Origin of the sequence: Methylobacterium sp. GC_Met_3, assembly GCF_026540775.1 — a bacterium.
In the GTDB taxonomy this organism is placed as follows: Bacteria; Pseudomonadota; Alphaproteobacteria; order Rhizobiales; family Beijerinckiaceae; genus Methylobacterium.
In genome coordinates, this window is record NZ_JALNUL010000005.1 from 98,963 (window position 1) to 210,131 (window position 111,169).

Genomic DNA, 111,169 nt, shown 5'->3' on the forward strand with positions numbered 1-111,169 from the left:
CCCCGAAAGCGCGTCCGGTGCAGGTCGCCTGTGCGATGCACCGGCGCCGGCCTTGCGTTCGCCGGCCCCCTTCGCCAAGCTGATCGGCCCTAATCCGCGCGGGACGCCGGCCGCCGCGCCGTCCCTACCAGTCGAGTTTTGCGATGAGAGTCACTGTCGAGCGCGCGGCCCTGCTCAGGTCGCTCGGCCACGTGCACCGGGTCGTCGAGCGCCGCAACACGATCCCGATCCTGTCGAACGTGCTGCTGCGCTCGGAAGGGTCCGGTCTCCAGCTGCGTGCGACCGACCTCGACATCGAGGTCACCGAGAGCGTGCCGGCGGATGTCGCCGATCCGGGCGCCACCACTGTCCCGGCGCACGTGATCTACGACATCGTGCGCAAGCTGCCCGACGGCGCGCAGGTCTCGCTGGAGACCGGCGGTGAATCCGGCCAGATGACGATCCGCTCCGGCCGCTCGCGCTTCGCGCTGGGCGCCTTGCCGGAGGGCGACTTCCCGGATCTGGCCGCCGGCGAGATGCCCCACGGCTTCGAGATCGCCAGCGCGGACCTCAAGCGCCTGATCGACAAGACGCAGTTCGCGATCTCCACCGAGGAGACACGCTACTACCTGAACGGCATCTACCTGCACACGCTGGAGACCGAGAACGGCCCGGTGATGCGGGCGGTGGCAACCGACGGGCACCGGCTCGCGCGGGTCGAGATCCCCGCCCCCCAGGGCAGCGTCGGCATGCCGGGCGTGATCGTGCCCCGCAAGGCGGTGGCCGAGATCCAGAAGCTGCTCGACGACGGCGGCGATTCCGTCGCGGTCGATCTGTCGCCGGCCAAGATCCGCCTGCGCTTCGCGGGCGGCCTGACGCTGATCTCCAAGCTGATCGACGGCACCTTCCCGGATTACCAGCGGGTGATCCCGGCCAACAACGACAAGCGACTCATCGTCCAGCGCGACACCTTCGCCAAGGCGGTGGACCGCGTCTCCACGATCTCATCGGAGCGCGGGCGCGCCGTGAAGCTCGGCCTCGCCGAGGGCCGCCTCGCCCTCTCGGTGAACAACCCGGATTCCGGCAGCGCCACCGAAGAGCTCGACGTCGATTACGAGGCCGCCAGCCTCGATATCGGCTTCAACGCCCGCTACCTGCTCGACATCACGGCGCAGCTTGAAGGCGACACCGCCCTGTTCAAGCTCGCCGACCCGGGCTCGCCGACCCTGATCCAGGACCGCGAGGGCGCCCCGGCGCTTTACGTGCTGATGCCGATGCGGGTGTAAGCACGCTGCCATGCCAAGAACCGTCGTCCTTGACCCCGTGCAGGAGGCTTCGCTCGATCGCCTGATCGCGGCTGGCCGTTATGGCTCGTCCGAAGAGGCGATCGCCGCCGGTGTGGCGTTGCTGCTCCGGCATGAGGACCGCCTCGCGACCCTCCATCAGTCTTGGCACGAGGGCGTCGAGAGTGGCGACTATCAACCCCTCGATGCCACGTTGGACGCTTTGGAAGCGCGCTACGGCGCTCTGGAAAAGGCCAATCCTTGACGCCTGTCGTGGTGTCGCGGCGAGCCCGGGCGGACCCGCGCGAGATTGGTGATTTCATCGCCGCCGACAATCCATCCCGTGCCCGCAGCTTCGTCTCGGAGCTGCGCACCCGGTGTCAGGCCCTTGGCCGGCAGCCCATGATGGGAAGACCCGCGCCGGAGGTTGCGCCAGACGTCCGGATCCTCGTATTCCGGTCTTTCCTCATCCTCCATCGCGTCTTCGACGACCGAATTTCGATCGATCGCGTCGTGCATTCAGCCCGTGATCGCTCCACCTTGCCATCCAATGAGTGACTCCGACACGGCCGGCAGCGCGCGCGTCACGCGCCTGATCGCCCGCGATTTCCGCAACCACGCCGATCTCGAACTGAACCCTGCTGCCCGCTTCGTCGCGCTGGTCGGGGAGAACGGGGCGGGCAAGACCAACCTGCTCGAAGCGCTCTCGCTGTTCGTGCCGGGCCGGGGCCTGCGCCGGGCCGAGTTCGCCACCATGGCGCGTGCCGGGGGCCCAGGGGGCTTTGCCGTGTCCCTCACTCTGGACCGGGACGGGGCCGAGCACAGGCTCGGCACCGGCTTGGAGCCGCCGGGCCCGGACGGGCGCTCGAGCCGGCTCTGCCGGATCGACGGCGCCCCCGCATCTTCGCCCGTCGCGTTCTGCGAGTTCCTTCGGGTGGTCTGGCTGACGCCGGATCTCGACGGGCTGTTCCGCGGCGCGGCCGGCGACCGACGCCGGTTCCTCGACCGTCTCGTGCTGGCGGTCGATGCCGGCCACGGGGCGCGGGTCTCCGCGATGGAGCGCGCCCTGCGCTCGCGCAACCGCCTGCTGGAGGACCGGCCCGACGACGACCGTTGGCTCGACGCGGTGGAGCGGGAGGTGGCCGAACTCGGCGTCGCCGTGGCTCTCGCCCGCCGGGAGACCGCGGAGCGCCTGGACCGGCTGATCGCCGAGACCCGGGACGACGCGCAGCCCTTCCCCTGGGCGTCGATCCGCCTGGAGGGCGACCTCGACGACCTCGTGGCGGTCTGGCCGGCCATCGAGGCGGAGGACCGCTTCCGCCTCGCCCTGCGCAACGGCCGCAACCGGGACCGCGCGGCTGGACGGACGTTGATGGGGCCGCAGACCAGCGACCTCGTGGTCCGCCACGGCCCCAAGGACGTGCCGGCGGGCACCGCCTCGACCGGTGAGCAGAAGGCCCTGCTGATCGGTCTTGTGCTGGCCCATGCGCGCTTGGTGCGTGCCATGAGCGGTATCGCCCCCGTGATCCTCCTCGACGAGGTGGCGGCGCATCTCGATCCGCGCCGCCGCGCTGGCTTGTTCGAGGCGCTGGAGGCCCTGCCCGGTCAGGTCTGGATGACCGGCGCCGACCCAAGCGCCTTCGCGCAGGCCGGCGACCGGACCGAGGTGCTGCGGATCGGAGCCTGAGCCTCAGGCCGCGCGGATCGTGCTTAGGAAGCGGGACACTTCCGCCCCGAGCTGTTCGGACTGCCGCGACAATTCGCTTGCCGCGCCGAGCACCTGCGTGGCGGCCGCGCCGGTCGCCTCGGACGCCTGCGCCACGCCCACGATGTTGCTGGTCACCTGATCCGTCCCGGTCGCCGCCTGGGAGACATTGCGGACGATCTCCTGGGTCGCCGCGCCCTGCTGCTCGACGGCCGCGGCGATGGTGGTGGCGACGTCGTTGATCTCCCGGATGCGTGCCGTGATGGTGTCGATGGCCGAGACCGCCTGCCCGGTGACCCCCTGGATCTGGCTGATCTGCTGGCTGATCTCCTCGGTGGCCTTGGCGGTCTGGCCGGCCAGTTCCTTCACCTCTGCCGCCACCACAGCGAAGCCGCGACCCGCCTCGCCAGCCCGCGCCGCCTCGATCGTGGCATTCAGCGCCAGCAGGTTCGTCTGCCCGGCGATGTTGGAGATCAACCCGACGACCTCGCCGATGCGCGTGGCCGCCTGCACCAGCGCCTGGACGAGGTGCTGGGTCTGGTCGGCCTCACCGACCGCATTCTGGGCGAGATCGGCCGAGCCAAGCACCTGCCGGCCGATCTCCTGCACCGAAGAGCCCAACTCCTCGGCGGCGGCCGCCACAGTCTGGACGTTGGTGGAGGCCTCCTCGGCCGCCGCCGCAACGGTCGTGGACTGGTTGGCGGTCTCGGTGGCGCTGGCCGTCATGTTCTGGGCGGTAGCCTGCAGCTCGGTGGCCGAGGACGAAACCATCCCGACGATGCCGCCCACCGCTCGCTCGAACCCGTCGGCCAGCTCCAGCATCATGCGCCGGCGCTCCGTGGCCGCCGCCTCGTCGGCGCGGCGCTTGACCTCGGCCTCCTCGGCGGCCTTGCGGGCGACCATGGTCTTGATGCCCTCCACGGCCTTCCCGACCGCCCCGATCTCGTCCCGGCGGGCGGCCTCGCGGATCTCGGCGTCGATCTCACCCTGTGCCATGCGCTGCAGGACCTTGACCAGGCGATCGAGCGGCCGTGTGATGCCCACCATCGCGATGAACACCGCTGCCAATAGGCCGGCCAGCATCCCGAGGGCGCTGACGGTCATCAGGGTCTGACGGGTGGCGTTGGTCTGGTCGGTCAGGTCGTCCGAGCCCTTCAGCATGTAGGCGGTGATCGCATCGGCGAGTTCGTTGCCCTCGGCCAGCATACCTGTGAAGGTCGGATCGATCGCCGTATGGATCAGCGCGATGGCCTGCTCGTTCTGGTTGCTGGTGCCGAGCCGGCGAACCTCGCTCACATCCTTGACGTAGCGCTCGATTCGGACCGTCATCGCGTCGATGCGCGGCGAGAAGGTCTGGGCATGCGCCCGCAGGTTGGGGAGCAGCGCCGTCACCTTCGGCAGGACGGCCTCGAAGCCCTGATTGGCGTCCTGCATCTGGCCCGGGTCGGTCTCCGCGATGACCCGATACACCCAATAGTTGAGTTCGACCATCAAACGGTTGAGCCGGCGCGCCTCGGCGACGGCCGCCGCCTCGTTGTTGATGAAGCGGCTGTATTCATCGTCAATTTTGGTCATGCGCGACTGGGCATACCAGACGCAGCTGCCGACAATCATACTAATCAGTGCGATGACTGATGCTATCTTCGGCAGAATTTTGACGTTGGACAGGCGTAACACGGCTTTGGGCCTCCCGATCGACATCGATGGCAGACGAGTGCAGGGCTGCGGCGTCGATTTCTGGATTTCTAGTAAAATGGTTTTAACAAATGGTTCTTGTCAAGGGATGATCTGCAAGCTTCGATTTGGTTCATTGTTGCGTCGCGCAACATAACTTATTGCAGCGATCGAATATGAAGACCTATGAATTAAATATTTGATTTGGAATGATCTAGTGTCCGGTATTGCGTCTTCAGCTCATATATTTGGGTTCGTGTGCTTGAATGTATACCATCGGAAAATATCTTCGCCGTTGCGCCCGGCGTTTCGCGACCATGGCAAGCGCTGCGGGCGACCGAACGACACCTCTGGGGCGTGCCGACCTTTTCTGCGGACGCCGGGGCGCCACATAGAGGTTCGGCACGCAGCAAGCGCGTGCGCTCGGAACTTTCTAACGCATGTCCAAGCCCGTCCACGCCATGATCCGCGTCCTCGAAGAGGATCGCGCACGCGACTACTATGCCCGCGCCTTCGGGCTCGAAGTGTCCGACCGCTTCGACTTCCCGGATTTCACCCTGATCTACCTGCGCGCCCCTGCCTCGCCGTTCGAGCTGGAGCTCACGGTCAACAAGGGGCGGGACAGGCCCTACGACCTCGGCGACGGCTACGGCCACATCGCCTTCGTGGTCGACGACGTCGAGGCTGAGCACGCGCGGCACAAGCGCGAGGGCTTCACGGCCACCGATCTGAAGACGCTCAAGCACGGCGAGGACGTGCTGGCGCGGTTCTTCTTCGCGACCGATCCGGACGGGTACAAGATCGAGGTCATCCAGCGCGGCGGGCGCTTCGCCTGACCGCATCAGACCGACCGAACCCGTCGCGGAATACACAGCCGAGATCCATGCCGAACAACACCCGACACGAGACCCGTATCGTCTGCATCCGCCACGGACAGTCGACCTTCAACGCCGCCCACAAGCATGGGGGCGGCGACCCCGGCCTCCTGGACGCACGGCTGACCGAGATGGGTCAGGCCCAGGCCCGGGCCGCCCGGGATCGGCTGCGGGCGATCCCGTTCGAGCTCGTGGTGGTTTCGCCGCTCACCCGGGCGATCGAGACCGCGGCGATCCTGTTCGGCGACCATCCGAGCCGGCCGCGCGTGCTGGTCGAGGTGCTGCACCGGGAATGCCAGGAGAGCAGCTGCGATGTCGGGCGGGCGGCCTCCGAGATCGCGGCCGAGTTCCCGCATCTCGATGTCGGGCATCTCCCGGAGGTGTGGTGGCACGCCGAGCCGGGCTGTGAGGTCGGCGGCTATCCGGTCGAGCCGCGCCCCCTGTTCGACGCCCGGGTGGCGGCGTTCCGGGAGTGGCTGCGGGAGCGGCCCGAGCGGACCATCGCGGTCGTCGGGCACGGCACGTTCTTCTACCACCTCACCGGCACGTTCCTGGAGAACTGTGCCACCATCGAGCTGGACCTGGACGCCGCGCCGGCCGCGGCCTGATCAAGCCGGGGCGCGCGCGCGCGCCGCATCCAGCCGCTCCCGGGCGCCCGCGAGGGCGATCTCGGGCGCCTGCCGGCCGATCGCCAGGGCCATGTCGAGGATCGCGCAGGCCTCGGTCCAAGTGCCGATGACGAAGGGCGCCGCGCCCTCGGCGACCTCGGCGGCGCAGCGCGCATCCTCCCCGGCCCGTTGCGCGGCCGTGGCGGTGCGGGCGACGGCTGCCGTCAGCGCGCCCTCGCGCCAGCGCCGCGCCCGGGACGCCGCCTGCGAGAGTGCCCCACCCCGCCACGCGGCCGAGCGCGCCGCCGCGAACGCCGTCGGCCAATCCGGTGCCCCGGCGCAGGCCTCGGCATCCTCCGCCATCGCGGCCAGGGTGCAAAGCGGCGCGAGGATGCGCCGGACGCTTTCGAGCGCCAGCCGCCGGGTCCGCGCGGCTTCGATCTCCGGTGTGTCGGCACTGCCGGACAGGCGCAGTACGAAGGCCAGGAGCTGCGTCCGCACGACGTCCGGCATGGCGTCGTTGAGCCCGAGCGCGTAGGCGGCGATCGGCCGCGAGAAGCAGGGCGGGCAATCCGTGCTGGAGCGGATCGCCCGGTAGGGCAGACCCGCGGCCACCATCGCCGCTTCGTTGATGCAGGTTCCGCCGTCAGGGCCGGGGAAGGGATGCGATCCGGCAAGCAGGCGCCAGTTCAGGATCGTCTCGAAGTCGGGATGCATCGGCGCGCTCTCCGTCTCGGGCACGCAGCGTGGCACGCCGCGGGCCGGATGGCGAGGCCCCTCAGCCGCCCAAGGCCGGCGCGAGGCCGGAGAGCATCGCCGTGCCGAGCACCAGCACGAAGGCGGCGGCCAGCAGTTCGAGGCCGCCGAGCGCCAGGAGGCCGACCCGGCCCCGCCCGCCCGCAAGGCGCAAGGCCGCGCGCTTGGCGAAGACCGCGAGGCCGGCCAGCGCCGTGGTGGTGAGCGCCGTCCCCAGCGCCATGGCGAGCACCGCCAGCACGCCCGCCCCGGGGACGCCCTGCGACACCGCGAAGACCAGGACCAGCACAGCCCCCGCGCAGGGGCGCGAACCGGCAGCCAAGACAACCCCGGCCCGCTCGCGCCACGTATCCATCGTCTCAAGCGCCTCCGGTCCGGGCAGGTGGCTGCAGCCGGGCCCGCATGGGGCGTCGAGATGGACCAGGCGCCCGGCCTTGCGCCATGTCAGCACCAGCCCGATCAGGGCGACGAGGGCGAAGCTCGCGGTTTCGATCACGGTGCCGGCGCGGGTGATGCCGGCCGCCGTGGCGTTCAGGATCAGGCTTCCGATCCCCACGATCGCCCCGGCGACGAGCGCCTGGAGCAAAGCCGCGCAGAAGCTGAGCGTGCAGCCGCGCCGGAACGCCCGCTCGCCCGCCAGGATGTAGCCGGCGATCACCGCCTTGCCGTGCCCCGGGCCGGCGGCGTGGAACACGCCGTACGCGAAGGCGAGTCCGACCAGCGGGCTCCAGCTGCCGCCGCCACGCAGCGCCATGACGGCCGCGTTGAGGCTGCGCGAAAAGCTGGCCTGCAGCGCCAGGATGATCCCCCCGAGGCCGGTCGCCGCCGGGGCCGCTTCGCGAAACCCGATGCCGAAGGGCGAGCGCGGCGGCGGGGCGGTGAAGCCGGGCGCCACGAGCCACGCGATCCCGGCCGCCAGGAGCGCTGCGAGCCCGATGGCCAGCGCCATGAGGCCGAGCCTCAGGCCCAGCCGTCCAGCCCCGGCGGGGGCGGCGATCCCGATGCCTACGGACACGCGACGAGCACCCGGCTGGAGAACTGAACCCCGTAGGAGGATGCGGCGGTCAGCGCCTCGAAGAAGGCCTCGGTCATGCCCGGGGATCCAGCCTCGGCGGTCTTCGGCTGCTCGGTCTTCGGGCGGGTGACGGTGGCGGCGCAGCCCTGCGGCGCGCCGGCCAGCGTCGCGGCCTCGGGCCCTTCGGCGAACGAGAAGGCGACGAAGTAGGTCGGGTCATAGACCTCCAGGGCGGCAACCCCCCGCCCCTGCTGGACCGGACTCTTCAGCGGCAGCAGGAAGGTCATGACCAGGGCCTTGTCCTCCATGCGGGCCGCCGGCTCCTTCGGATCGGCGAAGGCCTGCTCCCTGCCGCCGACCTTCAGCTTCGTGAAGTAGCCGAACTCGGCGAGGTTGGCGGTGTTCTCGGCGGCGAGCCCGGCGAGTTCGTCGGGGCTGAGTTTGCCGTCCTTGTTGGTGTCGAGGCCCTGCGTGACGAAGGCGGTGTATTCGGGGTCGAAGCTCCACGTGTCGCGCACGCCCACGAGCTTGCCGTTCTCGTAGACGAGCTGCGCCTTCGCGGTCACCCAGACGTGTGGGTGCGCGGAAGCTCCGGTGGCCGCGCAGGCGAGGATGGCGGCCAGTGCGGCGGCGCGAAGGGTCTGGCAATGCGCGGCGATCGGCATGGACGGTTGGCGCTCGCGACAGGAAGGGACCGGTGGTCCTTCCTCGCGCTCCGGTTGGGCAAAAGCGAGGCGAGTGCCGCCTACTCGCCCGCGTCGAGGCCCATCAGCTGGAAGCTCACCCGCAGGTCGTTCGACATCGGGATGTCGAGGCGATCGCCGTTGGGCAGGCGCTTGAGGAACCAGCGCTCGTAGGTCCAGCGCAAGGCCCGGGACTCGGCCAGCCGCGTGAAGGTCTGCTGCACGATTCCGGCAAGCTCCGGATCGTCCTTGCGGAACATGATGCCATAGGGCTCGTAGGAGAGCTTGTCGGGCAGGACCGCGTAGTTCGCCCCGTCCTGCGCGTCGGTGGCGATCAGCCCGTAGAGCAGCACGTCGTCGGTGGCGAAGGCGTCGGCCTTGCCGGCCTTCACCATCGCGTAGGACGCGGCGTGGTCAGGGGCGGTCACCACCTGCGCGGCGATCTTCAGCCGGGCGAGCTGGTCGCGCACGGCCTTCTCGTTGGTGGTGCCGGCGGTGACCACCACGGTCCTGCCGGCGAGGTCGCGATAGGAGGCGATCCCGGAGCCTTGCTTCACCAGCAATTGCGTCGCGCTGATGTAGTCCACCGGCGAGAAGGCGACCTGCTTGCGCCGCTCGGCGTTGGCGGTGGTCGAGCCGCATTCGAGGTCGATCTTGCCGGAGGTCACCGCCTCGATGCGGGTCTCGGCGCTGACCGGTGCGTAGCGGATCTTCACGGGCCGGCCGATCGCAGTCTGGACGTCGTCCGCGATCTCGCCGCAAAGATCGAGGGCGTAGCCGATCGCCCTCGGGCTGCCGTCCGGGTTCTTGCCGGCCACGAAGGAGAACGGCACCGAGCTTTCCCGGTAGCCGAGCACGATCTCGCCGCGCTCGGCGACGCTCTTGAGCGTGCCGGTGAGCACCTCCACGGCATAAGCCGGGGTCGCGCCCGTCAGCGCCAGAACAATCGCTGCCACGAGCCGCATCGTCATCGTCCGCTCCTTCGAAGCGTATCTTTGGCTGCCAGCAGCGTCACATATCGCGATCTTGCGCCAACCCCTCCACACAGGGGGTAGGAGAGAGCCCTGCGTCCCGCGATGTGCGAGAACCGGAGCCTCTGGATCAGGCCCCGCTGCGAAATCTCTGCAACTACTCCGCCGGCGACGGCACGGTCCCCACATGGTCGAGCCGCTGATCCGTGGCGGTGAGCTGCCCCTCCCACTTGGCCACCGCCACCGTGGCGACGCTGTTGCCGAGCACGTTGGTGGCCGAGCGGCCCATGTCGAGGAACTGGTCGATGCCGATGATCAGCAGCAGCCCGGCCTCCGGGATGTTAAAGTGCGACAGCGTCGCCGAGATCACCACCAGCGAGGCGCGCGGCACACCGGCCATGCCCTTCGAGGTCACCATCAGCAGGAGCAGCATCGTGAGCTGCTGCCCATAGGTCAGCGGGATGTTGTAGGCCTGGGCGATGAACATCACCGCGAAGGTGCAGTACATCATCGAGCCGTCGAGGTTGAACGAGTAGCCCATCGGCAGCACGAACGAAGTGATACGGTTCGGTACGCCGAATGTCTCGAGGTTGGTCAGCATCTTCGGGTAGGCCGCCTCGCTCGACGCGGTCGAGAAGGCGAGCACGAAGGGCTCCTTGATCAGGTTGAACAGGCGCACGATGCCGCCGCCGCCGAGCAGCAGGAAGCCGACGCCCATCAGCAGGGCCCAGAGCACGCCGAGACCGATGTAGAACTCGACGAGGAACTTTCCGTAGGTCACCAGCACGCCGATGCCCTGCGTGGTGATCGTGGCCGCGATGGCGGCGAACACCGCCACGGGGGCGAACATCATCACGTAGCCCGTCACCTTCAACATGACGTCGGCTACGCCCTCGATGCCCTTCGCCAGGAGTTGCCCCTTCTCGCCGAGCGCCGCGAGGCCCACGCCGAAGAAGATCGAGAAGACGACGATCTGCAGGATCTCGTTGTTGGCCATCGCCTCAACGGCGCTCTTCGGCACGAGGTGCGTGACGAACTCCTTGAGCGACAGCGAAGCCGCTTTGAGACCCGTGCCGGCGCCGGCATCGGGCAGCGGCAGGTTCAGGTTTACGCCCGGCTGCATGAGGTTGACCAGGATCAGCCCCAGCATCAGCGAGCAGAACGACGCGCCGACGAACCAGAGCAGCGCCTTACCGCCGACCCGACCCACTGAGGCGGTGTCCCCGAGATGCGCAATGCCGACCACCAGGGTGGAGAATACCAGCGGCGCGATGATCATCTTGATCAGCCGCAGGAACACGTCGGAAATCAGCGCGATGTAGCCGGCGATCTCCTTCGCCGTCTGTGGATCCGGCCAGGTGATGCTGCAGGCATAGCCCACCGCGATCCCGAGGAGCATGCCGATGAAGATCATCGTCGTGAGTCGTGAACCCTTCATCGGACGGCTCCTCGCCTTGGCTCGGGATGAACGCATCTTAAAGTTCGTTAACGTGACGCAGGAATTGCGCCATGCGCAAGCCCAATCGGGGGGCGTGACTCGGGTCTTCGACTGTTTTCGCGCGACGCTTCCACGGGGATGAAACCAGTGGCCCACGTGCTACGGCTGCGGTACGGGACTTGCCCTGCCAAGCTGCCTGCTGTTTCAACAGGCGGCCCGGAACCTGCGCGCGAGAGTACATGGACGTCTTCGTACAGCAGCTCATCAATGGGCTGACGCTCGGCTCGATCTATGGCCTGATCGCCATCGGCTACACGATGGTGTTCGGCATCATCGGCATGGTGAACTTCGCCCATGGCGACGTCTTCATGGTCTCGTGCTTCATCGCGCTGATCACCTTCCTGCTGTTGACCACTTGGCTCGGCATCAGCTCGATCGCGCTGGCCTTCCTAGTCGTGCTGGTGGTCGCCATGGTGCTGACTGCCCTCTGGGGCTGGGCGATCGAGCGCATCGCCTACCGCCCCTTGCGCGGCTCGTTCCGGCTGGCGCCGCTGATCTCGGCGATCGGCGTGTCGATCTTCCTGTCGAACTTCGTGCAGGTGGTGCAGGGCGCGCGCAACAAGCCGACGCCACCGATGTTCTCGGGCGGCATCACCCTGTTCGAGCGCGATGGTTACGCGGTGTTCCTGGCCTGGAAGCAGGTGCTGATCATGGCGGTGACCGCCGTGCTGCTCACCGGCTTCTGGTATCTCGTGCAGCGCACGCCGTTCGGCCGGGCGCAGCGCGCCTGCGAGCAGGACCGCAAGATGGCGGCGCTGCTGGGCATCGATGTCGACCGCACGATCTCGCTGACCTTCGTGCTCGGCGCCGCGCTGGCAGCGGTCGCGGGCGTCCTCTACCTCATGTATTACGGCGTCGTGTCGTTCTCCGACGGGTTCGTGCCCGGCGTGAAGGCGTTCACCGCGGCGGTGCTGGGCGGCATCGGCTCGCTCCCCGGGGCTGTGCTCGGCGGCCTGATCATCGGGTTGATCGAGACCTTCTGGTCGGCCTATTTCTCCATCGAGTACAAGGACGTGGCGGCTTTCTCGATCCTCGCGATCGTGCTGATCTTCATGCCCTCGGGCATCCTGGGCCGGCCCGAGGTCGAGAAGGTCTGATGGCTGTCTCGCAGACTGCCCTTCCCGGCTCCGTCATGGCCGGCATCCTGCGCGACTGCGCCCTCTACACCCTCGTGGCCTTCGGCCTGTGCGTGCCGATCATCGCCTACCGCACCGATCCCGGGCCGGGGACCGACCTCGTGCTCGTTCCGCGCTGGGGGCTGGTGGCGGCGCTCTGCGCGGCGGTCTTCGTCCTTCGCCTCGTCCAACGGCTCGTGCTGCTGCGCCGGGACGCCCGGCGGGCGCTGACCCCCGCCCCGACTCAGGCGACCGAGGCGGTGCACGGTGAGCCCGATGCGGGTCAGAAGAACTCGAAGCTCGGTCTCTGGCTGTTCATCGCCGTCGCGCTGACCCTGCCGATTCTCTCCACGCTCGCGACCGGCGGCCTGTCTTCGGCGCGCTACTGGATCGATCTCGGCATCCTGATCCTGACCTACGTCATGCTCGGCTGGGGCCTGAACATCGTCGTCGGCCTCGCGGGGCTGCTCGACCTCGGCTACGTCGCCTTCTACGCGGTCGGTGCCTATTCCTACGCGCTGCTCTCGACCACCTTCGGCCTGTCGTTCTGGATCTGCCTTCCGCTGGCCGGCCTGTTCGCTGGCCTGTGGGGTATGATCCTGGGCTTCCCCGTCCTGCGTCTGCGCGGCGATTACCTCGCGATCGTGACCCTGGCGTTCGGCGAGATCATCCGCCTCGTGCTGATCAACTGGACCGACGTGACCGGGGGGGGCGCCGGCATTTCGTCGATCCCCCGGGCGACCTTCTTCGGGATTCCGTTCACGGCGGGCGATGATGGGTTCGCCGCGACCTTCGGCATCCCGTACGATTCGATGCACCGGCTCGTGTTCCTGTACTACCTGATCCTGGGGCTCGCCCTGATCACCAACTTCGTCACCCTGCGCCTGCGCCGGCTGCCGATCGGGCGGGCCTGGGAGGCCCTGCGCGAGGACGAGATCGCCTGCCGGTCGCTCGGGATCGACACGACGGCGACCAAGCTCACGGCCTTCGCGCTGGGCGCGGCCTTCGGGGGCATCGCCGGGTCGTTCTTCGCCGTGCGCCAGGGCTTCATCAGCCCGGAGAGCTTCAACTTCCTGGAGAGCGCCATCATCCTGGCGATCGTCGTGCTCGGCGGCATGGGCAGCCAGGTCGGCGTCGCCATCGCGGCGGTGGCGATGGTCGGTGGGCCCGAGATGCTGCGCAACCTCGGCTTCCTGAAGGCCGTGTTCGGAGAGGGCTTCGATCCGAACGAGTACCGCCTGCTGCTGTTCGGGCTCGCCATGGTGGCCATGATGGTCTGGCGACCGCGCGGGCTGATCTCGGAGCGCCTGCCCTCGGTGTCGCTGGGCAAGCGGCGTGCCGTCTCGGGCGCGCATGTAAGCGAGGGGCACGGCTGATGGCGGCCCATCCGGATAGCCGGGCGGCTGCCGCCCCGCCGGTGCTCGCGGTCGAGCACCTGACCATGCGATTCGGCGGCCTGGTCGCCGTCTCCGACCTGTCCTTCGAGGCCCGGCGCGGCGACATCACCGCGCTGATCGGCCCGAACGGGGCCGGCAAGACCACGGTGTTCAACTGCATCACCGGCTTCTACAAGCCGACCGAGGGCATGCTGACCCTGTCTCATGCGGACGGCACCACGCACCTGCTGGAGCGGCTGCCGAACCATCAGGTCAACCGCACCGCCCGGGTGGCCCGGACCTTCCAGAACATCCGCCTGTTCCAGGGCATGACCGTGCTGGAGAACCTGCTGGTCGCCCAGCACGCGCCGCTGATGCGCGCCTCGGGCTATACGATCCTGGGCCTGCTCGGCCTTAAGACCTACCGGGACGCGCAAGCCGCCGCGATCGAGCGCGCCAAGGCGTGGCTCACCCGCATCGACCTGATGGACCGGGCCGACGACCCGGCCGGCGCCCTGCCGTATGGCGCCCAGAGGCGTCTGGAGATCGCCCGGGCGATGTGCACCGATCCGGTGCTGCTCTGCCTGGACGAGCCGGCGGCGGGCCTCAACCCGCGCGAATCGGCCGAGCTGAACACGCTGCTGCGCCACATCCGGGACGAGCACGACACGTCGGTCCTGCTGATCGAGCACGACATGTCGGTGGTGATGGAGATCTCCGACCACGTGGTGGTGCTCGATTACGGCCAGAAGATCGCCGACGGCACCCCCGCCGAGGTGCGCTCCGACCCAAAGGTGATCGCCGCCTATCTCGGCGTTGAGGACGAGGAGGTGGAGGCCGTGGAGGCCGAGGTCGGGATCAGCGTGCCGCATGGGCACGACGTTCAGACGGGGCAATCGGCATGAGCGTCGCCGGCATCAACGTCCTGGTCGAGGAGACCCGGGCGATCCAGGCAGGACAGAAGCCGCCGCTCCTCGCGGTGCGCGATGTCTCGACCTATTACGGCAGCGTCGCCGCCCTGCGCGGGGTCGACCTCGATGTCGCCGAGGGCGAGATCGTCACGCTGATCGGCGCCAACGGCGCCGGCAAGTCGACCCTGATGATGACGATCTTCGGCAGCCCCCAGGCGCGCTCGGGCACCATCACGTATGACGGGCGCGACATCACCCGGATGCCGACCCACGCCATCGCCCGGCTCGGCATCGCCCAGTCGCCGGAGGGCCGCCGGGTCTTCCCGCGCATGAGCGTCTACGAGAATCTCCAGATGGGCGCGGCGCTCCATGACGGGCGCTTCTTCACCGAGGATCTGGAGAAGGTCTGTGTCCTGTTCCCGCGGGTGAAGGAGAGGCTGACTCAGCGCGCCGGCACCATGTCGGGCGGCGAGCAGCAGATGCTGGCCATCGCCCGCGCCCTGATGAGCCGCCCGCGCCTGCTGCTGCTCGACGAGCCGTCGCTTGGCCTTGCGCCGCTGGTGGTGAAGGGCATCTTCGACGCGATCCGGGAGCTGAACCGGACCGAGGGCATGACGATCTTCCTCGTGGAGCAGAACGCCTATCACGCCCTCAAGCTCGCCCATCGCGGCTACGTGCTGGTCAACGGCAGGGTGACGATGAGCGGCACGGGCCGTGCGCTCCTGGACGATCCCAACGTTCAGGCCGCCTATCTGGAGGGGGGCCATGCCGGCCCGGTCGGGGCATGAGCATGCTGCAGGAGATCCTGTACGAGGAGCCGTCAGCCTGGCTGTTCCTGCTCGTCACCGTGGTGATGGGCGGCTGGGCCGGCTGGATGGCGGCCCGCGGCATCGCCCGGGGCTGGCGGCCGTTCTGGCAATGCGCCCTTGCGCTTCTGCTCGTGGCGGCTGCCGTGCGCTTCATCCACTACGCCCTGTTTTCGGGCACGCTGCTGTCGCTGCACTACTATGCGGTCGACGCTGTCGTGGTCATGATCATCGGCGCGGCGGGCTTCCGCTACACGCGGACGCGCCAGATGACGAGCCAGTACCGCTGGCTCTACGAGAAGACCTCACCGCTGACATGGCGCGAACGCGCGCCTGCAGCGGGCGGGGTCCGATGAGTGCGGCCGGATCCGCACGTGCGGTCCTGACGATAAGGGGAAGTACGCGATGAGATCGATTCTGCTGGCCGGGCTCGCCCTCGGCGCCATGATGGCCGGAACGCAGGCCGCCGAGGTCAAGCTCGGCATCGCTGCGCCGATCACCGGCAACAGCGCTGCCATCGGTGCGCAGCTCAAGAACGGCGCGAGCCAAGCGGTGGAGGACCTGAACAAGGCCGGCACCCTGAAGGGCACGACGCTGACCGTGACTGTGGGCGACGACGCCTCTGACCCGAAGCAGGGCGTCTCGGTTGCCAACAAGTTCGCCAGCGACGGCGTGAAGGTGGTGGTCGGCGACTACAATTCCGGCGTGTCGATCCCGGCCTCCGACGTCTATCTCGACGCCGGCATCATTCAGGTCACCCCCGCCTCCACGAACGTGAAGTTCACCGAGCGCGGCATGTGGAACACGTTCCGCACCTGCGGCCGCGACGACCAGCAGGGCGCGGTGGCCGGCACCTATCTGGCCGACCACTTCAAGGGCAAGAAGATCGCCTTCGTTCACGACAAGACCCCCTACGGCAAGGGTCTGGCCGACGAGACCCTTAAGGCGCTCAAGGCCAAGGGCGGCAAGGACGTGATGTACGAGGGCATCAACCCGGGCGAGAAGGATTATTCCGCCCTCGTCTCGAAGCTGAAGTCGGCCAATGTCGATGTCGTCTATTACGGTGGCTATTACACCGAGGCCGGCCTGATGCTGCGCCAGATGCGCGATCAGGGCCTCAAGGCGCCGATGATGGGCGGCGACGGCATGGTCGACCGCGAACTCGTGGCGATCGCCGGCCCCGCGGCCGAGGGCACGCTGACGACCTTCCCGCCGGATGCCCGCAAGAACCCGAACGCCAAGGCCGCGCTCGCTGCCTTCAAGGCCAAGAACATCGATCCCGAGGGCTATACCCTCTACTCCTATGCGGCCGTTCAGGTGCTGGCCAAGGCGATGGCCGAGACCGGATCCAGCGACGGCAAGAAGCTCGCCGAGTGGCTGCACCAGGGCAAGGCCGTCGAGACCGTGGTCGGCCCGATCGCGTACGACAAGAAGGGCGACATCACACGGCCCGACTACGTCATGTACGAGTGGAAGAAGGGCGCTGACGGCAAGATCGACTACACGGGTAACGAGTTGACCAAGTAAGACCGGACGGTTCTTTGATCCCGTAAGTCAGCCCGACGCCGCTCCGCATCCTATCTGTGGGGCGGCGTCGTCGTTTGAGATGCGGTGCATTCGTCAGTCTTGATGGCGGATACGCCGTCGAGCCCCCGTGCGTACGCCTAAGAAGTGTGCATGATGCCGCTGGCACGAGCGGCAGGCCGGCTCGACGTCTTGGAGGCGTTCATGAGGGGGGTAGGTATCGCGTCTGCGCGTATGCATACGAGCGTGGCCGCGCCCTATCCGCATTCAGCCGCGTTCGCGCGCGGCGACTCGATCCTCCTCCCGGCACCATCATTGCAAAGGCGTCGCCCGAGCGGGCGGGCCTGTAGGCTCAGCCGCCTGCCGACACCGTTCGGCCCGATCCAGGAGTTCCGTACCGATGCAGTCTGATATCGCTCGCCGCGGCGTTGCCGCGGCGCTGGGTCTGACCCTCGCCCTCGCCCCCATGAGTCTCCGGGCGCAGGAGCTGACCGGCACCCTCAAGAAGGTCAAGGATTCCAACGCCATCGTCATCGGCTACCGCGACGCGTCCGTGCCGTTCTCGTATCTCGGCGGCGACCAGAAGCCGGTCGGCTACGCGCTCGAGATCTGCAACAAGATCGCCGACGCCGTGAAGACCAAGCTCAACCTCCCGAACCTCGAGGTGAAGCTCAACCCGGTCACCTCCGCCACCCGCATCCCGCTGATGGCGAACGGCACGATCGACTTGGAGTGCGGCTCGACCACCAACAATGCCGAGCGCGAGAAGCAGGTGTGGTTCACCAACTCGCACTTCCTGACCGCCACGCGCTACGTCTCGAAGAAGTCGGCCAACCTGCACACGATCGAGGACCTGAAGGGCAAGACCGTCGTGTCGACCTCGGGCACCACGAACATCAAGCAGATCAACGAGGCCAACACGGAGCGTAAGCTCGGCCTGACGATCCTGCCGGCCAAGGACCATGCCGAGGCGTTCCTAATGGTCGAGACCGGCCGCGCCGCCGCCTTCGTGATGGACGACGTGCTGCTCGCCTCGCTCGCCGCGTCCTCCAAGGACCCGTCAGCCTACGAGATCTCCACCGAGGCCCTGTCGAAGCCTGAGCCCTACGGCATCATGCTGCGCAAGGACGACACGGAGTTCAAGAAGGTCGCGGACGACGCCACCGCCAAGCTCTACACGAGCCCCGAGGGCAAGGCGCTCTACGACACGTGGTTCACGAAGCCGATCCCGCCGCGCAACATCAACCTCAACCTGCCGATGAGCGCGGAGATGAAGAAGCAGTTCACGACGCCGATCTCGAGCCCCGATCCGGCGGCCTACTGAGATCCAGCGATACGATGATGCGCACCGCGGGCAAAGGCCTGCGATGCGCCTCTGTAAGTTCACAGTAGAAGCGGCGCGATGAACTATAACTGGAACTGGCGAATCTTCTTCGATGCCTCGCCGGAGGGCAATGGTACCTACCTCGACATGCTCTTGTCGGGGCTCCTGTGGACGATCGCCACCGCGCTCTGCTCGTGGATTATCGCGTTCTTCCTCGGGTCGCTGGTCGGCGTGCTGCGCACCCTGCCGTCGAAGCCCGCCAACGCGATCGGCACGGCCTATGTCGAGCTGTTCCGCAACATCCCGCTGCTGGTGCAGATGTTCCTCTGGTACTTCGTAATGCCGGAGGTTGTGCCGACACGGATCGGTGACGCGATCAAGCAATTGCCGGACGCGCCATTCTACACCGCGGTGGTGTGCCTCGGCTTCTTCACCGCCTCGCGGGTGGCCGAGCAGGTCCGGGCCGGCATCCAGGCGCTGCCGCGGGGCCAGCGGATGGCCGGCACCGCCATGGGCTTCACCACCTATCAGACCTACCGCTACGTGCTGCTGCCCAACGCCTACCGGATCATCCTGCCGCCGATGACCTCGGAGTTCCTCAACAACCTGAAGAACACGTCGGTGGCGCTGACCATCGGTCTCTTGGAGCTGACCGCGCGAGCCCGCTCGATGCAGGAATTCTCCTTCCAGGTGTTCGAGGCGTTCACGGCGGCCACGATCCTCTACGTGATCATCAACCTCGTGGTCGTCACGGCGGCGACCTTCCTGGAGAAGGCGGTCACCATCCCCGGCCAGCGCTGAGGATAGCCCGCACCCGACCACCCGCCCGACGGCCACCGCGAACAGGCGCCGATGCTCTCGAATTTCGACTTCTCCGTCATCGTCTCCTCCCTGCCCTACCTGTTCGGGCAGGGCATGGTCTTCACCGTGACGCTCACCGCCATGGCGGCCGTCGGTGGCGTGATCATCGGCACCTTGCTGGCCATGGCCCGGCTCTCGGGCGTGCCGGGACTCACCCAGGTCGCGAAGGGCTATGTCGAGCTGTGCCGCTCGCTGCCGCTGGTGCTGGTGATCTTCTGGTTTTACTTCCTGGTGCCGTATATCGGCGCCTATCTGACCGGGGGCTCGACCCCGATCCAGGTTGGCGCCTTCCCGTCGGCGCTGATCACCTTCATGGCCTTCGAGGCAGCCTATTTCTCGGAGATCATGCGGGCGGGCATCCAATCGATCCCCAAGGGTCAGACCGCTGCTGCGCAGGCCTTGGGGATGAATTACTGGCAGACCATGGGCAACGTCGTCCTACCCCAGGCTTTCCGCAACATGCTACCGCTGCTGCTGACCCAGACCATCGTGCTGTTCCAGGACACCTCGCTGGTCTACGTGCTGTCGCTCACGGATTTCATGGGCGCCGCCTCGAAGGTGGCCCAGCGCGACGGCCGCCTCGTCGAGATGTATATTTTTGCGGCGGTCGTTTACTTTGCGATCTGCTTCTCGGCCTCGTTCCTGGTGCGCCGCCTGCAGCGCCGCGTGGCCATCATCCGCTGACCGACACTGGAGACTGCCTATGACCTCGTCCCCGATGCCGGCTCCACACGCCACAGAACCCGCCGCCGAGGCCGCCTACGCGCCGACGGATGCGGGCCTCCAGCCCGGCCACCTGATCTCCGGCGCCCCCGCGGCGGCGCCCGGCGAGACGATGATTTCCATCGACAACATCAGCAAATGGTACGGCGACTTCCAGGTGCTGACCAATTGCACCACTAAGGTCGCCAAGGGCGAGGTCGTGGTGGTCTGCGGGCCCTCGGGCTCGGGCAAGTCGACCCTGATCAAATGCGTCAACGCCCTGGAGCCCTTTCAGAAGGGCCAGGTCACGGTGGCGGGTACCAAGGTGGTCGACAAGGCGACCAACCTGCCCAAGCTCCGCTCGCGGGTCGGCATGGTGTTCCAGCATTTCGAGCTGTTTCCGCACCTGTCGATCACCGACAACCTGACCATTGCTCAGCGCAAGGTGCTCGGCCGCAGCGCCGAGGACGCCAAGAAGCGCGGGCTGGATCTGCTCGCCCGGGTCGGCCTCGGCGCGCACGCCACCAAGTTCCCGGGGCAGCTCTCGGGCGGCCAGCAGCAGCGGGTGGCCATCGCTCGGGCGCTCGCCATGAACCCGGTGGTGATGCTGTTCGATGAGCCGACCTCGGCGCTCGACCCCGAGATGGTCGGCGAGGTGCTCGACGTGATGGTGGAACTTGCCAAGGAAGGCATGACCATGATGGTCGTGACCCACGAGATGGGCTTCGCCCGCAAGGTCGCCGACCGGGTGATCTTCATGGATCGCGGCGAGATCGTCGAAGACGCGAGGAAGGAAGACTTTTTCGGCAGCCCCCGGTCGGAGCGGGCACAGACCTTCCTGTCGAAGATCCTGCAGCACTGATTGAGACACGTGACGCGTAGGATCCCGAACGCTCCAACATCCTGATCTTTCAGAGCAAAGCTTAGGGCTCTAGCGAGGGAGGCTGTCCGCATCTCAGGATGCGGTCGAGGGTGGGAGAAGCGAAGCGCGGTTGCTAACCCAACGCCTCCTGAGCCACCCGGTATTCCCGCCCGTGCCGGCAATAGCCCTCGACGATTCGGATCATCGTGGCGCGCTTCTCGGCGTCGAGGGGCGCGAGGATCCGCGCCGGGCGGCCCCCCCAGAGATAGCCGGCCTCCAGGATCTGGCCGGGATCCGTGGTGGCGCCGGCGGCCAGCATCACATCGTCGGCGATCAGAGTGCCGGGCGCGATCGCCGCGCCAATTCCGATGAGCGAGCGGGCGCCGATCCGGCAGTCGGCGATCCGCACGTTGTGGGCGATCGTCGTGTCGCGCCCAATCACCACGCCCTCTCCGCGGGTCCGTATGAGGGTGTTGTCCTGAATGTTGGTGTCGGCGCCGATCACGATCGGCCCGGCCTCGGCGTTGAGGTCGCAGCAGAACAGCACGCTCGATCCCGCGCCCAAGCTCACCCGCCCGCGCACGGTCGCGGTGCGGGCCACGAACACGCTGGCCTCGACCTCGGGTGGATCTCCGGCGGGCGGCGTGGATCCTTCGCCCATCCGTTCGCGCAGGCGCTCGGCACGCTCGGCGACGTCTTCGAGTGTCACCGGCTGCTTCGGCCGCGCCGGGCTGCCCGCGTAGGCGAAGCCGCCGGTCAGCTGCGCTCTCGGGAAGACGGTGGAGCCCGCCTCGATCACCACGCCGTCGCCGATCTCCGCCCCGTCGAGGATCACAACGTCGTCCTCGATCACGACATCGGAGCCGACCGTGCAGGCATGCACGACGCTGTTGCGCCCGACGGTGACCCGGTCGCCGACCTGCGTGCCCCGCGCCTGGGTGGCGATGTGGACGGTGGAGCGCGGTCCGAGCCAGAATCGCTCGCCCAGGATGACGCTCTGCCCGTCCGCGCGGATGACGGCGTCGTCACCGATCCAGGACTGGGCGCCGATGCGGGCCGCGCCGATCACGGTGCTGCCGCGGCCGCACCAGACGGGCCGGCTCGCGAAGTCCGGCAGGACGCCTTCGTAGGGCAGGATGAGCTCGGGGGTCACGTGGATATCCTTCTCCACCGCCGGCCCGGGGCAAAGCACCCCGGCGCCGGCAGGGCGCGGTAGACCGTGTCATATAGAGGCATCGACCGGTGTGACAGGCAGAGGGCTGGCCGGAGCCGTCCCAGACCCCTATGGACCGAAGCATGAGCGCGCCCGTCCCGAGCATCGCCATCCAGGCCGAGCCCTTCGATACCGCGGCCGAGATCGCCCGCATCACCGCCGATCTCGGGGGTCGAGCCGGCGCCGTCGTCACCTTCTCTGGCTTGTGCCGGGACGAGGACGGCCGCCTGGCGGCGCTTGAACTCGAACATTACCCCGGCATGGCCGAGGCGGAGTTGGCTCGCGTCGCCGCGGAGGCGTCGTCGCGCTGGCCGCTCCAGGCCGTGCGGATGATCCACCGCTACGGGCGTGTGCGCCCGGGCGATGGAATCGTTCTGGTGATCACGGTCTCGAGCCACCGGATCGCCGCCTTCGAGGCGGCGAGCTTCCTGATGGATTATCTCAAGACCCGCGCGCCGTTCTGGAAGCGCGAGCACCTCGCAGACGGCACCACCGGCGCCTGGGTCGAGGCGACCGCGCAGGACGACGCCGCGGCCGGGCGCTGGGGCTGAGCCGGCCTACACGATCAGCGCGTTGAGCAGCACGGCCAGGATGCCCCCGGCGATGGCGATGCCCATCAGGACCACGCTGCTGAGCTGATCGGCGGAATCGACCGTGTGGCCAGGGCCGAGGGAACGGATCTGCGTCTCGCCATAATGATCGCTCATCGCGTGTTTCCTGCTTGTGCCCCCGCCGGAATCGGTTGGGCGGCCGCAACCAACGCGCGAACGACCTTTCGGTCCCCGGTCTCGGGATGCCCGCGTCGGTCATCAGCACGGAAACGCGCGTTCGCGAATCGCACATACCGCGCCGCGCGCACTTGACCCCGGGTGGTACCGCGGCGTTCGTGGAGCCGCACTGCGGGAGCGATGATGTTGGACAGGAAGCTTCAGGACGTCGAGGGCCCGGCCAGGCCGTGGCGCGGTGCGGCGCCGCTCGCCGCCTCGGGTATTGCGGTCGTCTGCTTCGCGGCGGCGCTTGCGCTGGCCTGGATGTCGGTGGGGACGCTGCTGCTGATTTTCGCCGGCGTGCTGTTAGGCGTCTTCCTCGACGGTCTGACGCGCGGGCTCGGCCATGTCGTGCCCCTGCCCCGGGGTTTGCGGCTGACCATCGCCAGTCTCGCCGTCGCGATCGCGGTTCTGGCCTTCGGATCCTACGGCGGCGCCACGATCGTGCAGCAGGGACGCGACCTGGGCACCACGATCAAGGATCAAGCCGGAACGGTGACCAGCTGGCTCTCCGCGCGCGGCATCGATGTGCCGTCTTTCGCGCCACAGGGCGGCGGCAAGGACGGCTCGACCGAATCCGGCCAGCGAGAGGGCGGGCTCGGCGGTCTCGCCAACGGCCTCCTGAAGGGAAGCGGCTCGATCGTCTCGGATGCCGGCAGCGTGCTGGGACCGGCGGCCGCGGTGATCCTCGGGCTGTTCGACGCGCTGGGCAATGTCCTGGTGATCGCCTTCCTGGGGCTCGCCTTCGCGGCCGACCCGAAAGCCTACCGGGACGGCGTCGTGCGCTTCGTGCCGCCACAGAAGCGCTGGCGGGCCAGCCAGGTCCTCGACGGGGCGGGCGAGACCCTGCGGCACTGGCTGTTCGGCCAGCTGATCATCATGGCGGTGATCTTCCTGTGCACTTGGGCGGGGCTGGCGTTCCTCGGGATCGGCGGTGCGCTGATCCTCGGCCTCCAGGCCGGCCTGCTCGCCTTCGTGCCCACAGTCGGACCGCTGGTCGCGGGGCTCGTGATCGTGCTCGCCGCCCTGGCTTCCGGCACCAAGGCGGTGATCGGTGCGATCGGCGTCTACCTCGCCGTGCAGTGCCTGGAGAGCTACGGCCTGACGCCGTTCATCCAGAAGCGCGCCCTCGACATCCCCCCAGCCACGATCTTCGCCGGGCAGCTGATCCTCGGCGTGATCTTCGGCCTCTGGGGCATCGCCCTGGCCCTGCCGCTGATGGCGGTGATCAAGGTGCTGCTGGAGCAGCTCTACGTCGAGGACACCCTCCACGAGCAGCCGAGCACGTAAACTTCTGGTTTCGAAAGGTCCGTGACCTTTCGCGGGTGCAGGGTAGAGCCTTGCTGGGTTCGGGCGAAGCCCGATCGTCTGGGCTCCACCCCGACACCCCGCCGAAGGGCTCAGCCCTTCGGGAACCCTTGGTATGCCGTGCTAGCGCAGGGCGTCCTCGAGCATCCGGGCCACGGCCAGGGCGCGCCCGTCGTCGCCGAAGCGGCCGATGACCTGGACGCCGATCGGAAGCCGGTCGCCCGGTACCGGTACGTTCACGCAGGGCACGCCCATCAGCGTCCAGAGCTGGTTGAAGCGCGGATCGCCGGTCGCGGCGAGCGTCGCGGGGGCCGGTCCCGGCGCCGAGAAGGTCAGGATCGCGTCGTAATTCGCGAACAGGTCCTTCAGCACCCTTCGGGCCCGGTGGGCATGGCGGCGGGCATCGTCATACGCGGCTGGCGCGATCGCGGCGCCGGCATCGAGATGCGCCCGGACGAGCGGCGGGAGGGCTTCGGCCTGTGTGTCGTACTCCCAGGCCAGCGCCAGCCGACCTTCGTAGTTCTGGATGATCCGATGGCGCTCCCAGGCCTCGCCTAGCTCCGGCGGCAGAGCAAGGTCGATGACGTGCGCGCCGGCGCGCTCGGCCGCCTGTCGGGCCCGCGCCAGGGCGGCCTCGGCCTCCGGCTCCGGCGGTTCGGCGAAATCCTGTCGGACGAGGCCGATGCGGGGCGCGGATCCCGTCTCCGCCCCCTCGATCTGTGGTCGGCCGGTCACCAGCGCCAGGGCGTGCGCGACATCCGCGACGCCGGCAGCGAACAGGCCGACCGTATCGAGCGCCCAGGAATAGGTCTTGACCCCCACGGTCGGGATCAGCCGGAACGAGGGCTTCACCGCCGCGCAGCCGCAATAGCTCGCGGGCCGGATCACCGAACCCGCCGTCTGGGTGCCCAGCGCCAGCGGCAGCAGCCCGGCGCCGACCGCCGCAGCCGACCCAGCCGAGGATCCCCCGGGCGTGTGGCCGGGATCGTGCGGGTTGACGGTTTCCGTCGGATCGCTGCTGGCGAAGGCCGTGGTGGTGGTCTTGGCAAGCGCCACCGCGCCGAGGCCTTTCAGCCGTGCCACCACGGCGGAATCCCCCCGCGGGTGCCAGCCCTGGTAGATCGGCGAGCCCATCTGGGTCGGCAGGCCGGCGCTGTCGATGATGTCCTTCACGCCCACCGCGATCCCGGCGAGCGGCCCTGTCTCCGGGACCGTGGGTGCCGCGTCGAGGGTGACGAAGGCGCGCAATTCCGGATCCCGGGCAGCGATCGCCGCCCGGCAGAGATCGATCGCGCCCGCGGGCGTCAGGGTGCCGGCAGCGATGCGGGCGCGGAGATCGAGGAGCGAGAGCATTTTGTATTCAGTGCTCTGGACGGGGCCTCTGTCAACTCAGTCAAGGGTCCCGGCATTCGGGAAACGGCGTTGACGAACGCTTTACGGGACCATGCGCATCGTCCGTGTCATGTGGCGTGGCGTATCCCTGATTTCGGCCCTGGCGCTGTTCGGCGCAGGGCTCACCGCGTGCTCGATCAATCATTTCGAGCGGCGCGAGCCGTGGCGCGACCAGGCGGAGCAGGTCTGCCTGGCCAAGAAGCTGGTGGAGCCCACCGAGTTCATCACGCCGGTGGCGGCGATGGACGGTCCGGGTCCCTGCGGCATGCAGCAGCCGTTCCGGGTGACGCGGCTCGGCGGCGGCTCCGTGCTGATGAAGCAGCGCATGACCCTTGGATGCCCGGCGCTCGCCGAGGCCGAAGCTTGGCTCGCCGACACGATCCAGCCCGCCGCCAACCTGTATTTCGGCGTGCCGGTGGCCGAGATCAACGCGGGCTCCTACTCCTGCCGAGGCCGCAACAATCAGCCCGGGGCGAAGCTTTCCGAGCACGGGTTCGGCAACGCCATCGACGTCATGTCGGTCAAGCTCGCCGACGGCCACGTGATCACCGTCAAGGGCGGGTGGCGCGGTACGGAGGCCGAGCAGGCCTTCCTGCGCGAAATTTTTCTGGGCGCCTGCCAGCGCTTCTCGACGGTGCTGGCGCCTGGCTCGAACGTGTTCCACTACGACCACATCCACGTGGACCTCGCCCGGCACGACCCGCGGGGCCTGAGGCGGATCTGCCAGCCCCTGATCAAGTTCACGCCGCAGCTCGGCACGGGCGCCGAACGGCCCCTGTCGCGCCCGGTGCCGCCGCCGCACCAGCCCGCCGCCCCGCAGGCCCCGGTGGATATCGAGGAGGACGATCCCTACGGCGTCGCGCCGATGTCGAAAGCGGCAAGCCCGACGCAGGTCGCCCGCGCTCCGGCACGCCTGCCGGCGGCGACGGCCTACACGTCGGCGCCGCCGGTCCGATCCGCGCCCCGTGTCGCAACCGCCGCTCCGGAGGAGCCCACAGGGGCCTACGACGAGCCGCTCCAGCTCGGGGCGCCGTCGCCCGGCACCGGGCCGATCTACTGAGGCGGCTTCTTGCTGCACGGGGGATCGTCGGCATAGCCGTCGACTCACTGTAGCGGCGACGCCGCACCGCCCGTCAAAAGGGCTTTTCTGGCGCAGCCAGAGCTTGACTGGCGGGCCTGCCGAGTCATCGTCCTGGGATGCAGGACCGTACATCCGCCGAGGCTCGCGCCATGCGTTCGATCCGTCACGGCCTCGCCCTCGGGCTGGCCCTCATCGCGCTGGCGCAGCCGGCGCTCGCCCGCTCGGCGCGCGAAGATATCGAGCCCGCCGAGGAGCGGGTCTTCCCATTCGATGCGCAGATCCCAGCCTGTCAGGATCCCTCGGTGCTGGAGCGGGTCTCGACCAACTTCGCCGAGAAGGAGGCGAAGTTCTGGAACTCGTCGATGACGATCCTGTCGTTCGACACGATCGAGCGCACCGCGTGGCGGCCCTGGGGGCTGGACACCTATCCGCGCCGGTTCTGCACCGCGACCGTGACGACGTCCGACGGTATGCGCCGCAAGGTCGATTACTCCGTGCGCGAGAGCCTCGGCATCATCGGCGCAACCTGGGGCGTCGAGTTCTGCGTCCACGGGCTGGACCGCGAACTTGCCTACGCCTACGCCACCGCCTGCCGGATGGCGCGTCCCTGACCATGCGGGGGCTCGCAGCCTGCCTCGCCGGCCTGCTGATCGCCGGGCCGGCCCTCGCTCAGGATTACGGCGGCTTCGCCCGACGTGGCAGCCCCGGCGAATTCGACTTCTACGTGCTGGCCCTGTCGTGGTCCCCGACCTACTGCGCGGGCACCGGCGAGCGCCGGGACGACGTCCAGTGCGCGCCGGGCCGCGGGCTCGGCTTCGTAGTCCACGGGTTGTGGCCGCAATACAGCCGAGGCTACCCCGAGAACTGTTCCGCCGTGTTGCGCGCACCGACCCGACAGGCGATCGAGGTGGCCGGGCAGGTCTATCCGAGCGAGGGCCTTGCCCGCTACGAGTGGCGCAAGCACGGGACCTGCTCGGGCCTCGATCCGGCGGCCTATTTCGCCGCCGCCCGGGACGCGCGGCTGGCCGTGACGATCCCGGATGGCCTCAAGGGCGGTGGCCCGTCGCAGACGCTGGCGCCGATGGAGATCGCCCGCCAGTTCGTCGCCGCCAATCGCGGGCTGCGCCCCGACATGATGGCGGTCGCCTGCACCCGGGGGCAGTTGCAGGAGGTGCGGATCTGCTTCGGCAAGGATCTTAAGGGGTTCACCTCCTGCCCCGAGGTCGCCCGCAGCAATTGCCGTGCGCCTGAAATCTCCCTCGACGCCGCACGCTGACTTTTTTCGACCGCAGGCGCTGGACCCGGGCCGCCGGATCCGCTTCACCGCGACCTCATGAATTATCGGCACGCCTTCCACGCCGGCAACCATGCCGACGTGCTCAAGCATCTCGTCCTGGCGCGGGTGCTCGATCATCTGCGCCTCAAGGACAAGCCGTTCCGGGCGCTCGACGCCTTCGCGGGGCTCGGCGTCTACGACCTCACGGCCGACGAGGCATCCCGCACCGGCGAGTGGCGGGACGGCTGGGGCCGCATGGAAGAGCCCTTTCCGCCCGCCGTCGAGGCACTGCTCGCGCCCTATCGGGCCGCGGTGGCGGCGGTGCAGGCGCGCCACGGCGCAACCGCCTATCCCGGCTCGCCCGCCGTGATCCGCGAGGCCCTGAGGCCCGGCGACAAGGGTGTGTTCGTCGAACTGCATCCGGCCGATGCCGCGACCCTGCGGGCGCGCTACGAGCGCGATCCGCGCACGAAGGTGATGAGCCTTGACGGCTGGACCGCGGTCAACGCCCAGATCCCGCCCCCCGAGCGGCGCGGTCTCGTGCTGATCGACCCGCCCTACGAGGTGCCCGGCGAAATCGAACGGCTCGGTTCCCACGTCGCCCGGGCAGTGGCGAAGTGGCCGACCGGCGTGTTCCTGGCGTGGTACCCGATCAAGGATGCGGCCGCCCTCGATCGCATGGTCGGCGAGCTCGATGCCGCCCTGCCCCGCCCGGCGCTCCGCCTCGACCTGCTGATCGACCGGCCGGACGATCCGACCCGACTCACCGGCAGCGGCTTGATCGTCGTCAATCCGCCTTGGCGCCTCGCCGAAGAGGCTCTGCTGTTCCTGCCAGCGCTCGCCGAACGTCTGGCTCGACAGGACTTCGGAGGGTTTCGCTGTGATTCGATCGGCGCGCGGAGCTGAAGCCGCAGAATTCGCGCGACTTTTATGAGGTGCTGATCCGGGCCCGCAGGCTAAGGGACCTGCCGATCCCGTTTTTGTTGCGTCAAAGACACATTTGAGCGGTATCGGTCCGCCGCGATGTTGAAATGCTCAAAAAATATGCAACTGCCGTATGTTTGATTTTGTGTCATTTGCTGGTCGATGTCAGCTTGACCGTAGACGAACCACAACGAGCGGCGACATCATGCTGACCCGACCCACCCTGTCCGGCCTTGCCGCTGTCCTGCTGTCCTCGACCAGTCTCCTGGCGGCCGATCTAGCTGCGCCGGCTCCCGTGCCCGTGGCGCCCCCGGCCGAGCCATGCAAGGCGACGCTCCTCGGCCCGACCTACGGCGGCGTGATCAAGGCGAACCCGAACCCGACCTGTTTCGCCGCGGGCCCGCTGGGCGACCTCTATGTCGGCGGCGCCGTGACGGGTTACGGCTACACGCAGACCAATCCGTTCAAGTCGTTCGCGACGCCGGCGGCGCCCGATGATCGCGATCGCTCCGCGCGGTTCGACTTCTCGAACATCCAGGGCGTCATCCAGAAGCCTGAGGGCGCGTTCCAGTTCTACATCCAGGCCGGCGGCTACTCGATCCCGCAGCTCGGCTTCCCGACCCTCGGCACCTTCACGCAGACCGACCTGCTGTTCGGCCCGGTCCCGGTCGCCTTCGGCAAGATCCAGATCAACGACGAGTGGTCGATCCAGGGCGGCCGGCTGTTCACCTTGATTGGCAGCGAGTTACTGTTCACCTACCAGAACCTGAACATCAACCGCGGCCTCCTGTTCGTGCAGGAGAACTTCATCAACCAGGGCGTTCAGGTGAACTACAGCAGCGGCCCGCTCTCGGTGTCGCTGGCCGGGACGGATGGGTTCTTCTCCAACGAGATCACGTGGTTCACCGGAAACGTCGCCTACAAGCTCGACGACTACAACACGATCGGCGTGAACGGCGGCCTCAACCTCGGCCGGACGAACTCCTTCGCCCGGAGCGCGCGCTACCAGTTCGCGACGCCCGGCTTCCAGCAGAACAGCGGCATCTTCGACATCAACTACACCTACGCGAATGGTCCGTGGATCATCTCGCCGTACTTCCAGTTCACCAACGTCGAGCGCGATCCGCGCGTGGGCATCAACGCCTCCGCGTCGACCTACGGCGGCGCCCTGCTGGCGGCCTACTCGTTCACCGACAACTTTTCTCTGGCGGGCCGCGTCGAATACACGGAGCAGACCGGCGTGCGGGGCGGATCGACCCCGAACCTCCTGGGCTTCGGCGCGGGCAGCAACGCCTTCTCGGTGACCGTGACGCCGACCTTCACGTTCGACCGGTACTTCTTCCGGGTCGAGTACGCGCATGTCGAACTCGGCAACATCACCCGCGGCAACCTCGCGGAGGGGAGCCTGGGCACCGGCTTCGGCCGGACCGGCAACCGCACCTCCCAGGACCGCTACATGGTCGAGACCGGCATCACCTTCTGATCCGCGACGTAGACCGGCCGCTTCGGCGGCCGCAAGAAGCCCCCGTTCACGAGACGGGGGCTTTTTTAATTTAATATGTTCTGTTTTCCGCCTGTGGCTACCAATACGCGGCGTATTTCATCCATATTATCGTAGATTATGAGATGTATTTCATCCGGTATTGCATTTTCGTGCTTAGTAAGAAAAACGATGTGTGGATGATCACTTGAACGCCCATGCCGATGTCATGTACTTATCCTCGCTGTCGGGCTGCGGCCGGATCAGGAAACTTGGAGATGTTCGTGATGGAGGCTTTGTCCGCCACCCTTTGGAGCTTGGCTGTGCCGGGCATGACGCCGAAGGCGCTGCGCGCGGCCGTCCGCGAAAAGCATCCCGAGGCTTCGAAGAAGGATATCGTGCGCGCGGCCTTCTATGCGCTGATCGAGGCGCGGTCTCAGGACAACCAGACCGTAGACGCGCTCCACCAGTTCGCTCTGGCCGAGCGGATACCGTCCGACGAGCCGCCCATGACGATCGGCAAGCGGCGGAAGAACAAGCAGCGCCGGGCCGTCGAATCAGCCGTCGCCGAGGCCGCCGCGGCTTGAGCAGCCCGCACATCGAAGCGCCCGGTCTTGTGACCGTGTGCGAGAGCCGTGCTTGATCGCGTACGGCTCTCAGTTCCCGATGTGACGCGCTCTCCGCCGTACCGATGGCCGCGTCGTTGCAGAGCGGTCTAGGTCCGCCGGAGCAGCCGCCGGCCTGGCCGATGGCCCTCCTCACCCGTGTCGCGGAAGCCGAGTTTCTCCAGAAGCCCCCAGGACGCGACGTTGGCGGGGCGGCATTCCGCCACGATGGTGCGACTCGGAAAGCGTCTCACGAGGAGGTCGATGATCGCCGAGACCGCCTCGAACGCGAAGCCGCGTCCGCGCGCGGCGCCGCCGATCCAGTAGCCGATCTCGATCACCCCGGCGCCGCGCAGATGCGTGCCGACGACGCCGACAAGGTCACCCCCGACGGACCCCGTTGCGGAGTCTGTTCCGCGCATCCAGGCTCCCAGGAAGCGGTCCTGTCCCCGCCGCCCGCTCAGGATCAGATCCTGGGCGTCCTGCAGGGTGAAGGGCGTCGGCAGAAAATCCACCGCCGCGGTGATCGCCGGATCGTCCGTGAGCCGGCGCACGGCGTCGGCATCCTCAGGCTGCAGCGCCACGATCGACAGGCGTGAAGTGTCGATCCCGGGCAGGTCGCTGAGGGTGGCGCGGGCGGCGCGGATGGTAAACATCCCACCGAGATGGGGTGCCGGACGGTGCAGAAAAGGCACGGTCAGGCCCCCCGCGATCATCCTGAAATGGGCCACGAATACAGCGCCGCCCTTGGTAAGAGGCACGCAGTCGTGCGGAACGGGAACGGTTGCTTAACCTGAATCCGTCTTCATTGGGGCATCAAGTTGCGTCAGGCAAACGGGTGCGTCGATGCGGGTGCGCGGTAAGGGTCGGATGTTGCGGACGCTGTCGCGGGTCGCCCTCATCGGTATCATCGGTGGGGCGGCAGCCGCCTGTTCCTCGGACGCATCGCGCCTGAGCAACCCGTTCTCAAATCCGTTTGATTCGGAGCCCGCTGCCACCGGCAGCCTGCCGGACGGTGGCCTCAAGTCGGTGCCTCCGGTCCGCACCGGCCGAATCCAGTCGGAGGCGCTGAGTGCCCCCGGGGCACCGCGCAGCGCCAGCGTTGCGGCGCCGATCCAGCCCCATGCCTCGGCGCCCGCGACCCGCGTCGCGTCGACCGGTCAGGTCGGCTGGAACGCCCAGGGCGGCACCCAGATCACCGTGTCGCAGAACGACAGCCTGAACCAGATGTCGACTCGCTACGGCGTTCCCGCCTCGGCGATCCTGTCGGCCAACGGCCTGACCAGCGCGAACCAGATCACCCCCGGCCGGCAGATCGTGATTCCGGTCTACAACGCCTCCGGCATGAACCCGGCCGCCGCTCCGATGACCGCCCGCCCGGCCCGGGCGGCTGAGGAGAAGCGCGAGGATTCCAAGCAGGTCGACGGCAAGCTGGCCGCCAAGCGCGAGGAAGCCGCCCGAGAAGCGAAGCGCGAAGAGGCCAAGCGCGACGAGGCTAAGCGCGAGGAGGCCAAGGAGGCCGCCAAGGAAGCGGCCAAGCGGGCCGCCGACAAGGAGACAGAGCGCAAGGAAGCGCTGGCGCGCGATGCCGCCGCCCGCAAGGTCGCCGACACCAAGTCCCGCAAGGAGACCGTGAAGGAAGCCGCAAAGGTGGACGCGAAGGCGGACGACAAGCCGCGTCACGTCCGCCCGGGGCAGGTTGCTAAGGCCGACGAGAAGAAGCCGGACCCGAAGGCCGACGCGAAGGCCAAGGCCGAAGCGAAGGCGATGGAGGCCAAGGCTGAAGCCAAGGCCGCCGCGAAGGCCGAGGCGACCCAGAAGCTCGCCGAGGCCAAGGCCGCCAAGGAGGCCGCGCAGAAGGCCGCAGCCGCCGAGAAGGTTGAGAAGGTTGAGAAGGTTGCCGCCAAGGAGGCGCCGAAGGCTGCCGCGCCCGCCGCTCCGGCGAAGCCCGAGCCCGCCGCCACCGGTTCGGTCGCCGACGCCTCCGAGAGCTTCCGCTGGCCCGCAAAGGGCCGGGTGATCTCGGGCTACGGCACCTCCGGCAACGAGGGCATCAACATCGCCGTGCCCGAGGGGACGCCGGTCAAGGCCGCCGAGGAGGGCACCGTCGCCTATGCCGGTTCGGACGTGAAGGGCTACGGCAAGCTGGTGCTGGTGCGTCACGCCAACGGCTACGTCTCGGCCTACGCCCATAACGGCGAGCTCGACGTGAAGCCGGGCGAGAAGGTCAAGCGCGGTCAGGTGATCGCCAAGTCCGGCGCATCGGGTAACGTGACCTCGCCCCAGCTGCACTTCGAGATCCGCAAGGGCGGCGCGCCGGTCGACCCGATGTCCCAGCTCGCCAGCAACTGAGCGGCCCATTCCGATCACAGCGAGCGGCGGTCCTGAGGGGCCGCCGTTTTCGTTTCCGAAGGCTCAGGCCTTCGGAACCTGCAGCGTCCCGTCGGGGCTGTGGTGATCCACCGCCTGCGGCAACGCCTCGGCCAAGGCTGGGAACAGCTGATCGATCGGGATACCGAGCTTCTGTGCCATCTGGCGAACCTGCTCGTTGTCCAGAACCTTGTGCAGGTCGTCTGCGGTGATCGGCTCGTTCGGGCCGCGGCCGAGCCAGGAATTCACCTGGCTCTCGTAGCCGGAGCGACGCAGCTGATCGAGCAGCGCGTTGAGGCCGCCTGGCAGCACCTGCTGGATGAGGCCGGGCAAGGCCTTCATCGCCATCTGGCCCAGCGATCCGCCAAACGCGCCGCCAAGTGAATCGAGCAAGCTCATGCGGGTCCCCGTCGATCGATCCGTCCGATATCAGTCTAGGGCAGTTTGCCGACGGGGGGAGGTCGGCGCCGCGTGAACCGCAATTTAGTCGACAGTGCCGGCGGCTTGGGCCGGAATGCCGACCCGGTTCCCGCTCCCTGGTCGCCCGGTCATGAGATGCCTCGCCCCGTCCCTGCTGCTCGCGCTCTGGGCAAGCGCGGCTTTGGCGTTGCCGGCCGAGACCGCCCGGCCGACAACGCACGACCGCGCCCTCACGGACGCGGTGTTCGTCCGCCCGCTTTACGGCACCTACCGGCATTGCGGTGGCGCCTGCCTCAAGAGCGGCGAGCTGTCCTGGTTCTGCTTCCAGAAGCAGAGCTGCTACCTGAGCTGTGCGACTGCCCCGCCCCTGATGCGATGCGCCGTCCCGTAGCTCAGCGGATCTGCGTGCTGAAATTCGGCTGCGGCTTCAGCGTACCGTTCTCACTCTGCGCCGCCACCGCGGCCGGCAGGAACTCCGCGAGGGCGGTGGCCACCCGCCCCTCGGGGATGCTGAGGTCGTAGGCCAGACGCTTGGTGACCGCGTCGGGCAGGCAGGTTGCGACGGCGGAGGCCGAAACGCCCTGCCGTTCCTCGGGCAATGCCCCCGCCTTCAGCCAGGAATCCACTGCCCCGCCGTGGCCGGTCTCGCGCAGGCGGTCGAGGAAGGCCACGAGGCCGCCGGGATAAAATTTTGCCAGCGCCAAGGTCAGCTTGCCGCTGCCGGTATCCTCCAGGGCGCGGTCCATTGCGGCCACGACATCGCCGATCAGGTTCTTCGCACCATCCAGCAGGCCCATCATCTTCCCCCGTCACGCTTGCGTTGCGTGTCGGAAGGTCGGGCGCAAAACGCTGCCGGCAAGCGCATGCAGCGGATCCACGGCGGATCACGTAAGTTACGCTGCACGAAGCAGCGAGATTCGTCATGAAAACCGTGTGCGCCGGCGTGCTCGAGGTCGCCTATCGAGAAGCCGGACCGCCGGACGGACCGGCTGCCGTACTGCTCCACGGCTTCCCCTACGATGTCCACGCCTACGACGTCGTGGCCGAGCAACTCGCCGCTGCCGGCGTGCGCTGCCTGATCCCATACCTGCGCGGCTATGGTCCGACACGCTTCCTGGATGCCGCCACGCTGCGCTCGGGCGAGCAGGCTGCGCTCGGAGCGGATCTCCTCGCCTTCCTCGACGCCCTCCGCATCGACCGTGCCGTGCTCGCCGGCTACGATTGGGGCGGCCGGGCGGCCTGCGTGGTCTCGGCCCTGTGGCCGGAGCGGTCCAAGGGTCTGGTGAGCTGCGGCGTCGGCTACAACATCCAGAACATCCCCGCCTCCGGGAGGCCCGTCGCGCCGGAGGCCGAGCATCGGCTCTGGTATCAATACTACCTCCACGGCGAGCGGGGCCGCGCCGGGTTGACGGCCAACCGCGACGCCCTCTGCCGCCTGCTCTGGCAGCTCTGGTCGCCGAGCTGGGCCTTTGACGCTGAGACCTTCGCGCAGACGGCCCGGTCTTTCGACAATCCCGATTTCGTGGACGTGGTGGTCCATTCCTACCGCCACCGCTTCGGCCTCGTGCCGGGTGATCCGGCCTTCGTCGAGATCGAGGCGCGGCTGGCGGCACAGCCGGAGATCGCGGTGCCGTCGATCGTGCTGCTCGGCGCCGATGACGGTGTCGGTCCGCCGCCCGCGACCGACACCGATGCCCACCACTTCACCGGCCCCTATCGGCGTGAGATCGTCGCGGGGGTGGGCCACAACTTTCCGCGGGAGGCGCCGGACGCCTTCGCGGCGGCGGTGAAGGGGCTCCTCTGAGGGCCGCACAGGGGTCCGTCGCTTCGACGTTGCTTTCGGGAAGCCCCTGGCTATAGTCCGCGCGCTTTTCGATAGGTCTGTCAGCGCCGAAAACCGGCGGCAGGCCCGATCGCCATTTGCAGGAGACGCTCGTTGATCACCCCCGCCTTCGCGCAAGGGGCCGCTACGGCCGCTGGCGGAGCGGAGATCGCCTTTCAGGTGATCCCGTTCGTCCTGATCTTCGTGATCATGTATTTCCTGATCCTGCGACCGCAGCAGAAGCGGGTCAAGGACCACCAGACCCTGCTGAAATCCGTGCGCCGGGACGACACGGTCGTCACCAATGGCGGCCTCATCGGTCGCGTGACCAAGGCGTCGGACGACCAGCCCGAGATCGAGGTGGAGATCGCCCCGAACGTCCGCGTGCGGGTCGTCCGGTCGATGATCTCCGAGGTCCGCGCCAAGGGCACCGTGAAGGCCGCCTGAGCTCCCGGTTGAAACGGCCGGCGTAACGCGCCGGCCCATAAGAGAAAAAGACGGCCGATGCTGCGCTTCTCCCGTGCGAAGATCATCGCGACGCTGGGCCTGATCCTGGTGGGGCTGATGCTCGCCGTGCCGAGCTTCTTCTCCCCCGAGCAGCGCAAGGGCTTCGTCGCCAGCCTGCCGCCGTGGTTCCCCGCCTGGATCGTGCCGACACGCGCCATCGTGCTCGGCCTCGACCTGCAGGGCGGCTCGCAACTGCTGCTTGAGGTCGATCAGAACGAGCTGATCGCCTCCCAGGCCAAGGCCCTGCGCGACGACGTCCGCCGGGTGCTCCAGCAGGAGAACGTCCGCGCCGATAGCGGCATCGGCCTGCTTCAGCGCGGCGTGCAGGTTAAGATCGCGGATGATGCGGCTCGGGCCAAGGCGCTGCCGAAGCTGCAGGAATTATCGCTGCCGATCACCACGTCGATCGGCCAGACCGCCGCCCGTACCCTCGACGTCACCGAGCAGCCCGGCGGCCTGATCCGCCTGACGCTGACCGATGCGGGCATCACCGATCGCACCCGGCGGGCCGTCAGCCAGGGCATCGAGGTCATCCGGCGCCGCCTGGATTCCACCGGCACCACCGAGCCGTCGATTCAGCAGCAGGGCGCCGACCGGATCCTGATCCAAGTGCCGGGCGAACAAAATCCGGAGCGCCTGGAAAAACTCCTCGGCTCCACCGCCAAGCTCGAATTTCGCATGCTCGCCGACAGCCCGTCCGGCGACGTCGACATGCTGCCCTCCAAGGACGAGAAGGGCGCCAAGGTCCCGGTCGAGCGCCGGGTGATGGCCGATGGCGGCGAGCTGACCGACGCGCAGCCGTCCTTCGACCAGCAGTCCCACGAGCCGATGGTGAGCTTCAAGTTCAACCTGCGCGGGGCGCAACGCTTCGGTCAGGCGACCTCGGAGAATGTCGGCCGGCGCATGGCGATCGTGCTCGACAACGAGGTGGTGTCGGCCCCCGTGATCCGTTCGGCGATCACCGGCGGCTCGGGCCAGATCACCGGCAACTTCACGGTCCAGCAGGCCAACGACCTGTCGGTTCTGCTCCGGGCCGGCGCGCTGCCGGCGAAGTTCACCGTGGTCGAGCGCCGCGTCGTCGGCCCCGGCCTCGGCCGCGACTCCATCCAGGCCGGCAAGCTCGCGACCCTGGTGGCGGCAGCCCTCGTGGTCGCCTTCATGTTCGCGACCTACGGCACCTTCGGCTTCATCGCCAACATCGCCCTGATGGTCCATGTGGGGCTGATCCTGGGCCTGATGTCGGTGCTCGAAGCTACCATGACCCTGCCCGGCATCGCCGGCATCGTGCTCACCATCGGTACCGCGGTGGACTCCAACGTGCTGATCTACGAGCGCATGCGCGAGGAGCAGAGGGCCGGCCGTTCGCTCATCTCGGCACTCCAGGCCGGATTCGACCGGGCCTTCGCCACCATCATCGACTCGAACTCGACTATGGCGATCGCCGCCCTGATCCTGTTCTTCCTCGGCTCGGGCCCGGTGAAGGGGTTTGCTGTCGTCTTCATCCTCGGCATCCTGACCACGGTCATCACGGCGGTGACGCTGACCCGGATGATGATTGCGGTGTGGTACAAGACCTTCCGACCGAAGGCCCTGCCGTTCTGATTTTTTTGGAGGGTCGACGAAGGAAGCGCGGGTGGCGCGACGGACACCCTCTCCCGTGCGGGAGAGGGTTGGGGCGAGGGATCAGGTCTCTTCGGAGAGGTCGCACCCCTCACCCTGCCCCTCTCCCTCACGGGAGAAGAGACCCGCGCCCCGGCTTCCTGCGTCGCGGCTCCTGTAGAAGAGACACGACCATGCGCCTGCTCCGCCTCTGGCCCGATGAATCGCATTTCGATTTCATGCGATTCCGGCGCTTCACCTTCCCGCTCTCGGCGCTGCTCTCGCTCGCCACGGTGGCGCTGTTCCTGACGATCGGGCTGAATTTCGGCATCGACTTCAAGGGCGGCACCCTGGTGGAGCTGCAGGCGAAGTCCGGCACGGCCGATGTCGCAGGGATCCGGCATACGGCCGTCGGCTTCGGCTTCGGTGAGCCGGAGGTGCAGGAACTCGGCAACCAGGGCACCGTGCTGGTCCGCCTGCCGCTCCAGCCCGGCGAGCAGGGTCAGACCGCGGTGATGAACAAGGCGCACGCCGCCTTCGACAAGGATTACGACTTCCGCCGCACCGAGACCGTCGGCCCGCGCGTCTCCGGCGAGCTGGTCCAATCCGGAACGCTCGGCGTCGTGCTCTCCGTCGTGGCGGTGCTGCTCTACCTCTGGTTCCGGTTCGAGCGGGAACTGGCGCTCGGTGCCATCGTGGGCACGCTCCACGATATCGTGCTGACGGTCGGCGTGTTCATCATCACCCGCATCGAGTTCAACATGACCTCGATCGCGGCGATCCTCACCATCGTGGGCTACTCGCTGAACGAAACGGTCGTGGTGTTCGACCGGACCCGCGAGCTGATGCGCCGGTACAAGACCATCCCCACCGTCGACCTGCTCAACCTGTCGATCAACTCGACCATGTCGCGCACGGTGATGACGTCGATCTCGTCTGGCCTGTCGCTGCTGGCGCTGGTGCTGTTCGGTGGCGAGGCGATCAAGGGCTTTGCCACCGTGATGCTCTGCGGCGTGCTGATCTGCACCTACTCGGCGATCTTCATCTCGACTCCGGTGTTAATCTATCTGGGGCTGATGCTCTCGGGGGCCCGCGCGGCTTCGGAGCGCTCCGGCGTCCCGCAACCGGCGGAGTAGTTCGTTTTCCGCGATGGCCGATCAGGCAAATCCGAAGACCTTCGACTCCGGCTTCGTGCCGGGGCGCCACATCATCGACACCTACGGCAATGGCGGCTTCCGCTTTGCCGGGATGTCGCATCGCGGCTCGATCCTGATGCTGCCCTCCGGCGTGCGCGCCTGGGACGTGACGGAGCCGCGGGGCATCGACCGGACGGCGCTGCGCCCGGTCCAGGCCGAGGCGGCGGGGATCGAATTGTTGCTGGTCGGCACCGGCCTCGACATCGCGGCGATCGATCCGGCTCTGCGCGGCTGGCTCAAGGATTTCGGGGTCGGCCTCGACGTGATGCAGACCGGGGCCGCGGCCCGCACCTACAACATCCTGGTGGCCGAGAACCGCAAGGTTGCCGCCGCCCTGATCGCGGTGGCCTGATGCCGGAGGTGGAGGGCCAGACCGCCGAGACCGGGCTCGCCTTCGCGCAGTCCCATTGCGAGGGCCTCGTGCGGGATGGTGATCCGGACCGCTACTACGCCACGCTCTTCGCCCCAGCCTCTGCCCGCCCGCACCTCTTCGCCCTCTACGCCTTCTCGCTGACCATCGCGCGGGTGCGCGAGGCCGTCTCCACCCCGATGGCCGGGGAGATCCGCCTGCAATGGTGGCGCGATGCCCTCCAGGGCGAGGCGCGGGGCGACGTCCGCGCCAACCCGGTGGCGGCGGCATTGGAAGAGGCGATCCGGGTGAACCGCCTCGGCCGCCAGCCCTTCGTCGACCTGATCGATGCCCGGGTGTTCGACCTCTACGAGGATCCGATGCCCCGGGTGAACGACCTGGAGGGCTATTGCGGGGAGACCGCCTCGGCGCTGTTCCGGCTGGCGAGCCTCGTGATCGGCAACGGCATCGAGCCGGGCGGCGCGGGGGCTGCCGGGCATGCCGGCGTCGCGTACGGCATCACCGGCTTGCTGCGCGCCCTGCCCTGGCACGCCCGATCGGGGCAGGTCTACCTGCCGGCCGAGATCCTCGATCGCTACGGCGTCACCCGCGAGGACATCGTCACCGGCCGTGGTGGCCCCGGCCTGCTCCGGGCCTGCGCCGACCTGCGCGCCCTCGCCCGGCAGCACCTCAAGGCCTTCGAGGCGGCGCGCCTTACCATCGCGCCCTCGGCCGGCGCCGCGTTCCTGCCGGTCGCCTTGGTGGATCCGTATCTCGCCGCCATGGAGCGGGCCTCCTACGACCCGCTCAACACGCTCGTGGAACTCCCGCGCTGGCGGAGGCTGTGGCGCTTGTGGTGGGCGGCGCGGCGGATTGGGTGAGCGGTGGCCGGTTGCGCTCAGGTCATCGGTACGGCCGTGACGAAATGGGCGTGCCCTTTCGCGTCTATGCGCCAGACCGTTCGGATACGCGGGTCACGCCCGTCCGGCATGATGATGGCTCCCTCGAAGATCAATTTGACGTCCCCGCGCGTCGAGACCGTCTCGCCGACGAAGGAGGTCTCGGTCGGATGATCGAGCAGTGCTGACGAGAGCGAGAGCGGCTCGCCGAGATGGAAGCCGAAGCGCTTGAAGAACCGCGCCTTGGAGCCGCCTTCGATGTGGGATTCGTCGAGCAGATATCCGTCGATCTTGCGCGGGTCGAGCGACCAGCTCCGCGGCCAGTCCGGACGGCTCAAGCGTTCGCCCGCTTCACGAGGCGGAGGTCTGTCGCCTCGACGGTAGCGAGCGCGCCGGCCGGCTCCGCGAACTCGACCTCGTAGGCCTCGCCATCACGCCAGATTCCGACGATCGTGCCCTCGGACCCCGCCTCCATCGTGACGCCGTCATCCGTCATCGCGGCGGCTTTCAAGGCCACCCGATCGAGGTCCCGGAGGTCCGATCGCAGCTCGTTGCGTCTGACGATGTAATGCGCGTCGACGGTCATGCCGGCAGGATGACCAGTCGGCCGCCGCGGCACAAGAGGCACTCGATCAGAGAAGCCGCGCCAGCCCCGGCATCAACGCCGCGAGACGCACCGCCGGGCCGGGCTCCGCTTCTGCCTGGGGCGAGGCCAGCACGGCGGCCCGGCACAGCTCGGCGCCGCTGAGGCCCGTCACCAACCGTCCGCCGGGTTCGAGCGCCGCGCGCCAGTGCGGCGGGATCGCCGCCACGCTGCCGTGCACGAGGATCCGGTCGAAGCCGCCATCCGGCAGCTCCGGTGCCAGCCCATCCGCCCGCACGACATGCGCCTCCGGCAGCGCCGCGAGTCGCCGCGTTGCCTCGACGGCGAGCGTCACCGAACGCTCCAGGCTCAGCACCGCGCCGGCCCCGAGCCGGGCGAGCAACGCCGTCACGTAGCCCGAGCCGGTGCCGATCTCGAGCACGCGCTGGCCCGGCTCGATCCGCAGCAAAGCCAGCATCACCGCCACCGTGGACGGCGCGGTCATGGAGGCGCCGCAGGGCAGCGGCAGGGCGATGTCCCGCCTTGCATGCTCCCGGTACTGCTGGGGCGCGAAGGCCTCCCGCGGCACCTGCTCCATCGCCCGCAGCACCGCGGTGTCGCGCAGGCCCCGACCCCGGAGCGCCATCACGAAGGCCGCGTTCCCGGCAGCCGCCTCCAGGCTGCCCAGATCGATCACTCGGCAAACGCCTGCGCGAAGCGGGTCAGGGTCGGCTCGTCGGTGAGATCGAGGCGCAGGGGCGTCACCGAGATCCGCTTCTCGGCGATGGCCTTGAGATCCGAGCCGTGGCCGGGCTCGAACCGGGCCTTGGCGAAGGCCAGCCAGAAATACGGGTTGCCGCGCCCGTCGACGCGCGCGTCGATCGACAGCAGCGCCTGGTTGCGGAAGCCCTGCGCCGCCACCGCGATGCCCTGCACGTCGGCCGGCTCGCAATCCGGAAAGTTGACGTTGACCAGTATGCCGGGCTCGATCCCGGTCTCCAGGATCTTTTTGATGACTTTCGGCCCGTGCGTCCGCGCGCAATCCCACTTGAGGGCGCCGCGCCCGCCCGCCCCATAGGCCTGGCTCATCGCGATCGAGCGGATGCCCAGGATCGTCCCCTCCATGGCGGCCGCGATCGTGCCCGAATAGGTCACATCCTCGGCGACGTTCTGGCCGCGGTTCACCCCCGACAGGACGAGATCCGGCCCGTGATCGGCCAGGATGTGGCGCACGCCCAGGATCACACAATCCGACGGCGTGCCCTTCACGGCGAAACGCTGCTCCGAGACCTGCCGCAGCCGCAGCGGGTCGTTGAGCGAGAGCGAGTGCGAGACGCCCGATTGGTCGCTCTCCGGCGCCACGACCCAGACGTCGTCCGAGAGTTCCCGGGCGATCTCCTCCAGGGTAGCAAGGCCCGGCGCGTGGATGCCGTCGTCGTTGGTGACCAGGATGCGCATCAGCGGGTGCCCTCGATCCGGTTGAGCCCGCCCATGTAGGGGTGGAGCACCGACGGAATCGTGATGCTCCCGTCCGGGTTCTGGTAGTTCTCCATCACGGCGATGAGCGCGCGGCCGACGGCGACGCCCGAACCGTTCAGGGTGTGCACGTAGGCCGGCTTGCCGTCCTTGCCGCGGTAGCGGGCATTCATCCGCCGCGCCTGGAACTCGCCGCAGACCGAGCACGAAGAAATCTCGCGGTGGGTGCGCTGGCCAGGCACCCAGACCTCGATGTCGTAGGTCTTTTGGGAGGCAAAGCCCATGTCGCCGGTGCAGAGGGTCATCACCCGGTAGGGCAGATCCAGCTTCTTCAGGACCGCCTCGGCGCAGGTCAGCATCCGCTCGTGCTCGTTGGCGGATTCTTCGGGCGTCGTGATCGAGACCAGCTCGACCTTGTTGAACTGGTGCTGGCGCAGCATGCCGCGCGTGTCCCTCCCCGCCGCTCCGGCCTCGGCCCGGAAGCACGGGGTGAGCGCGGTGAAGCGCAGGGGGAGTTCTTCTTCGCGGAGGATTGACTCACGCACGAGGTTGGTCAGAGGGACTTCGGCGGTGGGAACGAGCCAGAAATGCTCGTCGCTGACCGGCGCGGCCTCCGCGTCGGCCTGCCCCTGCAGCGCCTTGACGTAGTCGAGGCCCTTGAAGACCGAGAACTGATCGTCCTCGAATTTCGGCAGCTGCGCGGTGCCGAACATCGCGGCATCGCGCACCAGCACGGGTGGCGCCACCTCCAAGTACCCATGCTCCTGCGTGTGCAGGTCGAGCATGAACTGGCCGAGCGCCCGCTCGAGCCGGGCAAGCTGGCCCTTCAGCACTACGAAGCGCGAGCCGGACAGCTTGGCCGCCGCCTCGAAATCCATCAGGCCGGCCGCCTCGCCGAGTTCGAAATGCTCCTTGCCCTCGGTCAGCCGCTCGCGGGTGGAGGCGTGGCTGCGATAGAGGACGTTGCCGTGCTCGTCGGCGCCCTCTGGCACGTCGGCTTTCGGCCGGTTCGGGATCGCGGCAAGCCGGTCCGCCAGCGCCGTTTCGGCCGCGTCCTGCGCCGCCTTCAGCTCCGGCTCGGCCGCCTTCAGCGCAGCGACCTCCGCCATCAGTGCGGCCGCGCGCGCCTCATCCTTGGCCTTCTTGGCGCCGCCGATTTCCTTGGCCAGCGCGTTGCGCCGCTCTTGGTTGGCCTGCGCGGCCGAGACCGATGATTTCCGCGCCTCGTCCAGCGCGATCAACGCGGCCGAGAGCGGCGCGAGGCCCCGGCGGGCGAGGTCGCGGTCGAAAGCGTCCGGGTTCTCCCGGAGGGCGCGGATGTCGTGCATCGAGTCGGCTCGGGTCTTTCGCGCGGCGTCGGCGCGCGGGCCTCGCTTTGCCGCATCGCGTCCGGTCGGACAAGCGCGCGCCGGTCAGTCCTTCGGCGGTGCGAGCTTGAGCTGGTCGATGACCCAGAGCCACGTCCCGTCCGCCTGCTCGCGGGCGACCTCCACCGAGAAGGCGCCCTTGGGCAGCCGGGCGAAGGTCATGGCCAGCGATCCGGTGCGGAGGGGCGGCAGGGTCTCGGGCGCCGGGAAGTCGGATTTGCGCGTTAGCAGGTCGGTGTAGAAACTGCGGATCTCGGCATGGCCAGTGGCCACCACGCGGCCGGCCGCCAGCACCGCCTCGGGCTCGTAGAGGGCGACGAGTCCCTCTACGTCGCCCGCATTGGCGCGCTGGTTGAACAGGGCGGCCAGCGTTTCGGGGGCGCGGGCGGGCTCACGGGTCTCCGACATGGTGTCTCCTCCTCCGGTTCGGTCGACCGGTTGGCGTTTCGGGAATGCGCCGGGCGGCGGATCTTTCCGCGGGCGGGCTCATTTCAGGCGGGTTCCGTCGCGATCCGTCACCGAAACGGAGACCGGGATCCCGGCCTTCACGCTCTCCGAGACGGTGCAGAACCGCTCGAACTGCTCCAGCACCCGGTCGATCCGTGGCATCTCGGCGGCGACCGCACCGAGGCCAATCCGCACATCGATGCCGGTGATGCGCAGACGACCTTCAACGTTGCGGTCCATTTGGCATTGCGCCTCGGCGACGACCCCCCGCGCGTCCTGCCGGAATTTCCCGAGGGCAAAGACCAGGCTGGCGCAGAGGCAGTTCGCGACGCCGGAGATCAGGATCTGCTCGGGGAACGGTCCGGTCCCGCCGCCGATCGGGGGCGCCTCGTCGGTCAGGAGCGCCGGTAGGACGCCGCCGAAATCGACGGTGAAGATGTAAGCATCGACCTGGGTGATTCGGATCGTCGGTCCCGCGTCCATCGCTGTCCTCGTCATCGTTTCTGGCAGGTCGAGCGACGATCTGAGTAGTGCGACGGGCCCCCTCTCCCGTTCGAGATAGGGCTGGGGTGAGGGATCAGGTTTTTCCGGATGGTTCTTACCTCTCACCCTGTCCCTCTCCCGCACGGGAGAGGGGACCCGCGATCGATCCTCTCCCGCCATCGCGAGTGCCGGTCGGAGGCCTATCGTTTCGATCCCCGCGAAGTCTCCAACGCCCGATCGCGGTTCGCGTTCGGATGGTTGCGCCATGCATCCGCAACCGGATGCTTTCCGCCGACCTTCCCCGTAGAACCGGCCCCTGACCGCCGCGAACCCGAACCCCCCGATCCCATGACGAGCGCCCCGACCCTCGACACCCTGATGCCGCTCCTGGAGCGCATCGCCACCGCGCTGGAGCGGGCCGCGCCGCCGGCCCCGCCGGCCTTTGACCCGAACGCCGCCGATGCTTTTTTGTGGGGACCGGAGCGCCGGCTCACCCCGGTGTTCGAGGTGGCCCGCGTCGAGATGCGGCTGCTCACCGGCATCGATCGCGCCCGCGACACCCTGGTGGAGAACACCGAGCGCTTCGCCCGCGGCCTGCCGGCCAACAACGCCCTGCTGTGGGGCGCCCGCGGGATGGGCAAGTCGTCGCTGGTGAAGGCGGCTCATGCGGAGATCAACGCCCGCCGGCCCGCCGGATCGCTGCCGATGAAGCTCGTCGAGATCCACCGCGAGGACATCGAGGCCCTGCCCGACCTGATGGCCCTGCTGCGGCCCGACCCGCACCGTTGGCTCGTCTACTGCGACGACCTCTCGTTCGATGCCGACGACACCTCGTACAAGTCGCTCAAGACGGCCCTCGATGGCGGCATCGAGGGGCGGCCCGGGAACGTGCTGTTCTACGCGACCTCCAACCGCCGGCACCTGCTCGCCCGCGACATGGTGGAGAACGAGCGCTCGACCGCGATCAACCCCGGCGAGGCTGTGGAGGAGAAGGTCTCGCTTTCGGACCGGTTCGGCCTGTGGCTCGGCTTCCACAAATGCAGCCAGGACGAGTATCTTGCGATGATCACTGCCTACACGGAGCGCTATGGCCTCGACGTTCAGCCCGAGACGCTGCGGGCGGAGGCCCTCGAATGGGCCACGACCCGCGGCTCCCGCTCGGGGCGCACTGCGTTCCAGTTCATCCAGGATCTCGCGGGGCGGCTCGGCAGGACGCTGGATTGAGCGGCATCCCTGGATCGCTTTTGGCCTCGGCTTTCCCAACCCTCCGCCTCAGGATGAGGTGGGGATTGGGGATTTCCGCCGCCGTGAGCCGCGCGACGGCGATGGACGGCCTTCGATAATCGATCGAGGCCGACAGCCAGACCGTGCGCGGCGCCCCGAGGATCAGCGCGCCGTTCGGGTTGGCGATCCAGTAACGGCTGTCGGCGATGTTGCTCACGCGCGCAGCGTGACGGGCTTGCCGCCGAGCGCCGTGGCGTAGCGCAGGCCGAGATCGACGGAGGTCCAGTCCGGGATCTTCTTCAGGCCCGTGGCGGCGCTACCGTCGTAGGCGCCGCCCGGCGACGTCGCCCAGCGGGCGACGCGGAGCGCCGCACCCCGCGACCACGCGCAGATCCGGCCGCCGGATCAGCGCCCGCTCGACCCGAATCCGCCTGCACCGCGCTCCGAGCCCGGGCCGGCCTCGCCCTCCAGCACGGTCAGGACCGGCCGGGCAATGCGCGTGAAGACCAGCTGGGCGATCCGCTCGCCGGGCTCGATCCGGATCGGGGCGGACTCGGCGCGGTTCCAGGCGGAGACCATCAGCGGCCCCTCGTAATCGGCGTCGATCACCCCCGTGCCGTTGCCCAGCACCAGCCCCTCCCGGTGGCCCCGGCCGGAACGCGGGAAGATCAGCCCGCACCACGCCGGATCCCGGATCAGCACAGACAATCCAACCGGGATCAGGACCGGTGTCCCTCGGGCTGGCAGATCGAGCGGGGCATCCAGGCAGGCATGCAGATCGAGGCCGGCGGCCGCCGCCGAGCCCCAGCGCGGGAAGCCCCAGCCGGTCAGGCGCGGGTCGAGGATCCGCAGGCCGACTTCGGGCAGCGCGCTCACCCGCCGAGCCGCTCGATCGCGTTGGCGAGCGCCAGAATTCGCCGGGCCGACTCGACGTGCAAACGCTCGACCATTTTCCCGTCTACGGCAACCACTCCGCGATCACGGTTCTCCGGTGCTTCGAAGACGTCGAGCATCCGCCGCGCGCCCGCGACGGTCGCGGCATCCGGCCCGAAGGCGGCATTGGCCGGGCCGATCTGGCTCGGGTGGATCAGCATCTTGCCGTCGAAGCCAAGGGCGCGGCCCTGCGCGCATTCGGCCTCGAAGCCGGCCGCATCGTTCAGATCGGTGAAGACGCCGTCGATCGCCTCGATCTCGTAGGCCCGCGCGGCGGCGAGCACCGTCATCAGCCAGTGCGTGAGGGCGGCGCGCCCCGGCGGCGGGATCCGGGCGGCCTTCAGCAGGTCGTTCGGGCCAATCACCAGAGCGGCGAGCCGCCCGTCGACATCCCGCGCCGCGCCGGCGATCTCGGCCGCGTTCAACACCGCCATCGGCGTCTCGATCATCGCCCAAACCCGCGTCGCCGCCGGCGCGCCGAGCCGGCGCAGGCGTGAGCCGACGGCGATCAGCGCGTCTGAGGTGCGCACCTTCGGCACCAGGATGGCGTCCGGGGCGGCGGCGGCGAGAGCCTCGAGATCGGCCTCGCCGTCCTCGGTCTCCGGCGAATTGATCCGCACCACGACCTCGCGGCGGCCGAAGCCCCGGGCGGCTACCGCAGCGGCGACCTGCGCGCGGGCCGCTTCCTTGGCGTCGGGGGCTGTCCCGTCCTCCAGATCGATCAGGATCACGTCGGCGGGCAACGTGCGCGCCTTTTCCAGCGCCCGTGCGTTGGAGCCGGGCATCGCCAGCACGCTGCGGCGGGGACGGATCTCGCTCATCACGCTTCTCCCGATTCGGCGGCGGCCTTTGATGCGGATAGCGGTCCGCGCCAGCCCGGACAAGAACGCAGCCCCGGCCAGGTTCCGGCGCGGGCGACAGGAGGATTGCGATGGCGCGGTGGATCGCGGGACTCGACGGCTGCCGGGGTGCCTGGGCCGGGGCGCTGCTCGATCTCGACGACCCCGACCGGCACCGCTGCGCCCTCTTCCCGGACGTGGCGGCGCTCCTCGACGCGCCGGAGCAGCCGCTGGTGATCGGGATCGACGTGCCGATCGGCTTGCCGGACCGGATCGTCGGGGGCGGCCGGGCGGCCGATCTGGCGGCGCGCGCCAAGCTCGGTCCGGCGCGGTCGTCGGTCTTTCCAATGCCGCCGCGGTCGGCCGTCTACGCATCCGACTACGACACCGCCAAAGCCCTCTCCCGGGCGGCGAGCGACCCACCCTTCGCGCCCTCGATCCAGGGCTACAACATCTTCCGGTATGTCCGCGCGGTGGACACGCTCCTGCGGGCTCGGCCAGAGTTGCGCGACCGGATCCACGAGGTTCACCCGGAGGTGGCGTTCCACGCCCTCAACGGCGACCGGCCCCTCGGCCTTCCGAAGAAGGGGCGCAACGCCCGCCTGGGGCTCGATCGCCGGCGGGAACTCCTGTCCGCGGCGGGGCTGCCGGCCGCGCTGCTCGAAGCCCGGGTCAAGGGCGTCCCGGAGGACGACCATCTCGATGCGCTGGCCGCTTTGGTGGTGGCGCAGGATATCGCGGCGGGCCGAGCGCGGCCGCTCCCCGACCCGCCGGCGCAGGATGGGCACGGCCTGCCCGTGGTGATCTGGGCACCGGCCCTGCGGGGGCCGCCGATCCCCTGAACCAAGCGCGCGTCAGCGCCGCGCCGCCCGGGCCGGCGGCGGCGTGAACGCGCCGCTCCAAGCGGTGGTCTGATCCGTCGGTGACGCGAAGACTGTGGTGAACGCTCCGGTGCCCTTCAGGCCGGCGAACGCGCCCGTCGCCTTCCCGACCTTGAACGTGCCCGTGGCGGTCATGCGACCCTGCGCATCGGTGTTGACGCGACCAGTATAGGGGCTCGTCGAGGTCCCGTCCGGCGTGGAAAAAGTGATCGTGCCTTTCACCGGGCCCTGCCCCCGATCCATCGTCACGGTCTCCACGATAGTGACCTGGGCGTTGTCGAAGGGCTGGCCGGGGCTCTTGTTGAGGCCGGAGCCGCGTTCCTCGATTCGCATCTGGCCCGGCGCTATCGGCTGCATGGTCTGGTTGTCGTAGTGCATGGTGAAGGTGCCGCCCATCGGCATCGCGGCGGCGGCGGTCGCTCCGGCGATGAGGGTCAGGGCGGTACTGGATCGGGTCCACGCGCGCAGCATCGTAGCCTCCCTCCGGTCAGGTTACATCAGGTCTCGGTTCAATGTGATGTGCGAATATTATATTCGTGCATGTAAATCTGTCTGTCAATGCAAAAAAAGTTACATCAATACAGTATTGAATTCGATCAAGCGTGCACAATAATGCACGTCCGGTTTACCGATGTAATCCCGAACGTCGCCCGGCGGACCTTACGTCCCTGGCCGCGTGTCATGATCGCCGGATGGTGCAGTGGCGCGGCGAGGCCGGAGCGATGCAGCAAACGGGACGACATCCATGTCCGGCGCGATCCTTGCGCCCTAGCTTTGGCCACATGAAAGCTGCGCCCACTCTCGCCATCCGCCACGTCGCCCGGGCAATCGTGCTCGATCCGCACGACCGGATCCTGTTGATCGCGTACGCCTCCGTGCACGCCAAGGGGCCGGATGGAGCGCCGCTGCGGTTCTGGTTCATGCCCGGCGGCGGCCTTGAGCCCGGCGAGGATCACGTCACCGCCTGCCGCCGGGAACTCGGGGAGGAGATCGGCCGCACCGACGCGGCGATCGGCCCGCAGGTCGCTGCGTGCGACGGGCCGTTCCATCTGTTTCGCCAGCCCCGGGATGCCCGCGAGCGCTACTTCCTCGTCCGCCTGCCCGACGACCGGGTCGACACCAGCCGCCTCGCCGAGACCGAGGATAACCCCGTGCTCGGCACCCGCTGGTGGCCGATCGCCGAACTGCGCGCGAGCAGCGAACGCGTCGAGCCGGCCGGTCTCGCCGATCTCGCGGCCGATCTCGCCCGCGGGATTATCCCGGCCCGGCCCCACGTTCTGACTTGGCAAAGATCCTGATTTCAGCTGTATCACGATCGATAACGCAACGGAGCTGCTTTGATGTTTCCTGTCTATTTGACTGAAGGGTACCGGTCGTTCCTTGAGCAGCGCTTTCCGGCCGAGCGCCGCCGCTTTGCGCAACTGGCCGAATCGCAGACGCCGGAGATACTCGTCATCAGCTGCTGCGACAGCCGGGTCTCCCCCAGCGCGATCTTCGATGCCGGACCGGGCGAGCTGTTCACGATCCGCAATGTCGCCAACCTCGTGCCGCCCTATCAGCCGGACGAGAATTACCACGGCACCTCTGCGGCGCTGGAATTCGCCGTTCAGGCCCTGCAGGTGAAGCATATCGTCGTGCTCGGCCATGCCACCTGCGGCGGCGTGAAGGCCTACGCCCAGAAGGCGAAGCCGCTCTCCGAGGGGAACTTCATCGGCAAGTGGGTCTCGCTCGTGGAGCCCGCGGTGGCGAAGGCCGGCGATCCCGAAGCGCCGAACTACCTGACGCGCCTCGAATACGCCGTGGTGGCGCAGGGCCTCGAGAATCTGATGACCTTCCCGTTCGTCAAGGAACGGGTCGATGACGGCCGCCTCCAGCTCCACGGCGCGCATTTCGGCGTGTCGACCGGGTCCCTGGTCGTGCGCGATCCGAAGACGGGGGCGTTCCAGCCGCCGCTCGACACGGCCGGCCTGCAGGTCCGTTCGGCTGCTGCCGTCACGTGTGACTGACGTCGTGGCGGCGCATCGACCCGCGCCGCGCACACCCAAAAAGAAAGGCGGCTCGCCTGCGCGAGCCGCCCGTCCTGCCGGCCCAGCTCAAGCCGGGCCGGCACGATTGCGATCGACCTTACCGAGCGCCCGCGAGGCGCTGCGCGTGGTCGTAATGCATCTGCAGGGCCGGCAGGGCCTGCTGGGCGTAGTTGCGCAGGGCCGGGTTTGGACCACCCTGGGCGTAAGCCTGGGTCATCCCAATGGCCATCTGATGCGCCTCGATCTGCTGCGTCGCGTAGAGCCGGTCGAAGCGCGGGCCGGACGGGGTCGCCGACAGCTCGGACAGCATCGCCTGTTGCTGCGGGCTCGGCTGCACGAGGGTGGAGGCCCCGGTCGCCATCATGTCACCGCCGACGCGCCCACCGGCCGCCGCACCGTTCGCTGCGCCCGCGCCCGCGCCCTGGAGGCCGCCGACCGGGCCGCCCGACAGGGTGCCGCCGACCACGCCGGTCGCCGCACCGACGCCGGCGCCCACGGCGCTGCCCGCCACCGCGATCGGAGCCGTGATCAGGCCGCCGAGGCCCGGATCGCCCCCCGCCATCGCGCCGGGCTGACCGCCGGCCAGCGCCACGTTGGCAGCTTGGTGATCGCGCAGCGCCTCCTGAGCGTAGGACCGAATGCGGGGGTTGCGCGACTTGGACAGAGCGATCTGGGAGGACTGGATCTCGAACGCATTCGACTGCATCGACTGCAGACGGAAATCGTTGGCGCCCTGTGCCAGAGCCGGGGTCGAAAGCGCCAGAACAAGCGCGGAGGCGGCGGCGTAATTCTTCAGCATCAGAAACCTCATAACGAGATGGATGCGCGAACGGGCATGGAATATCCGGCGGAGATCGAAGACCTCACGCGGCGCGTTCGCGGAATACTCTGTCAACGGGACCAACGACCTATGGTTCCTGCCGGTTTCACCGCAGGTCCGCTTGGTGGTTGAGGATACGCTTCGGCGCGCCTCAGGCCGAACGCTGGATTCCGGCTGCCACAGGAGCCTGGTGGCGAGACCCGGAACGTGCCCGCGCCGACCGTCGAGCGCCGGATGATCCTCGTCCCGATCCAGATCCTGCGCGGCGTCGCCGCACTGATGGTGGTCTGGCACCATGCGCGGCACGAAGCGGAACTCCTGGCGCAGCGCGGCGGCCCGGCCCTCGATCCGGGCACCCTCCTGCCCTGGTGGGGCGGCGTCGACCTGTTCTTCGTGATCTCCGGCTTCGTCATCGTCCTGGCAAGCGGGGCCCTGTCTGGAGTGCCGGGCGGCCGGGTCCGGTTCCTGGCGCACCGGATCGCCCGGGTGGTGCCGCTCTACTGGCTGGTGAGCCTGCTCTATCTCGTCCTCGCCCTGGCCCGTCCGGACGTCCTCGGGGAGGCTGCCGCCCTCGTCCACGATCCGGCCGCCCTGCTGGCGAGCTTCCTGTTCTGGCCGGCCGCCCGACCGGACGGCACGATCCAACCCCTCTACGGCCTCGGCTGGACCCTGAACTACGAAGCCTTCTTCTACGGGCTCTTCGCCGCCGGGCTCGGCCTGGGGCGGCGCGGCGCGGTGGTCTGGCTCGTCGCGGCCCTGGCGCTCCTCGTCACCGCCGGGACCGTTCGGCCGGACCTGCCCCTGCCGCTGCGCTTCTGGGCGAACCCGATCGTGCTCGAATTCGCCGCCGGGGCCGGGCTCGCCCTCGCCTATCAGAGCGGGGTGCGACCTGCCGTCCCGATGCGTGCCGGCCTGGCGGGGCTCGGCCTCCTCGGCCTGATCCTGGCGGCCCGGCTGCTCGCCGATCTCGGCGAGGCCGACGGCTTTCTGCGCCCGCTCCTCGTGGGCGTGCCGGCCGCCCTGCTCGTGGCATCCGCCCTCGGGCCGGGGCGCGATGCGGCGCAGGTCGCGCGTCTGCCGGCCCCGATCCGCGTCCTGGCGATGCTCGGCGATGCGTCCTACGCTATCTACCTCGTGCATCCGTTTGCCCTGCGGCTCTCGCGCGAGATCCTGGTGCGGATCGGCGCGGCGCCGGCGCTGCACCTGTACGGCGCCATGGTCCTGATGCTGACGGCGAGCGTCGTGGTCGCCCTCGTGGTTCACCGGTTCGTCGAGCTGCCGTTGACCCGCCGGGTTCGACGGATCCTCGACCCCGGAACCGCGTAAAACCGTGTGCCCTCTGGAGCGGACCCGGTTCCCCACGGGCGCCAGCCGGATTAGCCTCGATCCCGAGGAGGACGAAGCCATGAAGACGCTGCTCGTACCCGTCGCGATGCACGACGCCCTACCCTCTGTGTTCGAGACGACGCGGCTTGCCGCGACGCGTTTCGGCAGCCTGATCGAGGGGGTTTCGTTGCGCCCTGCGCTGGCCGAATACGTCCCCGTCGATATGGTTGGCGGCATGACATGGCTGCGGGACGAAGAGGCCGACCGGGCCGAGGCCGAGGAGGCGGGTGGTCGCTTCGTCGCCTTCATGGACGCGGCCGGCATCCCCCGCCACGCCCGCGACGGACTCTGCATACCGGAGCGCGTGCCGGATGCCGGGCCGCGCTACCGCTGGCGGCAGGACGTGCCGACCGGCGACGCATTCCTCGGCCAGTACGCCCGGCTGTTCTCGGCCACGGTGGTCGGCCGCCCGGGCACCACCGACAACGCGCCGCGCATGACCACCTTCGAAACCGCCCTGTTCGAAAGCGGCCGGCCGATCCTGCTCGCGCCCCCAGCTCCACCGGCGAGCCTCGGCGACGCCATCCTGATCGCCTGGAACGGATCCACAGAGACCGCGCGCGCCGTCGCCTTCGCGATGCCGCTCCTGCGCAAGGCCCAGCGGGTGCTGGTGCTGAGCGTCGAGGGCGGCATGGTACCGGGCCCGACCGCCCAGGACCTCGCCCAGGCGCTGGCCTGCGAGGGGGTGGAGGCCGCGCACCGCGCCCTGCCGGCGGGGCGGCGCGCGCCCGGCGAGACCTTCCTGGCCGAAGCCAAGGCCTTCGGCTGCGACCTGCTGATCAAGGGCGCCTACACCCAGAGCCGCCTCCGCCAGATGATTTTTGGTGGCGTCACCAGCCACGTGCTGGCCCATGCCGACATGCCGGTGCTGATGGCGCATTGAGGTGCCGGACTGCGTCCCCCTGCGGGAACCGGGGCAATTGCCCTCGCGTTCGGCTCCCGCCCGCCCAGATCCCGCAAGGACACCCGTGACGAGCCTCGTGAAGCGCAGCCTCCTCGCCGCCCTGATGATGGCAGCGTCCGTCAACGCCGCGCGGGCCGAGCCCATGGTGGCCCGGTTCCGGGGCACGGTGGTGCGGGCCGAGTCCGACCGCATCCAGATCCGGCGGCCGAGCGGCAGCACCCTCACCCTGCGGATGGATCCGAAGACCCGCGTCTACGCGGTGAACGGGTCGGACTTGCGGGCGATCAAGCCGGAGAGCTACGTCAGCGTGATCGGTGCCGCGGGCGCGGACCCGCGTCGCGCCACGGCGGTGACGTTGTACTCGCCCTCCGAACGCGGCTTCGAGGCCGGGACTCAGCCGTGGGATACGGCACCCGGGGCGACGCTGACGGCCGGCAGGGTCGCCGACCTGCAGCGCGGGTCGACCCTGCGGCTGGCCCTCTCCTATGAGGGCGGGCAATCCGCGTTCGAGATCCCGAACGATACGCCAGTGACCCAGTTCTCACCCGGCGAGCGGGCCCTGCTCCAACCCGGCGCGGCCGTGACGATCTTCGCCGGGTCGGACGCGGAGGGTGCCCTCGATGCCGGGACGATCGCGGTCGGCCGGCAGGGTGCCATCCCGGGCCTGTGAAGTTTCAGCAGGGGCCGCGTCACCGTTCCCGCGCTCGAACCGCGCGCGGGATGCAAAGCTGCGCTACATCGGTCTGCAATGACCGATTCCGCCTTCGCCCTCGATCCGCGCTTGGCCGCCGACACCGTCGAGGTCGGTGACCTCGCCCTGTGCCGGGTGCTGCTGATGGATGATGCCCGATTCCCGTGGCTGATCCTGGTGCCCCGCCGTGCCGACCTTACCGAGATCACCGACCTGCCCGAACCGGATGCGGCCACCCTGTGGCAGGAGATCCGCATCGCCACGGGGGTGATGCAGGCCCTGGCCAAGCCCGACAAGGTGAATGTCGCGGCTTTGGGCAACGTCGTGGCGCAGCTCCACGTCCACGTGGTCGGCCGCTTCCGGTCCGACCCGGCCTGGCCCGGCCCGGTCTGGGGGTTCGGGACGCGCACGCCCTATCCGCTTCACGCCCGCGCGCAGCTCATCGAGCGCGCCGGTGCCCTGTTCTCCGCAGCCTGACTTCGCGCATGACCGATCCCCGCGACACCCTCGGCTTCGTCCGGAACCGCCTCGACCGTCATTCGGCCGAGCAGCCCGAAGAGGCGGTGCCCGCCTTCGATGCGCCCGACGCGCGCCTCGTCCTGCTGTGCGGCGACCGGTTCGTGCTGCGCGGGGACACCGCGCTGATCGCGCCCGACATCGCGGCCGACTTCCTCGCGGGCCCGCGGATCTTCCTCGGGCACCGGGACGGGCGGCCGGTCTTCGCGCTGGCCGCGCCCGCCGAAGCCGCGGAGCGCTTCGCGGGGGACGACACCCGCACCCTCGACCTGCGCAGCATCGCCACGGACTCCGCCGTGGAGGCGGAGGAGCTGGGCCTGCTGGCGGTCGCCAAGTCGATGCTCGACTGGCACGCGCGCCACGGCTTCTGCGCCAATTGCGGGACCGCCACGGTTTCGAAGGCCGGCGGCTTCCGGCGGGAATGCCCCTCTTGCGCCGCTCATCACTTCCCCCGGGTCGATCCCGTGGTGATCATGCTGGTGCGCCGGGGCGATGCCTGCCTGCTCGGCCGCGGCCCGCATTTCCGGCCGCACATGTATTCCTGCCTCGCGGGCTTCCTGGAGCCCGGTGAGACGATCGAGGATGCGGTTCGCCGCGAGGTGTTCGAGGAGACGCATATCCGCGTCGGCGCGGTGAGCTATCGGACCTCGCAGCCCTGGCCGTTTCCCTCGTCGCTGATGATGGGCTGCGCCGCAGAGGCCCTGGACGAAGCGATCGTGACCGATCCGGCCGAGCTGGAGGATGCCCGCTGGTTCACCCGCTCCGATGTCGCCGCCATGCTGAACGGCACACATCCGGAAGGCATCCAGGCCCCACCGCCCATGGCGATCGCCCATTACCTGATGCGCGCCTTCGTGGCCGGCGAGACCTGAGAGGCGCCTCAGCCCGGACCGCCCGCACGCCGGCTCGAATCGTCCGCGGGGTTGATGAGGTTCAGCCTGAACGGCCCGGAGCCGCTGACCTGCAGTTCCGCTGGCTCATCGGTGGTCCAGAGGGAATGGGACATATCCTCCAGAAGGTCGACGAAGTCTCCGGTCTTCAGCACCGTCCCGTTGGTCGTGTCGAGGGTGCGGCCGTGCGCCTGAGAGATCGAGGCCGAGAGGATCGTCAGTGTCCCGGGCTTGGAATGGGTCTGCGGTGCGATCACCGTGCCGGCTGGGACCTTCACCCGCAGGACGAACAAGCCGGGCTTCGACAGGTCGCTCGCAACCTGGCTGAGCGGCGTGCCTTTCGGCAGGTTCGGCGGCCCCGGCTCGTAGCTGGCGGAGGCTCCGTCAGGCACCACGGCCATCCCGCCGTGATCGGCCGCCGAAGCCGGGCCGAAGCCGCTGCCAAAGGCTTCGGATCGTCGGGGCGAAAGCCCTGCGTGATAAAGAATTCCGTTTTGGGCCCGCCATCTGGATGCGCCCGGTCGAGTAAGTAGTGAACGATCTTCTCACGGGAAATCAGCACGTTCCTGAAAGGAGCGCGGGAGCCGATCAAAAATTTGGCTCTGCAATCACTTCGAACTGGTTCGGCTGGAGCGTGATCAGAGCCGCATACGGCCGGGTGAACTCCACCTCGTAGGCGGCGCCGCGAGCCCAGGTGCCGACGATCGTCCCTTCGGATCGGGCCGGAAGGACCTGCCCGTTCTCGATCTCCTGGGGGCTGGTGAGTGCGATGCGGCTCAGCTCACGGATCGCGGCACCCTGCCCCAAGCTACGGGCATATTAGGTCGAGTCGAGCGACATTCCGTAAGCCTACCGCGGATCCCTGTGACCGGCAAAGTCGCCGATTCAGATAGGTGCAGTGATCGACTGACACGTCCGCCAGGAAAGCTTCAGCTCGCGACCCGATCGGGAGCCACCTCAGCCGACATCGCGCCCCGCATCTCGGAGAATGCCTCGCCCACCATCAACAGCGCCGGCCCATCGACGCCTGCGGCCTCCACCCGGTCGGCGAGGTCGGCGGCGGTGCCGCGCACGGCCTGCTGGTTCGGGCGGGTGGCGTTGAACACCAACAGCGCCGGCGTCGCGGGGGCAAGCCCCTCCTCGACCGCGCGGGCGAGCAGGGCCCGCAGGGTGCGCTTGGGCATATACACCACCGTGGTGACGCTCGGATCGGCGAGCGCCCCCCAGTTCAGGTCGTCCGGCAGGGCGCCACGGCGGTCGTGCCCGGTCACGAATTGCAGGCGCCGCGCCGCATCGCGATGGGTAAGCGACACACCCAGCGCCGCCGCCGCCCCCTGCGCCGCCGAGACGCCTGGCACCACGGTAACCGGAATGCCGGCTGCCCGGCAGGCCTCGATCTCTTCGCCGGCTCGGCCGAAAACCAGCGGATCGCCGGATTTCAGCCGCACCACCTGTTTGCCCGAGCGGGCGAGCTGCACCATCAGCGCGTTGATATCGTCCTGTCGGCAGGAGGGGCCGTGGCCGGTCTTGCCGACCAGCATGGTGCGGGCCTCGCGGCGGGCGTAGTCCAGGATCTCAGGGGCGACGAGGTCGTCGTATAGGATCACGTCGGCGTTGCGCAACGCCCGCAGCGCCTTGAGGGTCAGGAGCTCCGCGTCACCCGGGCCAGCGCCCACCAGCGTCACCGCTCCGCCTTTCGGCGCGGCCTCCGTTTCGCCGAGGAGCTCGGCGAGGTCCGTGTCAGTCGGCGCCCGGTCGGGTTCCGCGAAAGCGCGGTCGGTGAAGCGCTCCCAGAAGGCGCGGCGCTCCGCGAAGCCGTGGAAGCGTGCCGTCACGCCGTCCCGCCAGTCGCGGGCTGCGCCCATCCAGCGGGCGAATCCGCGGGGCAGCATCGCCTCGATCCGAGCGCGCACGGTCTGGCCGAATACCGGGGCGGCGCCCTCCGTCGAGATGCCCACCACCAGCGGCGAGCGATTGACGATGGCGCCGAACTTCACGTCGCAGAGATGCGGTCGGTCGACCGCATTCACGATCGCGCCGGTACCGCGAGCGGCCGCCACGAAGGCGACGCACTCTGTTTCGTCTTCCATCGCGCCGATGCAGAAGGCCGAGCCCCACAAGTCGTCAGGGGTCCAGGCGCGTTCGTGCAACACTACATGGCCGTCGACGATCTCACCCGGAACCGCGCGCAGCTCCTCGCTGGGCTCTGGGGCGTAGACGTCGACATGGGCGCCAGCGGCGGCGAGCAGCTTGACCTTCCAGGGCGCGCCGCCGGAGGAGCCGGCGAGCACGACCCGCTTGCCGCGCAGGGGCACGAAGACGGGCAGCACCGCCAGCGGCTCCAAACCGGCGGCTTTGGTCTCGCGGGGCGCGCGCAGGGGGGTCTCGGTCACGGGCCTGTCCTGGATCGTCTCGAACCGGCCGGTCTCGTCCACCTCCTCATCCTGAGGTGCGGCGCAGCAGCCTCGAAGGTGGGCTCCAGGGATCGCGCTGCCGGCTGGAGAGCTCCTTCAAGGCGGTCGCTGCGCGCCCACACCTCAGGGTGAGATGGTCTGGTTGGACGGGCCGGTCTGTCCTCCCATCTGAGTGTATCAGATAATCACGCGGCGCGGGCGGTCTGCCCGGCCAGCATCTTGCGGATCTCCGGTATGCAGGAGCCGCAATTCGTTCCGGCCTTGCAGACGGCGCCCACCGCCTCAACCGATCCGGCGCCCGCCGCGATGGTGGCGGCGATCACGTCGGCGCCGACGCCGTGACAGGCGCAGACCACCGGGCCCGCCGAAGCCGTGGCGGCCCGCCCGGAGAGCAGCGCGAGGCGCTCGGGCGTCTCGGGCTCCTCGGCGGCGAACAGGGCCTTGGCGGCCTCCCAGTCGGGACGCGCACCGGCAGGCGCGTAGGCGAGGCTGGCGACGAGGCGCGTGCCGTCATAGACCGCGCAGCGATAGCGGTCGCGGGCGTGGTCGGCGTACTCGGCCAGCTCGCAGCCCCGCAGCGCCTCGCTCTGGATCAGCCCACGCACCATCATGGCGACGGCTCGGGAGCTGTCCTGCGTCGCGAATTGCACGCCCCAGCCGCCGGTGATCGCCGCCCGCGCCCACCACCAGCCCTCCGGTAGCGCTACCTGCGCCCGGGACAGGAGGAAGCCGCGGGCGCGATAGGCGATCGGCGCGATAAGGGCCGGCGTCGCCTTCAGCTCCGGTTGGCCCGAGACCGGATCCGGCATGCCGCGCACCAGGGCGCCGACCCGGGCCTTCGACGCGAAGGCGCCGCCCCAGTGCATCGGCATGAACAGGTTGCCCGGGACCACCGTGTCGGTGACCGTCACTTCCAGTTCGGCCTCGCCGTGCTCGGTGGCGAGCCGCGCGATGCCGCCATCCGTGAGCCCGAAGGCGGCTGCGTCGTCCGGATGCACCTCGACGAACGGGACGGCGCGGTGCGCCGAGAGGCGCTGGCTCTTACCTGTGCGGGTCATCGTGTGCCAGTGGTCGCGCACCCGGCCGGTGTTGAGCACGAAGGGGAATGCCTCCGACACCGCCAACGCGAGGGCCGGCGGCTGCACGGCGACGAAGCGCGCGCGCTGGTCGAACGTGTAGAACCGCCCGTCGCCGAACAGGCGCGCCTTGCCCTGTGGGGCGCCCCTCGGTCCGGATCGCTTCGGGATCGGCCATTGCACCGGCAGGTTCACGTCGTAGGCTGCGTCGCTGAGGTCGGTGAGCGCGCCGAGGTCGAAGTCGCGGGTGCCGTTGTTCTCGTAGGCCGAGAGGCCAGCATGCTCGCGGAAGATCGCGGCCGCGGAGTCGAACCCGAAGGCCCGGCCGTGGCCGAGCCGGCGGCCGACTTCCGCAAGAACCGCCCAGTCGGGCCGGGCCTCGCCGGGGCTCTTGAGGAACCGGCGCTGGCGCGAGATCCGGCGCTCGGAATTGGTGACCGTGCCGTCCTTCTCGCCCCATGCCTGGGCGGGGAGCAGCACGGTGGTCTTGCCGAGACCCTGGGCAGTGTCCGAATCCGCCACCGCCTCGGAGACCACGTACAGGTCGAGGCCGGTGAGCGCCTCCCGGATCACGTCGGCTCGCGGCATCGAAACCAGTGGGTTGGTGCCCATCACCCACAGCGCTTTGATCTTGCCCCGCGCGACCGCCTCGAACAGCGCCACCGCCTTCATGCCCTCGCCGGTGATAATCCGCGGGGCGCCCCAGTAGCGACGCACCCGGTCGACCTCCTCGGGGGCGAAGTGCATGTGGGCGGCCAGCATGTTGGCGAGCCCGCCGACCTCGCGCCCGCCCATGGCGTTGGGCTGGCCGGTGAGCGAGAACGGCCCGGCACCGGGCTGCCCGATCCGGCCGGTGATCAGGTGGCAGTTGATGATGCTGTTGCCCTTGTCGGTCCCCTGCGCCGACTGGTTCACACCCTGCGAGAAGGCCGTGACCACCCGGCGGGTGCCGGCGAACAGGGCATAGAAGGCCGCGATCTCAGCCTCCGGCACGCCAGTGGCGGCAGCCACTGCGGCGACGTCCGGCGCGATCTGGCGGGCGCGATCGAGGGCGGCATCGAGGCCGGCGGTATGGGCCTCCACGAAGGCGCGATCGCGGAATCCGTTGTCGGCGAGGTAGACCAGCAAGCCCGAGAACAGCGCCGTGTCGGTCCCTGGCCGGATGCCGAGGAACAGGTCGGATTCCTGCGCGGTCTGGGTCCGGCGCGGATCGATGACGACGAACTTGGTGCCGCGGCGCTCCTTGGCGTCGGCCATGCGGCGGAACAGGATCGGGTGGCACCACGCGGTGTTGGAGCCGACCAGCACGATCAGGTCGGCCTCATCGAGATCCTCGTAGCAACCCGGCACCGTGTCGGAGCCAAACGCCCGGCGGTGGGCCGCCACGGCGCTCGACATGCACAGCCGCGAATTGGTGTCGACGTGGGGCGTGCCGATGAAGCCCTTCGCGAGCTTGTTGGCGACGTAGTAATCCTCGGTGAGGAGCTGCCCGGAGAGGTAGAAGGCAATCGATTCCGGGCCGTGTTCCTCGGCGACCGCGCTGAGCTTTCCCACGATCGTGTCGAGGGCCGCATCCCACGAGACCTGCGCGCCGTCGACCTGCGGGTGAAGCAGGCGGTTCTCCAGCGACAGGGTCTCGCCAAGCGCCGAGCCCTTCGAGCACAGGCGGCCGTAATTGGCCGGATGCTCGGCATCGCCCGCGATGGCGGCGCCGCCCTGCCCGTCCGGGGTCGCGAGCACGCCGCACCCGACCCCGCAATAGGGGCAAGTGGTCCGCACCGTCGGCGCCGCCGCAGGCTGGGTCATGGCTTCCGTCCTCGAAGGGTCGTCCTAGGCACGAGCAAGCTTCGCGCCGGTGTTCCCAGCCCCCTTGCGGGGAGGGGTCAGGGGTGGGGATGGCGCAGAAGGCACCGCCCGAGCCCCATCCTGCGCCACCCCCACCTCCAGCTCCTCCCCGCAAGGGGGAGGAGAGAGCGGCGTGCTCAATACACGTCCGCCTGATACCGGCCGGCCTTCCTGAGCGCCGCGAGATACGCCACCGCGTCCTCCGGGCTCTTGCCCCCGTGCTGCGCCGCCACGTCGATGATCGCCCGCTCGACATCCTTGGCCATGCGCTTGGCGTCGCCGCAGACATAGAAATGCGCGCCGCCCTCCAGCCACTTCCACAGATCGTCGCCGTTCTCGCGCATCCGATCCTGGACGTAGGTCTTCTCGGTGCCGTCGCGCGACCATGCCAGGGACAGGCGGGTCAGCACCTTGTCGTCCTTCAGCTTGGTCAGCTCGTCCTTGTAGAAGAAGTCGGTGGCCTGCCGCTGGTGGCCGTAGAACAGCCAGTTGCGGCCGGGCGCCTGCGTGGCGGCGCGCTCGCGGAGAAAAGACCGGAACGGCGCGATGCCGGTGCCGGGGCCGCACATGATCACGTCCTTCGACAGATCTTCCGGCAGCCCGAAGCCGTGGGCCTTCTGGAGGTAGATCTTCACCCGGGTCTGCTCAGGCAGGCGCTCGCCGAGATGGGTCGACGCGACGCCGAGCCGCAGCCGCGAGCGGTGATTGTAGCGCACCGCATCCACGGTCAATGAAACGCGGCCGACATCCATCTTGGGCGAGGACGATATCGAGTAGAGCCGCGGCTGCAGCTCATCCAGGGCCTCCAGGAAGACCTCGGCGTCGGGCCGGGCGCCCGGGAACTTGTGCAGGGCGCCGAGCACATCGAGATAGGCGGCGTCGCCGTCCGGATCCTCGCCGGAGGCGAGCGCCTGCGCCTTCTTGCGGGCCGCGCCCGAGGTGAGCAGCGACAGGAGCTGGTAGAGGTTGTCGGGCGCGGCACCCAGCGCGTAGTTGATCAGCAGGTGCTCGCGCAGGGACTTTTGCCCGATCACCCGCTCGGGCCGGGCGCCGAGTTCCGCGATCACCGCGTCCACCAGAGCCGGGGCGTTGGCGGGGAACAGGCCCAGCGAGTCGCCCGCCTCGTACTGGATCGGCGTGCCGTCGAGGCCGATCTCGATGTGCCACGTCTCCTTCTCGCCGCCCGGATCGTTGAGGCGGCGGCGGGACAGGAACAGCGCCTCGACCGGGTTCTCACGGCAGAAGCCGAGCGGGCCGAGATCGGCCGCCGCCTTCGGGGCATCGTCGTCCGCCTTCGGGGCCGAGGGGGCGCCTCCGGCGGCGCCGAACTCCTCGTCCAGCTTCTTGAGCATGCGCAGGGTCTCTTTGCCGCCGGGCTGGCAAAGGTTCAGGCGCGCCTCGTTCTTGAGGAAGATCGCGTTGGCGTAGTCGGCACAGTTGTAGCCACACTGGCCGCAATCCTGCTGGGCCATGGCGGCCATCAGCTTCTGCGGCTCGGGGCGGTCCTGGGCCATCGCCATCCGATCGCCGATCGGCACGGACGGGTCGTGCCAGGGCGCATCGTCGTTGTCGGCCAGCTTCGGTCCCGTCGCGGGGCCTTCGCCGGGCGCGAGCGCCGTCGCACCCGCAACGGCGGGGCCGAGCAACGCCGCGAAATAGCCCGAGAGCCAGGCGCGCTGGTCCTCGTTGAAGGGCGCGGTCTCGGGGATCAGGACGAGGGGGGGCGAGACGTGCTGGGTCATGCGGCGGCCTTCAGGGCGGGCTGGTCCTCGGCGGCGTCGCGGAGCGCCTCCGCGCCGGTGCGGCTGGTGAAGGCCTGGAAGCTCTCCTCCGGGCCCTGGCGGCGGTCGAGATAGGCCCGCAGCAGCGCCTCCACCCGGGAGGGGCAATCCTCGGCCTTGACGGCCTTCCAGATCTCTGTGCCGATCTTCGGGTTCTCGGCGAAGCCGCCGCCGACCACGATGTCGTAGCCCTCGACGGTGTCGCCCTCCTCGGAGACGACGACCTTGGCGCCGATCAGCCCGATATCGCCGATGTAGTGCTGGGCGCAGCTATGGTGGCAGCCGGTGAGGTGGACGTTCACCGGCACGTCGAGATTCGGCATGGCCGTCTCGATGTGGTCGGCGATGATCAGGGCGTGGCCCTTGGTGTCGGAGGCCGCGAACTTGCAGCCGCGGGCGCCCGTGCAGGCCACCAGGCCCGAGCGGATGCCGGCAGCCTTGGTGGTGAGGCCGAGGCCTTCCACGCGGGCCTCGACCTCGGCGACCTTCGCGTCCGGAACACCGGAAAAGATGAAGTTCTGCCAGACCGTCAGGCGGATCTGGCCGTCGCCGCATTCCGACGCGATCTTGGCCAGCACCCGGACCTGATCGCTCGTCATCTTGCCCACCGGCAGGACCACGCCGATCCAGTTGAGGCCCGGCTGCTTCTGGGCGTGGACGCCGACATGGGCGTATCGGTCGGTGGCTTTACGCGGGGCGACATGCTCCGGCGCGACCCGGTCGAACTTGCGGCCGAGCTTGTCCTCGACGGCAGCGAGGTACTTGTCGAAGCCCCAGGCGTCGAGGACGTACTTCATCCGGCTCTTGTTGCGGTTCGTCCGATCACCGTTCTCGATGAAGACGCGGATGATCGCGTCGGCGACCGCGTTGCAATCCTCCGGCTTCAGCACGATGCCGGTGTCGCGGGCGAGGTCCCGGTGGCCCGAGATGCCGCCGAGCACGAGGCGCATGTAGATGCCCGGCGGCACGGAAGCGCCGTCCAGAACTTCCACCGCCTGGAAGCCGATATCGTTGGTCTCCTCCAGGGTCGGCATCACGCCGCTGCCGTCGAAGGCGACGTTGAATTTGCGTGGCAGGCCGTAGAGCGAGCGGTCGTTGAGGATCCAGTTGTGCCAGGACTTCGCCAGCGGGCGCGTGTCCAGCAGCTCCTGGGCGTCGATGCCGGCGGTCGACGATCCGGTGACGTTGCGGATGTTGTCGGCGCCCGAGCCCTGCGCCGTGAGGCCGATATCGGTGAGCCCGTCGAGGAAGGGCTGGGCGTGCTCGGGGCCGATCTCCCGCACCTGCAAATTGGCCCGGGTCGTCACGTGGACGTAGCCGCCACCATGCTGATCGGCGAGGTCGGCGACGCCCGCGAACTGCCAATGGTGCAGGATCCCGTTGGGGATCCGCATCCGGCACATGTACGAAACCTGGTTGGGCGCGACCCAGAACATCCCGTGGTAGCGCCAACGGAAATTGTCCTCGGGCTTCGGCTGCTTGCCGGCTGCGGCCTCCTGGATCAGGCGGTTATGGCCGTCGAACGGGCTCTCGGCGCGCTTCCACTTCTCCTGCTCGCAGAGCTTGCCACCGTCCTTGACGGTCTTGTCCTGCGCCTTGATGTGAATCGCATCCGGCCCGGTCGGTTCGGCGGGCGGGGCCGAGGCCCCTGCCCCGCCGCCCGCGAGGCCGCCGGTCATGCGGACGGCGGCGATGCCGGAGGCGAAGCCTTCGAGATAGCGCTTCTGCTCGGCCTCGAACGCGTCCGCGGCGGTCTGAGTGATGGTCTCGGACATCCCGTGCCTCCTTAAGCGGCCAGCGGCTCGGGCGCGGGGCACCCGAACATCAAGTCGTCCACGTTCTCGATCGGATCGCCCGTGCGGATCAGGCGCTTGCAGGCGGCCTGCTCGGCGATGTCGCCCACGAACACGGCGCCGATCAGCTTGCCCTCCCGCACCAGCAGCTTGCGGTAGAGCCCCGCGCCGGGATCCGAGAGCACGATCGCCTCGGCATCCTCGGGCGTATCCACGATGCCGGCCGAGAAGACCGGCAGGCCGGAAACCTTGAGGCTTGTCGACAGGGCCGTGCCCCGGTACTCGGCCGGTTGGCCGGCGAGGTGTCGGGCCAGCGTCTCGGCGTGCTCGTAAGCGGGCTCGACGAGGCCGTAGACCATGCCGCGATGCTCGGCACACTCGCCCAGCGCAAAGATGCGCGCGTCGGAGGTGGTCATCCGATCATCGACCGTGATGCCGCGGCCCGTCGCGAGTCCGGCGGCCTGCGCCAGCGCCATCGAGGGACGCACGCCCACCGACATCACCACGAGGTCGGCCGGGAGGACGGTGCCGTCGGCCAGGATAAGGCGCTCGACCCGGTTGTCGCCCTCCACCCGGGCGGTATCGGCTTGGAGTATGACACGCACGCCGCGGGACTCCATGGCGCGCTTCACCAGCCCGGCGGCGTGGTGGTCGAGCTGGCGCTCCATCAGCCGGTCCATGACGTGGAGCAGGGTCGTGTCGACCCCGAGCCGCGCGAGGCCGACCGCGGCTTCGAGGCCCAGCAGACCGCCGCCGATGACGATCGCGCGGGCATGCTGCACCGCTGCCCTGCGGATCGCCGCGACATCGGCGAGGTCGCGAAACGTGATGATTCCGGGGAGATCCATGCCGGGCTTCGGCAGGCGGATCGGCAGGGACCCGACCGCAAGGACGAGCTTGTCGAAGGGCAGGACGTGGGTCTCGCCCACGACGACCAGCCCGTTCTCCCGGTCGATCTGCGTGACGGGCGCGCCGGTGATCAGGCGGATGCCGTGGGCCGCGTACCAATCGAGGCCGCGGAATGCGCAGGCCGCCTCGTCGACCTCGCCGCCGAGCAACGAAGACAGGAGGACCCGGTTATAGGCAGCCTGGGGTTCGGCGCCGACGCAGGTTACGTCGAACCGGCCGGGGCAGCCCTCGGTCAGGCGCTCCAGGAAGCGCAGCGAGGCCATTCCGTTGCCGATTACGACCAGTCTCTCGCGCGGCAAGCCGGTTTCGGCGCGCGCGTCGTGGATGCGTGGTTCGCTGGATGATGTCGCCATCGCTCGATCGCGTCTGGAACCTCGATTGCAGGGTCGTTGGCGGACCGCCCACGAAAAAGCCGCTGCCGGTGATCTCCCGGCGGGCTTCGTGCCTCAGGAGGACCGGATCAGCGGCCTCGCTGACGGCGCTGCCCGTCGCCGTTGACGGACGTCTGATGTGAAGCAGCTTTTGTGCCAGCCCGGCGATCGGCTCGGCGCGCCATCGCGGGCGGCTGAAAAGCAGTCTGGCTGCAGGAAGCAATCGGCCTCAGCGCGCAGCGCGCGCTGCACAAAAATCGGGCGTTGGCCGTTAAATGATCAGGTGCGACGCTACCGGCACGGGCTGCAATCGAGCCATGGCTACCGAGCGTGCGCAACCGCGTTGCGGTCGGTCTGAGGTGGGGGATAAAATTTCCCGGATCGCACTGCCGTTGAGCAGGCGCGGGGTTCGAGCACGCCGCCGCCGATCGGGCCGGCGCAGCGGGATCCGCCCGTTAAATCAGAACGGAGAGAACGGCCAGCAGACCGATGGTCGGCATCGCCCCGATCATCAGGGCCCAATACCATCCGCGACTCAGGCCGGCGCGCCGGTTGTCGTTGTTCGCCCGGGGAGGCCTGCCGCCCCGGTAGATATGACGACGAAGCTCATCGCGCATGCGAGGATGCGACGAATAAGAGCCAGTATCGAGTTTGCGGCATCCGGGCATGGCGCAGACACAACGGGCCACGCTGTCCGACGTTCCGCACCGTCCGGGCGCGGCGCCACTTATTGGAGACGAAAGGGGCGGCCTGTCGCCCGGCTAGAGTTCGGCGACCGCCGCACGGTAGAGATCCGGCCTGTAGACGGTCGTGATCGCGTCTTCGAGCGCGGTCTGATCCGCGATCTGCATCTGCTCGAGAAGCCACACCGCATCCGCCGGCCGCGGCTCCTGAATCGCTGCACCGAACGATGGCCCTGCACCGGCGGTGGGCAACTCGGCCGATCCGTCCGCGAACGTGCGGGCGATGATGGTCGCGTCGAGATCGAGGTAGGGCCGACGGGCGAGGCGGTTGATCAACTCCCCGCGGTTCTGGGGATCGGCGCACCACCGCCCGGCCCGCGCCACCGCGCGCACCAGCGGCAGGATCGTGCTGTCGAGCCGCTCGGAGACGGCGAGCACCTTCTCGGGGGCATTCGGAGCGAGAGCACTGCCGAGCACCGCGATGCGCCCGTGGCCCGCGGCGGCCGCCACGTCGTTCCACGGGGCGCCCGCACAGAAACCGTCCACGAGGCCCCGCGCCAGGGTCTCGACGCTGTACTGGGGCGGCACCACCACGGTGCGGAACGCCCCCGGATCGAGGCCGCCGGCCTCGGCGAACAGCCGCAATTGGTAGCTGTGGCACGAGAACGGATGGACGGTGCCCAGCGTCAGGGGCCGGCCCGCCGCGCGTCGCTCCTCCGCCACGCGGGCGAAGGCGCGGGCGATTTCGGCGGGTTCCTCACGCTCTGGGGCCATCGCGTCCCAGAGGCTCTGCGCCAGGGTGATGGCGTTGCCGTTGACGCTGATCTGCATCGGCACGATCAGGTCCGAGGGCGGCCCCGACAGGCCGAGCCGGCTCGCCAGCGCCAGCGGCGCCAGCATATGGGCGCCGTCGAGATGGCCGAGCGCCAAGCGGTCGCGCAGGGTCGCCCAGGACGGCTCGGCGGTGAGGTCGAGTTCGAGGCCCTCCGTTCGGGCGAAGCCGAGTTCGTGCGCCACGATCAGCGGCGCGGCATCGCAGAGCGGGACGTAGCCGAGCTGGAGCCTCATCCGAGCAGGTCCGCGGTGGTGACGATCGCGCGGGCGATGTCGGCGATCTTGCGCTTCTCGTTCATGGCCTTGCGGCGCAGCTGCTTGTACGCCTCGTCCTCCGTGAGACCCTTCATGCTCATCAGGATGCCTTTGGCGCGCTCGATCAACTTGCGGTCGGCGAGTTCGCCCCGCGCCTCGGTGAGCTCCCGCTGAAGCCGGGCGAAGGCGTTGAAGCGCAGGATCGCGATATCAAGGATCGACTTGATCCGCTCCGCCCGCAGACCGTCGACCACGTAGGCGGAGATCCCGGCATCGACGGCGGCCTGCATCATGGTGGTGTCCGAGCGGTCGACGAACATCGCCACCGGCCGCTCAACCTGCCGCGACACCCCCGACATCTGCTCCAGGATATCCCGGCTCGGGCTCTCCAGATGGATCACCACCACATCGGGCTTGAGGGCGGTCACGCGCTCCATCAGGTCGGCGGTGTCGGGGATGACGACCACGCGGCCGACCCCGGCCGCGCGAAGGCCCTCCTCAAGAATCGCCGCGCGGGCGCGGCTCGGGTCGATCACGGCGACGGTAAGGCTTGTTTCGGTCATCGGAGCCCGGTTCGGGGCGGGTTGGCCCGAACCGGGCCCACACGGCCAAGCAAGGTGTATGCCCTCTTCCGGGCCCACGGGAAAAGCGGGATCCGGCGTCATCTCTCGCCAATCTGTACCGAGCTGCAACGCCCGCGAAAAGAAATGGTCTAGCTTCCGCCGCAATGCGGAGGCTCCCTGGGTTTGTCGGAGCGGACGAGGTGATCGGTGATTCGGATGCGCAGGCCAGATCAGCCCGCTCTCACGGAGGCCGGCGCAGCCCGCGTCACGATGCCGTTCCTGCCGACCTTGGCGGTCATCGCCCTTCTGGGTGTGGCGTCGTTCTACTGCCCATCCTCCAATCCAAATCTCGCGGCGCTGGCGGAACGCGCGCTGTCCGATCCGCTGACCACGGCATCCCTTGCGCCGGTCGCGTCTGCGCCTGCCGCGACGTCGTTCGTGCCGGTGCCCACCATCGCCGCGGCCGCGGGCCGCCTCCCCGCGACCCTGGCTTTCGCCGAAGCATTTCCGCTCGACAATTCGGCTTCGCAGCCAGCTCGTTCGCAGCCCCATGTCGCGGCGGTAGTCCGTCCGGCGCCGCGTCTCGCCGCGAACCGGCGCCCTTGCCCGGGACGACGGTGCCCGGAGACGCCCCTACGCGGCACCGATCCATTTGCTGCCGCCCACGCGGAAGCCGCGGATGCGGCCGGACGCGACGTGATCCCGGGGCAAGCTCTACCGTTTGCGGATGCCGTGGCCGATGCGGTGACAGAGTCGGTGACCGATATTCTGGCACCGGCCGCCCGTGTCGTCGGCGACGCCGCCGAGCTCATGCGCACTGGCGCCGCGGTGGTCCGGGGCTCCGTGTCGCTGGCGGTGGCCGACTGCCTGCGCTGACTGCCCGGCGCGGACGCGGCGTCTCCAAGCTCGACTGAACAAACCTCTGGACCTGTCGGACCGCCGTCCTAGGTGCGTTGCGGCAGACGGTCCGGGTTTCCGGCCGCTGGCTGGAGCCGGGGCCGCATGGCTGCACGCATCGAAGATTACGCGCTCGTCGGCGATTGTCGCAGCGCGGCGCTGATCAGCCGACTGGGCAGCGTCGACTGGCTGTGCTGGCCGCGCTTCGATGCGGCTGCCCTGTTCACCAGCCTGCTCGGGACCGAGGCGCACGGTTTCTGGAAGATCTTCCCGGAGGCGGAGCACGTCGAGACCCATTGGGCCTACCGGCCGGGTAGCCTCGTGCTGGAGACGCGGCACATCACCCGGCAGGGTGAGGTTCTGGTCACCGACTTCATGCCGGTCGGCGACGGATCGCATCTCGTGCGGCTCGTGGAGGGTGTCCACGGCCGCGTCGCCATGCGGATGGAGATGGCGGTCCGGTTCGATTACGGCTCGGCGGTGCCCTGGGTGTCTCGCTCGGAACTCGGCGACCTGCGCGCCGTCTCCGGCCCCCACAAGGTCGTATTGCGCACCGACGTCCATGTGAAAGGGTCGGATGCGCAGACCACCCTGGCCGAATTCACCGTCCAGGCCGGCGACAAGCACCGCTTCGTCCTGAGCTACGGCCCGTCCCATGAGGACGACCCGGTGGCGATCGAGCCCCGCAAGGCCCTGGATGCCACGGACCAGCATTGGCGCGAATGGTCGAGCCGTGCCGCCGGTGGGACCGCCTGGGATCGGATTCTGCAGCGCTCGCTTCTGACCCTGAAGGCCCTGATCTACGAGCCGACCGGCGGCATCGTGGCGGCGCCCACCGCCTCCCTGCCGGAGGGGCTCGGCGGCGAGCGCAACTGGGATTACCGGTTCTGCTGGCTGCGCGATTCGACGCTGACGCTGATCGCCCTGATGGATGGCGGCTATATCGACGAGGCGGCCGCCTGGCTCGGCTGGCTCCAGCGGGCCGTCGCTGGGAACCCCGAGCAGGCGCACATCCTGTACGGAATCGGCGGCGAGCGGCTGCTGCCCGAGATCGAACTCGACTGGCTGCCCGGCTACGAGAATTCGAAGCCCGTGCGGATCGGCAACGCTGCAGCCAGCCAGTTTCAGCTCGATGTCTACGGCGAGTTGTTCGACGCGCTCTATCAGGCCCATGCCCGCGGCCTGCCAGTAAGCGAAGACGGGCTGCGCGTCGGCCTCGCGATCCTCGGACACCTGGAGAAGGCTTGGCGTCAGCCCGATGAGGGCATCTGGGAGGTGCGCGGAGGCCCGCGCCACTTCACACACTCGAAGGTGATGGCCTGGGTCGCGTTCGACCGGGCGCTACGCATGCACGAAATGCACGAATCGGGCGCCACCGAGGAGCACGCGAAGCGCTGGCGCACGGTCCGGGACGCCATTCACGCCGAGGTCTGCGAGAAGGGGTTCGATCCCGAACTCAACAGCTTCGTTCAGTCCTACGGCGCGAAGGCGCTGGACGCGAGCCTGCTGCTGATCGCCCATACCGGCTTCCTGCCGCAGGACGATCCCCGGGTGGTCGGCACCGTGGAGGCGATCGGCAAGGGCCTGATGCGGGACGGCTTCATCCTGCGCTACGAGACCGAGGGCCAGACCACCGACGGCCTCTCGGGCAACGAGGGGGCTTTCCTGCCCTGCACGTTCTGGTACGCCGACAACCTGATCGGCCTCGGCCGGAGGGACGAGGCGCGGGCGATCATCGAGCGCCTGATCGGCATCTGCACCGATCTCGGTCTCGTCAGCGAGGAATACGACGTGCAAGCCAAGCGCCTTGTGGGTAACTTCCCCCAGGCCTTCACCCACGTGGCGCTCGTCAACACGCTCCTCAGCTATACGCGCGGCGAAGGGCCGGCGGATCGACAGGGTGGTAAGGGCAACGGAGCTCCCCCCGCCGTCCTGCGGCGGCGCGAAGCCGACAAGCGGCACGCGCAAGGCGAACTGGAAGACGTAAAACCATGAGCGGTGCTGACACTCCCGCCAAGGCGGCCCTCGCTGAGATCGACACGCTCAGCATCAACACGATCCGCACGCTCGCGATCGACGCGGTGCAGAAGGCCAATTCCGGCCATGCCGGAGCGCCGATGGGCCTTGCGCCGGTGGCCTACACCCTGTGGAACCACTACCTGTGCTACGATCCGGCGCATCCGCACTGGCCGAACCGCGACCGGTTCGTGCTGTCCTGCGGCCACGCCTCGATGCTGCTCTATGGGCTGCTGCATCTGGCAGGCGTCGCCGAGAGCGACGGCGGCAATGCCCCGGCGGTCACGCTGGAAGACATCAAGAAATTCCGGCAGCTCGACAGCCGGACGCCGGGCCATCCGGAATACCACTTCACCACCGGCGTCGAGACCACCACGGGACCGCTCGGCCAGGGCGTGGCCAACTCGGTCGGCATGGCGATGGGCAGCCGCTATCTCGGCCAGCACCTGAACCGGCCCGGCCTGCCGCTGTTCGACTACAACGTCTACGCGATCTGCTCGGATGGCGACCTGATGGAGGGCGTGGCCTCCGAGGCCGCCTCGCTCGCCGGCCATCTGCGGCTCGGCAACCTCTGCTGGATCTACGACGACAACACCATCACCATCGAAGGCCACACCGAACTCGCCTTCGGCGAGGAGGTCGCGACCCGGTTCCTGGCCTATGGCTGGCAGGTGCTGCGCGTCGCCGACGCCAACGACGTGCCGACGCTCGCGGGCTCGATCGAGGCGTTCCTGGCCACCAACGATCGGCCGACGCTGATCATCGTCAAGTCGGTGATCGGCTACGGCGCGCCGAACAAGCAGGGCACCCCGAAGGCCCACTCGGACGCGCTCGGCCCAGACGAGGTGAAGGGCGCCAAGCGCGCCTATGGCTGGCCGGAGGATGCCCAGTTCCTCGTGCCCGATGGGGTCGAGGAGAATTTCCGCGATGGCATCGGCACGCGGGGTGCCGCGCTCTACGCTACGTGGCAGGATCTGCTGGGCAAGGCGAAGGAGGCCGATGCCGACCACGCCGAGGACCTGAATGCCCTGCTGGAGGGCCGCCTGCCGGAGGGCTGGGACCGGGACATCCCCGTCTTCGAGCCCGACGCCAAGGGTCTCGCAACGCGCGAATCCTCCGGCAAGGTGCTGAACGCCATCGCCCAGCATGTGCCGTTCCTGCTCGGCGGCTCGGCGGATCTGGCGCCGTCCAACAAGTCGAACCTGACCTTCGACGGCGCCGGCTCGCTCGGCCCGTTCTCGCCGGGCGGCCGCAACCTGCATTTCGGCGTCCGCGAGCACGCCATGGGCTCGATCGTGAACGGGCTCGGCCTCTCGGGGCTCAGGGCCTACGGCGCGACCTTCCTGGTCTTCGCCGATTACATGCGCCCGCCGATCCGGCTCGCCGCACTCATGGAGCTGCCGGTATTCCACATCTTCACCCACGATTCGATTGGCGTGGGCGAGGACGGGCCGACCCACCAGCCGGTGGAGCAGCTCCTGTCGCTGCGTTGCATTCCCGGGCTCATCACCCTGCGCCCGGCCGACGCCAACGAGGTGGCCGAAGCCTACCGGGTGATCTTCTCGTCGAAGAACCAGCCGGTGGTGCTCGCCCTCTCCCGCCAGCCGCTGCCGACGCTCGACCGCACGAAGTTCGGCGCGGCTTCGGGAACCGCGAAGGGGGGCTACGTGCTGGCCGATTGCGAGGGCACGCCCGACGTGATCCTGCTAGGCGCCGGATCCGAGGTGCAGCTCTGCGTCGGTGCCTACGAGGCGCTGACAGCGGACGGCGTGAAGGCCCGGGTGGTGTCGATGCCGTCCTGGGAGCTGTTCGAGCGGCAGGATCAAGCCTATCGCGACTCGGTTCTGCCGCCCGCCGTGAAGGCGCGGGTGGCGGTCGAGCAGGGCAGCGTGATCGGCTGGGACCGCTATGCCGGCTCCGAGGGCGCGATCATCGGCATGCACACGTTCGGGGCGTCTGCGCCGATCAAGGATCTCCAGACCAAGTTCGGCTTTACCCCCGAGAAGGTGCTGGAGGCAGCGAAGACCCAGGTAGCCAAGCACAAGAAGTAGGCCAACGGCTTTCCGCCTCCCCCTTGCGGGGAGGGGTCAGGGGTGGGGGTGGCGCAGGATCGAGCGCTCGGGTGCCTTCTGCACCACCCCCACCTCCCACTCCTTTCCGCAAGGGGAAGGAGAGCGCGTTCCGGGTCCGGGACGCGGCACGCGAGACGAGGAACCGACATGAACGCGCTCAAGGCCCTGCACGACGAACAGGATCAAGCGGTCTGGCTCGATTTCGTGGCCCGGGGCTTCATCGAGAAGGGTGAACTCAAGCAGCTCGTGGAGCGCGACGGCCTGCGCGGCGTCACCTCCAATCCGTCGATCTTCGAGAAGGCGATCGGCCACTCGGACGAGTACGATGCGAGCATCAAGGCCGTGCAGGAGACCGGCGACAGCCGGGTCATCGACCTTTACGAGGGCTTGGCCATCGCCGACATCCAGGCCGCCGCCGACGTGCTGCGCCCGGTCTACGAGGCGAGTGATGGCGCCGACGGCTACGTCAGCCTGGAGGTCTCGCCCTATCTCGCCCTCGACACCGAGGAGACGCTGGTTGAGGCGCGGCGGCTACACAAGGCGGTTTCCCGCGACAATCTGATGGTGAAGGTGCCGGCTACGCCGGAGGGTATCCCGGCGATCCGGCAGCTCACCAGCGAGGGCATCTCGATCAACGTCACCCTGCTGTTCTCGCAGGAGGCCTACGGGGCGGTGGCGCGCGCCTTCATCGACGGTCTCGACGAGCGCGCCAAGGCTGGCCACGACGTCTCACGGATCGCCAGCGTGGCGAGCTTCTTCATCAGCCGCATCGACGTGCTGGTCGACAAGCTGCTGGACGAGAAGATCGCCCAGGCCAACGACGCGGACGAGAAGATCGCCCTGGAGCAGCTCAAGGGCAAGGTGGCGATCGCCAACGCTAAGCTCGCCTACCAGCGCTACCGGTCGATCTTCGCCGAGCCGAAGTGGACTGCGCTGGCTGAGAAGGGCGCCAAGGCGCAGCGGCTTCTCTGGGCGTCCACGGGCGTGAAGAACAAGGCCTATTCCGACGTGCTCTACGTCGAGGAGCTGATCGGCCCGAACACCGTCAACACCATGCCGCCGGCCACCATGGACGCGTTCCGCGACCACGGCGTCGTGCGGGCGACCATCGAGGAGGACGTGCCGGGCGCCGAGGCCGTGATGGCGCGCCTCGCCCGCACCGGCATCGATATCGAAACGATCGCCGAGCAGCTGGTGCGGGAGGGCGTCCAGCTGTTCATCGACGCGGCCGACAACCTGCTCGGCGCCGTGGCGGGCAAGCGCGCGGCGCTGCTCGGTCATCGCCTCGATGGTCAGAGCCTCGCGCTCGACGCGACGCTGGCGAACGAGGCGAAGAAGACCGCCGAAACCTGGCGCGCCAGCGGCGCGATCCGCCGGCTCTGGGCGGGCGATGCCACGGTCTGGTCCGGCCAGGACGAAGCGAGCTGGCTCGGCTGGTTGCACATCGTCGAGGAGGAGCTTGAGAAGGCCGCCGACTACGCCGCGTTCTCAGATTGGGTGAAGGCCCAGGGCTTCACCGATGCGGTGGTGCTGGGCATGGGCGGATCGAGCCTCGGTCCGGAAGTTCTGAGCCTGACCTACGGCCAGCGCGAGGGCTTTCCGAAGCTGCAGATCCTCGATTCGACCCATCCCGATCAGGTGCGTGCCCTGGAGGCGAGCATTGACCTGAAGCGGACGCTGTTCATCGTCGCCTCGAAGTCCGGCTCGACGCTGGAGCCCAACGTGTTTCGCGACTACTTCTTGGGCCGCGCCAAGGACGTGCTCGGCGAAAAGGCCGGCGAACACTTCGTGGCTGTCACGGATCCGGGCTCCGATATGGAGCGCGCCGCCAAGGCGGATGGGTTCAAAAACATCTTCTACGGCATGAAGCAGATCGGCGGGCGCTACTCGGTGCTCTCGGCTTTCGGGCTGGTGCCGGCCGCTGCGATGGGGCTCGACGTGAAGGCGATGCTGGAGACCGCCCGCATCATGGTCCGCTCCTGCGGGCCGGTGGTCCCCCCGGCCGTGAACCCCGGCGTCCTGCTCGGTACCGCCTTGGGTGCGGCGGCGCTCGCAGGGCGGGACAAGGTGACGGTCATCGCGTCGCCCGCGATCGACAGCTTCGGCGCCTGGGCCGAGCAGCTGATCGCGGAATCGACCGGCAAGCAGGGCAAGGGCTTGGTGCCGGTGGACGGGGAGCCCGTCGGTGTTCCGGCGGTCTACGGCCACGACCGGTTCTTCCTCTACCTGCGCCTCGACGGCGGGGCCGAGGTGGCACAGGACGAGGCCCTGCGCGCCCTGGAGCGCGACGGGCACCCGATCGCCCGGATCACCCTCGATTCCATCGAGCAGCTGCCGCAGGAATTCTACCGCTTGGAGATGGCGACTGCGGTGGCGGGTGGTGTGCTCGGCATCAACCCGTTCGATCAGCCGGATGTCGAGGCCAGCAAGGTCGAGACCAAGAAGCTGTTCGCCGAGGCCGAGGCCAGCGGGTCCCTGCCCTCCGAGACGCCGCTGTTCGCGGACGATACGATCGCCCTCTACGCCGATCCGAAGAACGCCGAGGGGCTGAAGCAGGCCGCGGAGGGGCTGGACGCGGCGCTGAAGGCGCAGGTCGCCCGGCTCAAGGACGGGGATTACCTCGCCCTCCTCGCCTACGTGCCGCGCGACGAACGGACGGCCGGAATCCTGCAGGAAGCGCGGATCGCCATCCGGGATGCCCGGAAGGTCGCGACCTGCCTGGAATTCGGGCCGCGGTTCCTGCACTCCACCGGCCAGGCCTACAAGGGCGGGCCGGATACCGGCGTATTCCTGCAGATCACCGCCGATCCGTTGCAGGACCTGCCGATCCCCGGCCGGAAGCTCGGCTTCACCACCGTCGTGGCCGCGCAGGCACGGGGCGATTTTGCGGTGCTGGCCGAGCGCGGCCGACGGGCGCTTCGGGTCCATATCAAGGGCGATCTCGAGACCGGCCTGAAGCGCATCGCGGCGGCGCTCAAGGCCGCGGTGGCGTAGGCACCCTTCTCTCCTCCCCGGCGATCCCGGGCTGGCCCGGGATCGCTCAAGCCTGCGGGGAGGAGCCGGAGGTGGGGGTGGCGCAGAATAGGACGCGCCGCTCGATCCTGAACCACCCCCAATCCCTGACCCCTCCCCGCAAGGGGGGAGGGGAAATCCGGAGGAGAGCAGCGATGCAACTCGGCATGATCGGCCTCGGCCGGATGGGCGGCAACATCGTCCGGCGCCTGCTGCGCGACGGGCACACAGCCGTGGTGTTTGATCAGAACCCGGAGGCCGTCGCGGCTCTGGTCGAGGCTGGCGCCGTCGGCGCGTCGAGCCTGGAGGATCTGGTCGCCAAGCTCGAAGCGCCGCGCGCCGCCTGGGTGATGCTGCCGGCGGGTGCGATCACCGAGCAGGCCGTCGAGACGCTCGCGGGCCTCATGGAATCGGGCGATTGCATCATCGACGGCGGCAACTCCTTCTATGGCGATGATGTCCGCCGCGGCCGCGCGCTGAAGCAGAAGGGCCTGCACTACGTCGATGTCGGCACGTCGGGCGGTGTCTGGGGCCTCGATCGCGGCTACTGCATGATGATCGGCGGCGATAAAGGGACCGTCGACCGCCTCGACCCGATCTTCAAGACGCTTGCCCCCGGCATCGGCGACATCCCGAAGACCCCGAACCGCGAGGGGCGCGATCCGCGCGCCGAGCAGGGCTACATCCATGCCGGGCCGACCGGCGCCGGCCACTTCGTCAAGATGGTTCATAACGGCATCGAGTACGGGCTGATGCAGGCCTATGCCGAGGGGTTCGACATCCTCCGCCATGCCAATTCGGAGGGTCTGCCGGAGGAGCGCCGCTTCGACCTCGACCTGGGCGACATCGCCGAGGTCTGGCGCCGCGGCAGCGTCGTCTCCTCCTGGCTCCTCGACCTGACCGCCCAGGCGCTCGCCGGCGACGAGCAACTCTCCGCCTTCTCCGGCCACGTCGACGATTCCGGCGAGGGTCGCTGGACCATCAACGCCGCCATCGCGGAGGGTGTACCGGCGACCGTGCTGTCCGCCGCCCTGTACCGCCGCTTCCGCTCGCGTGAGCACGAGAGCTACGCCGACAAGCTGCTCTCGGCGATGCGCAAGGGCTTTGGCGGACACCAGGAGCCGAAGAAGTAGGGGCGCCCGATGAGCCTTCCCGCCGGTACCCATGTCCTGACGGATCCGCAGGCCGTCGCCCGCGAGGCGGCCGAGCGGCTGATCGTGGCCTGCGGCGAGTATCAGTCTGAGCGCATCGCGATCTGCCTCTCCGGCGGATCGACGCCGAAGGTGCTGTACGGCCTCCTGGCCGGTCCGGACTACGCCAGTAGGGTCCCGTGGGAGCGGATCCACTGGTTCTTCGGTGACGACCGGGTCGTCCCCTGGGACGACGCGCGCAGCAATGTCCGCATGGTCCGGGAGGCGTTCGGCCACGGCGCCACGATCCCGCCGACGCATCTGCACTTCATTCCCTCGGATGCGGGTGCCGAGGCCGGCGCCCACGCCTACGAGCGCACGCTGTTGGATTTCTACGGGGCCGACAGGCTCGATCCCGCCCGTCCCCTGTTCGACCTCGTGCTCCTCGGTCTCGGCGAGGACGGGCACACCGCCTCGCTGTTTCCCGGCAAGCCGGCCGTGGCGGAGACGGAACGGTTGGTGGCGCCGGTGCCCGAGGCCGGGCTCGCGCCGTTCGTGCCGCGCATCACCCTGACGTTTCCGGCGTTGGCCTCGTCTCGGCACGTGCTGTTTCTCGTGACCGGCGCGGGAAAGCGTGCGGCGTTGGCCCGTCTTGCCGCCGGCGAGGACCTGCCGGCAGGCCGCGTCACCAGCGCGGGCGAGATCGCGTGGGTGCTCGACGCGGCGGCGGCTGGCTGAACCCGGGTCGTTACGATCTGGCAAGGCTGGCGCGCTAGCCTGTACCGGTCAGAGGCGTCGCGCCCATCATGGGGTGGCGCCGGCCCTTGCGAAGCCGGGTGAGATGCACGCGGGCACCCTCGTCCTCTTCACCGACCAGCAACCGGTCCGCTCCGATTTCCTGGGCGCGCTTCAGGGGATCGCCCCCTGTATGGTGCTAGGCGCGTCCGAGACTCCACCCCCCGGCCCGTATCGCGCGCTCGTGGTCGATCTCGACCTGCTGCAGCCCTCGCCGCTGACCGGCCTGCGGGCCCTCATCGCGAACGCACCCGGGCTGCCGCGTGTGTTTCTGATGCGCAGCATGGGGCAGCGCAGCATGTCGGCGGCCCGGGGGCTCGGAGCGTGCCTCTGCCTGCCCGCCGAGACGCCGGTCGACACCATCGTGGCAGCCCTTCGGACCCAGATCGGTTCGGCGGAGCCGCAGCGACCGAAGTGCGGCCTATCCCCCGTCGCCTGGGCCGCCGATGCGACGGGCGCAGTCATCGCCGATCTGCTCGATGCCGCCCGCAGATCGGGGGCTGTCGATGCCGCGCGGATCGACGAGGGCCTGGAACCGGTGATCGAGGCGGTCGGCGTCGGCGGCCTCTCGTCCTGGTTGGCGACCGTTCGAGCTTACGACGACGCCACGTACCAGCATTGCCTCCTCGTGACGGGCCTCGCGGCGGCCTTCGCGCTCGATCTCGGCTTCTCGGTCGCGGACCGCCTGCAGCTCGTGCGCGCCGCCCTGGTCCACGATGTCGGCAAAGCCCGGATCCCTCTGGCGATCCTGAACAAGCCGGGCCCGCTGGACACGCACGAGCGGGCCGTGATGCGCGAGCACGCGGCCGTCGGCCACGCGATCCTGGTCCAGGCCGGCGGGTTCGACGAGCCCGTGCTCACCGTGGTCCGCCATCATCACGAGATGCTCGACGGTTCGGGCTATCCCGACGGGCTGCGGGGCGAGGCCATTCCCGACATCGTCCGGCTAATCACGATCTGCGACGTCTACGCGGCCCTGGTCGAGCGCCGCCCCTACCGGGCGCCCCTTCCGGCGGTCGCCGCCATGGGGATCCTTCGGGGCATGGAGGGCAAGCTGGACCCAATCCTGGTTCAAGCCTTTGCGCGTGCGGTCGACGGGTCCTGATCGATCGGCGAGCGCCTGTCTTCGCGTGCGCGGTAGCACGGCGCAATGAGTTTTCTCCAAAGCCACGAATTAGGCAATCCGGTTGCCCACTCACAAGCCGATTGAGCTAACAACGCAAACACGCGTGGGAGCGTCCGCGATACGATAGCCATCGCTGCAACGGCCGCAGCGAAGGAGATCTGACATGGCGCATTCGGTCACCTCCGCCGAGGTCGCAGCAATGATGGCGGATCTTGCGGTGTCGGCCCGCCATACGCCGGAGACCTATCTCGCTGCCGCGCGGAACACGCTGCTGCGGCTTCTGTCCCGGCCGGAATTGCTCGATCCGTCCCGCCTCGTTGGCCGGGGCGAGGGCCTCAGCCGCAATCTGCTGTTCGGCACAGAGACGATCAGCGTGTGGGCCATGGTGTGGGCGCCCGGCACGGTGACGCCGGTGCACGATCATCACTGCTCGTGCTGCTTCGGGCTGCTGCGCGGTTCGCTGCGCGAGACGTGGTATCGGCCGATCAGCGACACGCATGCGGTCGCGACCCTGGACACCGTCCGCCAGCCCGGCTTCGTCGCCTGCATGATGCCCTCTGGGCCGAACCTGCATCGAATCGCCAATGACGGGCCGGAGGCTGCGGTCTCGATTCACGTCTACGGCTACGATCACCGGGCCCAGGATTCTTCGATCCACCGGACCTACGAAATCGCGGCGGGCTGAAACGCCGCTTCGGCCTTACGCCACGTAGAGCGTCGGGACGGCGGTCGTGTACTTCATCTCCTCCATGGCGATGGAGGAGGACAGGTTCGAAAACTCGAGCTTGGCGATGAGCCGCTGATAGACCGCGTCATAGGCCTCGATGTCGGGCACGACGATGCGCAGCAGGTAATCGATCTCGCCGGTGAGGCGCCACGCCTCGACGATCTCCGGGAAGTCGGATACGATCCTGCGGAACGCCTCGGACCAGTCTGCGGCGTGGCGCGGGGCCTTCACGGCGACGAACACCGTCGTCGGGACGTTGACCTTCCGCCGGTCGACCAGTGCGACCCGGCCGCGGATCACCCCGGACGCCTCCAGCTTCTTCACCCGGCGCCAGCACGGCGCCGCACTGACGCCGACCCGCTCGGCGAGTTCGGCCACGGGCAGCGTCGCGTCCTGCTGGAGGATATCCAGGATCTTCCGGTCCACCGCGTCCATGCGATCCAGGCTCCTGTCCGGCGGGTCCCGGGGCTACAGGACGAAGTGCTTCGAGAGCTTGAGCCCCTGCGCCTGATAGTTCGATCCGGCGCCCGCGCCGTAGAGGGTCTCCGGCACGTCGAGCATGCGCTCGTAGACAAGGCGGCCGACGATTTGGCCATCCTCCAGCAGGAACGGCACGTCGCGCGAGCGCACCTCCAGCACGGCGCGTGCCCCCGCGCCCCCTGCCCCGGCATAGCCGAAGCCCGGATCGAAGAAGCCCGCGTAATGGACCCGGAACTCGCCGACCAGCGGATCGAACGGCACCATCTCGGCGGCGTGGTCCGGCGGGACCTGCACGGCCTCCTTCGAGGCCAGGATGTAGAACTGCCCGGGATCGAGGATGAGGCTGCCCGATCCGTCGGCCGCCAGCGGCTCCCAGAAGTCGGCCGCGCGGTGGCGCCCGGGGGCGTCGACATCCACGAGCGCGGTGTGGCGCTTCGCCCGGTAGCCGATCAGCCCGTCGAACCCGGCGAGGTCGACCGAGACCGCCACGCCCCCCTGGAGGGACGGATTGCCCACATCGACCAGGGCCGAGCGGGCGTGGAGCAGGCCGAGTTCGGCCTCGTTCAGCCGCGGCGCCCCGCGGCGGAAGCGGATCTGGGATAGGCGCGAGCCGGTGCGGACCAGAACCGGGAAGGTGCGTGGCGAGATCTCGGCGTAGAGCGGGCCGTCATAGCCGGGCTCGACCTGATCGAAGGCCTCGCCCCGATCGGTGATCACGCGGGTGAACACATCGATGCGCCCGGTGGAGCTCTTCGGATTGGCCGCCGCTGCGAGATCGCCGGGCAGCGCCAGACGCTCCTGCAACTCCGCGATGTAGACGCAGCCGGTCTCAAGAACCGCGCCCGGCCGCAGGTCGATCGTGTGCAGGGCCAGGCGTTCGACGCAGGCCTGCACCGTGCGGCCGGCCCCCGGCAGGAAGCTCGTGCGCACCCGGTAGGCGGTGTCGCCGAGGCGCAGGTCGATGCTGGCCGGCTGAATCTGATCGGCCGCGAACGGGCTGCCGGTGCGAATCCCGCCCGCCCGCGCCAGCGCCGCGATGGCCTGAGCCGGCAGGATGCCGCTGCGGCTGCCGGCGCCCGCATGGGGCCCGTCCGTGGCTGCACCCGCTGTCATCGCGCCCGTACCTCTCTTGCGCGCCGCCGGCCGGTCCGCGTCCGCCTTCGTTTTCCTCCGGGACTGGCTAACGCGGCCTTAACCGTTTCCTCCGTCGGCCCAGCGCAGCCGAGAAAGGATAGGCCGACGCAGCGGACCGGTGCGCGCTTCGTGACCGCGCGAGGTAGTCCGCCGCAATTGACGGGGATTCCACAGCCAACTACCACCGCGCAGGAAGCGCGTTTCATTCTGCTTCGCGAATCGTACCGTCCGCAAGAGGGCCAAATAGGGCGATGTACAAGGCCGAGACGCGGGGAATTAGTGTCACCGTCCAGTCTCGCTTCGTCGAAGAGGAATCTTCGCCGGGTGAGAGCCGCTATTTCTTTGCCTATACGGTCGAGATCGTGAACAACGGCAGCGAGCAGGTCCAGCTCCGCTCGCGCCACTGGCGCATCATCGACGGGCACGGCTCCTGCCAGGAGGTGCGCGGCACCGGTGTGGTCGGCAAGCAGCCCGTGCTGGAGCCAGGCGAGTCCTTCTGCTACACCAGCGGCTGCCCGCTCAACACGCCCGACGGGTTGATGGCCGGCAGCTACACCATGGCGACGGTGGCCGGCGAGAGCTTCGAGGCTGAGATCCCCGCCTTCTCCCTCGATAGCCCGCACGTCCGCCGCAGCCTGCATTGAGGCCCCGGTCTGGGGCCTCGCCCCGGAGGAACCCATGCCTGCGACCGGCGAGCGGCTGAGCCCGCTCGACATGCTGGCCCGCCTCGTGTCGTTCGACACCGAGAGCGACAAGTCCAACCTCGCCCTGATCGATTCGGTCTGCGCCTACCTGGACGGGTGGGACGTGCCGTACCTGCGCCTGCCGAACGCCGCCGGCGACAAGGCGGCAATCCTCGCCACGATCGGCCCGATGGTCGACGGCGGCGTGGTCCTCTCCGGCCATACCGATGTGGTGCCGGTGGTGGGGCAGGCCTGGAGCACCGACCCGTTCACCCTGCGCGTCGCCGACGGCCGGGCCTACGGGCGGGGCGCCGTCGACATGAAGGGGTTCGACGCCCTGGCGCTCGCCCTGGTGCCCGACATGCTGGCGGCCGACCTGAAACGGCCGATCCACATCCTGCTCTCCTACGACGAGGAGACGACCTGCCTCGGCTCGATGGACGGGATCGCCCGCTTCGGTGTTGATCTGCCCCGGCCGGGCGCCGTGATCGTCGGCGAGCCCACCGGCATGGAGGTGGCGGATGCGCACAAGAGCATCGTGACCTGCCTCACCACCGTGCATGGCCGCGAGGCCCATTCGGCCCGTCCTGCACTGGGGGCCAATGCCGTGTCGGCCGCCTGCGAGTTGGTGGCCGGCCTCAACCGGATCGCCGACCTGATGATCGAGCGGGGTGACGCCTCCGGCCGGTTCGATCCGGCCGCCACCACGGTCCATGTGGGGACGATCCAGGGCGGGACTGCCCGCAACATCATCGCCAAGGAATGCCGCTTCCACTGGGAGTATCGCGGCCTCCCGGACCTCGACCCGGCCGAGATCCCACGGCTCTTTGCCCAAGAGGTGGAGCGGGTGACCCGGGAACGGCTCAACCGCTACGGCGATTTCGGGCGGATCGAGACGCTGGAGGAGGTCGATATTCCGGGCCTCGCCCCCGATCCAGGCTCGGCGGCGGAGCGCCTGTGCCTGCGGCTCGCCGGGCGCAATCGCACCGTGGCGGTACCCTACGCAACCGAGGCCGGCCAGTTCCAGGCGGCCGGGCTTCCGACCGTGGTCTGCGGCCCCGGCGACATCGCCCAGGCGCACCAGCCCGACGAGTTCATTACCCTGGACGCCCTCGGCCAGGGCGAACGGTTCCTGCGCGACCTGATCGGAGCCTGCGCGTCATGAAGGCGCTCACCGACATCACCATCAAGCTGCGGCCGCTGGAGCGGGAGGACCTGCGCTTCGTCCACCAGCTCAACAACAACGACAGCATCATGCGCTACTGGTTCGAGGAGGCCTACGAGTCCTTCGCCGAACTGCAGCAGCTCTACGAGCGCAACATCCACAATCAGGGCGAGCGCCGCTTCATCGTGGCCGATCCGACCGGTGAGCCGGCCGGGCTGATCGAGTTGGTGGAGATCAACCACCTGCACCGGCGCTGCGAGTTCCAGATCGCGATCCATCCGGGCTTCCAGGGCCGGGGCTACGCGTGGCAGGCGACCCGGATCGCCATGGACTACGCGTTCAGCGTGCTCAACATTCACAAGCTCTACCTGCACGTCGACCGCGAGAACGCCCGGGCCGTGCGTATCTACGAGCGCTGCGGCTTCCAATCCGAGGGGGTGCTCAAGGACGAGTTCTTCGTGAACGGCCGCTATCGCGATGCCGTGCGGATGTGCCTGTTCCAGCCTGACTACCTGAGGGCTCGCGGCGGCGGAGATATCGCGGAACCCGTATTGAAGGTCTAAGGGAGGGGCTCGGAAAGCCCCTCCCCCGGATCCATCGCTTAGTTGCGCCCGGCACCCGGCTGACCGCCGGTCCGGCTGCCACCCTGGGCGCCGCCCATGTTGCCACCGCCGGTGGCATTGCCCTGCATGTTGCCGCGATCACCGCCGGTCCGGCCACCCTCGGCGCCGGACTTCATGCCGCCCTGGGCGTTGCCGCGGTCCGAGGCGTTGCGGATGCCGTCCTGCTGGTTTCCGCGCATCTCGCTGTTGCGCATGCCGTCGTTCCGGCGATTGCGATCAGCATTACGCTCCATGCCCTGCTCGTTCCCGCGATCCGCACGTCCGGCGTTGCGGCCGTTGTCGCGACCGTCGGTCCGCGAGGCGTTACGGATGCCGTCCCGATCCCGCTCGCCGCGATTGTCGAACCGGGCGCCCGCGCGCTGCTCGGAGCGGAAGCTCGCGCTGACGGCAGTCCCGCCGCTCAGGCGCCGATACTCCGCGGAGCCGTAACGGACCCGCTGGCCGCGAATCGTCACGAAGCGCTCCTCCTGCACCGTGACGAGGCGGCGATATTCGGGGGAGCCGTAGAGGACCCGCTGGCCCCGAACCACCACGTAGCGGGCGCGGGGGCCGGTCTCCCGGACGCTGACGAGGCGGCGATACTCCGGCGAGCCGTACACGACGCGCTGACCGCGGATGACGACGAAGCGCTCCCGCGGGCCGCGATTCTCAGTAACGATGAGTCGGCGGTACTCGGGTGAACCGTACACGACCCGGCGGCCACCGATGAACACGAAACGGCCCTCGCGGCGGAAGCCGCCCTCGACCCGCTCCGAGCGCACGTCGGTCCGGCTGCCGACATCGGTGCGCGCGCGGACATCGACACGGTCGCCCCGGCGATCGCCGCGCTCGGCGCGGGCACCGTCGCGTTCCCCACGGGCATTCCGGTCGGCGGTCCGGCCGTCATTGCGGTCGCCGCGTTCGGCGCCGGCTCGATCGCCGCGGCTGCCCTGCTCGCGGCCCTGTGCTGCGCGACCCTCGTCGCCGGGTCCACGGGTCCGCTCGGCCTGCCCCGGGCCGGCGTTCCGGTCGGCGGCAGCTTGGCTGCCCTGCATCCCGCCGCGCTCGGCCCCGCCCATCCGGTCGTCCCCGGCGCCGGACTTCATGCTCGACTCAGCGCCGCCTGGATTCCCGCGGCCGGCCGTTCCAGGTCCGCGCTCGGCGCCGCCCTGTTGCTGCGCGTAGACCGAGGTGCTCATCAGCAGCGCGGCCAAACCGATCGACACTCTCCGCATGGCGTTCCTCCAATGTTGAATCTGCCACGCAACGTCGAAGGTCCGAAAACGGTTCTGGCCAAGTCTACAAAAATTTCGCGCAACGAATACCTATATTCAGACGTTTCGCGAGGTAAGCTTGACCATTGAGAGGCCAGGAAAGCCTTCCTGCACGGCGATCAGGCCAGCTTCTACTGCTTCGGCTGGTCGGCAATCTCCGCCTCAACCATCTGTGGATCGAGATCGTAACGCCGGGAACAGAATTCACAGGTGATAACGATGCGCCCGTCTTCCGCCACCATGTCGTGCCGCTCCTGGGGGGAAAACGAGCGGATCATGCCCAGCACGCGCTCGTGGGAGCAGCGGCAGGTCTCCTTGACCGGCTGACGGTCGAACACCCGCACGCCGCGCTCGTGGAACAGCCGGTAGAGCAGCCGCTCGCTCGACAGATTGGGATCGACCAGTTCGTGATCCTCAATGGTGTTGACCAGCGAACGCGCCTCGACCCAGGCATCATCCTCCGGCGCCTCACCCGAGAGGTGCCGGTGCCCCTCCGGGATGTCGCCGGGCGGCAGATCGGCGAGGCGGGCGCGATCGATCGACTGCGGCAGGAATTGCACGAGCAGGCCGCCGGCCCGCCAATGCCCGGCCCCCTCCTCCACGGCCTCGGCCACGGCAAGGCGGACCTCGGTCGGGATCTGTTCGGACTGACGGAAATACTGGTGCGCGGCCTCCTCCAGGCTCTGGCCTTCGAGGGCGACGACGCCCTGGTAGCGGCTGGCGGTGGTGCCCTGGTCGATGGTCATGGCGAGGTGCCCGGCGCCGATCAGGTCGGCATCCTTGAGCGGGCCGGAGCCGAGGGTGGCGACGCGCTCGGCGTCAAACCGTGCGGTGGCGCGCAGGCGATCGGGTGCCTCGAAATCGACCACGATCATCGCCACCGGACCGTCGGTCTTGGTCTGGAGCTGGAAGCGGCCCTCGAACTTCAGGGAGGAGCCGAGCAGCACGGTCAGCGCCGCCGCCTCGCCGAGCAGGCGCGCGACCGGGTCCGGATAGCCGTGCCGGCGCAGGATCGTGTCGACGGCGGGACCGAGCCGGACGATGCGCCCGCGCACGTCCAGCGCCTCCACGGCGAAGGGCAGCACGGCATCGTCGTCGCCCACATGGCCGTTGCCGGCATGCGATTGCGTTGGGGTTCCTGGGGTCATGCCCTCTCCGATCGATTTGCCCGGCGAGACGGGGATCCGTCGTCGCGGCGGGCCGAGCGTGTGAGGGGCTGACCTGAGTGGAACGATCCCTCACCCCGCCCGGGCCCTGCGGCTGAACGGGCGCGCAGCGCCACGCCCGTCGCCGGGATGCCACCTGTCGGCAGCCGTGATGGGGATACGGGCCGCGCATGCCGCCCGCTCGATCCTATATGGTGCGCCCAAGCCGCGGGCGCGAGCCCGAATTCAGAGGCCGCTCGCGCGTAGGCACCAGGCCAGGATGCCCTTCTGCGCGTGGAGGCGGTTTTCGGCCTCGTCGAACACCACGGAGCGCGGGCCGTCCATCACCTCGGCGGTCACCTCCTCGCCGCGATGGGCCGGCAGGCAATGCATGAAGATCGCGTCCGGCTTGGCCGCCGCCATCAGCTTGGCGTTGACCTGATACGGGCTCAGCAGGTTGTGCCGGTGGGCCTCGTCGTCGTCGCCCATGGAGACCCAGCAATCGGTGACGACCGCGTCCGCGCCATCCACGGCCGCGAAGGCATCCGTGGTGACGTTGAGCTTCGCGTCCTCCTGCTTGGCCCAGGCGATCAGCGCGGCTGGGGGCGCCAGTTCGGGCGGGCTCGCCACGTTGAGGGTGAAGTCGAACCGGGCCGCCGCGTGGACCCAGCTCTCCAGAACGTTGTTGGCATCCCCCGACCACGCCACGGTCCGGCCCTGGATCGGTCCGCGATGCTCCTCGAAGGTCAGCACGTCTGCCATGATCTGGCAGGGATGCGAGACCTTGGTCAGCGCGTTGATCACCGGCACGGTGGCGTGCTCGGCCAGTTCCAGCATCTGCCCGTGATCGAGGATGCGGATCATGATCGCGTCGACGAAGCGCGACAGCACCTGCGCGGTGTCGCCGATCGTCTCGCCCCGGCCGAGCTGCATCTCGGAACCCGTGAGCATCAGCGTCTCGCCCCCGAGCTCGCGCATCGCCACGTCGAACGAAACACGGGTGCGGGTCGAGGGCCGGTCGAACACCATCGCCAGGGTCTTGCCCGTGAGCGGACGCTCGGCGGCGCGCTCGCCCTTGCGGCGCACCGCCTTGATGGCGGCGCTGGCATCGAGGACCCGGCGCAGCTCCGCCCCGGAGAAATCCTTGAGGTCGAGGAAATGACGGGGGCCGGCACTGTGCGGGGCCTGGGCCTTCGCCCGGCCGTTCATCTGGGCTTTCATCGCGTCACAATAACTAGAGTCCGCTCAACGATCACCTGATCATGAACCGTACTCTACCTCCTTGTAGGGGCATTTCCGTCAGGCACGGCGGAATCGACCGTGTCCGGAAACGCTTCGGACCGCCCGCCGCGGGGCGGCGGGCGGTGTTCATGGGTCCCCGGCTTGGGCCTACTCGGCGGCGCCGCGCACGGCCTCGAATTCGGATGCCGTCGCCTCCAGGCGCTGGACCGCCGCGTCGATCTCGGCCGCGCCGATGGTCAGCGGCGGCAGCAGGCGGACGATGTTGTCGCCCGCCGGGATCACCAGCAGATGCACGTTGCGCGCCGCAGCGGCGAAATCGGTGTTCGGTACGCCGAGCTTGAGGCCGAGCATCAGCCCCTCGCCGCGGATCTCTTCGAAGACATGCGGATGCCGATCGCGAAGTGCTGCGAGCTTCTGCTTGAGCAACAGGCCGGAATGGGCGACCTGATCGAGGAAGCCTTCGCCCAGCACCACGTCCAGCACCGCGTTGCCCACCGCCATGGCGAGCGGGTTGCCACCAAAGGTTGTGCCGTGCGTTCCCGCGGTCATGCCCCGGGCGGCCTCGCGCGTGGCGAGGCAGGCGCCCATCGGGAAGCCGCCGCCGATGCCCTTGGCGGCGCTCATGATGTCCGGGGTGATGCCCGACCATTCATGGGCGAACAGCTTGCCGGTGCGGCCGATTCCGGTCTGGACCTCGTCCATGATCAGGAGCAGGCCGTTGACGTCGCAAATCTCGCGCAGGCGCCGGAGATCGGCGTGGGGGATCACCCGCACGCCGCCCTCGCCCTGGATCGGCTCGATCATCAGCGCGGCCGTCTCCGGTCCGATCACCGCTTCGAGGGCCGCCCAGTCCCCGGCGGGGACCTGATCGAACCCCTCCACCTTGGGCCCGAAGCCCTCCATGTATTTCTGCTGCCCGCCGGCCGCGAGCGTCGCCAGCGTCCGCCCGTGGAAGGCGCCCGCGAAGGTGACGATGCGGTAGCGCTCCGGATGGCCGCCGACCGCGTGGTACTTCCGGGCGATCTTGATCGCCGCCTCGTTGGCCTCGGCCCCCGAGTTGCAGAAGAACACCACGTCGGCGAAGGTCGCTTCCGCGAAGCGCTGGCCGAGGCGCTCGCCGCCGGGAATCTCGAACAGGTTCGAGGTGTGCCAGATCCGATTCGCCTGCTCGGTCAGCGCACCGACCAGGTGGGGATGGGCGTGGCCCAGCGCGTTCACCGCGATGCCGGCGCCGAAATCGAGGTATCGCTCGCCGCCCTCCGTAACGAGCCAAGCGCCTTCGCCGCGCTCGAAGGCGAGCGGCGCGCGGACATAAGTCGGCAGAAGGGCTGACGTCACGGATGCCATCTCCGTTTATCGATCGATCCCGGAGCAAGCGTTAGCCGGCTCCAAATGAAAGTGCCGCCTCAGTCAGGGGCGGCACGCGCGCGATTACTATGAAAGCGCGCGGCCCTGTCAACGATTCAATGTTCACCGCATCCGCGCGGCAGGTCTGCGCGATGCTTCGGAACACCCAAATTCTACCCGTCGCATGGGCGGCACCCCTTGCCTGAAAGGGTCCGGCCATGCTCCTGCTCCGGCGGATTTCGATCAGCGACGGAGCCTCCGATGAGCACGATCAAGGAACGCCTGCAGACGCTCGGTCTCACCCTGCCGAAAGCTGCTGCGCCAGTGGCGAATTACGTGCCGTTCGTCCGCAGCGGCAACCTCGTGGTGATCTCCGGCCAGGTCTGCTTCGGCGCCGACGGCGCCATCGCGGCGGAGCATAAGGGCAAGGTTGGCGGCAACGTCTCGGCGGAGGCCGGCAAGGCGGCCGCCCGGCTCTGCGCGCTCAACGTCCTCGCCCAGCTCGAGGCCGCGGTGGGCGACCTCGACCGCGCCGTGGAGCAGTGCGTCAGGCTCGGCGGCTTCATCAACGCGGCGCCGGGCTTCTCGGCGGTAGCCGGGGTGATGAACGGCGCCTCCGACCTGATGGTCGAGCTGCTGGGCGACCGGGGCCGGCACGCCCGTTCCACGGTCGGCGTCGCCGAACTCCCCCTCGACGCCGCCGTCGAGGTCGAGGCAATGTTCGAGGTCCGCTGACAGTGGCGGCTCCCGCCTGGCTGACCGCGCGTCCGATCGCCCATCGCGGGCTGCACGACCGGGCTGCGGGCCGGCCAGAGAACACACTGGCCGCGGCCCGGGCGGCCGTTGCGGGCGGCTTCGCCATCGAGTGCGACGTGCAGCTCAGCCGCGACGGCGAGGCGATGGTGTTCCACGACGCCGCGCTCGGCCGTCTGACCGGAGCGAGCGAGGCGGTGGCCGAGCGTTCGGCCGCCGATCTCGCGTCTCTGGCGATCGCCGGGACCGCGGAGACGATCCCGACCCTGTCGGCCTTCCTGGCAGCCATCGGCGGGGCGGTGCCCGTGATCATCGAGGTGAAGTCTCGCTACGACGGCGACCTGCGGCTCGCCACCCGCGCCGCCGAGGTGGCGGCTGCCTATGACGGGCCGGTGGCGCTCAAATCCTTCGACCCGCAGGTGGTCGGGGCCCTGCGCGACCTGTACCCGACGATTCCCCGGGGGATCGTGGCGGAGACGACGCAGGACGATCCGGTCTACGCGGCCCTGCCGCCGAGCCTGCGCCGGGCGCTGTCCGACCTTCTGCACTTCGCCGAGACCCGGCCCGACTTCCTGTCCTGGCGGGTCGACGACCTCCCCTGCGCGCCGACCTACCTGTGCCGGCTGCTTGGGCAGTTCCCCGTGATGGCCTGGACGGTGCGGACCGCGGATCAGCGCGCCCGTGCGGGCGCACACGCGGACCAGATGGTGTTCGAGGGGTTCGTGCCGTAAATTTTCCTACGGACCATCCGTTTCGAGCTCTTCCGATGAAAGTCGTCACACGCCATTCGACCGAGATGCACCCGCGAAGGGTTCAGCTCTGCAGGGTGGCGGCCGTCACCGTGCTCCTGTTCGCAGCGACCCCTGCATCGGCGGCCGACCCGTGCGAGGGCCCCACCCAAGCGGATCTCAACGAATGTGCGGCAGCCGATTATGGGGCTGCCGATAAGGCGCTGAACGCCGTCTATGGCCAGCTAATGAAGAAGATCGACCCGAAGGCGAAGGACAACCTGCGCGCGGCTCAGAAGGCTTGGCTGCCGTTTCGGGACGCCACCTGCGCCCTCGAAAGCATGGGCCTTGATGGCGGCTCCGCCTACGCGATGGAGTACAACGGCTGCCTCAAGGGACTGACTGACCAGCGGATCAAGGTCCTGAAGGGTTACCTCGACTGCAAGGGAAGCGACGACCTAATCTGCGTCAGCCGCCTGAGCGACGGATGGGCCCGAGCCAGGAACGCGCCCAATCGGAAACGGGAGTAGCCGCTCGGGGCACGGCTATCTGAACGGAAGTTCAAGGCAGCTTGCGCAGCCCGTCGAGGAAGGTCGAGACTTCCCGGAGGCTCCACGACGCGCCATTGATCCAGAAGTTGAGCAACACGGCGTGGTTCAGGTGCACCCAGGCGATCACCTGCGGTGCGGCTGCCCGGGAGACGGGCGTTTGAATGAAATCGTCCCGTACCTTGGGATCGACTTCGACGGAAACGATCAGGCAGGGCAAGGTCCGTCCGGCCCGGCCCGGATACCATTTCACGCGCGGCCCATGCGCGCCGAGCGCTGTCGAAATGGAAATTGTGCCCGGAACGTCTGTATCCTGCGCATTGAGGTTGCTCATCTCGCACAGAATATCCTCGACAAAGTCGTCCGGGGGGCGCCGTTCAGGTGCCCTACGGAACCGAAGGTCTGTCCGCGGGCGAGTCACACCAGCTCCTGATTTGTCCCTGGCCGACATCCGGAGATCGTGCGACCCCGTCGCTTTCATTACAAGGCGTTCCTTTCACCGCGCGCATCCGTCCGCTTGCTCCTGTCCCGGCAGGGATTAGATTCGGGCCCATGAAGCAAGAACCCGGGCCGACGCCGGAAACCCCCACGCTCACCGTGCGGGCGCTGCCCGGACTGAAGGATATCGGCGCGGCGGAATGGGATGCCTGCGCCTTCTCTGCCGAAACCTCGGCGGCTGGCGACGAGACCCACAACCCGTTCGTCTCCCACGCCTTCCTGTCGGCGCTCGAGGATTCCGGCTGCGTTTCGCGCCGGACCGGCTGGCTACCGCTCCATGTCTCCGTGGAGCGCGATGGCGAGCGGCTTGGCGTCGTGCCCTGCTACCTGAAATCGCACAGCCAGGGCGAATACGTGTTCGACCACGGCTGGGCCGATGCCTACGAGCGCGCCGGCGGGTCCTATTACCCGAAGCTCCAGGTCAGCATCCCGTTCACGCCAGTGACCGGACCGCGCTTCCTGATCGCTCCGGGGGCCGATCCGGACGAGGCCACGGCCGGTCTCGTCGCGGGCCTGCGGGCACTCCGGGGCGAGACCAAGGCCTCCTCGATCCACGTGACCTTCATGCGCGAGGCCGAGTGGGACCGGGCCGGTGCCGCGGGCTTCCTGCAACGCACCGACCAGCAGTTCCACTGGGAGAACGACGGCTACGCCACGTTCGACGACTTCCTTGCCGCCCTGGCCTCCCGGAAGCGCAAGAACATCCGCAAGGAGCGCCGCGACGCGCTGGCCCCCGGCATCACGGTTGAGCATCTGACCGGTGCGGACCTCACCGAGGCACACTGGGACGCGTTCTATGCGTTCTACACGGACACGGGCTCGCGGAAATGGGGCCGGCCTTACCTCAACCGGAAGTTCTTCACGTTGCTGTCGGAGCGCATGGCCGACCGCGTGCTCCTCGTGATGGCCAAGCGCGCGGGGGACTACATCGCGGGTGCCATCAACCTGATCGGCGATACGGCGCTCTACGGCCGCAACTGGGGCTGCATCGAGGACATCCCGTTCCTGCATTTCGAGGTCTGCTACTATCAGGCGATCGATTTCGCGATTGCCCGGGGTCTGAAGCGGGTCGAGGCGGGTGCGCAGGGGGAGCACAAGCTCGCTCGGGGCTACCGGCCGGTGCTGATGCACTCCGCCCACGATATCGCCGACCCGGCGCTGCGCCGCGCGGTGGCCGATTACTTGCAGCGGGAACGCGCCCACGTCGCCGAGGCGGTGGACGTCCTCGACACCCTGACGCCGTTCCGGCGCACGGAGACGGGGGAAACCTGCAGCGGCCCGGCACCCTCCCCAACACCCGACCCCGAGAGTGCGTAAGACATGAGTCCGATCGACCACATCAAAGCCTATGCCGACGAGCTGACGGCCTTACGCCGCGATCTCCATGCCCATCCGGAGCTCGGTTTCGAGGAGGTGCGCACGTCCGGTATCGTCGCCGACATGCTGGAGAAGCTCGGCTGCGAGGTGCATCGCGGAATCGGCGGCACCGGTGTGGTGGGCCTGCTCAAGGGCCGCACCGACAACGGGCGCCGGATCGGCCTGCGCGCCGACATGGACGCCCTGCCGATCGAGGAGGAGACCAACCTCCCCTATCGCTCAACCTATGCGGGCAAGATGCACGCCTGCGGGCATGACGGTCACACCACGATGTTGCTCGGCGCCGCTCGCTACCTCGCGGAGACGCGCAACTTCGACGGCACCGCGGTGTTTGTGTTCCAGCCCGCCGAGGAGGGCCGCGGCGGCGCCCGGGCGATGCTGAAGGACGGGCTCTTCGAAAAATTCCCCTGCGACGAGATCTACGGCCTGCACAACCAGCCGGGCGGCGGCGCCGGCACGATCAAGCTGCGCCCTGGGCCGATCATGGCGGCGGCCGACTTCTTCGACATCCACATCCGCGGCAAGGGCATCCACGCCGCCCAGCCGCATCGGGGCACCGATCCGATCATCGTTGCCACCGGCCTCGCTCAGGCGCTGCAATCGATCGTATCGCGCAATGCCGATCCGCTGAAGTCGATCGTGCTGTCGATCACCCGGATCGAGGCCGGCTCGGCCTACAACGTGATCCCGGAGACCGCGCATCTCGCCGGCACGATCCGCACCTTCGATCCGGAGATCCGCGCGCTCGCCGGCACCCGCATGCGCGAGCTGGCGGCGGGCTTCGGCACGGCCTACGGCGCCGAGGTCACGGTGGATCTCCAGGACGTGTTCTCGGTGCTGGAGAACGCCCCGGAGCAGGCTGCGGCCGCCACCGAGATCGCGACCGAACTCCTCGGTGCCGACAAGGTCGAGCCGAACGTCACGCCCAAGATGGGCAGCGAGGATTTCGCCGACATGACCATGGCGGTGCCCGGTGCCTATGTCTGGCTCGGCGCCAATCCAGGCCCCGGCCTGCACAATGCCGGCTACAACTTCGATGATTCGATCATCCCGGTCGGCAGCGCGTTCCTGGCCCGCATGGTCGAGCGCCGCACGGCCGCCTGAGGCTCGGGGTCGCCACGGCGGCCCTTGCGAGGTTTACAAATCCGTCCCTGCCAACCGCAACCTGTCCCCTCTCCCGTGCGGGAGAGGGTTGGGGTTAGGGGTCAGGTCTCTCCCGAGGGGTCGCACCCCTCACCCTGTCCCTCTCCCGCCCGCGCGAAGGGACCCGCGCTTGATCCCACGGCCGTATTGCGGAAGAGCATGGCTGAGTTCGCTCAGGCGGCTCTGGCTCGAAGCGCCGTTATGGTACGGGTGAAAACGGCGGGATCGTCAAGGGCGCGGGCCAGAACGATGGCCCCCTGGATCTGGGCGACGATCTCCTCGGCGAGGGCCGTGCTTCTCGCGATGTCCCGGCCCGACCGCTCAAGGGCGCCGGCCAGGGCCGCCACCCAGCGCGCGAAATAGCTCCGCACCGCCTCGCCGAAGCGGTCGCGCTCCGAGCCGAGCGCCACGACCCCCACAAGGCAGACCCGCCGGCCGGAGCGGAAATACGTCTCGACCGCGTCGAACATGGCCGACACCGCCTCCGCGGGTTGTTTCGCCTCGCGAAGGGGTGCGTAGAGGTTGGCCTCGAACCACTCGTCGATCTCTGCAAGCACGCAGGCCGCCATCTCGGCCTTCCCGCCGGGGAAGAGGTTGTACAGGCTGCCCTTGCCCAGACCGGTGGCTCGGCTGATCGTTGCGAGGCTGGCGCCCTCGTAGCCGTGCTCGCGAAACACCTCCGCGAGCCTCTGGAGCGTTTCGGCCCGGCCGGTCACTGTGGTCAGAGGCCGAGATCGGTGAGGCCCGGATGATCGTCGGGCCGGCGGCCGAGCGGCCAGTGATATTTCCGGTCGGCTTCGGTGATCGCCCGATCGTTGATGCTGGCGATCCGGCGGCGCATCAGGCCGTGGGCGTCGAACTCCCAGTTCTCGTTGCCGTAGGAGCGGAACCACCGCCCCTCCGCATCGTGCCACTCATAGGCGAAGCGCACCGCGATCCGATCGCCGCTGAAGGTCCAGACCTCCTTGATCAGCCGATACTCGAGTTCCCGCTCCCATTTGTGCGTGAGGAACGCCACGATGGCTTGGCGCCCCGTCAGGAACTCGCTGCGGTTCCGCCAGACGCTGTCTGGCGTGTAGGCGAGCGAGACGCGCTCGGGATCGCGCCCGTTCCAGGTATCCTCGGCCATGCGGGCCTTCTGGGCGGCGGTCTCGGCCGTGAAGGGGGGAAGGGGCGGACGGTCGGACATCGTTCACGTCTCCAGCGTTTGTACCGATCGGTACAAACTCGGCGCCCCGCGTGCCGCCTGTCAACCGATTTCTGCGCGTTCCCGTGATCGTCGGCGTTCCGCCCGGAACGCCGAGGGGGGTGCGCCGACCTGTCTGCGGAACATCCCCGCGAAGGCGCTCGGGCTTGCGCAGCCGAGGGTCAAAGCCACATTGATGACCGAGCCGCCGCGGGTCCTGGTGCCCAGATCCCGATCGGGTCCGGATCAATCCATGCGACAGTTTGCACGAAGCTGATCGTGTCCCGGTAGCCCCGCTTCTGGAGCACCGGATCGACCTCCTGCTGGGGCAGACCATCGCGCGCCCCGAGTTCGGTCAAACGCGGCGTCAGATCCGCCAAGCTGTCGGGCGCGCGGCGCCGGTGCAAGTCGACAGGCGGCGGCTTCGGTGCGTATCTCGGCGTCTCGCGGGATCGCGAGCCACGAGGCAGTGAGATCGGGCAGGCCCATGTCGCCGGAAGTACGGGAATCGCGCACTGCGCTCATCCTGCTGGCCGTGTCGGTCGGCGCCGTGCTGCTCTTCGGCGCGTTCACGCTGCTGACGCAGATCGACTAGCCGCGTTGGGCCCTACTGGACCAGCACGGCCTGGCTGCAGAGCACCCCGTCCACGTCGACATCCGCGTAGCCGAGGCGCAGGCCGAGACTTCGTAGGGTGCTGTCCAGGACGAGGTCGAGGGTCGGCGCCAGGGCGGCGAAGGTCGCGCTGAGCGACGTCTGCAGCAGCGGACTCACGCCGATGCCGTTGATGTTCAAAGCCAGGCTGCCCAGCAGGCTGCCGGTGAGGGATTGGGTCAAACCGCTCGCCGACACCGTCTTCACCGTATGATTGGTGATGTCGGCCTCGTTGAAGACGAGGGTCTGCGTGGTCGATCCGATGGTCATCACGGCACGTCCCGACACGTTCACCAGGGGAAGCGCGATCAAGGTTGCCGGCTGCGACAGGTTCGGACTGGTGTTGCCGCCGATGATGGCGCTGCGCGGGACGTTGGCCACCGCCAGGGTCGCGAGGCCGGTCTGGGCGCTGATCGTGACCTGGCGCGCGCCGCCGATGCAGCTCAGCGCCTGGAGCGTCGCCTGCGCGGGGGCGACCTCGGCGTAGATAGGTATCGTGAGCGTTCCAAGCCCGAGGGGGGCGGAGGCCGTGGCCTCGATCAGCAGCCGGGTCTGCGCCGTCTGGATCGTCGCGTTCGGCCCCCCCGGCCGGACCCAGCCCGAACTGCGGCGGCGCTCGCCGATCGCCACGGTCAGGCGGGTGGAGAGAAGGCCCGGTATCGTGGCCCCCAGATCGACCGAGACCTGGTTCTGGCCATTCGCCAGCGCGGCAGTGGCGCCCAGGACACTCATCACATCGACAGTGGCGCCCGCGAGGCCCCTCTGGGGCGCCAGCGCCGCGGCATCGCCGAGGGGATCCACTTGGCCGATCGGGACCGTCGGACCGGCATTCGGCAGCGCGTTCAGGATGCCCGTCAGGGCATTGACCGCGCCGTTGTTGCCCTGCGCGGCGACCCGAAGCGCCATCAGGATCTGCCCGACGCTGGCGTTGGCCTGCGCGAGGTCGGCGTAGTTCGCCGCTGAGAGATTCAGGCTCGTCGCCAAGGCATCGAGGACCCGCAGCCCGTCGACGCGCGTGCCGAGAAGCGTATTGTAGTCGTTCACGCTCAAGGACAGCTGTGTGCCGAGCATCGCACCCAGCAAGGCATTGGTGATGCCGTTGCTGACTTGGAGCGTGCCGGATCCAATGCTGAAGGCCGCGAATTGCGCGCTGGCGGCCGTCCCGACGACACGGAGCGGAATCGACCCGGCAAGCCCGATCGTCCGTCCGAAGGTGATCGGTACCGCCGTTGATAGCCCGACCCGAACCGCGTTGGCCGGGCTCGACCCCGGGTGAAAGCGGTTGGCCGGTGCAACCCCTGGTACGCTCGCGTCATAGGTGCCGGGATCCACCGTGGCGACCGCGCTGCCGTAGCCGTTGTCGCCCAGCGATCGGCGCGCCATCGTGTTGGCCTGGGTCGGATCGATCGCCCCCATCATCGCGGCGATGTCGGCCGCCGCCTGCGCCTTGCGCCGTTCCTGGAACACGAGGCCCAGATCGACCCCAACGGCGCCGGCCGCCAACAGGAACGTGCTGCCGAGCGCCACGAGAATCGCGACGTTGCCGCCCCGAGCCTTGCCGAAGCGGTGCAACCGGCTCGTGATCCAGCCGATCACAGGCCCCCCTTCCGCACGCTGATGGTGCTGCGCAGGATGGTGGGCAGCATCGGGAGCAGGCGCGAGAAGGCGTTGATGCCCAGGGATGCGGTGTTGGCGGAGAGCGTGACGGTGTAGATCGTCGCGTCGTTGGGGTCGGATCCGACCTGCACGGCAACGCTGCCCGGCCGGAACATCGCGCCTGTGCTCAGGCTGCGGTTCACGGTGTTCTGCGCGAGGGTCGCACGCTCCGTGTCGGTGATGCCGGCTACCGACGCGCGTGCCGCTTCCGCAGCGATCTGGCGCAGGTTGTGGGCCGCCCCGAGGCAGATCCCGAGCATGCCGATCCCGGCGAAGAGCAGCAGGAGCATTGGTGCCACGAGGGCGAACTCCACCGCGGAGCTGCCGCTGCGGCAGGTGAGTCCGGCGGTTGTCGGGCGATGGAGCAGGCGTCTGATGCCCATCGGTCTACCTCTAAGAGTTGTGCTCGATTTTCCCTTTCAATCTATCGTGGCGTCCGAATCCTAACCAAGGGTTGTGTATTCAAAAGAAGAACGCGGTTAATAACGGTATTCGGCCGCCTCAGATTGCGACAGACGCGCGCAGTTCGCCGATTCCCACGGGGTCGAAGGCGACGCTCTTGACGATGGCGTGGACCGGCTGCCCGATCGTGAGCCCGAGGTCGCGGACGGCCGCCCGGGTGATGCGCGCGACGAGATGCGCGTCGTTGCAGGCGATCTCCACGGCCATTTCGGTGCCCGAAGCGGTCATCCCGCTGATTCGACCGGCCAGGATGTTGCGCGCGCTGAGGCCCCGGGGCGGCGTGGTCGCAATCAGCACGTCGCGGGCGGGGATACGCACGCGCAGGCGCGTCCCGATCGGGCGCGCGAGCCCCGGCACCAGCAGGCGCCCCGCGGCGCCGGTAAGGCGCGTAAGACCGGTGTCCGGATCGATCGCCTCCACCACCATGTCGAGCAGTGCGCCGGCTTCGGCGTCGTGGACCGGCGCGAGATCGGCCCGGCGCAGGATCGCTTCCGCGGACCCGACGGCGGCCACGTGGCCCGCCTCCAGAACGACGACCTTGGTGGCGAGTCGCGCGACCTCCGAGACCGCGTGGCTCACATAGACGATCGGCACGCCGGCCTCGTCGCGCAGGCGCTCGATCGCAGGGAGGATCTCGGCCTTGCGGGCCTCGTCGAGGGCCGCAAGGGGCTCGTCCATCAGCAGGAGGCGCGGCCGGGCCAGGAGCGCCCGTCCGATGGCGACCCGCTGGCGCTCGCCGCCGGAGAGCCCGGCGGGCCGGCGGTCGAGCAGGTGAACGATGCCGAGCATGCCGACTATTGCGTCGAGGTGCGCGGGGTCGGCCCGGTGGCGGGCAAAGACGCGACCGTAGGCGAGGTTGGTTCGCACGCTGAGATGCGGAAACAGCCGCGCGTCCTGAAACACCACGCCCACCCGTCGGCGATGGGGCGGCAGGAAGAGGCCGGTGCGCGTATCCACCAGCGTGGTGCCGTCCACGACGATCCGACCTCGATCGGGCCGGGCGAGCCCGGCGATCAGGTCGATCAGCGTGGTCTTGCCTGAGCCCGAGCGCCCGAACAGCGCCGTCAGCCCCGGCCCGGCCTCGAAGGCCGCGTCGAGTGCGAAGGCGCCGCGGCGCAGGGCGACATCGACCTGGATGCTCACGCGCGGCGACTCGGGTAACCAACGGGGCGGCGTGGTCCTGCGCCGGCAGGAACACAGTCGCGATGATCACGGTCCATCATCTTGAAAACAGCCGCTCGCAGCGCGTGCTCTGGCTGCTGGAGGAACTCGGGCTGGCCTACACGGTGAAGCGCTATGCGCGCGATCCCCGGACCATGCGGGCGCCGCCGGACCTCGTCGCCATCCACCCGCTGGGCAAGGCGCCCGTGATCACCGACAACGGGGTCGTGGTCGCGGAGACCGGGGCGATCGTCGCCTACCTGACCGAGAAGGCGGGGGGCGCCCTGGTGCCGGCGGCCGAGACGGAGGCCCGCAGGCGCTACATCTATTGGTTGCATTACGCGGAGGGGTCGGCGATGCCGCCGCTCCTGCTGAAGCTGATCTTTTCCCGCCTCGCGCCGGGTAGTCCGTGGCTGCTGCGGCCCCTCGTTCGCCGGGTCGCCGGGACGGTGCTGCGTGGCTTCGTCGATCCCGACCTGCGCCGGCATGCGGCCTTCTGGGAGGCGGAACTCGCCGAGGGTCCCTATGTCTGCGGCGCGGATTTCACCGCCGCCGATATCATGATGAGCTTTCCGCTGGAGGCGTTCGCGGCCCGTGGCACCGGGGCGGGGCCGCGGGTCCTGGCGTGGCTGGAGCGCATTCACGCCCGCTCCGCTTATCGCCGAGCCCTGGAGGCGGGCGGCCCCTACGCGTATGCCAACACCGACGGGTCGCCGACCTGATAATACGGGGCGCGCCGCAGGCTGTGTGAAGGGCGGGACGGAAACGGCCAACTAGCCCGCGCCCAGCTTTCGTCCCAGCCGATTGGCCAGGAACTCGGAGGCGAGCAGCGCCGTCACCGAGATAGCGATCGACACCAGGGTGAGGCGGAGCGCAGGCCCCTCCCCGCCTGGAACCTGGGTCAGCGTATAGATGGCCGAGGGCAACGTCTGGGTCTCGCCCGGGATGTTCGACACGAAGGTAATGGTGGCGCCGAATTCCCCCATCGCTTTGGCGAAGGCCAGCACGGCGCCCGCGATGCAGCCCGGAAGGCTGAGCGGCAGCGTGACGGTGAGGAAGACCGACAGAGGGCTCGCGCCCAGAGTCCCGGCCGCCTGCTCGATCCGGCGATCCACCGCTTCGATCGACAGCCGCATGGCCCGCACCATCAGCGGGAAGCCCATGATCGCGCAGGCCAAAGCCGCCCCGGTCCAGCGGAACGCCAGGACGACCCCGACCTCCGCCAACAGGCTTCCAACCGGGCCGCGCCGGCCGAAGGCCAGGAGCAGCAGGTAGCCGGTCACCACAGGGGGTAGGATGAGCGGCAGGTGGACGAGCCCGTCGAGGAGCGCCCGCCCGGGAAAGCGGCGTCGGGCCAGGAGCCATGCGGTCGCGAGGCCGGGCCCGAGGCTCGCGAGCGTCGCGACTGCGGCCACCTTGAGGCTCAGGGCGACGGCGGTCCACTCCGCCGGGGTCAGGTCCAGCATGGCGGGGCTCCAACTGCTACCGGCCGGCAGCGGGGGCCTCGACCACCGAGAAGCCCTGGCGCTCGAAAGCGCTCTGGGCCGCTGGGCCGCGCAGATAGGTCAACAAGTCGGCGGCATCGGGGTTACGCGAGTCCTGGATGACGGCCGCCGGATAGACGATCGGGGGATGGCTGTCGGGCGGGAATGCGGCCAGCACCTGCACGCCGGGATCGGCGGCTGCATCTGTGGCGTAGACGATGCCGAGCGGTGCTTCGCCCCGGGCGACCAAGAGTAGGGCCGCGCGCACATTGTCGGCCTGGGCCACCTGCCCCTTCACGGCCTCCCAGGCCCCCAGCTTCTCCAGGGCCGCCTTGCCGTACCGGCCGGCCGGTACGGCATCGATCGTCGCCATGGCGAGCTTGCCGCCGCCGAGCAGCTTGGTCAGCGTCGTGCCGAGATCCGGCGCCAGGGCGACCCGGGGATCGGAACCGGCGTTCTTCGGCCCTGGAGCGATCAGAACCAGCGCGTTGCGCAACAGGTTGATCCGCGAGCCCGGCTTCAGCAGGCCGGCCCGGGCCACATCGTCCATCCAGGCTTGGTCCGCCGAGATGAACAGGTCGGCAGGCGCGCCCGCCTCGATCTGCTTCGCGAGGGTGTTCGAGCCCGCATAGGAGATGCGTGCGGTCTTGCCGGTTTCCTTCGCCCAGGCCGCGGTCGCATCGTCCAGCGCGTTCTTGAGGCTGGCCGCCGCGAACACCACGACGGGATCCCCCGCCTGCGCCGCGTGGGACGCTGAGCCGAGCGCCAGCGCCCCGAGGGTAAGCGCGACAAGGAGGCGTCGGGTCGGGCGCATGGCTGAAGGTCCCCTTTGTCGCCGTCCGTAATATCCGGTCGGGTATCACGGGGAGCATAAACACCGCTTGGCGCCCGGCCAACAACCCGCGCGCGTGCGGCGCTCAGCCATGCGCCGGGTCGCCGGGCTCCTTCGGAGCATTCTCCGCGCGATGCAGGCGGCTGAGCAGGACGAGAAGGTGCCCCGGCAACGGCCCATCGGGGGTCGGGCCGCCGAAAAGCCGTTCACGCGGTGGGCGCGCGGGCGCCGACGGCTCGGTGACGACCACGGGCCCGAAGCGGCCGGAACGTCTGGACTTGGTCACGCGGTACGCACCCTGCTTCATCGCGTTTCACGTCGAAAGCCGGCCAAAAACGTCGCTCCGCGGAGCGGGTTCCGCTCGGTTGCGCTGTGCCCTGTGGTTAACGCCCGGGCACGATGCCGCATTCCTGTGCGTGCGCATTGGCGATTCGCGGTCCGGCTTTTCACCAGGTCCGGGGGTCGCGCCGCTCGGTCGATCCGGCCTCCGGCAACGAAGTCATGCCGGCCGCCACGACGAGTCCCCACAGCCACGCGGCGCAAGTGGTGGCACTGGCGAGTGCGACACTGATGAAGAAGGGGGCGGTCATCAGATATGTGTGCCTGTCAAAACTGGCGCGCCAACTCACGAATGAGTGGCGTGCCGGAGTTGAGGGGTCTGGCTTCGGGAAGCCGAGACTGTCTAACCACACATTTTTGACCGAGATAGTGATTTAGAACGTCAACGAAGTGAGTATTGCTGCTTGTGTCTCCAGCGCAACAAACCGCGCCGCGACCGTGAGGGCCCCGGCCGATCCCGCCGGGCGGCGTCGGTTTTTTCGCATCGGCATCCGCTTGCCCCCTGTGATGTCGCGCGCGTCGGCGTTACAGCCCGGACCCATGCTGGAAGGTTTGCCGCCCCATCGCCCGTCCCACGTCCTGTGCCTGCTGACCGACGAGCGCTCGGCGCGGGCCATGACCGATCTTCTGGGCGAGATGTTCGATCCCACCGAGACCGCTGTCGCGGCTTTCGAGGATGAGGATGGACGCACGTGGCGGCTCGAAGCCTATTTTGCGGATGCACCCGATGAAGACTACGTCCGCGCACTGATCCGGCCGGTGATCGGCGACGCGGCCGACGCGGCCGAATTCCGTACGATCGACCAGCAGGATTGGGTGCGGGCGTCGCTGGAGGGGCTGAAGCCCGTCCGGGCCGGGCGCTTTATCGTTCACGGCTCGCACGACCGGGAAGCGGTGCGCGCCAACGATCTGCCGATCGAGATCGAGGCGGCGCTGGCCTTCGGCACGGGGCACCACGGGACGACGCTCGGCTGCCTGCGGGCGCTGGTCCAGGTGCTGAAACGGCGGCGGCCGGCCCATATCCTCGATGTCGGCACCGGCACCGGCATCCTGGCCTTCGCGGCCGCCAAGGCGTTGCGCCAGCCCATCGTGGCCGGCGATCTCGACGCGGAGGCGGTGCTCACGGCTCGCGAGAACGCCCGCGCCAACGGTCTCGGCCCCTATCTCAAGCTCTATCTCGGCCCCGGTGTGCGCCACCCGCTTGCGGCCCGTCCGCGCCATTTCGATCTGGTCTTCGCCAACATCCTGGCGCGGCCGCTGCGGCTCCTCGCCCCCTCGCTGACGCGGGTGGTGGCACCCGGCGGCGTTCTGGTCCTGTCCGGCCTGATCGAGCGCGATGTCCCGGGCGTTCTCTCGGCTTACCGGCACCAGGGCTTCGCCCTCGTGCGCCGTGGTCTGATCGAGGGCTGGGTCGCCCTCGTGCTGATGCGCGGCGGCGCGGCCGCGCGCCCCGTGCGACGCCATCGGCGCTGAACCGCGCGCATGCCGGTGCGATGGGCCGGCGTAAGGCCCGGGCCCGTGCCGGTCTCCGACCCGTTAAATGTCCGCGCGGATCACGTTTGTTCGATGCCGGCGCCCTCAGCGCCCGGCTCGGACCTTGCCGGGCGGGCAGACACGGCTGGATCCGGCCTCGGCCGGCTGCGCGTGAGCCGGATCCTCGAAGCACTGCGACACCGGCGCGCCAAGCGCGGCCATCAGGGCACGCAGGCCCTCGATCCACTCCTCGACCTCCGCGAGCGACGCGAAGCCCTCACGGCGAACGACAGTATCGGGTTCGACCGTCACGATGGCGTCGAAGCAGCCATCCGGTCTGTCGCTGATCCGGTAGTAAACGCGACGTGCCATGATCCCGAGATAGGCCAAAACCCACGGCGTGATAAGATTGTTCGCGATTTTTTCATGTTGAGTAAGGGATGCGCGTCACCAATTGCTGGGCTGCGCACCGCATGATGGCGTTCGGCTGACAACCTGTACGGGCATCCTGCGCGCCCTCACCCTGCATTCCCGATGCTGGGTCGGTTGCCATGCCGGCGGCGAGCGCTCTACCCTCCCGCCATGATCGAGCCGCCACCGTCCCAACCACGCCAGCGCTTCCAGACCTTCGATGATCCGGGCCATCGCAAAGGGCCGGAACGGATCGAGGCTCTGAGGGCCGCCCTGCGCGAGACGGGGGTCGACGGTTTCGTCGTGCCGCGTGCCGACGAGCACCAGTCCGAATACGTCCCCGCCGACGCCGAGCGCCTCGCCTGGCTCACGGGGTTCACCGGGTCGGCCGGGACAGCGGTGATTCTGGCGGAATTCGCAGCCCTGGTGGTGGATGGCCGCTACACGCTTCAGGCGCCCGAGCAGGTCGATACCGGCATGCTCACGATCGTGCCGTTGGCCGAAACGACGCCCGAGGCCTGGATCGGAGCCAATCTCAAGCGCGATCAGGTGCTGGGCTACGACCCGTGGCTGCACACACCGGACGGATTGGCCCGCCTGGAACGGGCGGCCACGAAGGCGGGCGGTTCCCTGCGGGCCGTGCCGAACCTCGTGGACGCCGTCTGGGCCGGTCGGCCGAAGCCGCCGGCCGGCCGGGCCATCCGCCATCCGGACGCGCTGGCGGGCGAGGCAGTCGCCGACAAGCTCGCCCGGGTGCGGGACAGCCTGACGGAGGCTGGCTGCGACGCCCTGGTGATCTCGGATCCGCACAACCTTGCCTGGGCCTTCAACCTCCGCGGCGCCGATGTCGGACATACGCCCCTGGCCCTCGGTTACGCGATCCTGCCGCGCGAGGGGCAGGCGCGCCTTTTCCTGGCCTCGCCGGTCGTCGATCAGGACCTGCGCGTCGCCCTCGCGCCCCTCGCCGAGATCCTGCCGCGGGCCGAGCTCGAGGATGGGCTGGCCTCGCTCAGCGGCGCCCGGGTCCGGCTTGATGCAGCCACGGGCGCGGTCGCCCTCAAGGAACGGATCGAATCGGCCGGCGGCACGGTCGATGTCGGCAAGGATCCGATCACCGCGATGAAGGCGGTCAAGAATGCCGCCGAGATCGCGGGCGCGCGCGCCGCCCATCTGCGCGATGGGGCCAGCGTCGTCCGCTTCCTGGCGTGGCTTGACGCGGCCGCCGTGGCCGGCGGCCTCACCGAGATCGCCGCGGTCGAGGCACTGGAGGATTTCCGCGCCGCGGGCGGCGATCTGCGCGACGTCTCGTTCCCGACCATTTCGGGATCCGGCCCCAACGGGGCGATCGTCCACTACCGGGTCACCCGCGCCAGCGACCGGGCGGTCCGGGCGGGCGAGCTGTTCCTGATCGATTCCGGTGCGCAATACCCGGACGGCACCACCGATATCACCCGCACTGTCGCGGTGGGCGCGCCGAGCGCGGCGATGCGCGATCGCTTCACCCGGGTGCTGAAGGGCCATATCGCCATCGCCCGGGCGGTGTTTCCCACCAAGACGACCGGCGCGCAGATCGATGCCTTCGCCCGGGCGCCCCTGTGGCAGGCGGGGCTCGATTTCGATCACGGCACCGGCCACGGGGTCGGCGCCTTCCTGTCGGTGCACGAGGGGCCGCAACGGATTGCCAAGACCGGCACGGTGGCGCTCGAGCCCGGCATGATCCTGTCGAACGAGCCGGGCTACTACGCGGCCGGCGCCTACGGCATCCGGATCGAGAACCTCGTTCTGGTCGAGACGCGTGCTATCACGGATGGCGAGCGCCCGATGCTCGGCTTCGAGACGTTGACGCTGGCGCCCTACGATCGGAATCTGATCCAGACCGAGCTGCTCGAACCGGGGGAGCGCGCCTGGATCGACGCCTACCATGCCCGAGTCCGCGAGGCCCTGTCGCCGGAACTCGATGCCGGAGCGCGCGACTGGCTGGCACGCGCCACGGCGCCGCTGCCCGGTTGAGGCCGCGACGCGCGACCGCCACACCCCTTCGTGGTAAGCGCGTCGTCACGGAACAGCCCGAACGCCGGGCCTGAAACCGCGGCCGCCCGGCGCGCGAAGGGACAGCATGATCCGCCGCCTTGTCCTCCCGATCCTGGTCCTCGCCGCGAGCCTGTCGGCGGCTCTGGCGCAGGGCCTGCGCACGCCGCCGGATCTTGTGCGGTCGAGCCTCGTGGCCGAGGCCGCCGCGGTGGCGGGGGCGCAGCCCTTCACCCTTGCCGTGCGGATGCAGGTGAAGCCCGGCTGGCACGTCTACTGGCGCAACCCGGGGGATTCGGGCCTACCGCCCGAGGTGACCTGGACCCTGCCGGCCGGCTTCAACGCCGGGGCGCTCCAGTGGCCGGCGCCGGAGCGGATCCCGATCGCGACGCTGATGAACTACGGCTACGAGGGTGAGGTCACGCTCCTCGTCCCCGTGACGCCGCCTCCGAGCCTCGATCCGGCCAACCCGGTGCAGATTCAGGCCAAACTGACCTACCTCGTCTGCGAGACCGAGTGCGTGCCGGGCTCCGCGGATCTCGCCCTCACCTTGCCGGTGGGCGAGCCGCGTCCCGACCCGGACAACGCAGTCCTGTTCGTCCGCGCCCGGGCCGCCCTCCCCACCCCTGCGCTCTGGCCGCTGAGCCTGTCGAGCCAGGGCGACACCCTGCAGCTCGATTTCGCGGCGTCGGGGCTCAAGCCCGACACGATCCGGAACGCCGCCTACTTCCCGTATGCCGAGACCGCGATCGACAACGCGGCCGCGCAGCTGATGGCGGTCGACGGCACCGGGCTGCACCTCACCGTCGCGCGGAGCAGCCCGACCGAAGCGGCGCCCACGGCCCTTCCGGGTGTGCTGACCCTGGACGAGGTGACGGAATCCGGCAGCCGCCGCCTCGCCTTCGCGTATGGCGACGAGCCGGTGCTTCCGACCGCGACCGCTCCGCCGGACCCCGTTGCGGCGAGTCCGACCGGGGCCGCCGCGCCCGAGTTCGATCTGCTGACGTTTGCCGCGGCCGCCGCCTTCGCCTTTCTCGGCGGCCTCATCCTCAACCTGATGCCCTGCGTCTTCCCCGTCCTGTCGATCAAGGTGTTGAGCCTCGTGCGGCATGCGGGCGAGGGTCCGGCCCGCCTGCGCCTGCACGGCTTCGCCTATACGGCCGGCGTGTTGGCGAGTTTCCTTGGTCTGGCTGGAGTGCTCATCGCCCTGAAGGGCGGAGGGGCGGCGATCGGCTGGGGGTTCCAGCTGCAATCGCCCCTGGTCGTGGCCGGGCTCGCCTATTTGCTCTTCGCGATGGGCCTGAACCTGTCCGGCGTGGTCGAGGTCGGAGGACGGCTCGCGGGTGTCGGCGATCGCCTGGCCCGACGGTCTGGCCTGAGTGGGTCGTTCTTCACGGGCGTGCTGGCCACGCTGGTGGCGACGCCCTGCACGGCGCCGTTCATGGGCTCGGCAGTCGGCTTCGCGCTGACCCAGAGCGCAGCCGTGGCGCTTGCTGTGTTCGCGAGCCTCGGGCTCGGCCTCGCTCTGCCGTTCTTGGCTCTCACTCTCTGGCCCCCGGCCCTCCGGGCGCTGCCGCGGCCGGGTGCCTGGATGGAGACGCTCAAGCAGGTGCTCGCCTTCCCGGTTTACGCCACCGTGGCCTGGCTGGTCTGGGTCCTGGCGCAGCAGGTCGATCCGCGCGGCCTTCTGGCGGCCCTGATCGGCCTCGTGCTGGTGGGTTTCTCTGCTTGGGCCTGGGAGCGCGGGCGCGCCGCCGCCCCCGGGGCACGCCGGATCGCGCAGGTCAGTGCGGCGCTCGCCCTGATCGCCGTGGTGGCCCTCGTGTCCACCCTCCCACAGGACCGTGCCACGCCGACTGCGCAGGCCGCCGCCGGCGGGATCGAGCCGTTCACGCAGGCCCGCCTCGACGCTCTGGCGGCTGCGCACAAGCCGGCCTTCGTCAACATGACCGCCGCGTGGTGCATCACCTGCGCGGTCAACGAGACGACCTCCCTGTCCACGAAGGCCGTGCGGGCCGCGTTGGCCGAGCGGGGCATCACCTATCTGAAGGGTGACTGGACCAACCAGAACCCTGAGATCACGCGCCTTTTGGAGAAGCACGGCCGGAGTGGTGTTCCGCTCTACCTGCTCTACAAAGGTGCCGGTGAGCCCCAGGTGCTGCCCCAGATCCTCACCGAGGGCACGGTGCTCCAGGCTCTGGCCTCCGTGCCGGCCGCTAACCGGAGCGCTGCGCTCATCCGCTGATCGGGGTTCCCAAAGGGCGGCTGCCCTTTGGCAGGGTGTCGGGGCGGAGCCCTGACGCTCGGGCTTCGTCCAACATCAGGGCTCTGCCCTGCACCCGCAAAAGGTCTCGACCTTTTGAAACCGGGACTTGGCGACTCAGGCTTCGAGGGAGAAGGTTTCGTCGAAGGCGTAGCCGGAACCGCGCACCGTGCGGATCGGATCGGTCTGGCGTGGGCCATTCAGCGCCTTGCGCAGGCGTCCGACATGGACGTCGACGGTGCGCTCGTCGATGTAGACGTCGTGACCCCAGACCCCGTCGAGAAGCTGCTCGCGGGAGAAGACCCGGCCCGGGGCCAGCATCAGGAATTCGAGCAGCCGGAACTCCGTGGGGCCGAGGTGCAGCTCCTCGCCGGCCCGACGCACCCGATGGCCGGTGCGGTCCAGTTCGAGGTCGCCGGCGGCCAGACGATCGGAAACATGGGCCGGTTTGGCCCGGCGCAGGAGCGCGCGGATGCGGGCGAGCAGTTCCGGAACCGAGAACGGCTTGACGATGTAATCGTCCGCGCCCGTCCCGAGACCGCGGATCCGGTCACCTTCTTCGCCCCGGGCGGTCAGCATGATCACCGGCAGCCGCTCGGTCTCCCGCCGGGCCCGGATTCGGCGGCAAAGCTCGATTCCGGACAGGCCGGGCAGCATCCAGTCGAGCAGGACCAGGTCGGGCATGCGCTCGGCCAGGAGCAGTTCCGCATCGTCGCCCCTTGCCGCTGAATCCACCAGGAAGCCCTCGGCTTCCAAGTTGTAGCGCAGCAGCGTGGTCAATGCCTCCTCGTCCTCGACGATCAGGACTTGCATACTCACCTTCGATGACCCGTTCTCGCGGCGGACGCGGCAATGGTGCCGGAGGCTCCGCCCAGCCTCAACCCAAACCGACCGTCACGGCGGCGACGCCCCCAGGGACGCCCCCAGGATCCTGCGCTCCGGGAAGCGCTTCACGGCGCCAGCCCCCCATCCACCGTCACGTAGTTCGACGCATCGTTCTTCGGTCGCTCGCCGGCGAGCGTCTCGCCCGTGGCGAGGTAGTGGATCGTCTCGGCGATATTGGTCGTGTGATCGCCGATGCGCTCGACGTTCTTGGCGCAGAACAAAAGGTGCGTGCAGAACGAGATGTTGCGCGGATCCTCCATCATGTAGGTCAGGAGCTCGCGGAACAGGGAATTGTACAGCGCGTCGATCTCGCCGTCGCGTTCCCACACGTCGTGGGCCGCCTCGATATCGCGGCTCGCATAGGCGTCCAGCACGTCCTTCAGCTGGCCCTCCGCGAGGTCGCTCATGTGGCGCACGCCAAGCACGATCTTCTGCGCCGGCGCCTGATCGGAGATCGCCACGACGCGCTTGGCCACGTTCTTGGCGAGATCGCCGATCCGCTCCAGGTCGCCGGAGACGCGGATCGCCGAGATGGTCTCGCGCAGGTCGATCGCCAGGGGCTGCCGCCGGGCGATCAGCAGGACGGAGCGCTCCTCGATGTCCCTCTGGAGGGCGTCCAGGCGCTTGTCGGCGAGGATCACCGCCTGGGCGAGCCCGTCGTCGCGGCGCACTAGGGCGTCGGTCGCCTCAGTGGTCATCTTCTCCGCCACGCCGCCCATCTCCGAGATCGAGCGACGGAGGTTTTCGAGATCGGTGTCGTAGGAGGTAACGATATGGCCGGGCATGAGTGGATCCTTCGATGGGGGCCAGGACGTGCGATCCCACCCGGTTGCCGCGATCCCGCCCGGCCGCCGCGGCGCCCGGGTCGCGATGGCGCGGAAACCGGTCTTCGAAACAGCTTAGCCGAAGCGGCCGGTGATATAGTCCTGCGTGCGCCGCTCGGTCGGGTTCATGAACATTTTTTCGGTTTGTGAGAATTCAATCAGCTCGCCGAGATACATGAAGGCGGTGAACTGCGAGATGCGCGCCGCCTGCTGCATGTTGTGCGTGACGATCGCGATGGTGAATTCGTCGCGCAGCTGCTCGATCAGCTCCTCGATCCGGCCCGTCGAGATCGGGTCCAGCGCCGAGGTCGGCTCGTCGAACAGGATCACCTCCGGGCGCTGGGCTACGGTGCGGGCGATGCACAGACGCTGCTGCTGCCCCCCCGACAGACCCATGCCGGACTGCTTGAGCTTGTCCTTGACCTCGTCCCAGAGCGCCGCCTTGCGCAGCGACGCCTCGACCCGGTCGTCGAGCTCCGATTTCGGCAGCTTCTCGTAGAGGCGGATGCCGAAGGCGACGTTGTCGTAGATCGACATCGGGAAGGGCGTCGGCTTCTGGAACACCATACCGACCCGGGCGCGGAGATCGTTGAGATCGACCTTCGAATCCAGGATGTTGACGCCGTCCAGCAGGATCTCGCCCTCGGCGCGCTGCTCCGGATAGAGGCTGTAGATCCGGTTGAAGGTGCGCAGCAGCGTCGACTTCCCGCAGCCCGACGGGCCGATCAGGGCGGTCACCTGCCGATCATGGAAGTTGAGGTTGATGTCCTTCAGGCCGTGGAACTGGCCATAGTAGAAGTTCAGCCCCTTCACGGCGATCCGGACGGGCGCCTTGGTGTCGGCACCGGCCTTGGCGGAAGGCTGCATAAGGGGCTCGGCGGCGGTCGCTGCAGCATGGCTCATCGGGCTAATCCTTCGGCTCGCGCTTCAGCGGGCACGCTGCGGCTTGATCACCAAGCGGGCGATCACGGAGAGGGCGAGGATGGTCATGGTGATCAGGAGCGCTCCGGCCCAGGCCAATTGCTGCCAGTTGGCATAGGGCGAGAGCGCGAACTGGTAGATCATCACCGGCAGGTTCGGGACGCCACCCATGAGGTCGGGGCTGAACCAGCTGTTGTTGTTGAGGGCGGTGAACAGGAGCGGCGCGGTCTCGCCGGCGATGCGGGCCAGCGCCAGGATGATACCCGTCACGATGCCGGCCGAGGCGGCGCGCCAGCTGACCTTCATGATCACCATGGAGGGCGGAGCGCCGAGCGCCGCGCCGGCCTCGCGCAGGGTGCCCGGCACGAGGCTCAGCATGTCCTCGGTGGTCCGCACGATCACCGGCGTGGCGATGATCGCGAGCGCGATGCCGCCGGCCCAGCCGGAATAGCTGCCCATGGGCCGCACCATCAGCGTGTAGACGAACAGGCCGATCAGGATCGACGGCGCCGAGAGCAGGATGTCGTTGAGGAAGCGGATCAGGACGGCCAGCTTCGAGGTCCGGCCGTATTCCGCCAGGAAGGTCCCGGCCATCACGCCGACCGGGGTCGCGATGACGATGCCGATCGTGGTCAGGATCAGGCTGCCCAGCACCGCGTTGGCGATGCCGCCACCCTCGCTGCCCGGACCCGGGGTCGGTTGCGTCAGCAGCGTCGGCGTGAAGCCGCGCACGCCTTCGACGATCAGCATCAGCAGGATCGAGCCGAGCACGATGATGCCGAGCAGCGTGGCGAAGGCGCAGAAGCCGCGGAGTATGGCGTCCGCCCGGCGCCGGCCGGGGCGGACCCGGCTCTGCACGAGCGGCGGCGCAGCGAGTGTGTTGATCGCGTCCATGGGGCTCCTCAAGCAACCCGCACGCGTGACGTCAGGATTCGCGCGGCGATCAGGACGATGAAGGTGATGACGAACAG

The 111,169-nt window shown here is 68.9% G+C and carries 114 protein-coding genes (1 of these 114 only partly in view); 60 read left to right on the plus strand and 54 right to left on the minus strand.

Annotation, left to right across the window (positions count from 1 at the left end; genetic code table 11):
• Positions 1-143: 143 nt before the first annotated feature.
• Together dnaN and OXS27_RS09525 are read left to right on the plus strand one after the other, a co-directional pair.
• On the plus strand, positions 144-1,265 hold the full coding sequence (dnaN, locus tag OXS27_RS09520) for a DNA polymerase III subunit beta (RefSeq protein ID WP_267355779.1): 1,122 nt from the start codon (positions 144-146) through the stop codon (positions 1,263-1,265).
• Between the two features lie 10 nt (positions 1,266-1,275).
• Entirely contained in the window at positions 1,276-1,527 is a 252-nt protein-coding gene (locus OXS27_RS09525; RefSeq protein ID WP_267355781.1) for a type II toxin-antitoxin system ParD family antitoxin, read from the plus strand.
• Here OXS27_RS09525 and OXS27_RS09530 read toward each other — a convergent pair.
• Positions 1,497-1,781 carry a hypothetical protein gene (locus OXS27_RS09530; RefSeq protein ID WP_267355783.1) on the minus strand — a complete coding sequence of 95 codons (285 nt, stop codon included), beginning with the start codon at positions 1,779-1,781 and terminating at the stop codon, positions 1,497-1,499. The two genes, OXS27_RS09525 and OXS27_RS09530, sit on opposite strands and share 31 nt — an antisense overlap.
• 31 nt (positions 1,782-1,812) lie before the next feature.
• On the opposite strand from OXS27_RS09530, the gene recF reads away from it, so the two are divergent.
• Complete coding sequence (gene recF / locus OXS27_RS09535) at positions 1,813-2,949, plus strand: DNA replication/repair protein RecF (RefSeq protein WP_243920378.1); 1,137 nt, start codon at positions 1,813-1,815, stop codon at positions 2,947-2,949.
• Positions 2,950-2,952: 3 nt separating this feature from the next.
• On the opposite strand, the gene OXS27_RS09540 is transcribed toward recF, so the two are convergent.
• On the minus strand, positions 2,953-4,644 hold the full coding sequence (locus OXS27_RS09540; protein WP_267355785.1) for a methyl-accepting chemotaxis protein: 1,692 nt from the start codon (positions 4,642-4,644) through the stop codon (positions 2,953-2,955).
• 437 nt (positions 4,645-5,081) lie between these two features.
• Here OXS27_RS09540 and OXS27_RS09545 point away from each other — a divergent pair, with 437 nt between their 5' ends.
• A complete protein-coding gene (locus OXS27_RS09545) occupies positions 5,082-5,477 on the plus strand; it encodes a VOC family protein (RefSeq protein ID WP_267355787.1) in 396 nt (131 codons plus the stop codon).
• A 47-nt stretch (positions 5,478-5,524) separates the two neighbouring features.
• On the plus strand, positions 5,525-6,124 hold the full coding sequence (locus OXS27_RS09550; RefSeq protein WP_267355789.1) for a histidine phosphatase family protein: 600 nt from the start codon (positions 5,525-5,527) through the stop codon (positions 6,122-6,124).
• Here OXS27_RS09550 and OXS27_RS09555 read toward each other — a convergent pair whose 3' ends face one another.
• The 5 genes from OXS27_RS09555 to OXS27_RS09575 form a co-directional block, all read right to left on the minus strand.
• Positions 6,125-6,841, minus strand: coding sequence for a hypothetical protein (locus OXS27_RS09555; RefSeq protein ID WP_267355791.1), 717 nt, complete (start codon positions 6,839-6,841; stop codon positions 6,125-6,127).
• 61 nt (positions 6,842-6,902) lie between these two features.
• Positions 6,903-7,895 (minus strand): nickel/cobalt transporter, encoded by a 993-nt coding sequence (locus tag OXS27_RS09560; protein WP_267355793.1) that lies wholly within the window; start codon positions 7,893-7,895, stop codon positions 6,903-6,905.
• On the minus strand, positions 7,886-8,560 hold the full coding sequence (locus OXS27_RS09565) for a DUF1007 family protein (protein ID WP_243920385.1): 675 nt from the start codon (positions 8,558-8,560) through the stop codon (positions 7,886-7,888). The genes OXS27_RS09560 and OXS27_RS09565 overlap by 10 nt, the downstream gene beginning before the upstream one ends.
• Before the next feature lie 80 nt (positions 8,561-8,640).
• Positions 8,641-9,549: an amino acid ABC transporter substrate-binding protein gene (locus OXS27_RS09570; protein ID WP_267355796.1), complete on the minus strand. Its 909-nt coding sequence runs from the start codon at positions 9,547-9,549 to the stop codon at positions 8,641-8,643.
• Positions 9,550-9,706: 157 nt separating this feature from the next.
• On the minus strand, positions 9,707-10,987 hold the full coding sequence (locus OXS27_RS09575; protein ID WP_243920387.1) for a dicarboxylate/amino acid:cation symporter: 1,281 nt from the start codon (positions 10,985-10,987) through the stop codon (positions 9,707-9,709).
• Between the two features lie 239 nt (positions 10,988-11,226).
• On the opposite strand from OXS27_RS09575, the gene OXS27_RS09580 reads away from it, so the two are divergent.
• The 10 genes from OXS27_RS09580 (at position 11,227) to OXS27_RS09625 (ending at position 20,528) form a co-directional block, all read left to right on the plus strand.
• Positions 11,227-12,144 (plus strand): branched-chain amino acid ABC transporter permease LivH, encoded by a 918-nt coding sequence (locus OXS27_RS09580; RefSeq protein WP_243920389.1) that lies wholly within the window; start codon positions 11,227-11,229, stop codon positions 12,142-12,144.
• Positions 12,144-13,538, plus strand: a complete 1,395-nt coding sequence (gene livM, locus OXS27_RS09585) for a high-affinity branched-chain amino acid ABC transporter permease LivM (RefSeq protein ID WP_267355799.1) — start codon at positions 12,144-12,146, stop codon at positions 13,536-13,538. Before OXS27_RS09580 ends, livM begins: the two co-directional genes overlap by 1 nt.
• On the plus strand, positions 13,538-14,443 hold the full coding sequence (locus OXS27_RS09590) for an ABC transporter ATP-binding protein (protein ID WP_243920392.1): 906 nt from the start codon (positions 13,538-13,540) through the stop codon (positions 14,441-14,443). The genes livM and OXS27_RS09590 overlap by 1 nt, the downstream gene beginning before the upstream one ends.
• Complete coding sequence (locus OXS27_RS09595) at positions 14,440-15,237, plus strand: ABC transporter ATP-binding protein (protein ID WP_243920393.1); 798 nt, start codon at positions 14,440-14,442, stop codon at positions 15,235-15,237. The genes OXS27_RS09590 and OXS27_RS09595 overlap by 4 nt, the downstream gene beginning before the upstream one ends.
• Positions 15,238-15,242: 5 nt before the next feature.
• Positions 15,243-15,611, plus strand: coding sequence for a DUF6867 family protein (locus OXS27_RS09600; protein ID WP_243920614.1), 369 nt, complete (start codon positions 15,243-15,245; stop codon positions 15,609-15,611).
• Between the two features lie 49 nt (positions 15,612-15,660).
• On the plus strand, positions 15,661-16,782 hold the full coding sequence (locus tag OXS27_RS09605) for a branched-chain amino acid ABC transporter substrate-binding protein (RefSeq protein WP_267355802.1): 1,122 nt from the start codon (positions 15,661-15,663) through the stop codon (positions 16,780-16,782).
• 397 nt (positions 16,783-17,179) lie between these two features.
• Positions 17,180-18,103 (plus strand): amino acid ABC transporter substrate-binding protein, encoded by a 924-nt coding sequence (locus OXS27_RS09610; RefSeq protein WP_243920395.1) that lies wholly within the window; start codon positions 17,180-17,182, stop codon positions 18,101-18,103.
• 78 nt (positions 18,104-18,181) lie between these two features.
• A complete protein-coding gene (locus OXS27_RS09615; RefSeq protein WP_267355804.1) occupies positions 18,182-18,904 on the plus strand; it encodes an amino acid ABC transporter permease in 723 nt (240 codons plus the stop codon).
• Positions 18,905-18,955: 51 nt separating this feature from the next.
• Positions 18,956-19,648 (plus strand): ABC transporter permease subunit, encoded by a 693-nt coding sequence (locus OXS27_RS09620; RefSeq protein WP_243920397.1) that lies wholly within the window; start codon positions 18,956-18,958, stop codon positions 19,646-19,648.
• Positions 19,649-19,799: 151 nt separating this feature from the next.
• Entirely contained in the window at positions 19,800-20,528 is a 729-nt protein-coding gene (locus OXS27_RS09625; RefSeq protein WP_243920616.1) for an amino acid ABC transporter ATP-binding protein, read from the plus strand.
• A gap of 133 nt (positions 20,529-20,661) precedes the next feature.
• Here the strand turns inward: OXS27_RS09625 and OXS27_RS09630 are convergent, their stop codons facing one another.
• Positions 20,662-21,681 (minus strand): gamma carbonic anhydrase family protein, encoded by a 1,020-nt coding sequence (locus OXS27_RS09630; protein ID WP_243920398.1) that lies wholly within the window; start codon positions 21,679-21,681, stop codon positions 20,662-20,664.
• 143 nt (positions 21,682-21,824) lie between these two features.
• On the opposite strand from OXS27_RS09630, the gene OXS27_RS09635 reads away from it, so the two are divergent.
• Positions 21,825-22,292: a molybdenum cofactor biosynthesis protein MoaE gene (locus tag OXS27_RS09635; RefSeq protein WP_243920400.1), complete on the plus strand. Its 468-nt coding sequence runs from the start codon at positions 21,825-21,827 to the stop codon at positions 22,290-22,292.
• Positions 22,293-22,298: 6 nt separating this feature from the next.
• Here OXS27_RS09635 and OXS27_RS09640 read toward each other — a convergent pair whose 3' ends face one another.
• Positions 22,299-22,448, minus strand: coding sequence for a hypothetical protein (locus OXS27_RS09640; RefSeq protein ID WP_243920402.1), 150 nt, complete (start codon positions 22,446-22,448; stop codon positions 22,299-22,301).
• A gap of 204 nt (positions 22,449-22,652) precedes the next feature.
• Here OXS27_RS09640 and OXS27_RS09645 point away from each other — a divergent pair, with 204 nt between their 5' ends.
• Positions 22,653-23,798, plus strand: coding sequence for an AI-2E family transporter (locus OXS27_RS09645; protein ID WP_267355807.1), 1,146 nt, complete (start codon positions 22,653-22,655; stop codon positions 23,796-23,798).
• A 141-nt stretch (positions 23,799-23,939) separates the two neighbouring features.
• Here OXS27_RS09645 and OXS27_RS09650 read toward each other — a convergent pair whose 3' ends face one another.
• Positions 23,940-25,169, minus strand: a complete 1,230-nt coding sequence (locus OXS27_RS09650) for an amidase (protein WP_267355809.1) — start codon at positions 25,167-25,169, stop codon at positions 23,940-23,942.
• A 91-nt stretch (positions 25,170-25,260) separates the two neighbouring features.
• Between OXS27_RS09650 and OXS27_RS09655 the strand changes: the two genes are divergently transcribed.
• From OXS27_RS09655 to OXS27_RS09680, 6 genes are all read left to right on the plus strand, one after another.
• Positions 25,261-26,268, plus strand: coding sequence for an extensin family protein (locus tag OXS27_RS09655; protein WP_243920406.1), 1,008 nt, complete (start codon positions 25,261-25,263; stop codon positions 26,266-26,268).
• A 170-nt stretch (positions 26,269-26,438) separates the two neighbouring features.
• Positions 26,439-26,900 carry a hypothetical protein gene (locus tag OXS27_RS09660; protein WP_243920408.1) on the plus strand — a complete coding sequence of 154 codons (462 nt, stop codon included), beginning with the start codon at positions 26,439-26,441 and terminating at the stop codon, positions 26,898-26,900.
• Positions 26,901-26,902: 2 nt separating this feature from the next.
• Positions 26,903-27,565 carry a ribonuclease T2 gene (locus OXS27_RS09665; protein WP_267355812.1) on the plus strand — a complete coding sequence of 221 codons (663 nt, stop codon included), beginning with the start codon at positions 26,903-26,905 and terminating at the stop codon, positions 27,563-27,565.
• 57 nt (positions 27,566-27,622) lie between these two features.
• Positions 27,623-28,471, plus strand: coding sequence for a 23S rRNA (adenine(2030)-N(6))-methyltransferase RlmJ (gene rlmJ / locus OXS27_RS09670; RefSeq protein ID WP_267355814.1), 849 nt, complete (start codon positions 27,623-27,625; stop codon positions 28,469-28,471).
• A gap of 223 nt (positions 28,472-28,694) precedes the next feature.
• Positions 28,695-29,972: a porin gene (locus tag OXS27_RS09675; protein ID WP_267355816.1), complete on the plus strand. Its 1,278-nt coding sequence runs from the start codon at positions 28,695-28,697 to the stop codon at positions 29,970-29,972.
• Between the two features lie 275 nt (positions 29,973-30,247).
• The gene (locus tag OXS27_RS09680) at positions 30,248-30,556 is read left to right on the plus strand and encodes a hypothetical protein (RefSeq protein WP_267355818.1); all 309 of its coding nucleotides are present in this window, start codon (positions 30,248-30,250) and stop codon (positions 30,554-30,556) included.
• Positions 30,557-30,684: 128 nt separating this feature from the next.
• Here the strand turns inward: OXS27_RS09680 and OXS27_RS09685 are convergent, their stop codons facing one another.
• Entirely contained in the window at positions 30,685-31,230 is a 546-nt protein-coding gene (locus OXS27_RS09685; RefSeq protein ID WP_267355993.1) for a GNAT family N-acetyltransferase, read from the minus strand.
• A gap of 190 nt (positions 31,231-31,420) precedes the next feature.
• On the opposite strand from OXS27_RS09685, the gene OXS27_RS09690 reads away from it, so the two are divergent.
• Entirely contained in the window at positions 31,421-32,926 is a 1,506-nt protein-coding gene (locus OXS27_RS09690; protein WP_267355820.1) for a peptidoglycan DD-metalloendopeptidase family protein, read from the plus strand.
• A gap of 63 nt (positions 32,927-32,989) precedes the next feature.
• Here OXS27_RS09690 and OXS27_RS09695 read toward each other — a convergent pair whose 3' ends face one another.
• Complete coding sequence (locus OXS27_RS09695) at positions 32,990-33,343, minus strand: YidB family protein (protein ID WP_243920416.1); 354 nt, start codon at positions 33,341-33,343, stop codon at positions 32,990-32,992.
• A gap of 151 nt (positions 33,344-33,494) precedes the next feature.
• Between OXS27_RS09695 and OXS27_RS09700 the strand changes: the two genes are divergently transcribed.
• A complete protein-coding gene (locus tag OXS27_RS09700) occupies positions 33,495-33,755 on the plus strand; it encodes a hypothetical protein (RefSeq protein ID WP_267355823.1) in 261 nt (86 codons plus the stop codon).
• Between the two features lies 1 nt (position 33,756).
• Here the strand turns inward: OXS27_RS09700 and OXS27_RS09705 are convergent, their stop codons facing one another.
• The gene (locus tag OXS27_RS09705) at positions 33,757-34,164 is read right to left on the minus strand and encodes a YidB family protein (protein ID WP_243920418.1); all 408 of its coding nucleotides are present in this window, start codon (positions 34,162-34,164) and stop codon (positions 33,757-33,759) included.
• Positions 34,165-34,286: 122 nt separating this feature from the next.
• Between OXS27_RS09705 and OXS27_RS09710 the strand changes: the two genes are divergently transcribed.
• The 6 genes from OXS27_RS09710 to OXS27_RS09735 all read left to right on the plus strand — a co-directional run bounded on the left by OXS27_RS09710 (position 34,287) and on the right by OXS27_RS09735 (position 39,718).
• Positions 34,287-35,168, plus strand: coding sequence for an alpha/beta hydrolase (locus OXS27_RS09710; protein ID WP_267355825.1), 882 nt, complete (start codon positions 34,287-34,289; stop codon positions 35,166-35,168).
• Between the two features lie 132 nt (positions 35,169-35,300).
• Positions 35,301-35,633 carry a preprotein translocase subunit YajC gene (gene yajC, locus OXS27_RS09715; RefSeq protein ID WP_267355827.1) on the plus strand — a complete coding sequence of 111 codons (333 nt, stop codon included), beginning with the start codon at positions 35,301-35,303 and terminating at the stop codon, positions 35,631-35,633.
• A gap of 57 nt (positions 35,634-35,690) precedes the next feature.
• A complete protein-coding gene (secD, locus tag OXS27_RS09720) occupies positions 35,691-37,295 on the plus strand; it encodes a protein translocase subunit SecD (protein ID WP_267355829.1) in 1,605 nt (534 codons plus the stop codon).
• 191 nt (positions 37,296-37,486) lie between these two features.
• On the plus strand, positions 37,487-38,428 hold the full coding sequence (secF, locus tag OXS27_RS09725) for a protein translocase subunit SecF (RefSeq protein ID WP_243920426.1): 942 nt from the start codon (positions 37,487-37,489) through the stop codon (positions 38,426-38,428).
• A gap of 13 nt (positions 38,429-38,441) precedes the next feature.
• The gene (locus tag OXS27_RS09730; protein ID WP_243920428.1) at positions 38,442-38,840 is read left to right on the plus strand and encodes an MTH938/NDUFAF3 family protein; all 399 of its coding nucleotides are present in this window, start codon (positions 38,442-38,444) and stop codon (positions 38,838-38,840) included.
• Complete coding sequence (locus tag OXS27_RS09735) at positions 38,840-39,718, plus strand: phytoene/squalene synthase family protein (protein ID WP_267355832.1); 879 nt, start codon at positions 38,840-38,842, stop codon at positions 39,716-39,718. Before OXS27_RS09730 ends, OXS27_RS09735 begins: the two co-directional genes overlap by 1 nt.
• A 17-nt stretch (positions 39,719-39,735) precedes the next feature.
• Here OXS27_RS09735 and OXS27_RS09740 read toward each other — a convergent pair whose 3' ends face one another.
• The 7 genes from OXS27_RS09740 to OXS27_RS09770 all read right to left on the minus strand — a co-directional run bounded on the left by OXS27_RS09740 (position 39,736) and on the right by OXS27_RS09770 (position 44,092).
• Positions 39,736-40,074, minus strand: a complete 339-nt coding sequence (locus OXS27_RS09740) for a DUF6883 domain-containing protein (protein ID WP_267355834.1) — start codon at positions 40,072-40,074, stop codon at positions 39,736-39,738.
• Complete coding sequence (locus tag OXS27_RS09745) at positions 40,071-40,322, minus strand: DUF4926 domain-containing protein (RefSeq protein ID WP_243920434.1); 252 nt, start codon at positions 40,320-40,322, stop codon at positions 40,071-40,073. Before OXS27_RS09745 ends, OXS27_RS09740 begins: the two co-directional genes overlap by 4 nt.
• 46 nt (positions 40,323-40,368) lie before the next feature.
• Complete coding sequence (locus tag OXS27_RS09750; RefSeq protein WP_243920435.1) at positions 40,369-41,016, minus strand: methyltransferase domain-containing protein; 648 nt, start codon at positions 41,014-41,016, stop codon at positions 40,369-40,371.
• Entirely contained in the window at positions 41,013-41,777 is a 765-nt protein-coding gene (gene surE / locus OXS27_RS09755) for a 5'/3'-nucleotidase SurE (RefSeq protein ID WP_267355836.1), read from the minus strand. The genes OXS27_RS09750 and surE overlap by 4 nt, the downstream gene beginning before the upstream one ends.
• Complete coding sequence (gene serS / locus OXS27_RS09760; RefSeq protein WP_267355838.1) at positions 41,777-43,123, minus strand: serine--tRNA ligase; 1,347 nt, start codon at positions 43,121-43,123, stop codon at positions 41,777-41,779. The genes surE and serS overlap by 1 nt, the downstream gene beginning before the upstream one ends.
• A gap of 84 nt (positions 43,124-43,207) precedes the next feature.
• A complete protein-coding gene (locus tag OXS27_RS09765; RefSeq protein ID WP_267355840.1) occupies positions 43,208-43,570 on the minus strand; it encodes a nuclear transport factor 2 family protein in 363 nt (120 codons plus the stop codon).
• Between the two features lie 78 nt (positions 43,571-43,648).
• Entirely contained in the window at positions 43,649-44,092 is a 444-nt protein-coding gene (locus tag OXS27_RS09770; protein WP_267355842.1) for an OsmC family protein, read from the minus strand.
• 348 nt (positions 44,093-44,440) lie between these two features.
• On the opposite strand from OXS27_RS09770, the gene OXS27_RS09775 reads away from it, so the two are divergent.
• Positions 44,441-45,316 carry an ATP-binding protein gene (locus OXS27_RS09775; protein ID WP_243920443.1) on the plus strand — a complete coding sequence of 292 codons (876 nt, stop codon included), beginning with the start codon at positions 44,441-44,443 and terminating at the stop codon, positions 45,314-45,316.
• Here OXS27_RS09775 and OXS27_RS09780 read toward each other — a convergent pair.
• From OXS27_RS09780 to OXS27_RS09790, 3 genes are all read right to left on the minus strand, one after another.
• A complete protein-coding gene (locus tag OXS27_RS09780) occupies positions 45,273-45,533 on the minus strand; it encodes a hypothetical protein (RefSeq protein ID WP_267355844.1) in 261 nt (86 codons plus the stop codon). The genes OXS27_RS09775 and OXS27_RS09780 overlap by 44 nt on opposite strands.
• Positions 45,534-45,721: 188 nt before the next feature.
• Positions 45,722-46,192, minus strand: coding sequence for a dUTP diphosphatase (gene dut / locus OXS27_RS09785; protein ID WP_267355846.1), 471 nt, complete (start codon positions 46,190-46,192; stop codon positions 45,722-45,724).
• Positions 46,189-47,070: a CoA ester lyase gene (locus tag OXS27_RS09790; RefSeq protein ID WP_243920446.1), complete on the minus strand. Its 882-nt coding sequence runs from the start codon at positions 47,068-47,070 to the stop codon at positions 46,189-46,191. The genes dut and OXS27_RS09790 overlap by 4 nt, the downstream gene beginning before the upstream one ends.
• Positions 47,071-47,180: 110 nt before the next feature.
• Here OXS27_RS09790 and OXS27_RS09795 point away from each other — a divergent pair, with 110 nt between their 5' ends.
• The gene (locus OXS27_RS09795; protein ID WP_243920447.1) at positions 47,181-47,930 is read left to right on the plus strand and encodes a DUF429 domain-containing protein; all 750 of its coding nucleotides are present in this window, start codon (positions 47,181-47,183) and stop codon (positions 47,928-47,930) included.
• Positions 47,931-47,942: 12 nt separating this feature from the next.
• Here OXS27_RS09795 and OXS27_RS09800 read toward each other — a convergent pair whose 3' ends face one another.
• On the minus strand, positions 47,943-48,440 hold the full coding sequence (locus tag OXS27_RS09800; protein ID WP_243920448.1) for a hypothetical protein: 498 nt from the start codon (positions 48,438-48,440) through the stop codon (positions 47,943-47,945).
• A 311-nt stretch (positions 48,441-48,751) separates the two neighbouring features.
• Here OXS27_RS09800 and OXS27_RS09805 point away from each other — a divergent pair, with 311 nt between their 5' ends.
• Together OXS27_RS09805 and OXS27_RS09810 are read left to right on the plus strand one after the other, a co-directional pair.
• Entirely contained in the window at positions 48,752-49,267 is a 516-nt protein-coding gene (locus OXS27_RS09805; RefSeq protein ID WP_243920449.1) for an NUDIX domain-containing protein, read from the plus strand.
• A 42-nt stretch (positions 49,268-49,309) separates the two neighbouring features.
• Entirely contained in the window at positions 49,310-49,975 is a 666-nt protein-coding gene (locus OXS27_RS09810; RefSeq protein ID WP_243920450.1) for a carbonic anhydrase, read from the plus strand.
• A 118-nt stretch (positions 49,976-50,093) separates the two neighbouring features.
• Here the strand turns inward: OXS27_RS09810 and OXS27_RS09815 are convergent, their stop codons facing one another.
• Positions 50,094-50,795, minus strand: a complete 702-nt coding sequence (locus OXS27_RS09815) for a DUF4142 domain-containing protein (protein WP_267355849.1) — start codon at positions 50,793-50,795, stop codon at positions 50,094-50,096.
• 228 nt (positions 50,796-51,023) lie between these two features.
• Here OXS27_RS09815 and OXS27_RS09820 point away from each other — a divergent pair, with 228 nt between their 5' ends.
• The 5 genes from OXS27_RS09820 to nudC all read left to right on the plus strand — a co-directional run bounded on the left by OXS27_RS09820 (position 51,024) and on the right by nudC (position 55,185).
• Positions 51,024-52,142, plus strand: coding sequence for an acyltransferase (locus OXS27_RS09820; protein ID WP_346733003.1), 1,119 nt, complete (start codon positions 51,024-51,026; stop codon positions 52,140-52,142).
• Between the two features lie 79 nt (positions 52,143-52,221).
• The gene (locus OXS27_RS09825; RefSeq protein WP_243920452.1) at positions 52,222-53,085 is read left to right on the plus strand and encodes a universal stress protein; all 864 of its coding nucleotides are present in this window, start codon (positions 52,222-52,224) and stop codon (positions 53,083-53,085) included.
• Positions 53,086-53,170: 85 nt separating this feature from the next.
• Positions 53,171-53,776, plus strand: a complete 606-nt coding sequence (locus OXS27_RS09830) for a hypothetical protein (RefSeq protein WP_267355851.1) — start codon at positions 53,171-53,173, stop codon at positions 53,774-53,776.
• Between the two features lie 78 nt (positions 53,777-53,854).
• A complete protein-coding gene (locus OXS27_RS09835) occupies positions 53,855-54,274 on the plus strand; it encodes an HIT domain-containing protein (protein WP_267355853.1) in 420 nt (139 codons plus the stop codon).
• 8 nt (positions 54,275-54,282) lie between these two features.
• Positions 54,283-55,185: an NAD(+) diphosphatase gene (gene nudC, locus OXS27_RS09840; protein ID WP_267355855.1), complete on the plus strand. Its 903-nt coding sequence runs from the start codon at positions 54,283-54,285 to the stop codon at positions 55,183-55,185.
• Positions 55,186-55,193: 8 nt separating this feature from the next.
• On the opposite strand, the gene OXS27_RS09845 is transcribed toward nudC, so the two are convergent.
• The 9 genes from OXS27_RS09845 to OXS27_RS09885 form a co-directional block, all read right to left on the minus strand.
• Complete coding sequence (locus OXS27_RS09845) at positions 55,194-55,604, minus strand: cupin domain-containing protein (RefSeq protein WP_267355857.1); 411 nt, start codon at positions 55,602-55,604, stop codon at positions 55,194-55,196.
• A 187-nt stretch (positions 55,605-55,791) separates the two neighbouring features.
• Positions 55,792-56,010: a DUF4926 domain-containing protein gene (locus OXS27_RS09850; protein ID WP_243920461.1), complete on the minus strand. Its 219-nt coding sequence runs from the start codon at positions 56,008-56,010 to the stop codon at positions 55,792-55,794.
• Between the two features lie 122 nt (positions 56,011-56,132).
• Positions 56,133-57,596 carry a siroheme synthase CysG gene (gene cysG, locus OXS27_RS09855; protein ID WP_267355997.1) on the minus strand — a complete coding sequence of 488 codons (1,464 nt, stop codon included), beginning with the start codon at positions 57,594-57,596 and terminating at the stop codon, positions 56,133-56,135.
• Positions 57,597-57,802: 206 nt separating this feature from the next.
• Complete coding sequence (locus tag OXS27_RS09860; protein ID WP_267355860.1) at positions 57,803-60,499, minus strand: nitrate reductase; 2,697 nt, start codon at positions 60,497-60,499, stop codon at positions 57,803-57,805.
• A 176-nt stretch (positions 60,500-60,675) separates the two neighbouring features.
• A complete protein-coding gene (locus tag OXS27_RS09865; protein WP_267355862.1) occupies positions 60,676-62,280 on the minus strand; it encodes a sulfite reductase subunit alpha in 1,605 nt (534 codons plus the stop codon).
• Positions 62,277-64,094: a NirA family protein gene (locus OXS27_RS09870; RefSeq protein WP_267355864.1), complete on the minus strand. Its 1,818-nt coding sequence runs from the start codon at positions 64,092-64,094 to the stop codon at positions 62,277-62,279. The genes OXS27_RS09865 and OXS27_RS09870 overlap by 4 nt, the downstream gene beginning before the upstream one ends.
• An 11-nt stretch (positions 64,095-64,105) precedes the next feature.
• A complete protein-coding gene (locus OXS27_RS09875; RefSeq protein WP_243920466.1) occupies positions 64,106-65,374 on the minus strand; it encodes an FAD-dependent oxidoreductase in 1,269 nt (422 codons plus the stop codon).
• Positions 65,375-66,153: 779 nt separating this feature from the next.
• Positions 66,154-67,143 (minus strand): CmpA/NrtA family ABC transporter substrate-binding protein, encoded by a 990-nt coding sequence (locus OXS27_RS09880; protein ID WP_267355866.1) that lies wholly within the window; start codon positions 67,141-67,143, stop codon positions 66,154-66,156.
• Positions 67,140-67,727, minus strand: coding sequence for an ANTAR domain-containing protein (locus OXS27_RS09885; RefSeq protein WP_243920468.1), 588 nt, complete (start codon positions 67,725-67,727; stop codon positions 67,140-67,142). Before OXS27_RS09885 ends, OXS27_RS09880 begins: the two co-directional genes overlap by 4 nt.
• Positions 67,728-67,997: 270 nt before the next feature.
• Between OXS27_RS09885 and OXS27_RS09890 the strand changes: the two genes are divergently transcribed.
• The 8 genes from OXS27_RS09890 (at position 67,998) to OXS27_RS09925 (ending at position 79,460) form a co-directional block, all read left to right on the plus strand.
• Positions 67,998-68,603, plus strand: coding sequence for a hypothetical protein (locus OXS27_RS09890; RefSeq protein WP_267355868.1), 606 nt, complete (start codon positions 67,998-68,000; stop codon positions 68,601-68,603).
• A gap of 72 nt (positions 68,604-68,675) precedes the next feature.
• Positions 68,676-70,619 (plus strand): glycoside hydrolase family 15 protein, encoded by a 1,944-nt coding sequence (locus tag OXS27_RS09895; protein WP_267355869.1) that lies wholly within the window; start codon positions 68,676-68,678, stop codon positions 70,617-70,619.
• Complete coding sequence (tkt, locus tag OXS27_RS09900) at positions 70,616-72,691, plus strand: transketolase (RefSeq protein WP_267355871.1); 2,076 nt, start codon at positions 70,616-70,618, stop codon at positions 72,689-72,691. Before OXS27_RS09895 ends, tkt begins: the two co-directional genes overlap by 4 nt.
• A gap of 168 nt (positions 72,692-72,859) precedes the next feature.
• Positions 72,860-75,706: a bifunctional transaldolase/phosoglucose isomerase gene (locus OXS27_RS09905; protein ID WP_267355873.1), complete on the plus strand. Its 2,847-nt coding sequence runs from the start codon at positions 72,860-72,862 to the stop codon at positions 75,704-75,706.
• Between the two features lie 173 nt (positions 75,707-75,879).
• Entirely contained in the window at positions 75,880-76,857 is a 978-nt protein-coding gene (gene gnd, locus OXS27_RS09910; protein ID WP_267355875.1) for a phosphogluconate dehydrogenase (NAD(+)-dependent, decarboxylating), read from the plus strand.
• A 9-nt stretch (positions 76,858-76,866) separates the two neighbouring features.
• Positions 76,867-77,592 carry a 6-phosphogluconolactonase gene (gene pgl / locus OXS27_RS09915; protein ID WP_267355877.1) on the plus strand — a complete coding sequence of 242 codons (726 nt, stop codon included), beginning with the start codon at positions 76,867-76,869 and terminating at the stop codon, positions 77,590-77,592.
• Positions 77,593-77,695: 103 nt separating this feature from the next.
• The gene (locus OXS27_RS09920; protein ID WP_267355879.1) at positions 77,696-78,754 is read left to right on the plus strand and encodes an HD-GYP domain-containing protein; all 1,059 of its coding nucleotides are present in this window, start codon (positions 77,696-77,698) and stop codon (positions 78,752-78,754) included.
• Between the two features lie 184 nt (positions 78,755-78,938).
• Positions 78,939-79,460, plus strand: coding sequence for a cysteine dioxygenase family protein (locus tag OXS27_RS09925; RefSeq protein ID WP_243920484.1), 522 nt, complete (start codon positions 78,939-78,941; stop codon positions 79,458-79,460).
• Between the two features lie 15 nt (positions 79,461-79,475).
• Here the strand turns inward: OXS27_RS09925 and OXS27_RS09930 are convergent, their stop codons facing one another.
• Together OXS27_RS09930 and OXS27_RS09935 are read right to left on the minus strand one after the other, a co-directional pair.
• Complete coding sequence (locus OXS27_RS09930; RefSeq protein WP_267355882.1) at positions 79,476-79,937, minus strand: Lrp/AsnC family transcriptional regulator; 462 nt, start codon at positions 79,935-79,937, stop codon at positions 79,476-79,478.
• Between the two features lie 33 nt (positions 79,938-79,970).
• Positions 79,971-81,095 carry a 2'-deoxycytidine 5'-triphosphate deaminase gene (locus tag OXS27_RS09935; RefSeq protein ID WP_267355884.1) on the minus strand — a complete coding sequence of 375 codons (1,125 nt, stop codon included), beginning with the start codon at positions 81,093-81,095 and terminating at the stop codon, positions 79,971-79,973.
• Positions 81,096-81,367: 272 nt separating this feature from the next.
• Here OXS27_RS09935 and apaG point away from each other — a divergent pair, with 272 nt between their 5' ends.
• The 3 genes from apaG to speG are packed head-to-tail and all read left to right on the plus strand — an operon-like array spanning position 81,368 to position 83,527.
• Complete coding sequence (apaG, locus tag OXS27_RS09940) at positions 81,368-81,760, plus strand: Co2+/Mg2+ efflux protein ApaG (RefSeq protein ID WP_243920488.1); 393 nt, start codon at positions 81,368-81,370, stop codon at positions 81,758-81,760.
• 34 nt (positions 81,761-81,794) lie between these two features.
• The gene (argE, locus tag OXS27_RS09945) at positions 81,795-82,964 is read left to right on the plus strand and encodes an acetylornithine deacetylase (protein ID WP_267355886.1); all 1,170 of its coding nucleotides are present in this window, start codon (positions 81,795-81,797) and stop codon (positions 82,962-82,964) included.
• 14 nt (positions 82,965-82,978) lie between these two features.
• The gene (gene speG / locus OXS27_RS09950) at positions 82,979-83,527 is read left to right on the plus strand and encodes a spermidine N1-acetyltransferase (protein WP_267355999.1); all 549 of its coding nucleotides are present in this window, start codon (positions 82,979-82,981) and stop codon (positions 83,525-83,527) included.
• Positions 83,528-83,565: 38 nt separating this feature from the next.
• Here the strand turns inward: speG and OXS27_RS09955 are convergent, their stop codons facing one another.
• The 4 genes from OXS27_RS09955 to OXS27_RS09970 all read right to left on the minus strand — a co-directional run bounded on the left by OXS27_RS09955 (position 83,566) and on the right by OXS27_RS09970 (position 88,565).
• The gene (locus OXS27_RS09955) at positions 83,566-84,801 is read right to left on the minus strand and encodes a hypothetical protein (RefSeq protein ID WP_267355888.1); all 1,236 of its coding nucleotides are present in this window, start codon (positions 84,799-84,801) and stop codon (positions 83,566-83,568) included.
• Between the two features lie 170 nt (positions 84,802-84,971).
• Positions 84,972-85,988, minus strand: a complete 1,017-nt coding sequence (locus OXS27_RS09960; protein WP_267355890.1) for an Hsp33 family molecular chaperone — start codon at positions 85,986-85,988, stop codon at positions 84,972-84,974.
• A 243-nt stretch (positions 85,989-86,231) separates the two neighbouring features.
• On the minus strand, positions 86,232-87,206 hold the full coding sequence (argF, locus tag OXS27_RS09965; RefSeq protein WP_267355892.1) for an ornithine carbamoyltransferase: 975 nt from the start codon (positions 87,204-87,206) through the stop codon (positions 86,232-86,234).
• 168 nt (positions 87,207-87,374) lie between these two features.
• Complete coding sequence (locus OXS27_RS09970; RefSeq protein ID WP_267355894.1) at positions 87,375-88,565, minus strand: aspartate aminotransferase family protein; 1,191 nt, start codon at positions 88,563-88,565, stop codon at positions 87,375-87,377.
• Between the two features lie 270 nt (positions 88,566-88,835).
• Between OXS27_RS09970 and OXS27_RS09975 the strand changes: the two genes are divergently transcribed.
• The 3 genes from OXS27_RS09975 (at position 88,836) to OXS27_RS09985 (ending at position 90,585) form a co-directional block, all read left to right on the plus strand.
• Positions 88,836-89,309 carry a RidA family protein gene (locus OXS27_RS09975; RefSeq protein ID WP_243920495.1) on the plus strand — a complete coding sequence of 158 codons (474 nt, stop codon included), beginning with the start codon at positions 88,836-88,838 and terminating at the stop codon, positions 89,307-89,309.
• Positions 89,310-89,311: 2 nt separating this feature from the next.
• Positions 89,312-90,058: a glycerophosphodiester phosphodiesterase family protein gene (locus OXS27_RS09980; RefSeq protein WP_267355896.1), complete on the plus strand. Its 747-nt coding sequence runs from the start codon at positions 89,312-89,314 to the stop codon at positions 90,056-90,058.
• A gap of 95 nt (positions 90,059-90,153) precedes the next feature.
• Positions 90,154-90,585, plus strand: a complete 432-nt coding sequence (locus OXS27_RS09985) for a lysozyme inhibitor LprI family protein (protein WP_267355898.1) — start codon at positions 90,154-90,156, stop codon at positions 90,583-90,585.
• Positions 90,586-90,616: 31 nt separating this feature from the next.
• Here the strand turns inward: OXS27_RS09985 and OXS27_RS09990 are convergent, their stop codons facing one another.
• Positions 90,617-90,937 (minus strand): hypothetical protein, encoded by a 321-nt coding sequence (locus tag OXS27_RS09990; protein ID WP_267355900.1) that lies wholly within the window; start codon positions 90,935-90,937, stop codon positions 90,617-90,619.
• 218 nt (positions 90,938-91,155) lie between these two features.
• On the opposite strand from OXS27_RS09990, the gene OXS27_RS09995 reads away from it, so the two are divergent.
• On the plus strand, positions 91,156-92,418 hold the full coding sequence (locus tag OXS27_RS09995) for a GNAT family N-acetyltransferase (RefSeq protein ID WP_267355902.1): 1,263 nt from the start codon (positions 91,156-91,158) through the stop codon (positions 92,416-92,418).
• Between the two features lie 3 nt (positions 92,419-92,421).
• Positions 92,422-93,582: a M20 aminoacylase family protein gene (locus OXS27_RS10000; RefSeq protein ID WP_267355904.1), complete on the plus strand. Its 1,161-nt coding sequence runs from the start codon at positions 92,422-92,424 to the stop codon at positions 93,580-93,582.
• A gap of 212 nt (positions 93,583-93,794) precedes the next feature.
• Here OXS27_RS10000 and OXS27_RS10005 read toward each other — a convergent pair whose 3' ends face one another.
• The 5 genes from OXS27_RS10005 to modC all read right to left on the minus strand — a co-directional run bounded on the left by OXS27_RS10005 (position 93,795) and on the right by modC (position 98,720).
• Entirely contained in the window at positions 93,795-94,337 is a 543-nt protein-coding gene (locus tag OXS27_RS10005; protein ID WP_267355906.1) for a TetR/AcrR family transcriptional regulator, read from the minus strand.
• Between the two features lie 5 nt (positions 94,338-94,342).
• Entirely contained in the window at positions 94,343-94,810 is a 468-nt protein-coding gene (locus OXS27_RS10010) for a nuclear transport factor 2 family protein (protein WP_267355908.1), read from the minus strand.
• Between the two features lie 604 nt (positions 94,811-95,414).
• Complete coding sequence (locus OXS27_RS10015; RefSeq protein WP_267355910.1) at positions 95,415-97,055, minus strand: TadG family pilus assembly protein; 1,641 nt, start codon at positions 97,053-97,055, stop codon at positions 95,415-95,417.
• Entirely contained in the window at positions 97,052-97,498 is a 447-nt protein-coding gene (locus tag OXS27_RS10020) for a TadE/TadG family type IV pilus assembly protein (RefSeq protein ID WP_243920504.1), read from the minus strand. The genes OXS27_RS10015 and OXS27_RS10020 overlap by 4 nt, the downstream gene beginning before the upstream one ends.
• Before the next feature lie 118 nt (positions 97,499-97,616).
• Positions 97,617-98,720, minus strand: a complete 1,104-nt coding sequence (gene modC / locus OXS27_RS10025) for a molybdenum ABC transporter ATP-binding protein (protein ID WP_267355913.1) — start codon at positions 98,718-98,720, stop codon at positions 97,617-97,619.
• Between the two features lie 62 nt (positions 98,721-98,782).
• Here modC and OXS27_RS10030 point away from each other — a divergent pair, with 62 nt between their 5' ends.
• The gene (locus tag OXS27_RS10030; RefSeq protein WP_267355915.1) at positions 98,783-99,460 is read left to right on the plus strand and encodes a glutathione S-transferase; all 678 of its coding nucleotides are present in this window, start codon (positions 98,783-98,785) and stop codon (positions 99,458-99,460) included.
• 51 nt (positions 99,461-99,511) lie between these two features.
• On the opposite strand, the gene modB is transcribed toward OXS27_RS10030, so the two are convergent.
• Entirely contained in the window at positions 99,512-100,204 is a 693-nt protein-coding gene (modB, locus tag OXS27_RS10035; protein WP_243920507.1) for a molybdate ABC transporter permease subunit, read from the minus strand.
• A 16-nt stretch (positions 100,205-100,220) separates the two neighbouring features.
• On the minus strand, positions 100,221-101,036 hold the full coding sequence (gene modA / locus OXS27_RS10040; protein ID WP_267355918.1) for a molybdate ABC transporter substrate-binding protein: 816 nt from the start codon (positions 101,034-101,036) through the stop codon (positions 100,221-100,223).
• A gap of 897 nt (positions 101,037-101,933) precedes the next feature.
• Between modA and OXS27_RS10045 the strand changes: the two genes are divergently transcribed.
• The gene (locus OXS27_RS10045; protein WP_267355920.1) at positions 101,934-102,866 is read left to right on the plus strand and encodes a 50S ribosomal protein L11 methyltransferase; all 933 of its coding nucleotides are present in this window, start codon (positions 101,934-101,936) and stop codon (positions 102,864-102,866) included.
• 105 nt (positions 102,867-102,971) lie between these two features.
• Here OXS27_RS10045 and OXS27_RS10050 read toward each other — a convergent pair whose 3' ends face one another.
• Positions 102,972-103,238, minus strand: a complete 267-nt coding sequence (locus OXS27_RS10050) for a hypothetical protein (protein ID WP_243920514.1) — start codon at positions 103,236-103,238, stop codon at positions 102,972-102,974.
• 210 nt (positions 103,239-103,448) lie between these two features.
• On the opposite strand from OXS27_RS10050, the gene OXS27_RS10055 reads away from it, so the two are divergent.
• Together OXS27_RS10055 and OXS27_RS10060 are read left to right on the plus strand one after the other, a co-directional pair.
• Positions 103,449-105,287, plus strand: coding sequence for an aminopeptidase P family protein (locus OXS27_RS10055; RefSeq protein ID WP_267355923.1), 1,839 nt, complete (start codon positions 103,449-103,451; stop codon positions 105,285-105,287).
• Positions 105,288-105,393: 106 nt separating this feature from the next.
• Entirely contained in the window at positions 105,394-107,550 is a 2,157-nt protein-coding gene (locus OXS27_RS10060; protein ID WP_267355924.1) for a protein-disulfide reductase DsbD domain-containing protein, read from the plus strand.
• 135 nt (positions 107,551-107,685) lie between these two features.
• Here the strand turns inward: OXS27_RS10060 and phoB are convergent, their stop codons facing one another.
• The 5 genes from phoB to pstC form a co-directional block, all read right to left on the minus strand.
• Positions 107,686-108,381 carry a phosphate regulon transcriptional regulator PhoB gene (phoB, locus tag OXS27_RS10065; protein WP_243920625.1) on the minus strand — a complete coding sequence of 232 codons (696 nt, stop codon included), beginning with the start codon at positions 108,379-108,381 and terminating at the stop codon, positions 107,686-107,688.
• A gap of 137 nt (positions 108,382-108,518) precedes the next feature.
• Entirely contained in the window at positions 108,519-109,238 is a 720-nt protein-coding gene (gene phoU, locus OXS27_RS10070) for a phosphate signaling complex protein PhoU (protein ID WP_243920520.1), read from the minus strand.
• Positions 109,239-109,352: 114 nt separating this feature from the next.
• Entirely contained in the window at positions 109,353-110,144 is a 792-nt protein-coding gene (pstB, locus tag OXS27_RS10075) for a phosphate ABC transporter ATP-binding protein PstB (protein WP_243920627.1), read from the minus strand.
• A 60-nt stretch (positions 110,145-110,204) separates the two neighbouring features.
• Complete coding sequence (pstA, locus tag OXS27_RS10080) at positions 110,205-111,092, minus strand: phosphate ABC transporter permease PstA (protein WP_243920522.1); 888 nt, start codon at positions 111,090-111,092, stop codon at positions 110,205-110,207.
• 8 nt (positions 111,093-111,100) lie between these two features.
• Positions 111,101-111,169, minus strand: partial view of a phosphate ABC transporter permease subunit PstC gene (pstC, locus tag OXS27_RS10085; RefSeq protein ID WP_267355926.1) — the 3' end only. It continues 909 nt past the right edge of the window; only the last 69 of its 978 coding nucleotides appear in the window; its start codon lies off the right edge, out of view — the gene reads right to left on this strand; it ends in the stop codon at positions 111,101-111,103.

Coding starts and splice junctions, on each gene's coding strand:
- serS (WP_267355838.1), bottom strand. CDS start 43,123: ATGCACGACATCCGCGCCCTCCGGGAGAACCCGGACGCTTTCGACCGC.
- pstB (WP_243920627.1), bottom strand. CDS start 110,144: ATGCAGCCTTCCGCCAAGGCCGGTGCCGACACCAAGGCGCCCGTCCGG.
- phoU (WP_243920520.1), bottom strand. CDS start 109,238: ATGCCCGGCCATATCGTTACCTCCTACGACACCGATCTCGAAAACCTC.
- phoB (WP_243920625.1), bottom strand. CDS start 108,381: ATGCAAGTCCTGATCGTCGAGGACGAGGAGGCATTGACCACGCTGCTG.
- OXS27_RS10060 (WP_267355924.1), top strand. CDS start 105,394: ATGATCCGCCGCCTTGTCCTCCCGATCCTGGTCCTCGCCGCGAGCCTG.
- OXS27_RS09885 (WP_243920468.1), bottom strand. CDS start 67,727: ATGACCGAAACAAGCCTTACCGTCGCCGTGATCGACCCGAGCCGCGCC.
- argE (WP_267355886.1), top strand. CDS start 81,795: ATGCCTGCGACCGGCGAGCGGCTGAGCCCGCTCGACATGCTGGCCCGC.
- OXS27_RS10050 (WP_243920514.1), bottom strand. CDS start 103,238: ATGGCACGTCGCGTTTACTACCGGATCAGCGACAGACCGGATGGCTGC.
- OXS27_RS09555 (WP_267355791.1), bottom strand. CDS start 6,841: ATGCATCCCGACTTCGAGACGATCCTGAACTGGCGCCTGCTTGCCGGA.
- secF (WP_243920426.1), top strand. CDS start 37,487: ATGCGCCTGCTCCGCCTCTGGCCCGATGAATCGCATTTCGATTTCATG.
- OXS27_RS09565 (WP_243920385.1), bottom strand. CDS start 8,560: ATGCCGATCGCCGCGCATTGCCAGACCCTTCGCGCCGCCGCACTGGCC.
- OXS27_RS09845 (WP_267355857.1), bottom strand. CDS start 55,604: ATGGCCGTGGTGCCTGACGGAGCCTCCGCCAGCTACGAGCCGGGGCCG.
- OXS27_RS09810 (WP_243920450.1), top strand. CDS start 49,310: ATGTTTCCTGTCTATTTGACTGAAGGGTACCGGTCGTTCCTTGAGCAG.
- OXS27_RS09665 (WP_267355812.1), top strand. CDS start 26,903: ATGCGGGGGCTCGCAGCCTGCCTCGCCGGCCTGCTGATCGCCGGGCCG.
- OXS27_RS09685 (WP_267355993.1), bottom strand. CDS start 31,230: ATGTTTACCATCCGCGCCGCCCGCGCCACCCTCAGCGACCTGCCCGGG.
- modA (WP_267355918.1), bottom strand. CDS start 101,036: ATGCGCCCGACCCGACGCCTCCTTGTCGCGCTTACCCTCGGGGCGCTG.
- OXS27_RS09620 (WP_243920397.1), top strand. CDS start 18,956: ATGCTCTCGAATTTCGACTTCTCCGTCATCGTCTCCTCCCTGCCCTAC.
- OXS27_RS09770 (WP_267355842.1), bottom strand. CDS start 44,092: ATGGACGCGGGACCGACGATCCGAATCACCCAGGTCGATGCTTACATC.
- OXS27_RS09960 (WP_267355890.1), bottom strand. CDS start 85,988: ATGACCCCAGGAACCCCAACGCAATCGCATGCCGGCAACGGCCATGTG.
- OXS27_RS09775 (WP_243920443.1), top strand. CDS start 44,441: ATGACGAGCGCCCCGACCCTCGACACCCTGATGCCGCTCCTGGAGCGC.
- OXS27_RS09525 (WP_267355781.1), top strand. CDS start 1,276: ATGCCAAGAACCGTCGTCCTTGACCCCGTGCAGGAGGCTTCGCTCGAT.
- surE (WP_267355836.1), bottom strand. CDS start 41,777: ATGCGCATCCTGGTCACCAACGACGACGGCATCCACGCGCCGGGCCTT.
- OXS27_RS09645 (WP_267355807.1), top strand. CDS start 22,653: ATGTTGGACAGGAAGCTTCAGGACGTCGAGGGCCCGGCCAGGCCGTGG.
- OXS27_RS09580 (WP_243920389.1), top strand. CDS start 11,227: ATGGACGTCTTCGTACAGCAGCTCATCAATGGGCTGACGCTCGGCTCG.
- OXS27_RS09880 (WP_267355866.1), bottom strand. CDS start 67,143: ATGAGGCTCCAGCTCGGCTACGTCCCGCTCTGCGATGCCGCGCCGCTG.
- OXS27_RS09925 (WP_243920484.1), top strand. CDS start 78,939: ATGGCGCATTCGGTCACCTCCGCCGAGGTCGCAGCAATGATGGCGGAT.
- OXS27_RS09805 (WP_243920449.1), top strand. CDS start 48,752: ATGAAAGCTGCGCCCACTCTCGCCATCCGCCACGTCGCCCGGGCAATC.
- OXS27_RS09675 (WP_267355816.1), top strand. CDS start 28,695: ATGCTGACCCGACCCACCCTGTCCGGCCTTGCCGCTGTCCTGCTGTCC.
- OXS27_RS09875 (WP_243920466.1), bottom strand. CDS start 65,374: ATGGCGACATCATCCAGCGAACCACGCATCCACGACGCGCGCGCCGAA.
- OXS27_RS09955 (WP_267355888.1), bottom strand. CDS start 84,801: ATGCGGAGAGTGTCGATCGGTTTGGCCGCGCTGCTGATGAGCACCTCG.
- OXS27_RS09860 (WP_267355860.1), bottom strand. CDS start 60,499: ATGACCCAGCCTGCGGCGGCGCCGACGGTGCGGACCACTTGCCCCTAT.
- dnaN (WP_267355779.1), top strand. CDS start 144: ATGAGAGTCACTGTCGAGCGCGCGGCCCTGCTCAGGTCGCTCGGCCAC.
- OXS27_RS09890 (WP_267355868.1), top strand. CDS start 67,998: ATGCCGTTCCTGCCGACCTTGGCGGTCATCGCCCTTCTGGGTGTGGCG.
- recF (WP_243920378.1), top strand. CDS start 1,813: ATGAGTGACTCCGACACGGCCGGCAGCGCGCGCGTCACGCGCCTGATC.
- argF (WP_267355892.1), bottom strand. CDS start 87,206: ATGAAAGCCCAGATGAACGGCCGGGCGAAGGCCCAGGCCCCGCACAGT.
- OXS27_RS09710 (WP_267355825.1), top strand. CDS start 34,287: ATGAAAACCGTGTGCGCCGGCGTGCTCGAGGTCGCCTATCGAGAAGCC.
- OXS27_RS09570 (WP_267355796.1), bottom strand. CDS start 9,549: ATGACGATGCGGCTCGTGGCAGCGATTGTTCTGGCGCTGACGGGCGCG.
- OXS27_RS09595 (WP_243920393.1), top strand. CDS start 14,440: ATGAGCGTCGCCGGCATCAACGTCCTGGTCGAGGAGACCCGGGCGATC.
- OXS27_RS09735 (WP_267355832.1), top strand. CDS start 38,840: ATGCCGGAGGTGGAGGGCCAGACCGCCGAGACCGGGCTCGCCTTCGCG.
- OXS27_RS09790 (WP_243920446.1), bottom strand. CDS start 47,070: ATGAGCGAGATCCGTCCCCGCCGCAGCGTGCTGGCGATGCCCGGCTCC.
- pstA (WP_243920522.1), bottom strand. CDS start 111,092: ATGGACGCGATCAACACACTCGCTGCGCCGCCGCTCGTGCAGAGCCGG.
- OXS27_RS09835 (WP_267355853.1), top strand. CDS start 53,855: ATGACCGATTCCGCCTTCGCCCTCGATCCGCGCTTGGCCGCCGACACC.
- OXS27_RS09865 (WP_267355862.1), bottom strand. CDS start 62,280: ATGACCCAGCACGTCTCGCCCCCCCTCGTCCTGATCCCCGAGACCGCG.
- OXS27_RS09575 (WP_243920387.1), bottom strand. CDS start 10,987: ATGAAGGGTTCACGACTCACGACGATGATCTTCATCGGCATGCTCCTC.
- OXS27_RS09705 (WP_243920418.1), bottom strand. CDS start 34,164: ATGATGGGCCTGCTGGATGGTGCGAAGAACCTGATCGGCGATGTCGTG.
- OXS27_RS09765 (WP_267355840.1), bottom strand. CDS start 43,570: ATGTCGGAGACCCGTGAGCCCGCCCGCGCCCCCGAAACGCTGGCCGCC.
- OXS27_RS09660 (WP_243920408.1), top strand. CDS start 26,439: ATGCGTTCGATCCGTCACGGCCTCGCCCTCGGGCTGGCCCTCATCGCG.
- OXS27_RS09800 (WP_243920448.1), bottom strand. CDS start 48,440: ATGCTGCGCGCGTGGACCCGATCCAGTACCGCCCTGACCCTCATCGCC.
- OXS27_RS09610 (WP_243920395.1), top strand. CDS start 17,180: ATGCAGTCTGATATCGCTCGCCGCGGCGTTGCCGCGGCGCTGGGTCTG.
- OXS27_RS09975 (WP_243920495.1), top strand. CDS start 88,836: ATGAGCACGATCAAGGAACGCCTGCAGACGCTCGGTCTCACCCTGCCG.
- OXS27_RS09615 (WP_267355804.1), top strand. CDS start 18,182: ATGAACTATAACTGGAACTGGCGAATCTTCTTCGATGCCTCGCCGGAG.
- OXS27_RS09640 (WP_243920402.1), bottom strand. CDS start 22,448: ATGAGCGATCATTATGGCGAGACGCAGATCCGTTCCCTCGGCCCTGGC.
- nudC (WP_267355855.1), top strand. CDS start 54,283: ATGACCGATCCCCGCGACACCCTCGGCTTCGTCCGGAACCGCCTCGAC.
- OXS27_RS09650 (WP_267355809.1), bottom strand. CDS start 25,169: ATGCTCTCGCTCCTCGATCTCCGCGCCCGCATCGCTGCCGGCACCCTG.
- pgl (WP_267355877.1), top strand. CDS start 76,867: ATGAGCCTTCCCGCCGGTACCCATGTCCTGACGGATCCGCAGGCCGTC.
- OXS27_RS09870 (WP_267355864.1), bottom strand. CDS start 64,094: ATGTCCGAGACCATCACTCAGACCGCCGCGGACGCGTTCGAGGCCGAG.
- OXS27_RS09680 (WP_267355818.1), top strand. CDS start 30,248: ATGTTCGTGATGGAGGCTTTGTCCGCCACCCTTTGGAGCTTGGCTGTG.
- OXS27_RS09635 (WP_243920400.1), top strand. CDS start 21,825: ATGAGCGCGCCCGTCCCGAGCATCGCCATCCAGGCCGAGCCCTTCGAT.
- modB (WP_243920507.1), bottom strand. CDS start 100,204: ATGCTGGACCTGACCCCGGCGGAGTGGACCGCCGTCGCCCTGAGCCTC.
- OXS27_RS09690 (WP_267355820.1), top strand. CDS start 31,421: ATGCGGGTGCGCGGTAAGGGTCGGATGTTGCGGACGCTGTCGCGGGTC.
- OXS27_RS09550 (WP_267355789.1), top strand. CDS start 5,525: ATGCCGAACAACACCCGACACGAGACCCGTATCGTCTGCATCCGCCAC.
- OXS27_RS09730 (WP_243920428.1), top strand. CDS start 38,442: ATGGCCGATCAGGCAAATCCGAAGACCTTCGACTCCGGCTTCGTGCCG.
- OXS27_RS09815 (WP_267355849.1), bottom strand. CDS start 50,795: ATGCTGAAGAATTACGCCGCCGCCTCCGCGCTTGTTCTGGCGCTTTCG.
- OXS27_RS09695 (WP_243920416.1), bottom strand. CDS start 33,343: ATGAGCTTGCTCGATTCACTTGGCGGCGCGTTTGGCGGATCGCTGGGC.
- OXS27_RS09545 (WP_267355787.1), top strand. CDS start 5,082: ATGTCCAAGCCCGTCCACGCCATGATCCGCGTCCTCGAAGAGGATCGC.
- gnd (WP_267355875.1), top strand. CDS start 75,880: ATGCAACTCGGCATGATCGGCCTCGGCCGGATGGGCGGCAACATCGTC.
- OXS27_RS09990 (WP_267355900.1), bottom strand. CDS start 90,937: ATGAGCAACCTCAATGCGCAGGATACAGACGTTCCGGGCACAATTTCC.
- OXS27_RS10030 (WP_267355915.1), top strand. CDS start 98,783: ATGATCACGGTCCATCATCTTGAAAACAGCCGCTCGCAGCGCGTGCTC.
- OXS27_RS09930 (WP_267355882.1), bottom strand. CDS start 79,937: ATGGACGCGGTGGACCGGAAGATCCTGGATATCCTCCAGCAGGACGCG.
- apaG (WP_243920488.1), top strand. CDS start 81,368: ATGTACAAGGCCGAGACGCGGGGAATTAGTGTCACCGTCCAGTCTCGC.
- secD (WP_267355829.1), top strand. CDS start 35,691: ATGCTGCGCTTCTCCCGTGCGAAGATCATCGCGACGCTGGGCCTGATC.
- OXS27_RS09655 (WP_243920406.1), top strand. CDS start 25,261: ATGCGCATCGTCCGTGTCATGTGGCGTGGCGTATCCCTGATTTCGGCC.
- OXS27_RS09795 (WP_243920447.1), top strand. CDS start 47,181: ATGGCGCGGTGGATCGCGGGACTCGACGGCTGCCGGGGTGCCTGGGCC.
- OXS27_RS09605 (WP_267355802.1), top strand. CDS start 15,661: ATGAGATCGATTCTGCTGGCCGGGCTCGCCCTCGGCGCCATGATGGCC.
- OXS27_RS10010 (WP_267355908.1), bottom strand. CDS start 94,810: ATGTCCGACCGTCCGCCCCTTCCCCCCTTCACGGCCGAGACCGCCGCC.
- OXS27_RS10045 (WP_267355920.1), top strand. CDS start 101,934: ATGCTGGAAGGTTTGCCGCCCCATCGCCCGTCCCACGTCCTGTGCCTG.
- OXS27_RS10020 (WP_243920504.1), bottom strand. CDS start 97,498: ATGGGCATCAGACGCCTGCTCCATCGCCCGACAACCGCCGGACTCACC.
- livM (WP_267355799.1), top strand. CDS start 12,144: ATGGCTGTCTCGCAGACTGCCCTTCCCGGCTCCGTCATGGCCGGCATC.
- tkt (WP_267355871.1), top strand. CDS start 70,616: ATGAGCGGTGCTGACACTCCCGCCAAGGCGGCCCTCGCTGAGATCGAC.
- OXS27_RS09995 (WP_267355902.1), top strand. CDS start 91,156: ATGAAGCAAGAACCCGGGCCGACGCCGGAAACCCCCACGCTCACCGTG.
- OXS27_RS09625 (WP_243920616.1), top strand. CDS start 19,800: ATGATTTCCATCGACAACATCAGCAAATGGTACGGCGACTTCCAGGTG.
- OXS27_RS09935 (WP_267355884.1), bottom strand. CDS start 81,095: ATGACAGCGGGTGCAGCCACGGACGGGCCCCATGCGGGCGCCGGCAGC.
- OXS27_RS09590 (WP_243920392.1), top strand. CDS start 13,538: ATGGCGGCCCATCCGGATAGCCGGGCGGCTGCCGCCCCGCCGGTGCTC.
- rlmJ (WP_267355814.1), top strand. CDS start 27,623: ATGAATTATCGGCACGCCTTCCACGCCGGCAACCATGCCGACGTGCTC.
- OXS27_RS09745 (WP_243920434.1), bottom strand. CDS start 40,322: ATGACCGTCGACGCGCATTACATCGTCAGACGCAACGAGCTGCGATCG.
- OXS27_RS09825 (WP_243920452.1), top strand. CDS start 52,222: ATGAAGACGCTGCTCGTACCCGTCGCGATGCACGACGCCCTACCCTCT.
- OXS27_RS09530 (WP_267355783.1), bottom strand. CDS start 1,781: ATGCACGACGCGATCGATCGAAATTCGGTCGTCGAAGACGCGATGGAG.
- OXS27_RS10055 (WP_267355923.1), top strand. CDS start 103,449: ATGATCGAGCCGCCACCGTCCCAACCACGCCAGCGCTTCCAGACCTTC.
- OXS27_RS09700 (WP_267355823.1), top strand. CDS start 33,495: ATGAGATGCCTCGCCCCGTCCCTGCTGCTCGCGCTCTGGGCAAGCGCG.
- OXS27_RS09920 (WP_267355879.1), top strand. CDS start 77,696: ATGCACGCGGGCACCCTCGTCCTCTTCACCGACCAGCAACCGGTCCGC.
- OXS27_RS09905 (WP_267355873.1), top strand. CDS start 72,860: ATGAACGCGCTCAAGGCCCTGCACGACGAACAGGATCAAGCGGTCTGG.
- OXS27_RS10000 (WP_267355904.1), top strand. CDS start 92,422: ATGAGTCCGATCGACCACATCAAAGCCTATGCCGACGAGCTGACGGCC.